Raw genomic sequence first — 113176 nt, 5'->3', positions numbered from 1 at the left:
TCTGTCCGACGCAATACCGTCTCTTATTTCTGATGAAATAAATGTCAAACGGCGAATCGATTTGGTCGAGATACTGCGCGACGGACTCATCAGAGCCGTCGTCGGCGACGATGACCAGCCAATCATAATTTTTGTTGCAGGTCGCAAGGAACGATTCAACACAATCTTTCAGGTAATCAAGTCTGTTATAGGTTGTGATAGCGAAGACCAGTCTGGGCCTTTTGTCCAACTTGTAAGGGGAGGGGGAGGCAGGAGCATTTGCTTCGATTGGTATAGTTTCAGGCTGCAGGCGGCTTGCCACGGTGTCGTTTTTCTTGGTTGCCTGCGACCAGACGATATTGAACAACCGGGGAAAGAGCTTGATGCTGCCGGTTATTGGGCGAATGGCAATATCCACAAAAGCTTGGCCGATCCGATAGGAAACCGACTTTCGCAAGTCGAAAACAGAGTGTTCTAACTGGCTCGTACGACGCCTGTAGCCTTCAATTCTTGAAACAAACTGCTGTTCCAATGATGCAAACTCGTCCTTTTGCCTGACCAGTTCCTGCTGCACCTTGAGGAGTTTCTTTTCGACCTCTTTGATTTTGCAAAGAGCCTCGCTTTTCGTGGCCACGCTACTGTGCTCGACACTCCCTATGTCTTCTTTTTGCTTGTGCACTTCGCGTTGATTTGCGAGACCATTCAACCGTTCCAGTTCCACGTGGGACTGTTCCAAGTCTTTGCCTAGTTTTTCGCTACGCTTTTCCTGCTCAAGCGGTTTAAGCTGCTCTTCAAGGAGTCCGAACTTTACCAGCTTTTCCTCTATGCTTGAGCATCGCTCTGCGGCCTGCGCATACCTCTTTACTTCAAGCTGGTATCCAGCGGGATGGACTAAATTTATGAATTCAGGCTGGAAAGACCCAAAGTCTTCGCCAAGGATCGTCTTGGCTGCCTTTTTTTTGATATACAAGAGCGCACCCTGCCTATACCTATAGTTCACCTTCTCGTTTTGCCAAATCTTCGGGCGTATCAAATCGAAACAAGTATATTGTTTTTTTGCGAATCGCTCTTTCCAATACGACTGCCATTGCTCATTGATATGCCCCGCACCGCCTTGCCCGGGAATGCCCGCGCAGAAAAGGACGCAATCGGACAGCCTAGTTAATTGATCGACAAGAAAAGACGCTTTGTCCTCTGGAAGATGTTCGGCCACATCCAAGGATATTGCCAAGTCGAAGGGACCATCAACCGGCACTTCTGCACCTTGAGCCAAATCCCAGTTTACAAATTTATTTGATGGGATATAAAGCCGGCTCTGTGGAACAGAGTCCCCGTCGACGCCAACCACATCAATGCCCTTTTCATGGAATGGGAAAAGCCAAGTTCCCAGGCCGCAGCCCAAATCAATAACTTTTTTGGGGGCCAGGTATTCTTCGAGAACATCAAGGACAATTCTGGCCGATCTAAGACTTTTTTCAGCCTGGTCATAATAGAAGCTGCTGTCGTACGGGATGCCTTCCTGGGTTGTGACGCATGCATCATTGCTTCCAACCTTGTTGATGAAGGTCTTGCCTAAAAAAAACTCTCGATTTTCCGGTGGTTGAGAATCAAGGACAATCTTTCGATCTTTCATATAATTTTCTTCTGGATGTTTGTTTCGATTGAACTCATTCAAAATGAAACCTGACTTTGAGGTGGCAGAATAAACCTCCCCAAGTTAGTATCATCCGACAGTAGAGACATTCTGAGGTGAATTGATTTCCAGAGCCTCAGTCTGATACGTCCTGTTAAACCGTTCCACATACGATTTTGGGTGTGCTCGCCCGGCTGGATAAAATCCAAATCTACGCCATCGCCACCTTGTCCAGAACCCACAGTCCGGCTGCGGAGAGGCTGGTGTCCACCTCAATGGCGAGGCATTCGCGGCTGTAATCAGCAACTACGCTAAATGTGCGGAACCGCAGTCCGTTTGAGCGCGAGTCATGTATGAGTCCCCGGACCAGCAGTTGGCCTGTGGCGGGACGGCCAAGGACTGCGGTGCGGATCGTCGCTTCTTCCCTTTGCGGCGCAGAAGGAGCTTTAGTTGACGGTCGATACGATGAATCGTTTGTGGTTCCACTGGTACCCTTGCCGTCGTAGCAGGCTAAACGGGCTTGCCAAATCCGTATCGGGGATAGCTGTCAGCCAACCGGATGAGCGTCGCGATAACGTTGTGCCGTCACGCAGCGTAGGCGTACAGCGTCCGGCTAATGAGCACGATGGCGCATGCCCTGGTCCGCTCAGCCCGAACTCATCGCGAGCGTAGTCGACGATCTCCTGCTTCTAGGCTGGCCTCAGAGTTTTTTTGCGATGATGTCCTTCAATACCTCGCGCTCAAGGCTGAAGTTGGCGAACATGCGCTTGAGCTTACGATTCTCCTCCTCAAACTCCTTGAGACATTTGATATCCGTAGCCTCCATACCGCCGCACTTGGATTTTTATTTGTGGCACGTATAGGTGATTGTATTTTAAGGGGCGTGGCTACAGTTACATTTCGAACAAACCGAAAACACATAAATATTCGGCAGGCCTTTGGTCAAGGTTAAATCTAGAACATAACGCCCAGCCGATGAAATCACCAACAGCTTTGATCCCGCTACAGAGGTGGGGTCACGGAGTTACGCCACTATCTCGACGAGCACACAGGAGATGTGGATGAGCCGGAATCGCAGAGGGTACGACGCGGAATTCAAGTGGGATGCTGTTCGGATTGTCGAGAAAATTGGGATGGGCGGTGTCCGAGGTTGCGAAGCGCCTCGGGATAGGAGTGGATTACGTCTCGCGTTGACGACCTGAAATGCTTGCCAAGGGTACATCGCATTTCCGGGGCAGGGCAAAGAGGTCATCATGAATGAGCGGCGCAGGATTTGGAAGTTGGAAAAGTAACTCAAGGATGCCGAGCTTGGCCGGGATATTTTCAAAAACGCATTGGACATCTTCAGCAAGATGCCGAAATGAGAGTCTGGTCCATTAGGGGCCACCGTTCGCATTTCTCGGCGAAGGAGATGCACCGTGCCCTCAGTGTTTCCAAGGGCGAGTATTCAGCATGGATAAGCCGTAGGTCGTCCCGGCGGGCCGCCGAGACGACCTACGGCTTATCCATCGAATTCCTAAACTCTACGAAAAGTATTCAGGATGTGTCGGCAGTCCAATGATCACTGCCGATCTGCGTGCCGAGACCGAATTTCGGCATGAGAGTCGACCGCGGGGTGCTCGTCACACGCGGCAGCTTGTGTTGCGCTGTCAGACCTACACCGCTTTGGTTACAGACATCTCCTATTTCAAGATCGGCCGGAAAAGGCATGATCTCACGGTCTTCATTGACCTGTTCTCACGCATTACTGGGGGGGAGCTTGAGCGATTCGCTCGAAAGACATTCGGCAATCAGGGCGTTTCACAAGACTCTTGCGAAGAAGACCGTCGCCGGGCCTCCTGTCCGCAGCGACAGAGGAATCCAGGTCGTCAGCTATGATTTCCTTCCGGCCGATATTTTGGATTTGAGCCTTTTCCTTACCGGTGGGCATGGTTGCAAAAAATAACTGACAAGAGAAATGGAATGGGGTTAATAATGCATATAGTGAAATCGTTATAATTACAGACTGCGTCAGGCTCGTTTCAGTAGCAATAATGGGACCATTCTCTGTGATGACGTTTCCATATTTTATGATTGGAATGCATTGTGTCTACAGATTCATCGCGCGACTAGCTGCTCGATTGGTGTCGTTTTGTCGCCCCATCTAAAATTAATGGTGGGTGATGATTGTCAAAAAAAGCGTTAAATGTACAGACGTTAAGCGTCTACAAAATGGCTTCATATGATTAAATGAGCGTAAAAAATATCTCTTAATGATGTAGTGGATGTGTGGTGCGCAGGTGTGTAACTGGGCGTATTGCGCGGTAAATATATTTGTAATGATTGCACCATGTAGAGATTGATCTGATAAAATCGCACATGCTAACTGTGAAAGTTTGGCTTAAGAATGGGGAAATGTAAATGTCAAAGGCTGAACTCCTCGTTTTGCGAATCGTACACTTTCATGATGCGCACAAAGCAATTTTTATGCGTATCGCTGTAGCGCTTGTCGTTGTTTTGGCCTTTTGGTTTCGATTTGCTTATATACGCCAGCCATATCTTAGTGACGAGACTTTTGATCTCGATTCTTTATTCGGCATCGCAAACCTACTGGGAAGCGGGGAGTTATTCAGTGAATCATGGCTTCAGGTCGATTGGATGTATCACGGGCTACTGTTCAAATATATTTACATCTTATGGGGTATGATTTTTGGGATAGACATGAGGATCCCCCATAATTTTACCGGAAGTGAACTGCAAACATTGCGCCTCCTTTCGGTACTGTTCTCAACAATCTCAGTGTATCTTGTCTATAAAATACTTGGCCGAGGGCGGCACCAAAGTGTCGCCATTTTTGTTGCATTTATTCTTGCGTGTGATCCGATATCGATTGCTTATTCTCGCGCAGTTAACACATATAATTTTATGATAATGATTATGCTGTTGTATGTGTTGTACATTGATACTCGCGAGACATCGGTAAAGTCAGTCTGTGGCGAGGTGTTGTTTATAGGATTGATGTTAGGCTCTACGAGCTACGCTTATGCTATGATTTTTGCTAGAACAGTTATGTTTTATCTAGAGACAAAAAGCATCAAGCGGGTTTTGATATACACGATGGTGCTTGTGACCCTATCGTCACTAGTCCTGTACGCGACCAACCCGCAACAGTGGAACTCTGATTTTTCTGAAGTCAAGTCGCGCATTCTATTTGGATCATATCTCGGTCTTGATGACGAGCGATCGTACCGCAACGTCGTTAGTCTCGCGGGATCGCACCTGTTCATCGAATTCCCGTGGTTAAGCAATCCGAAGGCTGGTGCTCCATTGATACACGTCAACTGGAGTGTCCTCAGAGAGTTCCAATGGATACTCCGGCTGATCTGGCATACTCCGATACCTGTCTACCCATTGCTTTTCCTCTCGATTGCTGCAGTAATCCGCGCACCAAAGCAATTTTGCTCGCCAAAGGCTATGCCACGGTCGCTCTCCATAACGCTTGTGTTTTTCGTCGGGCTGTTTATGGTCAATACTTTTCATGAATGGGGAAACCACACTCTCGCTATATTCTCGACCCTTATAGTGCTCATTTTGGGGGCGTCCACAAATATTCTGTACGACTACACACCGCCATCTGTATCGCGGATTGTTACAGCCACGATTGCGTGCTTCGTGATCGTACAAGGATTCATGACCTTCAATGCGCCGGGATATGTCTGGCGAGTCCCCGTCGAAACGGCCTTTCAACTGAAACCAAGCAAAAAGATCGCACGCCCATACTTAGATCTCTCTCAGTTTTCTTCTGATAAGGTGCTGGTTGACGACGCCTGTGGGGTTCGTGGGGTCTCACCACCGCATGTCTTGCATCATTTCCATGGGCAAACAGACGCTATTCTTCCTGCATTACTCTATGGACAAACGTTTTTCACTGAGGACTTTATTGTTAATAAGCATGAACAGTATACAAAATTTGCGGTGAATGCATTCTCCTACGCGGTAGGATATTATGTGCCGCGACTGACGTTCACCTCACCAGATGGTGCGCATGATACTGTCACTGTTTTTGCGACATTTAATTCTTGTTTGCCGTGTCTGTGTTACGATGTAAAACAGAATGTTGCTAATTTTAAAGCACTTTATCTCCCAACGCCAATTCCGTCGTTGATAACGATCAATATTGATGTCGCGCCAAAGACGTTACGTCTCGTCGCAGTCGAACTTGAGCACTTTGATAAGAATCCTTTGGACTCTACACTTGAAGAGCTCAATCTCGTACGGATTATAAGATGAGGCTGTGACATGTTAACGAGAGGTGGTCTCCATCCTTCGGACAGGTTTGTGGCTTATCGATAATCACATGGCGCAAACGGAAAAACGGGTCGCGAGCAAAGCTCGCGACCCGTTCGATTTCTTGTGGTCGGGACGAAGGGATTCGCCCCCCGGAATCGTGCTCCCAAAGTATGATGCGTTGGTTTGACCACCTTGAAACATTGGTTATCCGCCGGTTCACGTACCGGGCCTAGGGGATACTGGGCATGTGGGCGCGTAGTCGCGGTCCGGCGGCTCAAGGGTGCGCAGATGGGCTGTCATTGATCCGAAGTCCGCCGAACGTGCCGTGCTCCGGATTTTTCTCGACGTGGATGAGTTCTATCTTCATCATTCGAAATCCCCCGTAATGAGTACTCTGATTTCCGATCCTATGGGGATCGTAGACAGAGACACCCCTGCCCCGGACGCAGCATTAGCAAAGCCCAGTTTCAAGCGATTTTTTTGCACACCATTGACGTTTTCGGCTGCAATAATGGTGTTTACTGTGATTGCTACACCGGTCGTATTGTACAACGGAATACACGTCACGCACATTGACTGTGGAAGTGTTGAAGCCTTTATGTCAAAAATAAATTTCGCGTGATCATTTGCAATTTTCCCGCCGTATGCAAACGGAGTCGTAGAATCCGCTCCAATTGGTGTTACTTGTAGTGTATTAATGGCACCATTGATGCGCTCAACGAATCCTTCCGCATTGATCGCTGGAGATCCGGCCGCCCCGAGCGCGTGCTTGATAGTTCCACCATCGTTCTTGATCCAAAGCTGAAATGCCTGCGGTCGCGTGGCTCTGGTGGTGCTCCCGATAAAGTTAATTGACCCAGAGGTATTTTCGAAACACGCGTTATCGTCACCGAGTTTCGTATATGCGGCGTCAACGAGCTGAATGCCATATACACCTGATCTACACTGGTTCCCTGATACTGCGGCATGTTGTGTCGTGTGCAGCTCAATGCAAGAATGTGTAGCTGCCACACTGGTGAGGATGTTGCCAGATACCGTAATGTCGGTAGTTTTGTAACAACGGATACCGTGACTTCCCACGCCATGTACATTGTTTCCGGAGATTACTCCGCCGAAACGGGTCGGTGTTCCGCATGAGAATTCAATCCCGTGCCCTGCTGATTCGCGTATCATATTCCCAGAAATAACAATATCATTGGCGTCAATCATTGAAATTCCGCTGGCGCGGCATGACGTGACAATGTTTCCGGTGATCGAAAGACGATACACGCCGTCATCGGTGAAAATACCACAATGGCATCCGTGGACGATATTCCCGCTGACTACAACGTCGTGCCCTTTTGAGTTGGTGATCCACATGCCGCTCACAAGTCCGAAGCTGGAGGTAATCAAGCAGCCGCTGATTATTGCATCGGACATCGCGGCAACGATACATGCATTTCCCCCGGTGGCCCCGATATTGCGGATTTGTACCCCACGTACAGACGCCCGACGGACCTCATCGTACCAAATTCCATTTTGAACATTCCCGTTTGATCCGCCGTCGAAACATATATTCTCGACGTGTATGTCATAGTTGAGCGCGGACAGAAGCCCTCCGTTGTGAAGCATCCCGTTTAGAGCCGGGTGGATCACGTAATCGTACACGGCGATGGCCTTAAGCACCGACCCCCAACCGGACCCGAGAAGCGTGGTGTTGTCGTAGATTTCGAGTTGCCCGGTCAGTCCGAATGTTCCATTCGGAACATAGACCGTTCCGCCCCCAGCGGCGTGAGCTGCGTTGAGGGCTGCTTGCACCGCCGCTGTATCATCTGTCACGCCGTCGCCGACAGCCCCGTAGTTCGTGACGTTGAAGCAGGGCAGCATGTCGAACAACGTATACCCAGAGCCGTCGGGTTTGACCACGAGACTGCGGCCCGCGTCTGCTGCGGAGATGGACGGGAGGCCTGCGTTAGCCACGGCGGCCTCTGCGGCGGTCTGTGCCGCTTCAGCTGCGCCCTGTGCGACCACAGACGCATCGCGAGCGGATTCGGATCCGGTCTGTGCGTTTTCCGCTGCGAGCTGTGCTGCTTCGCACTGCTCAAGGTAGTTTCCTGGGGTCTGCCCGGGCTTAGCGAGTACGGCGCGGCCAACAGCCTCCTGAAGCTGTTGGCGTTCCGCCGTCGCGATGTCCAGCGCGGTTTCGATCACGGTGGGGTCGAACGTGGACAGGTCCACGTCCTGCGTAAAGGGCATATCGCGAAGCGTGGTGATGAAATACCCGTTTGCAAGTGGCGTCCCGGTAAGTGGATATGTGATCGTCCCCCCGGGGTTCGTCTCCTGGTCTGCGTTTAGTACTGCGGACCAGTTCGAGGTGATTTGTGTCACGTTTCCTACTATATCCTCAATGAACACCGCTAGTTGCGAAACATCCCAGACGATGAAATCGAAATCGAATTCCGTCGCGATTCCATTTCCGGGGAGTTTCACACTGCTTTTGTTTGAAGGGAGCACTTTACTACCTCACTTGTTTGGGTTTGGTGCCAAAATGTTTATCGCCGTATACTTGTCTTCCTCGTACTGCGATAACCATTGATGAGGTGATGTACGAGTTTCGAGACTGGAGCACCGATCTTGAAGTTGCGGCTTGACCTCGTTTCCCCTGCGGCTACGTTTAGGCTGTTTGCCGATCACTCCGTCGAACTGCTGCGGCTTGACATCGCTGCATGACAAAGTATTTTGAACTGGGGATAGTCTTCTTGCAGCTGAGTAAATAGATTTTTATGTAAATAACGATGCAATGTTGCTTTAAGCTGTACGTGATAAACATTAATTTGACGAGTTTTTTTAGAGCATGCGCCAAAAGCGGTTTTTTGTATTGCCTGATGGGCAAAATCGCGAATGGACGATATCCCAAACGGGATGTACTGCGTTGGAATAACCTGTTGCGGGTGTGGTTCGTTATATAACTTGGAGTGTATGCGCGGAGCGCAATGCGTGGCTGGCTTTTGTCCTGATCGGTACAGGTGAGGAAGCGCCTGACCGATGGACCTATCAGCTGAATTTGAGGCGGCACGGCAGGGGGGGAGGAGAGGCGATTGTCAGCGGACCTTATAAAACGAAAAAACGGGTCGCGAGCATTACTCGCGACCCGTTTTCGGTCGAGTGGTCGGGGCGGAGGGATTTGAACCCCCGGCATCGTGCTCCAAAAGTATGATGCGTTGGTTTGACCACCTTAAAACATTGGTTAACCGCCTGTCCACGTACCGGCCCTGCGGGATGCTGTTCTGAATCGCGACGGCACCGTGACGTGGCAGAACGTGGCAGCGATGGACGCTGCGCAGGCGGCGGACATCTACCGGCGCTACTTCTGGTACCGCCTTCGTCTGGACGATGTGGTGGCGCAGTCGTGGCAGTTGGCACCGGTGCTGTTCGATACCGCGGTGAACGTGGGGCGCAGGCGCACCGCTGTGTGGCTTCAGGTGGCGCTGAACGAGCGGCGCTCTTCTCTGCGGGCGGTCCTGCGCGTGGACGGCGACATCGGTCCCAACACGCTGTCGGTGCTCGGCAGGGCGAACAGGGATGGTCATGGGCTGGGCATCCTCGATTCCCTACTCATGCGCCGCGTGAGCCACTACACCCGCCTTGCCGCCCGCGACTGGGCACGAACCTTTCTCCTCGGCTGGCTCAACCGAACCATCGCCGTGCGGGAGGGCGTGCGATGAACGAGGAACGCGCCATCGCCACGTGGAAAGAAATCTGGCTACGCCTGTTTCACTACGAACATCGCAACGGCCCCCACCCCTACTTCTCCCTCACCACCCTTCGCACCAAGCACGCGCAGGAACTCTTCGAGACCGGTTGCCTCTTCAAGCTCCGCGTAGGCCGCGCCCGCCGCCCCGTCGTCATGGCATGGCCATCCCGCGTTCAGGCCTGGGTGCGCCTGAAGGTGGAGCGGGGGGAGTTGTGAGGGGCTCGCTCTTTTTCTGTTTCTCTTAATCCTCGCTATAAATTCGGATGTAAATCAGGGTCCAGAGAAAGCTAAGATCGCACACGATGCTTGGACAGATGGATCCTAGTTCAAAAAAGCCGAGATATCTGAAAGCCATAAATATCAGATAGGTGGAGAGAAGCTTTTTGGCTAATCCGTTTGCGATTGCTTTGTGATTCATGCGGCGTGGACCTTTGTCCCTTGATTATCTCCCGCCAATTCGGGGGCTGTATTTTTTGTTTTTGGTATTTTCGAGGTCGTCCTTATGTGACACCGCTATGGTTGAATTGATGCCATCAACTGCCTTACATACGAATATCGTACTGAGCATGCCAAGCGCAGATCCCAAAAAACCCCCAGCTATCGCTCCGGGTATAGGTCCGAGTCCGGCTCCAGTTGAGAACGTTGCGCCAGTTTGCGCACCCTTGTAAAATCCGCTTCCAGCTCCGAAGAATATATCACCAGCCGTAGCCTTTGTTCCTGTGAAATCCTTGAGGTTGATCGGGTCATCAAGGCAGTAACCGTAGAGGTCTTTGTCGCCTGCCGCATATCCAAGAGGATCCTTGGTCGTCCACCGGGCGACATCTGGAGCGTAATCGCGATAGAGGAAGTGGATGAGCCCTGTCTCGTAGTCATGCAATCCCCCCGCAAAAGCGAAAGGAATGCCGAAGTCCGGGTTTGAAATCTGTATCGTGTTCCCAAAGCTGTCGTATAAAGTTTCAAATACGATATGTCCACGTTCATCAGTTGCGCATCGCAGACTTCCGACGTGGTCGTAGGACAAGGCGAATTTTTCGCAATTCCTTTCACTGCGAGTTGGGAGGATGCAGTCGTTTTCATATTCGAATGACCACCATGAACCGTCGAACATGCGTTTGAGTCGCAAGCCGTCCCATTCAAGTGTTGTCGTGAGCGTACCGTTTAGCGAGATGCTGGTGCGGCGATTCTTGGCGTCGTATGTGTAATGAATCCTTTGGGAAAGATCGCCATTGTTTCGAATGAGGATGTCCGTGATGAAATCGCGGTCGTTGTACAGGTATTCCGTTGAAGAGCCGCGGAAAGAGCGAGAACTCAGACGTCCAGCATCGTCGTGTTCGAAATACGTTTCCCCTGCCTGTTTGAGCTGTCCATGCCCGTCATATCGGTAGGTCTTGCTCTTGCCGCGTCTGTATGCGTTCAGATCGGATATTCTGATACCGTCGGCGTCGTATTCGTATGCTTCGGTGAGCGCGCCGTTGGCGAACACCCGGGAAAGTCTTCCGTCCTCGTCGTACGCATATCGATAGTCAGTCGTTGAGCCGCCGATGATTTCCCGTTTGAATATATCCAGCGTGGTCGACGCCATCCGCTTCGAGGCTGGCCGGATCCATCCTCGCCGCGTGCTGACCGTGTGCCGGACCCCGGATGTTCTGCGGGCCGTGGGGGCGCGTGATCTCGCTATGACCATGCGTCAGGGCGTGCTGAAGAAGATCACGAAGCTCAAGCATGGCATTGCGCTTGATGCCTTGCGGGACTTGCCCAGGCAGCTTGCGGATCCGCTGATGATTTTCAAATCAGCCACGATGGCGGACAGTTTGGTCGTGCTCACGGAAATGGAGCATGCAGGGCTGCCTATCATTGCAGCTGTTCATCTGAACGTTCGAGATGGCAAGACTGAAGCCCACGATATAGCAAGTGTCTATGGCAGGAGCAAAGCGGCAGAATGGATAAATCGGGAAGCTGCGAATAAGCGACTGCTTTATTGGAACAAAACAAAGTACTCCGAAACCCAACGCATGTCTGGGCTGCAATTGCCCAGGGCCTTCGAGCTTCGGAGTAAAAACAAGATACTCACCGAAAAGGGCGTGGTCAAGCCGCATGCCCCGGACTCCCGCTTCTCCCGCGCGACCACGGCTCCGGACTTCGTCTTTCATGTCGAGTCCGCGCCGTCTACGACCGCCTGCGGGGCATGCGCGAGATGCGCGACAATCCCGGTGCCATCGAGAAGTACCGGTCCGCGATGGGCCGGGTGTACAACTATTTTCCCCACGTCCGGCGGGGCACGCACTATGTCCGCGCGTTGGATCAGAAAACCGGCGAGACCCTGTATCGGCGGCACTTCTACGGTGGCGTGGCCGGAGACCTTCGGGCCGCCCGCATGATGCGCGAGCTGAAGCCGCAGTATCCCAGCGCGCGGTGGGAGTATGGCAAGGTGCAGGGCCTGCCCGAGGACGTGTACGACCACGCCATTCCCGTGGACGCCATGGAGCAGGTCATCAACGCGGCGGTGGCGCGCACCGGCGCGGACGACAAGGCGCAGGGCGCTTTGAGGACGCTGCTTCACCAGTCCGTGTCAGACGTGCTCAAGACGCGGGGGTGGATGCGCCACGCCATCAAGCGCAAGGACGTTCCGGGCTTCGAGACCGAGGACATTGAGCGCATCCTTTGGGAGCACAAGAGCGGGCTGTACGGATGGCTTTCCAAGATGGACGCGGCGCGGGGATTCATCGATGCGCTGTACGAGATTGACGCCACCAGCCAGCCGAGGCTCTACGGATACGCCGCACGCTACGTGCAGGACATGCTGCGTAACTCCGACCGCGTGGACCAGCTGGTGCAGGACGTGAAGTCCCTCATGTTCCTTAAGTACCTCGCCGGGAATCTCAAGACCGCGCGCTGAACCTCACCCAGAACCTTGTGGCGGGTGTGCCGCGGCTGTCGGCGGACACGTCCGTCGCCACGGAGAGGTGATCACGGCAATACTCATTTTGTATTAGCAATCCACTCTGGCGGAGAGGGGGGGGGCGTGAGGTAATCCCCCAGCAAAATAGTTGCTCTGAAAAGTAAAATTTCCACTAACCCAATTGGAGGAGATTCTACATGAAGAAATCACGGTACAGCGACGCATAGATCCTGAATATATTAAAGCAGGCCGAGAATGGAAATTCCGTCGCCCAGCTTTGCCGAGAACACGCCATGAGCAGCACCACATTTTACAAGTGGCAATCCAAGTACGGTGCCATGAACGCCTCGCTGGCACGCATGAAAGAGCTTAGCGCGAGAATCAACTGCTCAAACGAATGTACGTCGAAGAAAAGATGACGGTATCAGTGTGTTGATGAAGTGTCTGGCAAACAGGAGAAAACAGAAAATGTGAGGAGAGGTCATTTCTCCGGACGGTTACGATTGACGAGGGTAGCGGCAAAGGGCAGACTAAAACAGGAGTGTCTGAAACTACTGCGAAATTGACACTGCAACACAACACAAAAATTAACGGGGTGAAGGGGGCGTAATTTCCATGAGTGAATTTGATCAACAACCATTCAGCGATGCGGAATTCGCGGAAAACCCAGAGCAGAGATGCCCTGTAATACTCCTATTAGATACATCCTATTCCATGAGCGGTAAGCCAATTTCGGAATTAAATGAAGGATTAGCTACTTTGCGCCAAGAACTCATGAACGACGCAGTGGCCGCAAAGCGCGTGGAATTAGCTATGGTCACTTTTGGGCCAGTCGAGATCAAATCCGACTTTACTACAGTGGATCACTTTTATCCCGAAACACTGGTGGCGGACAATGCAACGCCGATGGGCGAAGCGGTTGTGACTGGGCTCAATATGCTCCGTCAGCGTAAAGATCGGTACCGTGAGAATGGTGTTAAATATTACCGCCCGTGGGTGTTCCTTATTACCGATGGCGCCCCGACCGATAGTTGGGAAGAGGCTAAGCGACGGGTGCACCAAGGCGAAGAGAGCAAGGAATTCATGTTCTATGCTGTAGGTGTGGAACAGGCGGATATGAACGTTCTTGGACAGATCGCCACACGCCAGCCGCTCAAGCTGAAAGGCTTGGCCTTCAGGGAGCTATTCCAGTGGCTGTCCAGCTCCCTAAGCGCTGTCTCTCAGTCCAACCCGGGTGATGCCGTCCCACTCGAAAACCCGGCCGCCCCGGATGGCTGGGCTGTTGCAGGGTGAAATTGTGGCTTGGCGGTGGGCGTCCGCGTCCGTAATCGGAACGTCGCACATTCAGAATGATGGTAGGCTGCAAGATGCCTACGCTGTTGCCGCATTCGAAAACGGCGGCATTTTCGCTGTTGTTTCGGATGGCGCAGGCAGCGCCAAATTTGGTGCATACGGCGCATGGCTTACTTGCCGCTTCCTTTCGGTTCGATTCCGGGAATGGGTTCGCATCAATCCAGACATGCCGCCCAATGAAATATTGGCGGACTGGATTGCTGAACTGCGGGACCGAATATCGGCAATAGCTACCCGGCGAGAATCTACACCCCGGCAATTCGCCGCGACGCTGGCGGCAATCGTTGTCACTCCGAATGAGGCTGTAACGCTCCACATCGGCGATAGCGCCGTTGTCGGCCGGAAAAACACCGAGTGGGAGGTGCTGTGCTGGCCTGAGAACGGCGAATATGCGTCCACCACCTACTTTGTAACCGATGATCCCGAACCGCGTCTGAACATCACCCGCCACCCACGCAAACACGATGCATTTGCACTGTTTTCCGATGGTGTCGGAGATCTGGGGTTGTCGCATCTGGAACAGAGCGCGCACGCCCGGTTCTTCGATCCCATGCTTCGACCGGTGGATGTCGCATCGGGTGAGGGCCGCCTTGTCGAACTATCGGCGAAGCTCGCCACATATCTCGCCGGTTCATCGGTCTGCGAACGCACCGATGACGACAAGACGCTCATCCTCATATCCGGGGGCTGACCGTGCCGAGCGTAGTAATAGGAAAGGAACGGTGCACTGTTGGGGAGAAACTGGGGGGTGGAAACGAAGGTGACGTTTTTCGCCTGAGTGGGAAGTCCGATCTGGCGGTCAAGCTCTACAAGCCGAACAACAGAGGTAGCCGTGAGGGTAAAATACGGGCCATGGTCGCCGAGGGGCTTGGTCAAGCGACGACTCTGGTAACGTATCCTGTGGAGGTAGCAACATCGTCGACGGGGGAATTCCTTGGGTTCGCTATGCGGCTGGTGCCAACACACCGTGAACTACATGAGCTCTATAGCCCCAAATCCCGCCAGCACCATTTCCCGAAGTCGGATTATCGGTTTCTCGTTCACGCTGCATTGAACGTCGCGCGCGCCGTTGGGGAGGTGCACCAGACGGGATGTGTCATCGGCGATCTAAACCATTCTGGCGTGCTTGTGGCGCAGGACGCCACAGTTGCCATCATTGATGCCGACAGCTTTCAGTTTCGGCGGAATGGCAAGACCTACCCCTGTGTTGTTGGCGTTCCTGAATTCACTCCGCCAGAACTACACGGAATTCGCTTCGAAAACGTGGAGCGCACTATAGAGCACGACAACTTCGGGCTGGCGGTTGCGATCTTCCACCTTCTTTTCATGGGCCGTCACCCCTACGCTGGGTGCTACAAGGGACCGGACATTTCCATGGGCGAAGCCATTGCCCAGAACCGGTTTGCCTTTTCGCTCACCCGGCAAGCGGCAACACGGACAACGCCGCCACCCGGCGCGCTGACACTCGATATGTTCCCGGATGCTGTCTCCCGTGCATTCGAGAACGCATTCGGCCTGACACCGGGCGCGCGTCCGAGCGCGATGGACTGGATTTACGCCCTCAAGGCTCTGAAAGGCTCACTGAACCAGTGTAGCAAGGTCAAGACACACTACTACCCCAGCGCCGCCGGTGGGTGTATCTGGTGCAAGCTGATCGCCAACAGCGGTTTTGACATGTTCCCGGACCTGACCGCCGTGGAATCGAATATCCCAACCGATGTGCGGGGCACAGAACAGGCAATCCGCGAGATTCTGGCATTTCGCTTCCCAACGGTCGCGGACTTGCTTCCCGCTGCGGCTACGCCGCGCGGTGCCAGCAATGCACTGAATCAAGCTAGGAGCGGGAAGCGCGGGAGTGCTTTCATGGGCTTGTTGATGATGGGCGGCGCAGTCGCTGGTTTCATCTCCGTCGCCCCGGCGTGGTTTGTGTGGATCGGGCTAGCAATCTGGGGGTGGCTCATCTTCTCCAACCGTGAAGTTGACCCCGGCCCGTTTCAACAGGCCTTCAAAAATGCCGATGAAAGTGTGCAGCGAGAGTTGAATGCCTTTGTCAAACGTAACGGCATGACTGAGGTTATGAAGGTGCGCGCCGATTTGGACGCCGCAATCGGCGTCTACAAGGGCCATGACGATGCGCTTGCCCGCGAACTCATGGAGATGAAGTCCAACCGGGAGTCGCGCCAGCGACAGGCCTATCTTGACCGTTTCTCCGTCCGGCGCGCGAATATCTCCGGTATCGGCCCGGCGAAAACGGCAACACTGATATCCTTCGGAATCGAGACCGCCGCTGATGTGAACCATTCCGCCGTGCTGCGAGTGCCGGGTTTTGGTGACGTGATGACCGGCAAGCTGATGGCGTGGCGGCGGGGACATGAGTCCCGGTTTAGGTATGACCGGACGCCGAACGCTCAGGACATTGCCGACGAAAGGGCGTTGCGTGGACGATTTGCGGCAGAAAAGGCGAAGCTGGAATCCACGATCCGCAACGGGCTGGGGACCCTGAGAAACGCCAAAGCCCGGCTTGACGCATTGCCCACGAGGGCCAGAAGCGACGGGGCGCTGACCGACGCGATTGCTGTTCGCGCCCAAGCAGAACAAGACCTGCGCGCGTTGGGTGCATCGATTCCAGCATCAACTGTCTCACTGATGATGACACCACCGATCCGTTTCACGCCGCCACCTTCCCCAATATCCCACACCACAGCACCTACACCACCTCAAACAATTGCCACATCTAGCACCCCCACCTGCCCGTGTTGTGGCTCTTTGATGCGGCAACGTTCAGGGCGTTACGGGAAATTTTGGGGTTGTTCGCAATATCCACGCTGCAGGGGCACACGGAATATCTGATGTAAGCTTGACTATGGCATCGTAAATGCGGTTGTAATTGGTGGCCATGGAGTGAACTTTTAAATGCGATTTACGCTCCCTGTCCATTCTCGCGTTCAAGAGGAGGTCCCCATCCTTCGGACAGGTTGGCCAGTGGGGAAGATACGGGCTTGTTTTAAAAAAAAGGTCGTTTTTCTCCAGATGAGCGGCGGGGGAGGCTTTTGGGGAGTCTGGCATTGGGATCCTCCTTGGGATTTGGTCGTCCGTGGTGAGGAGGTTACCATGTGTTCAGGAGGGGCGGGCGTTTTCTTTGGGGGATGACAGGCCTGATTCGAGTGCCAAACCAACCGCAACCAGATGCCGATTCATCCGTGCGCGTACAGGGGCGATTGTCAGCGGACCTTATAAAACGAAAAAACGGGTCGCGAGCATTACTCGCGACCCGTTTTCGGTCGAGTGGTCGGGGCGGAGGGATTTGAACCCCCGGCATCCTGCTCCCAAAGAAGGATGCGTCAGAGCATATGCTGGAATAATTGAAGATTTTTTTGATTTGGTACACAAAAATGGGCGATTGTGTACCAAAAACGGCGTGCGTGTGTACCAAGGTGTGTACCAGAAATCATCGTGGGAAGTTGACGACTTTGCCAGCCTTTGGGCGGGCTGCCTTGGCCTTGAGGGTGGCCGCTCTGGCCTTCTCACCCTTGAGGCAGTGGTAGTATTTGCGTTGGGTGGTGGAGATGTCGGCGTGCCCCGCCATCTGGGAGACGGCGGCGAGATCAGCCCCGGCTCTGAGGGCTTCGGATATGCCGAGGTGGCGGATGTCATAGGGTGTGACATGGTAGGTGATGCCCGCAGCTTCGACGGCAGCCGCCCACGATCTGGCAATCTGCTTGACCGGTGCGCCTGCGTATTCGATCAGGTATCCCGATTTCGAGAGGCTTGTGATTTCCAGCAGCCTGCAGACTTCGTCGCCATCAAGATGCATGAGGCGATCCGATGTTGGCGTCTTGGTTCCGCGAATGCGGATGGTCTTGGCTTCCGGGTCGATGTCGCGCTTGTGGAGCTTGAAGAGTTCCGTCGGACCGGGGCGAGCCCATGTCATTAGTTCGATCTCCATGGCAATGGCGAGGTGGGGCATTGCCTTCGCGCGGATCCGTTCGAAGTCTTCCATGGTCAGCCGGAAGTCGCGCTTGGTTGTCTCCTTGGCCTTTCGCCATTTCCGAAGAGGGTTGACGGTGGTGATGTCCTGGTCCAGCCCGAAGCGGAACACAGCGCGCAGGTATCCCAGATAGCGGTTGGTTGTGGCAACGGATTTGCCCCAGCCGTCGGCCATGCGCACGATGTCCGCGAAGGAAATCTGATCGACGGGACGCGAAGAGAGTGCCGGGAGAATCGTGGTGTTGAGGAGCGCGGTGAATTCCTTGCGCCAATACTCGGAGACTCCGCGCCGTTTAGCGTCGTCCAAGTATACTTGTGCCAGTTCATCCAGATAGATGTCCGTTGATGTCCGCCCAAGGGTTTCTCCCTTGGTCTTGGACAGGTTAAGCTCTGCAGCACGGATTTTCGCCGTCTGTTCCCCAGTCTTTCCGCGTCCGAAGTATTCGCGAACAGGGCTCTTCTTGCCCTGCACACGATAGGACACGAACCATCGTCCATCCGTTGTGGCTCTTGCCGTTACAGGTTTCATGTCCACGGTCATGCCGTAATTTTCAACGCACGACAACCGGAGTGAAGCCAGTTGCAGGGCGTCGGGCGCTTCCTCGTCTCGTTGCGAGGAATTCTTCAGGGTTGTCCATGAATGCGGAGAGGTCAGCGATAAGAAACCGATTTCGTTCGGGTCCTTTCGCCGGGATTGCGTAGGACTCTTCCCACCGCCGGAACGTTCGGGGGCTGACTCCGCAGAATCTCGCTGCCTGCGGGCGGGACAGGTATTCCTGTCGGATTGTGGCAGAGCCTTTGTGGCGGGGCATGTCGCTCCTCACTCTGAGGTTTACGATTGCGATTCACCAGATGCCGAAGTCCCGCGGAAGCGGGCCGCGGTGGAGCAGGGTGAGGCGGAGGGCTTCGGCGGTGGGTTTGGTCATGTGGGGTCTCCTGCGTAGGGGAGATTGTGGATCTCGTGCGCGGTCCGGATTGCCATGCCCATCATGTATGCAACCTGTGGGACGACGGCATTTCCGATGGCCCTGTTTCTGTCCACTTGTCGGGAAAACCCATCACCAGCTCGGAAAGCTCTGGCGACGGATAGCGATGGCCAAGGACAAGGGAACAGAAGTCCTGCCAGTTGTTCTTGAGTGGATTGGCCACATCCTTTCGAGGCGAGAGCCGGCCGCCCTTGAAACAAGTCGCGTTTGGCGTTGGCCACAATCCAGACTCGATTTCTTTGGTGTCGTGCCCCGACGGCACAAGCTGGAACAATGAGCGGCCAGCAGGTGTAGCCGATTCCCTCCAGGTCAGAAAGCACGCTGTCGAGGCCCATTGAGACGTGGCCATCAACGTTTTCAAACAGGCACCAAGCGGGGTGTCGTTCCATCCTTCGGAGATGGCGAAGGATGCGAACAACCTCCGGCCAGAGGTGGCGGTCATCGCGCGAGCCCTTTCGCTTTCCGGCGTTGGAAAATGGTTGGCAGGGGTAGCCTCCGCAGATGAGATCAACGGGAGCCAGACTGTCTGGGTCGAGAGTTCGGATGTCGTCGAAGCGTATGGCGTCTGGCCAGTGGCTTTCGAGTATGCGTCTGCACCATTCATCTATTTCTACCTGCCATCGAACATTGAATCCCGCCCATGCGAGGCCGAGGCTCATTCCGCCGATCCCTGCGAAGAGTTCCCCGACGGTCGGTGCCGGTGTTGGCTGGGCGGTGGTCATGTGTTCGGTTTGTCTGTACTAACATGGTCAAGTGCGTCCTTGCGTTTGCGGAAGTTTCCACATTTCGCAGGATACGGCCCTTCGATGTTGTGCCAGCCCGGAATGCCAGCGTTGCGCCGGATGATGGGGTGAAAGACAGTGTCCGTTCGGTAGATGTAGGGCTCGCCCGTCTTTGCGTTGACGCGGATGTGCTTTCTTTCGAGCACACAAACCTTTCCCCTGTTCTCGACATTGTTCTCGCACAGTTCGCACAGGCCTGGTCTATAGAGGACGGTCATTCGGATTCCTCCTATCTCTCCATCCCTTATCCGCGCCCGGAACAGAACGTTCCGGGCAGGGGAAGGGGTGGGGTTAGGCGATGCGTGGGGGGGGGCAGCGTCTTAGCAGAGATGTGTTCCGGAACGTGCGATGTTCGATTGTTGTGAGCGTCACGGTTTTGTCTTCGTTCCCTTGGGGTGCTCACGGCAGAATCCCCAGCAGGTCGTGGACCTTCACGAAGCCTTCGCCTGCCACGCGCAGGCCCCAGCCGAGCTGGCGATCATATTCGACGCCGGACATGGCGAAGCTCTTTCTGTGGTCGCCTGCGCTGGTCCTTACCCGGACGCGTTCCCCGCGCCGTATCTCGGGGAACACGCCCGGAAGGGGAGTGTGGATGGAGCCGTTGCTGTTGCGGTTGCGCATGATCTTCGTCCCCGTCACGCCGCGGCTTCGTCGCGGCGGCGGTGGGATTCCTCGCATCCGGCCTGTTCGCGGCGCAGGGCTGCGGACATGGGGGCGGTTGCGGATTCGCGGGCGTCCTGGATGGCCTCGTCCGTCTCAATGCGGTCGGCGACCTGTCGCAGGGCCTCGTGGTCGGCAAGTTCGCCGCGCAGGCCGATGGCGTTTTCGATGGCTCCCTCGGCCTGATTCAGGGCCTGATAGGCTTCCCAGAGCATGGCGTCCTCGCGCGGGGGGAGCTTCGGTCCCGGTCCGATCACGAGGGACCGGAGCAGGGCGCGTGCCTTGACCACGCCGAAGACGATGCCGGTTGCGTTTGCGTTATGCATGGCGCTCTCCTGTGCCCCCGGCCCAGCGAAGGGGGGTGTCGGGCCGGGGACGGTTGGAGGGAAGGGGACTGTTCGCAAGTATCGTGAGCCTCGTCCGGGTTAGCGGATGGTGAGGCTGACATTCTCCACGATCCGCGCTCCGGGCACGGTGCCGCCCGCCTTGATTGCGGCCTTGATGTCGGCCTTGCGCGGCTTGTACTCGATCACCTCGTTCCTGAATTCGGACGGCAGGTTCTCGGGATCGACGTCGAGGGTCACGGATTCGGCCGTGCGCAGGAACACCGTGTACTTCGCGCCCTTGATCTTCTGGATGCCGTGCCGTCTGAAGGCGTCGATCAGCGTGGTCTTGAATCGCGCCACGTTGTTCTCGACGGCGCGCGCCCTCTCGTGGAGTCGCTGGGCCTCCTCGCGGAGAAAGCTCGCCTCGTCGAGACGCTTGCGAATCACGAAGGCGTAGCGGTCCGCGTGTTCCGCCTCCTCGCTGGCGAGGAGATCGGCTTGTTCTTCCAGCGCACGCTGGATTTCAGCGCGTTCCTCGTCGGTGAAGTCCTCGGGCCGGGATGCCATTTCCTCGGCTGCGTCGAACAGATCATGGATTGCCTGCTCCGTGTCGTGGATCCTGAGCATGATGGGCCTCCTTCTAGAACGGTGCGTCGTCCATGCGGCTCATGGAGTCCGGAGCCGCGAGCGTGCCGTTGCCAAGGGCGTCGATGATGGCCGAGGCCTGCGCCATGGTCAGATCGGCCAGCGTGTCCACCTCCGCGCCGAGGAAGCCGTTCACGGCGGCCAGCGTGGTGCGTTCGTCCCAGCCGAGCCGTCCGTCTATCATCCTGCCGATGGCCGTGAGCTGCTTGGCGCTGGCGCGTCCGCCGCCGTTGCGTCGGGGTGCCGCGCCCTGTGTCGGGGCGGCCTGCCGCTGTCCGGGCTGCGCCGTCTGGGCGGGCTTGCCGCCGTACAGGCTCGGATCGTCCTCGACGTCCTGCGTGAAGATGTCGCTGGCCGCCGTGGCGGTGAGGACCGCGTCCACCAGCGCCCGTTTCTTCGCCATCTTGAGACACGTGTTGTAGTAGTCGGCGGGATTGTCGTGTTCGACGCGCTCGACGATGCACCATTCCCCTTTGCTCTTGCGCGGCGTGAACTGGGGGCCGCCGAGGAGCTGCCGGTCCCGCGTGTCCCAATATTCCTTGGGCACGGCGCGGCCTGTGTCTTCGGAGCGGTAGCGGTACTTGCCTTCGCGGGTGGAGCACGCGCCCACACCCTGCCCGAGGTAGGACCCGGTCATGACGGAGGTGAGTGTGGCGGTGACCTGATACTCGCGGTGCCCGTTCGGCAGGTCGATGCGTTCAATCTCGTAGGAGGGGGCGAGGCGGAAGGTCATGGCCAGCTTTTCTGCGCCGGGCTTGAGCAGGGCGGGCTTGTCGCCGCAGCCGGGGATGGTGCCGTAGTGCTCGCCCGGCTTCATGACGGCGTTCATCACGTTCTGGATGAGCGTGACCTGCGCCTTGAGCTCGTCGGCCTGCATGGCGAACTGCTCGACGGGCGCGGGCATGGCCGGGACCTGTGCCGCGGGTCGCGTTGCCGGGACGACGGCGGTGTTGTTTCGCATGCTGGTCACGATGTGGCCTCCTTGAGGGCGTTGTCCGACCGCGCCCAGCTGGGGCGCATGGCGTCGGGGCAGGGGCAGCCCGTGCGCAGGCACGATTCGTAGATGAGGGCGCGCATCTGTTCGTCGCGCTCCTCCGGCGTGGCGCGGAATCCGCAGCCCGCGACCCGGCATTCGAGGGTGCCGTCTGGAGCCTTGTGGAGCCGCTCGCAGCGCCCGATCAGTTCGAGGCATTTCGGGCAGAGCCTGCCGGTGATGGTGTGCGTCGGATCGACGATGATCATGGTTCTCTCCTTCCCGGCGAGGCCGGGCGCGTCCGCGTGGCAGACGCCGAGGGGGGTTCGCCTAGTTGAGCGAGGCTTCGAGGACGTTGCCCAGCTTCCAGAGAGCGCCGAGGGCGAGGATGAAGAGGACCGCGAGAATCCAGAATTGCAGGGCGTCGGCTACGATGGTGAGAATAAGAGTGAGGCCGTGACGCAGGGGCGAAGCGCTACGGATGCCGCTGGTCATGCTGCCACCGCCTTGCGCACGATGGCTTCGTACATTGCCCGCAGCGAGCCGAGATCGTCCGCCGTGAGCTGCATGATGCGGCCGGACCGGGTCTTCACGAACGTCATGAGACGGTGCGACGCGCTGTCGTAAACCCATTCCATGGCGACCTCCGGTGGTGTGTCGGGGCTTGGGGAGGGGCCGGGTCACATGTCCTTGCGCCCGGCCAGGAGTCACCGCTGAATCGTGAAGAGTGGTGGGCGGGGGAAGGATCCCCTTGGCGAAAGTCCTCTCCTCGACTTCCTTCGCGGCTCTCTCTCCGCAAACCCCGACGTTTCGGAATTTGTGCCGTCGTCCCTGCCGTCGCGTGCTTTCCCGCCTTGTGGCTTGCGGCTTGCCGTGCTCGGGACTCGTGGCTTTGGAACCCCCACTCCTGCGTCTCCCTACTTCTGCGGCCGAGGCTCGCGTGGCTTCGGGGCGTATCGGGGTGGTGTTTTCCTCTTGGAAACAGATATTACCAAGAGGTAATTTTTAGGTCAACAAAACGCTGACAATTGGTAACAAAAAGTGAAAAAATTTTTGTGGGGTGGGAAGTTAGAGAATTCTGGCAAGCCAAAGGGCTTTGCCAATCAAGCGGATGTTGGCGTGATCATTAAGAGGGACTTCGATTGGTTTGTACGACAAGTTGTCGGATTTCAGAACGAGAACACCGGGGCGGCGCTCAATACGTTTGATGAGAAGCTCTTCGTCGATGCCGATAGCCCAGAGTTCTCCCGTGCGCGGTGCCATGTCGGTGCCTGTGGAGATGAGTATGTTGTCGCCATCCTCAATGGTGGGACTCATGCTGTCGCCCGTGGCTTCGAACATGACAAGCCTGCTTTTGTGGAAGTGCCACATTTCGAGGAAGTCCGAGCGGAAGGCGTAGAGGCCTTGGACGTCGCTTTCCACCTGAAGGGAGCCGCTGCCGCAGCCAAGCTTGGCGGTTACCTTCGGGATGAAGTCGTACTCCTGGAGGTCTGGCGTGATACCTGAAAAGACATCGTGGGGTTGAATCTGAAGCGCGTCCATGCAGCGGAGGAAGATGTCGAGGGACAATTTCGACCGATCCCCCTTGAGCCAGCGGGTGATGGTTGGGGGCTTTACGCCGATGAGCTTTGCGGTCGCAGCGTAGCTTTGCCCCTTGTCTTTCAGGGCTTCGATGCGCTCGATGATGAGTTCGACAATGCGGGGGTATTCAGCGAAATATCTCATACCCTCATCGCTTACGTGGGTTTTAGTTTCCATAGGGCAATGCCTCTTGTCAAAAATATTTCCAACTGGTAATTTATTGCTCATGAATACACTTGAGCGTTTCCGGAAGGCGCATCACCTCACGTACGAGGCTATGGCCAGTATGGTGGGGCTTGGACCTCCCTCAGTTTGGCGTCATTGTCAAGGGTTGCGGAGGGTTAGCCCGTCCGCTGCGAAGCGATACGAAAGAGCCTTCGGCATTCCTGCTCATGTGTTGCGGCCGGACATTTTTGATGGGCCTTCCGAACCAGCGCCGGGATGAATTCGGATCGGCCTCGGATAGGAACAGGCAGGTAAGCAGCAGACCATCGGCAGATGGGCGGTAGCGGGGATTTCGATGATGCCTATTTTAGCCGCCTGCCCCTGCCTCGCAAGGACAATCGCATCGGAGGTTTTCCCATGCGGCAGCGCAACACTATGCCGGTGCTGAGCGCCGTGCATCGGATGGTCATCGGGCAGGACCGGCTTTCGGTCGAGGCATTGGCCGACCGTGTCGGCATATCCGCGAGTTCCCTCTATTCCAAGCTCAATCCCTACGACGAGCGCCAGCTCAACCTGCGCCAGTTCCTCATCCTGCTTGATTCCCTCGACCCCGCACCCGTGCTGGAAGCGCTGTGCGAGCGCTATGGCATGCGGGCTGTTCCCGCCGGATGCCCTGTTCCGGACGGTCATTCCCTGCACGAGGAGATGGTTCACGATCACCTCGCACACGCCGAATTCTGCCGCGCCATCGAGTGCGGAGCTTCCCCCGATGAAACGCGGGCGCTTGCCCGGAAGGCCTGTCAGGAGATCGAGGAAACGCAGGCCTTCCACGAGCGCGAGAAATACCGTCCGGGGCCGCTGGTTCCGGGCGCGGAGGAGGTCGGATGATAGTCTGGATGAGTGACCATGCGCGGGAACGGATGCGGGAGCGCGGCATCACCCGTCAGCAGGTGGGCAACGTGCTCTCTCGGGGCCGCGGCTATCCGCAGCGGGGCGGACGCTTCCTGTATCGGCTCGGGGACATGAACGTCATTATCAGCCGGGCCGGAGTGGTGGTCACGGCGTGGTGCGGGGTGGAGCGGGGAGGGGGGCCTCAGACGAAGGGGCGCAGGAGATGAACGCCGACATTCGGATTTCGACCACATTCTTCAGCCATCACAAGACGAAGAAGCTGCTTCGCCGCCTTGGCCCGGATGGCATTGTCCACCTTCTGAAACTCTGGACCTATGCGGCTCAGTATCGGCCCGATGGTTCACTGCGCGGGATGGATGCGGAGGACATCGCCGTTTCTGTCGATTGGCTCGGCGATCCGGATGAGTTCGTGCGCTCGTTGTGCGAAACCGGGTTCGTCGAGCGTGACGAGGACGGGACGTATCGTATTCATGATTGGCAAGAGCACAACCTTTGGGCCTCGGAAGCCGAAGAGCGTAGCGATAAGGCGCGGCTGTCGAGATTAAGACAGGTAAACAAAGAAGGGTTTGACGAGTGCCTTCGCCGTGGAATTGATCGGCTATCGCCTAGCGAATACGCCCGATGGAAGGCTTTTCGCTCCGTGGTCGCGGGACGAGGGCCCAGCAGTCCCTCGGCGATCCCCCCGCGAACTTCCGGCGATTCGCCAGCGATCGCCAGCGATCGCCTCGCAACCGCCAGCGCGCCGCTGGCTCCTTCTCCTTCTCCTATCCAAGAAGAAAGAAAGACACACACTCCCCCCTTACCCCCCTCTCTCAAGACGCCGAGCGATCGGCCTCCGGCACCACCCCCGGAAAGTGCGTGTGCGCGTGCTCCGGATTACACCATCGAGTTCCTGCAATTCTGGGACGCCTACCCGAAGCAGGTCGGGCAGGATGACGCTTGGCGCGCGTGGACTGCCGTCTGTGGGCGCATGGACTTTCCGGGGCTGGCCACGTTGCTGCACGCGCTACACGAGCAGGGCGAGGGCGACGACTGGCGGCGGGACGGTGGGCGGTACATCCCGCTCCCGGCAAAGTGGCTCACCAGTGGGCGCTGGAAGGACCGACCGCCGCGTGCTGCGCAGCGGAGCGTCGAGGAGGCCATCGACGAGTGGGCGCGCGAGGCCGACGCCGCCGATGACGCCGAGCCCGTGCGAGGTGCGCCATGACGCGGCAGGATTTCGCCGAGTTCGTGAAAAGTCTTTGCCGCTACTTCGGGCGGCCCTTCGACATCGAGAGCGAGGCGGGACGCGACCAGTTGAAGCTCTGGTATCGCCATGTCGCGGAGATTCCCGCCGAGCCGCTCGGATGGATTGAGGCCCGCATCCAGCAGGGGCAGGACTTCTTTCCGCGCAACCTGCCCCGGAACGTCCGCCAACTGTGGGACGAGTGGCTGCGCGAGCATCCCGAGCGCGTCGCCAGTCGCCGGGAGGAGGTCGGGCGGTCCTGCGGCGAGTGTCTGGGCGGGCTGCTCTACGTGCAGCGTCCGCTTGTGGGGCGTGACGGGATTTATCGGCCCTACATCGGACCGGATGGCCGCGAGTACGAACGCATCCAGACCGCCGTCTTCCGCTGTGCGACATGCAACGGCGCGCCGGTGTCGATCATTCCGATGGCCACGGCGTCGCAGCTTCAGGCGCAGGGCTGGGAGTTTCAGGGCAGCATGCCGCAGTGGCGGGGCGAAGGTCCGCTTCGCACGCCGGAGACCGTTGGGAGCCTGCCGTGGAACCGATAGCGCGCGGCATGGATCCCGCCGAGGTGCGCCGTCGGTATCCGCTGGCCTGCAAGTATTGCTGCGCAAATCGGCCGTACTTCGGCGACTGCTTCGGCGAGGTCATCGACGGGTGCTGCGAGTGGGACGAGGAGGGCATTCGGGCGCGGATGCAGGTCATCCGTCTGCGCGAGGCCGAGTCTGGCCGCAAGGGCCGGAGAACGTGAAACCCGTGCGGTCAGGAGCCATCCCGACCGCCAGACCGGAGGACCGGGTATGCCGAGCCTGAACAGGGCGTCCATCATCGGCCGTCTGGGGCGTGACCCCGAGTTGCGCTACACCCGCGACGGCCAGCCCGTGACCACCCTCAGCGTGGCCACGGACGATTCGTACACCAACCAGCACGGCGAGCGCGTCGAGCGCACGCAGTGGCACCGCGTCACGATCTTCGGGCGGCAGGCCGAACCCTGCGCGAACCACTTGAGCAAGGGCAGCCTCGTCTACGTCGAAGGCAGCCTGAACACCAGCAAGTGGCAGGCGCAGGACGGTTCCGACCGCTACACCACGGAGATTCGCGCGCAGCGGGTGCAGTTCCTCGATTCCCCACGCAAGCGTGAGCAGAACGCTGCCGACGGCGGACGGCAAGCCTGCGCGCGGCAGGGCGGTTCGCATGGTACCCCGGAGAGCTGGGGCGAGGAGGACCTCGGGCCCGCGTTTCCTTCCGAAGCCTCGGGGATGGACGATGTGCCCTTCTAGCCGCCTCTCCGAGCATGACCAGCGGGAATGGCTGGCGCGGCATACCTTCCGTTGCGAGGCGCTGCGCATGAACCTGACCCCGGATGCGTGCCGCTCCATCCGAGAGCGCCCGTTGTCGTTTAGCTGGGCCATGGGCATGCCCCGGCCCCACGAGTGCATGACCTGCACCGCGTGGCGGCAGGCCGAGGCCGGGGCCGTCGCGACCGCTCCGGAACGGCGGCCCATGGGACGCCCGCGCGGCTCGCGGAATCTCAAGCCGCGCAAGCCCCGAACCTTGCCGCCTCCGCCACCTTCGCCACCCGCCGTACCCGTGGAGATCGTCCTTGCCCGAACCCTCGAATCCGCACCGTGGGACGCGCATCGCCGGGTGCTGTTGCGCGAATTCGTGGAGGCCTTCAACCGCGAGGCCAAGCGCGAAGGCCTTGCCCCGCGCGCGGTCGAGAACATCGTGCGGATGCTCCGCCATCGGGGTGGGACCGTGCCGCGTCAGCGCTACCGCTGGGGCGACACAAGCGGCCGCTGCGTGTGCGGCAACAGGCATGTCCGGCTGTGGGGCGCACGGGTGCTGGCCGGGCGGGGTTTCGACAGGGAGGCATCATGAGCGACGGCATGGGACATCTGGACGCGGTGGGGATCAGCGGCTCTACGCTTGGCTGCGCGGCACGGGAACTGGAAGCCGCGCAGCTTCTCGCGCAGTGCCTGCGGCAGTTTCGGGCGCTGCGGATGCTGGCGCTGGACGGCGCGGCGTCGAACACGGTGGTCTTTTCCATCGCCTCGGACGCCCTCGATGCCCTGCGCGCTGCCGGGGTGGGCGATGAGTGAACGATGGACCGCGCAGGAGGCGCAGGAATACTTCCGCACTGGCAGACTTCCCCTGCGGCGGCGTTCGCCGGACGTTTCGCGGTCCGCTCAGCGGGTGACCATGCCCGCAGTCGCAGCGAGCGAGCACGAGGAACAGGTGGCGCTCTTCGCGTGGGCGCGGAGCATGGAATCCGCCATGCCGGAGTTGGCATTGCTCTACGCCATTCCCAACGGCGGGCATCGGCATCGCGGCGTGGCCGTGAAGCTGAAGGCCGAGGGCGTGCGGGCCGGAGTGCCGGACGTGCATCTGCCCGTCGCACGCGGTGCCCACCATGGCCTGTGGATCGAAATGAAGGTCGGTCGCAACACCCTCACAGCGCGGCAGGAGGCCATCGTGGTGCGGCTGCGGGCGGAGGGGCATCGGGTGGAGGTCTGCCATGGTGCGCGACAGGCCATCGCGGCGCTGGTCGATTACCTCGGTGGAGGGCAGGGCGATGCGTGAACGCAAGGTGCCGACGGACGGCATGCCGGTGGCGGCGCACCTGCGGGCGGTGGACGCCCACGTGCGGCGGCAGCGGCAACTGGAGAATGAGGTCGAAGCGTTGAAGAAACGGAATCGGGAACTGTCCGAGGAACTCGGAAGACTCAATCTGGAACTGGAGGCAACGCGCAATGGCGGCGTTCGAGAAGGCTCTTGAATTCGTGCTGCGGTGGGAAGGCGGCGAGCGATTCACCAACGACCCGAGCGACCCAGGCGGGGCGACGAAATACGGCGTCAGCTTCCGGTTCCTGCGGGAACTGCCCCTGCGCGATGCGGATCTGAATCGCGACGGCACCGTGACGTGGCAGGACGTGGCGGCGATGGACGCTGCGCAGGCGGCGGACATCTACCGGCGCTACTTCTGGGATCGCCTTCGGCTGGACGATGTGTTGGCGCAGTCGTGGCAGTTGGCCCCGGTGCTGTTCGATACCGCGGTGAACGTGGGGCGCAGGCGCACGGCGGTATGGCTCCAGGAGGCGCTAAACGAACGGCGCTCTTCTCTGCGGGCGGTCCTGCGCGTGGATGGCAACATCGGTCCCAACACACTGTCGGTGCTCGGCAGGGCGAACAGGGAGGGCTATGGGCTGGGCATCCTCGATTCCCTAGTCATGCGCCGCGTGAGCCACTACACCCGCCTTGCCGCCCGCGACTGGGCACGAACCTTTCTCCTCGGCTGGCTCAACCGAACCATCGCCGTGCGGGAGGGCGTGCGATGAACGAGGAACGCGCCATCGCCACGTGGGAAGAAATCTGGCTACGTTCCGAGAAGGATCGTGAGGAAAATGATATCGCAATTACGGTTGATTGGGTTTGGTATGGATTGCTTGCGTGTTGTATTGGTGGGTAAGGAAATTTCGAAACGGACGATTTTACGATTGTAAAAGATGTTAGATGGATGGAGACAATAGATGTATGTGATTAACCCAGACCGTGCGATTCAGAGTGTGAAGGAAGATGCGTTCGATAGAAAAGAAATTGCTCATCGCGCGGCCTGCGAGATTATAAGGTATAAAGAAAACGACCCGTTGGTGATTGCGTTTGATGGGCCTTGGGGCGCAGGCAAGACATCAATGAAGAATATGGTTCTGGAATATATAAGGAAAAAACCAGATGATGGTTTAAGGATAGTGGAGTTTTGTCCATGGAATTTTTCGGATGCTGAGTCGCTGACGAAGTTGTTTTTTGAGGAGCTTGCCCAGAAATTTCATTGCAAAGGTGGCGGAAAAGTTAGGAAAGCCATGCATGCGATGACTGGTCGGTATAGTCTGAAAGCAGCTTGGGACGAGTTTGGGGTGTGGGGCGCTGTTGTCGCGACGTCTCTTGTGTCGGCTGGGGTGTGTGAACAGGCCGCAGTTGAAGGGGTGTTGTCTATAATCGCTATGGTGTTAGTTGGATCTTTGTTGTTATTCAATATGCTAAAGTTTGCGTTTTTGCATCTTTTGTCAGCATTTTTTCGATCTGACCTAAGTCTTGAAGAGCGCAAGCGAGGTATCTCCGAAGCCTTAATAAAGTCGGGTGTTGATAAAGTTTTAGTGGTTATTGATGATGTAGATAGGCTTAATAATGAAAAAATACGATGTATAATCCAGTTTGTGAAGTGCCAGGCTGATATTAATAACTTTGTTTTTTTGCTTTTATTCGATAGAAAAATTGTTGACGATGCGCTTGGAAAGAGCCGTAGCGGTGTATCTTATCTCGATAAGATTGTGCAGGTTGTTTATCCCATTCCCCGTCCGCAGGCGCATTGTGTTATGAATTTTTTTGTGAGTGAGCTTGAAAAGCTCTTTGGTGCACATGGTATAGAAATTTGCTTGCGACATAATGATGAACATTATGTTGATGTCGTTGCGCCATTTATAAAATCACAAAGGGATGTTAAGCGGCTAATTAATTCAATGGTATTGCCGCTGGAAACGCTCGTCGTTGGTGGAAAAATCGAGGTTGTTCCTGTCGATTTTATCATAATTGAAGTGTTAAGACTGTTCGAACCCGAAGTGTATTTGTATATATATAAGGAAAAGTTGTTTCTTACGAAGACGGGGGTGTGCCATGATGTAAATGCAGACAAGCTTTCCGATGAAGATATTTGGAAAGAACGCTTAATGGAATATTCGTCAAGTACAAATAGGGATGCGGTTGAAAAAGCAGTGTCGTTTTTATTTTATGCGAAGCTTTCAAAATCTGATCAGATAATGAAGATCTTTAATGTAAAGGAAAATGAAGGTAAGATACCACTGGGCATTCAGTCGCAGATTAATTTTGACACGTACTTTTATTATCAGCTGACAGAAGGTGTGGCGCCACAGTATGTGGTTGACTCGTTGGCTAAGAGTTCTCATTCGCTCGAAAGTCTTACCTATAAAATAACTGAATTTTTATCTCTGTATCCCAAACTTGTTGGACAGCTATTGCGAACTTGGCATCAATTCCTGGAATATAAAGTAGAAAATTTGTTCGTTGTCTTGATGAACATGTATCCGCAAAATAAAACTAGAGACCGGTTTAACAGGTCGATTCTCGAACAACTTTTGTGCACAATATGGGAGAGTTTTAGATATGAAGAGCAGGTATATTTGCTGGAGTATGCAGTTGAATGTGCCAATGTGATTGATTTGGTGCCACGGTTTATTTTTGCTTTGCAGGAAAGACATGGACTAGAAGAAGAGAGGTTGATCGCATTAAAAAAGGAGGCTTGGGTTACTTTGCAAGCCCAAATCGATTCTGGGCAATATAATCTAGCTGATGATGTATACATTCGGCATTTGTTTCTTCTTTGGCCGAGCGAGTCGTCTGCGATTAGAGATAGATTCATAGCTGACCAACCTAACGAATTCTTGCTCGGAATGGCCCGCTGGGGGTGGCATGACACAAAAAAAATGAATTGGCCTTATTTTGAAGTAAGTGATCTGAAAATTTTAATGGATAAAGATGGATGGAACGCTTTAGCAGAGAAGGATGGTCTCGATGAAGTTTTGTTAATGGAATTAAGACGTGCTTTAGATGAGTGGAAAGATTGTGGAGTGTTGCGCAGTTGACGCTGTTTGTAATATTAATTTATTTTTTAAAATGTTGGAGATGCATTATGGATCTGAATAAGTTTAGCTACTAGGTTAGTCCTCGGACAGATTTTGGGGTACAGCCTGACGATGGAGGCCCTCATGACATTCGACGAACTCTGTGACGTGATCGGCGAAGAGGCTGCGCGGTTGTTGGCGCGGTATGCGGGCGGGAGCCGAGTGTATCTGCCCCGGCTGCCGCGCACGGTGCGGCGCGACGCGTGCGAGATGCACTCGCGAGGCGTGCGCATCGAGGCCATCGCCGCTTCCATTGGCCGGTCCCCCCGGCATATCCGGCGGCTTCTTTCCTCGCCGGAGTGACATCCTTTTCCTCACAAATGTCCCGCATCGCGGCTAACGCTCCCGCCATGTTCTGAAACCATCGGACATGCGGGGCGATATGTGCGGCGATTCCTCGAACATCACCTCAACCCCCTCCACGTCTACTGCCGGTTGCGCGGCTTCGGCCTGCGCGGCTGGGCGCGAACGTTCTCGGCCTTCTACGAGCGCCACATCTACCGCCGCATCCTCCCCCGCCGTTAGCCGACCCGCGGCACCGCCCGATCCCGTTCCTGCCCGCCCACTGCCCGACGACGACCCCCGCCGTTCGGCCACGGTGCGGACATGGGCCATGCGGCACTACCGCTGGCGGCTCCACAATGACCCCGACGCTTGAGAGGTGCGCATCATGGAAGCCGTTCTCGCATGGCTCGCGGCGAACGCCGACTGGCTCATTCCCACCGCGCTGATCGTGGCTGACAAGGCCGTCGCGCTCAGCCCCACCAAATACGACGATCTCATCCTCACCAGCCTCAAGGCCGTGCTCAAGGCCCTCGGGAAACTCCCGAAGGTCTGCATGTCGCTGATGCTGGCCTTCGTGCTGCTCGTCGCTCTGGTCCTCGTGCCCGGCTGCTCCGGCAGGCAGGGCGACGGCGCACCCGACACGCCCACGCCCGAGGAAATCATGCTTCACGTTGCGCAGGCCGAGGCCGCATACGAGACGGCCATCGCGGGATACGAATTGCTGCTGTCGGAACTCAACGCCGAGGAGGCCGCAAAGCTCGCGGCCAAGGTCGGCCCGATCATCGAGAAGGCCGACGCGCTGTTGCCGCTGCTACGCCATGCCGCCGAACTCTACGCCGCCGGTCCCGAACCTGAGTGCGCAGGGGAACTGCTGGCGCGGCGTACGGAACTGGCCGCCATCGTCCGCGACATCGCGCGCCTCGTGCGCGAGTTCCGCAGGGAGTAGGCGGGCATGGTCAAGCGGGAGGATAACGGCGAGCTTCGTCCGGCGTGGTGCGCCGTAATCTGGACGCTGCTTGTCGCGCTCATCGGTGCCGCCGTGTGGATCGGCGGCATCCGGCGCGACGTGGAGGCCAACACCGCCTTTCGCGAGCAGGCGCAGCCCCGGCTTGAGCGCATGGAGACCATCCTTGAACGGATGGACGGCGTGCTTCGGCGCATCGAGGAACAGTGGTGGCAGCGCAGCCGCGACACCCACCGCGAGCGGCCCGACAGCGCCGGAGCCGAGGCCCTGGCCGACGGACGGGGCAGGGAGTGAGGCATGGGCAGGCCGTCGCGGTTCAGTGCCCGCCTTGCGGAGACCATCTGCAGCCGCATCGCCGAGGGGGACTCCGTGCGCGCCATCTGTGCCGAGGCGGACATGCCCGCCATGTCGACGGTGTTCCGCTGGCTCGCGGAGCGGGAGGGGTTTCGGGAGCAGTACGCGCGCGCGAAGGAAGTGCAGGTGGAGCGGCTGGTGGAGGAGATGCTGGACATCGCCGACGACGCAACCCGCGACACCGTGACCCGCACCACACGCGGCGGTGATGAGTATGACGGGCCTGATGTGGAGTGGATCCAGCGCTCGAAGCTGCGGGTGGACACGCGCAAGTGGCTGGCCGCGAAGCTGCTGCCGAAGAAGTACGGTGACAGGCTGAATCTCGACCATTCCGGAGAGGTCAAGGGCGGGGTGCTTATGGTGCCCGGCACCGCTGATCCCGCCGCATGGGACAAGGCCGCCGCCGGGCACGGGGCGGGCCAGAAGAGCGGGGACGATGGCTGATGTGGTCTGGACCCCGCAGCCGGGCAGCCAGAGCCTCTTCCTCTCGTGTCCGCATTTCGAATGCTTGTACGAGGGCACACGCGGACCGGGGAAGACCGATGCCCTGATCATGGACTTCGCGCAGCACGTGGGCCTTGGCTTCGGCCTGTCGTGGCGCGGCATTCTTTTTCGCGAGACGTACAAGCAGCTCTCGGACGTCGTGGTCAAGACGAAGAAGTGGTTCCGGCGCATCTTCCCCGGCGCGCGCTTCAACGAGTCCGACATGGGCTGGCGGTGGCCGGGCGGGGAGGAGCTGCTCCTGCGGTACATGAATCGGCCCGACGACTACTGGAACTACCACGGGCACGAGTACCCATGGATCGGGTGGGAGGAACTGACCAACTGGGCCGGGCCGGACTGCTACGACGCCATGAAGGCCTGCTGCCGTTCCTCGGACCCGCGCGTTCCCCGCAAGTACCGCGCGACCTGCAACCCCTTCGGTAAGGGGCACAACTGGGTCAAGCACCGTTTCATCGACCCAGCCCCGCCCGGCGTGCCCATCCGTGACGGAAACGGACGCATCCGCGTGCGCCTGCACGGATCCATCCGCGAGAATCGCATCCTCCTCGCCGCAGACCCCGACTACCTGAAGAGCCTTGAGGCGGACACCAACGTCAATCGCCGCAGGGCTTGGCTCTATGGGGATTGGGACATTGTGGCGGGTGGAGCCGTGGACGACGTGTGGGACCGCGAGTCGCATGTGCTGCGGCCCTTCGAGATTCCGCACTCGTGGCGCATCGACCGCTCCTTCGACTGGGGCAGCTCGCGTCCCTTCTCCGTGGGGTGGTGGGCTGAGTCCGACGGCACCGAGGTCCGCATGGCCGATGGCCGGATGCGCTGCCTGCCGCGCGGGACGCTCGTGCGTGTTGCCGAGTGGTACGGCTGGAACGGCCAGCCCAACGAGGGATGCCGCATGCTGGCCGTGGAGATCGCCGAAGGCATCCGTAGGCGCGAGGCCGAGCATCCGGCACTCAAGGGACGCAGGGTGCTGCCCGGTCCGGCGGACGCCTCCATTTTCGATGCCGAGAACGGCGTGTGTATTGCCGACGATATGGGCAAGCGCGGCGTGCGCTGGGAACGGGCCGACAAGCGCCCCGGTAGCCGTCGCAACGGGTTGGAGAAGGTGCGCAAGCTCCTCAAGGCCGGGCTTGAGCGCCCAATGGAGCATCCGGGGCTGTTCGTCTTCGACACGTGTACGCATTTCATCCGCACCGTTCCGGTGCTGCCGCGTTCCGAGCGCGACCCCGACGACGTGGAGACCGAGGCCGAGGATCACATCTACGACGAGACGAGATACCGCGCCACGGCGCGCGTCACGACCACCACCAGTCAGGAGCTTGGACTATGACGAGCATCGAGCAAAAGCACCCCGTGGCCAATCCGTTGCAGGAGCACGAGGACTATGTCGTCCGTCTGCGTCTGCCCGTGGCCCTCATGGGTGGAACGCAGGCCATGCGCGACGCTGACAGGGCCTTCCTGCCGCAGGAGCCTGCGGAGTCGGCAGCCGCCTACCGTGCGCGGCGGGACCGCACAGTGCTTCACAACGCCTATCGCCGCACTGTGGCCTATCTCACTGGGCAGGTCTTCGCGCGGGACGTGGTGCTTGGCGAAGACGTTCCGGAGGCGGCCGTGGAGTTCGCCGAGAACGTGGACAACGCCGGGAATGCGCTGTCCATCTTCGCCGAGGAAGTTTTCCGGGCCGGTGTGGATCATGGCGTCGCGCACATCCTCGTGGATATGCCTCCTGCGCCTCGCGACGCGCAGGGGCGGACGCGGGAACTCACCCGCGCCGAGGAGCGCGAGCAGCGGCGCAGGCCCTATTGGGTGCTTGTGCGTGGTGAACATGTCATTGGCTGGCGGAGTGAGGTGGAGGGCGGACGGTCGCGGCTGACGCAGGTGCGCATTCGCGAGAGCGTCAGCGAGCCGGATGGCGAATACGGCGTGCGGCGCGTGGAACGCATCCGTCTGCTGGAGCCGGGGCGCTATGAGCTTTGGGAGAAGCGCAAGGGGAAGGGCGGGGACGAGACGTGGGCGCGCATCGAGGAGGGGGTGACCACCCTGGACGAGATTCCGTTGGTCACCTTCATGCCGGGCGACCGCGAGAGCGCCATGACCGCACGGCCCGCCCTTGAGGATCTCGCCTATCTCAACCTCGCGCATTGGCAGTCGTCCAGCGACCAGCGCAACATTCTGCATTTCTGCCGGGTGCCGCTCCTGTTCGGCAAGTGTCTCACCAGAGACGAGGCCGGGGACATCGTGGTTGGCCCCAATCGACTCATCCATTCGGACAGCGAAAACGCCGATCTGAAGAGCGTGGAGCACGGCGGGGCGGCCATTGAGGCCGGGCGGCGCGACCTCAAGGACCTTGAGGAGGCCATGGCGCTCTACGGGTTGCAACTGCTCATGCCGCGCACCGGCAACATCACGGCCACGGAGAAGGCGCTGGATTCGGCCGAGTCGGATTCCACCCTCAAGTCGTGGGCGTTGCAGTTCCGGGACGCGCTGGAGCAGGCCCTGCATTTCACCGCGCGCTGGCTAGGGCAGGAGGGCGGTGGCTCGTGCGAGGTCAACACCGAGTTCCGCATGCAGGACGGGCTGGACGCCGATCTCCTGCTCAAGGCCGAGCAGCAGGGCGTGATTTCGACTCAGGTCGTCTTCGAGGAGTTCAAGCGTCGGGGTCTTCTGGCGGATTCGTGGGAGTGGAGGGAGATTGAGGCGTCGTTTCAGAATCGGCCGGGTCTGGGGCTGGCCGCTTTGGCTGGGACCTTCCTGCGGGGGGATCGTCCAGATTCGGGAGCTTCGAAAGCATGAGCCACAAGCCTAGGGCGATCTTCTCGCGCCGCTCTGCCGTCTTGACGAGCCGGATTTTGTCTTCGTCGTTGTTCTTTGCCATGGGGCGATTTTAGCATGACCGGCGATCAACTGAAAGACCTGATCGCCCTCGCCCGGCACGTGGAATGGCGCTACAAACTGGACCAATTCGAGAAGGCCGCCATCGGCGACATCCTCACGGCGGTGAATCAGGCCCGGCGGGAGATCGGCCAGTACCTCGATGCGCGAGGACGTGAGAGCGGGACGTGGTCCGAACGGCGCGCCCTGGAACTGCTGGACGAACTGCGTGATCTGACAGTGGGGCTGCGGGCGCAGGAGACGCGCTTCATCGCAGACATCGCGACCATCGTCACGCAGGAATCCCTGCCCCTGCACGCGGACATCTTGTCCTTCGGCGGTCGGGTGAAGGGCTTCAACACGGTCAGCCTGTCCGCCGAGCAGCTCCGGTCCCTCGTGACGGAGACGCCCGTGGGTGGGCGGCTTCTGCGGCAGTGGGTGGAGGACAGCTTCGAGACTCGCGTGCAGACGGACATCCGGCGGGAGGTGCTTACCGGGAGTCTGCGCGGGGAGGGCTACCGGAAGCTGGTGCGCAGGATCGAGGACGGCTTCGGTCTCGTGCGGGACGACGCCGTGACCCTCGCCCGGACCTACGTCCAGAGCGCCAACGTCGGGGCCATGGAAGCCGTGTACGAGGCCAACCGGGACATCGTGAACGGCGTGCGCTGGTGCGCGGCGCTGGAGGACGGCTACATCGACACCGGGCGCGGGACCTGCCTGCGCTGTGCCGCGCTGGACGGGCAGGAGTGGGGCATGGACGACCAGCGTCCGGAATGCCCCCTGCATCCCCGCTGCCGGTGCGTGCTGCTGCCAAAGACCAGAACGTGGCGGGAGCTTGGGCTGGACATGGACGAGGTCGCCGAAGTCTACCGCCCCTACGCCATGCATGGGAACACGAATATCGGTGCCGGTGGCCGCAGGACCATCGAGGAGGTGGGGCGGCACCAGGGCGACTACGCAAGCTGGTTCGGGAAGCAGTCGCACACTTTCAAGGAGAACGTGGTGGGGCCGGGGCGTCTGGACCTTCTGCGTCGGGGGGAAGTGGGGTTCAAGGACCTCGTGGATCCCCAGACCGGGCGACTGCGGACCATTGAGGAGCTGGGCGGACGGCATCACCATCGGGTGACCCGTCCGACGTCGCCGACGAATGGGGCGGCCCGCGTGCGCGAGACCCTTGCCCGCGAGGAAGCGAAGATCGCCACCCGTAAAACCGAGAAGATGGTTGTGGTGGACGAGGGCGGGCGCGTGATTTTCGAGCGCGTGGGCGGGCGCAACAGCGTGCGGTTCCTAGTGACCGAGGCCAAGGCGTTTCGCGGCGCATACCTCACGCATAACCATCCGGGCGGATCCTCGTTTTCGCCCGCAGATATGAAGACTGCCATCCGGTATGGCGTGCGGGAGTTGCGGGCGGTGACGGCGGAGCATTTGCACCGGGTGCGTTTCGCGGTAGAATCGGGGCGAGAGGCGTGGGCGGAACGGGAGATCATGCTGCTCAAGGACCGTTTCGAGCCGAAGGTGGTCAAGGAGATTCTGGCGAGGCTGGAATCCGGAACTCTGAACCGTCGAGAGGCGAATATCATGATGTGGCATCGCATCTGGTCCCACATCGCCAAGGAACTGCCATGGATGAGCTATACCAGGACCCGGAGACGGGGATGATCATTCTCGACGACACGCCGCCGTTTAGCGACGTGTGCAGCCTTTGCGCGCATATCACCGATCATTCCAAACGCAGGTGCCGTGCGTTTCCGAACGGCATCCCGGACGCGATCTGGCTCGGCGATGATGCGCATCGTGCACCATGGCCCGATCAGGGCAACGACATTGTGTTCGAGAGGAGTGTTAACAGATAAAAAGGTGCCCCGCCCTTCAAAGAAGAGCGGGGCGGCAGTATTTACTTGCAGTTACCTGCGCTTTTCTTGGCCTGGCACTGGTTGCAAAGTTCGCCGCTGGTCGGCTTCGTGGTCTTGGAGTCATAACCAGAAGTCGGCCAATTTGCGCAGTTTTTGCAGAAGTGCCAAGTGTCACTGCCGTGCTTCTTCCTGTATTCCATAGTGTTCTCCTATAGAGTTAGATTGTTGATGTCTGTGGGACTCTATTCTTGCAGAATTTGTTTTGCAATATTTGTTATTCATTAGCACACTGATTAATGTTGTTTCATTTTCCGCGCAGGACATCCTTTGCCTTAAGGGTGTCCTTTTTTTCTGCTTAGCATTCCCACCCATGAAGCGGGATTTCTTCCGCATCCATCCGTTTTTGCGGGCGGTCCAGCCCACAGCCTGCGGCGGAAGCCGCACAACCACCAGAAGACCGCGCCAGTTGAGGCGCAAGGGAGTCCCCATGCCCTGGAAGATGGACGGCGACCGTATCGCGACGCAGGACGGCAAACCGATTTGGGTCTACGGCGACGGCAAGGAAAGTCCTTTCGATGCCGATGCCGCGTTGTCCAAGATCGAGTCGCTCAACAGCGAATCCGCAACCCGCAAGCGCGAGCTGCGCAAGTCGCAGGAGACGCTTGCCCTGCTCGACGGCATCGACGACATCGCCGGGTTCGTCCCCGCGGCGCGCAAGGCGATGGAGACGGTGAAGAATCTCGACGCCAAGAAGCTCATCGACGCCGGGGAGGCCGAGAAGGTGAAGGCCGAGGTCGCGCGGTCCATGCAGGCGAAGATCGACGAGCTTGCCGGGCAGCTCAAGCAGAAGGAGACGGCTCTTGTCTCCGAGATGATCGGTGGCAGCTTCGCCCGCTCCAAGTTCATCGCCGAGCGACTCGCCATCCCCCACGACCTCGTGGAGGCGCGCTTCGGCAAGAGCTTCAAGATCGACGGCGGGCGCGTTGTGGCCGTCGATGCCAGCGGCAATACGCTCTACAGCCGTGAGAAGCCCGGCGAACCGGCCGGGTTCGACGAGGCTTTGGAGATGCTCGTGGACTCCTATCCGTACAAGGACACCATCCTCAAGGGCTCCGGCGGGGCCGGGTCCGGCGCGCGGCCATCCGGCGGCGCACACTCCGGCGGAACCATCAACCGGCACGACATGGATGCCTTCGGCGCGCACCTTGAGGACATCGCATCCGGCAAGGTTCGGGCCGTCTAGCAACAGGAGAGAACGACCATGGCGAACCGTCTCACGGACATCATTCCCCAACTGCTTGCGCAGGGACTCTTGGCCCTTCGCGGCGCGTGCGTCATGCCCCGGCTGGTCAATGCGGACTATTCCACGGAGGCCAAGCAGAAGGGCGCGACCATCGACGTCCCCGTGCCCTCGGCCATCGCGGCGCAGGCCGTCAGCCCCGGTTCCACCCCGCCCGAAACCGCCGACATCGGGCCGACCACGGTGCAGATTCCTCTGGACCAGTGGTTCGAGGCGCCCTTCTACATGACCGACAACGACTTTCTGAAGGTCGAGCGGGGTGTCATTCCCATGCAGGCCTCGGAGGCCATCAAGGCGCTGGCCGAAAACGTCAACAGCTACCTGCTGGCCCTCGGCCGGAAGTTCTACGGCTTCCACGGCACGCCGGGGACCACGCCCTTCGCCTCCAACGCCAACGACGCCACCGCAGTGCGTAAGATTCTGAACCGGCAGCTTGCGCCCCTGACCGACCGCCGCATCGTGCTCGACCCCGATGCCGAGGCCAATGCCCTGAATCTGGCCGCCTTCCAGAACGTGAATCAGGCAGGCAACAGCACCGTGGCCATCGACGGCACCATCGGGCGTCGGCTCGGTTTCGACTGGGCCATGGACCAGCAGGTGCCTGGCTTCACGGCCTCCACGGTTACCGCCGGTGCGCTGACCGCCAACGGCGCGCACGCCGCAGGAGCCAAGACCGTCAGCCTCGCCAAGGCTACCAATGCGATGACCCTCAAGGACGGTGACATCCTCACCTTCGCCGGGCACGACCAGACCTACGTGGTCACCGCAGACGTGTCGCTGAGCGTGGGCAACACGGACGTCGCCATCTATCCCGGTCTGGCGCAGGGCCTCGCGGGCAGTGAGGCCGTGAGCGTGAAGGCGAGCCACGTGATGAACCTCGCGTTCCATCGCGACGCCATCGCCTTCGCCACCCGGCCTCTCCTGGACAGCGCCGAGGGCCTTGGGAACATCATCCAGGCCAGTGTGGATCCCAAGTCCGGGCTGGCGCTGCGTCTTGAGGTGTCGCGCGAGCACAAGCGCACCCGCTTCTCGTACGACATCCTCTACGGGGCCGCCGTGGTCCGGCGCGAACTCGGGTCGCGACTGGCGGGCTAGACCTTAACGGGGCGGGGCGGGTGACCGCTCCGCCCTTTTGGACGGAGGACGCATGGGACGCATCGAAACCGTACGCATCGTTTCCGAGGATACCACCTCGGGCTTCATGGTCATCAATCGGGACGACTTCGACCCCGAGTCGCACACGCTTTTCGGGCAGGAGGTGTCTTGGCTGGCCGGGGAACTGGCTGAACTCGGGTTGCCCGAGCTCAAGTCCTTCGCGTCCGAGGTCGGGGTGGACATCAAGGGCAACATGAAGCCCGAAACCGTGGCGGGACGCATCCTCGCCGCTTGCGGGGAGTAGCCCATGGCCATCGTGCTCGTGGTGGAGACCGGGCGCGTGGTGGCCGGGGCCAACACCTTCGTCACGCTCGCGGAGGCCAACGCCTATCACGAGGCGCGGGGCAATGCGGCGTGGACGGGCACGGAAGATGAGAAGGCCGTGGCCCTTGTGCGGGCCGGGCAGTACCTGAACGGGCTGGCGTGGAAGGGCGCACGAACGGCGCGCGCGAATGCCATGGCATGGCCGAGGGGTGGAGTCATGGACGCCGAGGGGCAGGAATGGGCGGCGGACGAGATTCCGCAGGCTGTGCGCGATGCCCAGTGCGAAGCCGCCCTGCGCGAGATCGAGGCCCGAGGAAGTCTCCAGCCGAACCTTGCGCGCGGTGGGCAGGTGAAGCGCAAGAAGACCGACGTGCTGGAGACCGAATATTTCGAGAGCGCAACCCCGCGCGACAGATTTACCGCCATCACGGACATGCTGTGGGGGCTGCTTTCCTGCGCGTCCAGCCGTGAACTCGTGAGGTCGTGATGGATTACGCCGCCGAAGCCCGAAGTGTGGAGGTCGATCTGCGCGAGGCTGGGATGCCCATGACCCTGCGTCGCCTTGCCTCCGCCGCATACGACCCCGCCACCGGACGCACCGGGGCGACCGCTGTCGAGCAGGCGGGTTTCGGCCTCTTCAAGTCCCGAGACATTCAGGGCAGCGGGGAAACCTTCATCGACGGGAGCATGGTTCGGCAGGGCGACAGGTTTGTCCTGCTCGGCGCGCATTCGGTCACCACGCAGCCCGAACCGGGCGATGAATTGGTGGCGGGAGGGACGACCTATACAGTGGTCAACGCCAAGGCCGTGGATCCTGGCGGCGTGCCTGTTCTCTTCAAGTTGCAGGTGAGGCGCTGATGGGTGGCACGTTCTCCGTGGACCTGTCCCGGCTGGTACGCAAGGCCGAGGTGGACATGAACCAGGTGGTGCGCAAGGTCATCCTCGACCTGTCCCGCGCCGTGGTCCTGCGTACGCCGGTGGATACGGGGCGCGCCCGCGCTTCGTGGGTGGCGGGCATCCATTCCGTCCCCGCTGACAGCCCAGAGGATAAGGATCCGACTGGCGGTCGAGCCATCGCCCGCATGGCAAGCCTTGTTCAGGGGCTGGAGGCTGGGACCGTGGTCTACATCGTGTCCAACCTCTCCTATATGCCGATTCTCGAATACGGGCGGGAGGATGGACGGCCGGGGTCAGCGCAGGCACCGCAGGGCATGGTCCGCGTGACCCTGCAGGAGTTTCAGGACCATGTGGACCGTGCGGCGCGCGAGGTGCGAGGGGGGCGGCGATGAGTGTCACGGCCATTCGCGCGGCCCTCGAATCGCGCCTGGTCTCTCTGCCGGGAGGGTGGCCCATCGCGTGGGAGAATGTGCCCTTTACACCGGGGGGCTGCGGGAACCATCTGCGGGTTCACCTGCTTCCAGCCACACCGGTGCAGGCGGGGCTGGGGACCGACGCGCCCAACGAGCACAAGGGAATCTTCCAGGTGGATGTGGTCGTTGGTCGAGGGGACGGCCCAGGGGAGGCCTGCGCGCAGGTCGATGCCCTGTGCGTTCATTTCAGGCGGGGCACGCGCTGCGTTAGCGGGGTGGTGACCGTCACCGTGACAGGGGTCGGACCGGGGCCAGGCCTGCAAGAAGGCAATCGCTATCGCGTGCCCGTGTCCATTTCCTACAGGGCCTACGCGGCCAACTGATGGAGGTTTGAGCCATGGTTTTCAACAGCGTGTCCGGAAGCGACCATGTCGTCACGTACGTGCCCGAAACGGTCTGGGGAACCACCCCGGCCACGCCGACCATGATGGTCCTGCGGCACACGGGATTCGGCATGAAGCCCGACAAGTCCACCTTCGAGTCCAAGGAACTGGGGCAGGGCGGGCAGGTGAAGGACCTGCGCCATGGTCCCCTGCGTGTTGCGGGGGACATCCCTGTGGAACTTTCCTACGGCAGCTATGACGACTTCATCGCCGCCGTCCTGCGCGGAGCATGGGCTACGGATGTGCTGAAGGTTGGAGCCACGGATAGGAGCTTCAGCCTGGAGAGCATTGTTCAGAGCGGGGAGTTCGAGCTTTTCCCCGGCGTGCTCGTGAACAGCCTGAACCTCGACATCAAGCCCGAGGCCATCGTGACTGGCACCTTCGGCTGCATCGGGCAGAACATGATTCTGTCCGGCGCCTCCGTCGCTGCATCGACCACTCCGGCCAATGCGAACAGCGCGTTCGACGCCTTCACCGGCACTCTTTCCGAGGGCGGTGTTTCCATCGCCACGGTCACGGGTGTGTCTCTGACCATCGAGAACGGCTACGAGACGGGGTTTGTGGTCGGCGCGTCGCGGGCAACGACCAAAAGCCGCCAGAAGATCAAGGTCAGCGGCTCGCTCGACTGCTACTACAAGGACGCCTCGCTCCTTCAGAAGTTCCTGAACGAGACGGTGTCCAGCCTCGCGCTGTCCCTTGAGGACGTGCATGGAAACACTCTGTCCATCGCCCTGCCGCGCATCAAGTACAGCGGTGCATCCAAGGACATCGGCGACGGTCCTATCATGGAGAAGCTGTCTTTCGTGGCCCTCTACGACGAGACGGCTGCCACCACCATCACCTTCACCCGTACCCCCGCATAGGAGCGATTATGCGCAATGACACCCCCCTCGATCTCGCCAGTCTCGACACCGCGGCCCGCGCCGAGGAGGGCGCGGTACTGCAACTGCGGCATCCGGCGACCGAGGAACCTCTTGGCGTCTACGTCACGCTTGCCGGAGCGGACTCTGGCATTTGCCGTAAGGCGCAGATGGCCATCGGTCGCAAGCGTATTCGCCGCATGAAGACCGGTGCCGTGTCGCCGGAGGAGGCTGAAGAGGAAGCCCTTGAGCTGCTTTCGCGCTGCACGCTTGGTTGGGAAGGCGTGACCGTTGACGCACAGGTTCTCGACTTCTCGCGGGAGAATGCCGTGGCGCTTTACAGGCGGTTTCCGTGGATTCGTGAACAGGTGGATCGTTTCATTGGGGATAGAGCGAATTACATAAAAAACTGACGTGGGGTCTGGTGGAGGCCTTCAAGGCCCATCTGACCCTGAACGCGCCTCGGAAGGATGGGCAAAGCCTGCGGGCACATCTGGAGCAGGTGGCACGGGATAGTGGCGAGCCACCCGAGGAATTGACTGAACTCCTTGGCAGTTCTCGGCCGCCGGATGCCGGAGGATATCTTCTTGAATGGTTCTGGGAACTGCACGCAGCGCGCGGGCAGGGTATGGGGCCTGAGGCGATTGGCTTCGTCGAGATAGAGGCGTGGGCGCGTCTCACTGGGCGTGCCCCGGAGCCGTGGGAAGTGGCTGTCTTACAACGGCTGGATAGAACCTATTTTGAATGGCGCGATTCCGGCGTCAGGTCATAGATGTTTTTTCCCGAGACATCATCGTTTGGTGCCGCGACAGGCGGACGGGGAACTTTGGGGTTCATGGCGGTTAGAATGTGTATGATTTCGTGCTGGTTGGAGATGCGTTCGTTGATCTTCCAGTACCAGCAAAGGAATTCTCGAAGCAGGAGAAAAAGAGCCACAAGAAGGAAGATGGCACCCCAAAAGTAAAGCGAACCGGTATTGATCTGCATCATTCGCGCCCTTCACGTCGAACGGTTGCGCGCTACGAAATGGGTTTATTCGTGCTGCCACCATTTGGATACCCTTGCGGCCACGTATAGGACGACTCCGGCCAGAATCATCAATAGCCCTGCGGTGGAGTCTCCATTTTTTGCGATGGTCGGTAGCAGGCCCAGAATGACGAGCGTGAAGCTGAGGATTTGGAGCTTCTTGATTTTCTTGCCGGTCATTTCAATGGTCTGTGCAGCGAGAGGGCGACCGCAGTGGGGGCAGGTCGGGGCCGTGTCGGAAACCTTGTGATTACAGTCTGGGCATTGAATCAGGGGCATGGTGACACCTCCTAATGGTTCCTGAATATCAGAGCAGCCGAAAAACGGGCAAGGGTAAATCATGTCGGTAGACATCGCCACGTTGGGCATTGAGGTCCATAGCGAGAGCGTACCCAAGGCCGCGAAGGACCTTAAGGGGCTTGAGCAGCAGGGGCGGAAGACTGAAACCGCCACAGAAAGTATGCAGCGAAGCTTCGAGCGAGCCGAGCGGGCCATTGGGCAGCTTCGCAATGCCGTGACCGCCCTCGTGGGGGCCTACGGGCTACAGAAGGTGACGACTGCCTTTGTGGATGCTGCGCGCGAGGCCGAAGGCTACCGGGTACGCTTGAATGCGTTGCTTCAATCCCAAGCCGAGGGGAATCGGCTGTTTCAGGAAATGGCGGCCTTCGCTGCACAAGTGCCCTTCGAGTATAGCGCCGTCATGGCTTCAGCCACGCAGTTGGCTGGTGTGCTGTCCGGTGGCGTGGAGGAAATCAAGCGCTGGATGCCAATGATTGCGGACCTCGCAGCAGTGTCCGGATTGTCCATTGAGGAAGCCACGGGGCAGGTTGTGCGCATGTATTCGGCGGGTGCCGGTGCCGCCGACATGTTCCGAGAGCGGGGCATCCTTGCCATGATGGGCTTCGAGCAGGGTGTTTCCTATTCCGTTGAGGAGACGCGGCGAAAGATGTTCGAGGCGTGGGAGTCATCGACCAGTAAGTTTCGAGGGGTGACGGACGAATACGCCCAGACATGGGACGGCACAGTGTCCATGCTTGCGGATAAGTGGTTTCAGTTCCGGACTGCAGTTATGGACGCTGGGCCGTTTCAAGCCATGAAGTCCGGGCTGCAGGAGTTTCTTGTCTATCTCGATTCGGCGCAGGGCCGGATGGCGCTGGATGAGTGGGCCTATTCCACAGCGAGCGGCGTCGTGACGGCGTTCAAGACCGTTAGCCTCGCAGCGGTGGGATTGATCAACGGTTTTCAGACCGTAGAGCTTGCCTTTCGCTCGGTCGATTACTCCGTCAAGGAACTGCGTGTTTCTTTCATCGAGTTCGCACAGTGGATTGATGACTTTTTCCCGGAGTCCATGCGCCAAAGCGAGGAATGGGCGCAGCGGGATCTGCTGAACGCCAAGCTTCGTGCCAGCCAGGCGAAAGCGGCACTTGTCGAGACAGCCATCGCCATTTCGGATACTGGCGAGGCATACGATAAGTTGCAGGAGTCTCTTGACCGCATGATGGAGGCCGCACGGGCGGCTAGGGAGGAGAGTGCAAGGCTGAACAAGACGCTTTCCGGTGCGGGAGAGGAGGGGGCCGCCGCGACGCAGCAGCTTTCGCAGAAGACAGAGAAACTTGAGAAGCAGATCAAGGAGACCACCAAGGCCACGGCGGTCTTCGGTGAGACGATTTCCGACGCCATGGGCAATGCGGCGGATGACACGTTGGAGGTCATCCCGGCCACGGAGCGACTGGCCAAGGCCGAGGAGGAAGCCGCAGCGCGGGTCACGCGCGCGTGGAAGGCCGTTGGCGACGCCAAGTCCTCGGGGGGCGGTTCGGCCGCAGGTTCCGGCACTGGCGCGTCCTCATTTTCGTCGGGCGACTCCGTCGGGAGAGTCATCACTGTTGTTGCTCCCCCAGGGCCGGAATATTACCGCCGACTTCAGGAGCGCGTGCGTATTGAGGAGCGTCAGCGGTTTCAAGTAGAGGAGGCGGCCCGTCAGGCGCAGGCCGCGCAGCAGGCCCGGCAGGCGGCACAGCAGGAGGCCCTGCGCGCTGCCCAAGAGGAGCTGCGGGGCTGGCAGGCCGTGCACGCCACCTATTCCAACCTGCTCGCGCAGATCGAGCCTTTCGAGTCGACCCTGTCGCTCTCGCAGTTGCAGTCTGGTTTCTCGGCGGCGGCAGAGACTGCCGAGGCGGCCAGTGATTTCTTCGCGGATCTGCAATGGCACGTCACGCGGCTTTCGCGCCTCAAGTCCGGTTTTGAGGCGCTGTCCTACAATATCGGCAGCGAGATCACTCGCCGCGAGCGGGCGGACTGGAGCGCGGGCGACTACTGGACGGAGTATTCCCGCCTGTACGATGAATTCGAGTCCCTGAACAAGTCCAGCGAGACCTATTACGACCGCGCGTTGTCGCTTTCCGAAAGCATGTATCAGGTGCTCATGGAGATTGAATCGTCCGAGCAACGGCAGGTGGCAGAGATCGAGAGCATGAACGGTTCCCTGCTCGGCATCATGGGGGCCACGGATTCGACCCGTGCGGCGCTCATGGGATCCGACCTCAATCCTGCCCAGTCGCTCGAATGGTACTCCAAGCGTTACTCCACACTTTTTAATCGAGCCTCCGGCACCCTCGAATCAGCCGACGTTCAGGAGTTCCTGAGCTTCGCCCAGCAGAGCTATCTGCCGTTCCTCAAGAGCTACGGTGGGGCCTACCAGGGCGTCTTCGAATCCGTTTTGGACGACATTTCCACTTTGCAGGACGCCGCCGGTTTCGAGATCGCGAGCACCTACGGCAGTCTGACGGCGCTTTCCGATGCCATGGGGGACGTGGGACTGTATGCGGAGTGGCTGGCCAAGCAGCTCGCGAGTGGAGGTGGACTGTCCGGTGCCCTTGGTACAGCCTCTGGAGGCGTGCATGGACTCTCCCGTACTCTTGACGAATCGGTCATCCCCTTTGGGAACGTGACCACGGCGCTCAAGTCTCTTGCCTCGTCTACGGAGTCGAATCTGGGCAACGTGGCGAACATGATGAGTTCGCTCGTGTCGTCCATTCGCGAGGCCGTCGCGGCTTTGCAGAATCAGGCGAACCAGCCGGTGACCGTAGTTGTCGAGGCGCCCAAGCCCCAGCCGCGAACGGAGTATGATACCGATTGGAAGTTTGTCCCGACCCATCAAACAAGCGGGAGATATCACGACACGTTGGGCGGAGCAGGATTCATCGATTACATACAATACTTTGGGTATTGGACAACACCGCATGGTGGAAAAGTTTCGGATCATTACTACAACCATTTTTTTGATCGCCAGGCTCCTGTGAAGCCGACGCGCGGCTATGCCTACACCACCTATGCTGCGGCTGGCGGTTTCGCCACGGAGCCAACTCTTGCTGGCGAGGCCGGTCCGGAGTGGGTGATTCCCGTGGACAAGCCCAAGAACCGCGACTTCCTGCGTGATATTGGGCTGACCTCGGAGCGCCTTGCCGATGCCTTCCGCAAGGCGCTTGGCCCCATGCTGCACGAGCGGGCCGGAGGCGGGGGCGCAATGCGTATTGAACTGCATGTAGACGGGCGGGAGATCGCCAATGTCGTCGCGGACCAGTTCGGGCATAACGACCGCCTCGTCCTCGCGGCGCGGAGGGCGTTGTAATGGCCGGTGTCCTTGCCGACTACCTGCCGACCGTCACCCCGGACTACTCGGGTACGACCCTGACCCTGAATCCGCAGGAAGTGCTGCCCGAGACTGCGGGGAAGAACATCGCCGTCCACCTGAGCGATGGCGGTTCCGAGCAGCGGGTGATCATCAACGATGATCCCGTGGTCTTCGTCGCGTTGCGTTGGGACGTGCTGGACGAAGCCGATGCCGCGATGATCATGGATTTCTGGATGGACAAGGGGAAGGCCAACGGGGCCGCCTACTCCTTCCCTTGGCGGCATCCCACCGATGGGCATACCTACGTCGTGCGCTTCGACTCGGACATCCGGCGCGATATTCGCACGGCAGGCATCTACGGCATCGCGGAGATTCGTTTGCGGGTGCTAGGGGTGCTGGCGTGATTCCCTTTTCCGCCTTGCAGAGTGCCATCCTCGCCGCAGATACGTTGCGCGTGTGGTGGCTTTTCGACGTGCGAACGTCCACGGGGCGGCGTTTTCGGTGGAGCACCCAGCACATCGCCGCTGTGAGTACGGATCCCGCCCCTGTCTGGGAGTCCGGTGCCGACTGGGAGGCGGGCAGGCACTGGGGCGGCTCCATCGGCGCTGATTACGATTTTCGCATCACCGACTTCCAGGGCGTGACCCTGCGGCGGGCACGGGCCGAGTCTGGGTTGGCTGCACCGTCCGAGACCTCCTTCACCATCGTCAACGGTGATTCCATCCAGTGGGAATCTGGCGTCTCGTGGGAGGCTGGAGCCTACTGGGCCGGAAGTCGGGCGCTGGTCGGACTTGCCGATATGATGGGCGCGGCGGTGCTTATCAGCCTCTACATCGGTGATCGTGGACACGACCCCGCGTGCTTCCGCCGCTGGCGTTTCCGGGTGCGGCGCGCGGAGCCGGGCTACAAGACCATCCGCTGCGTCTGCGAGGACTATTACGCCCAGTACCTGCGCGGCACGTGGCCGACCACACCCAATCCTCGCGACCTCTGGCCGTCCGACGCCGACGCCGACCCCGGTGACGACTACTGCGTCCCTGTGGTCTTCGGGACGGCCTACGTGCCGTTGCGTAGCGTCTTCATCGGCTCGCGACGTGAGTATGTCCTCGGTGCAGCCGGTGAGGACTTTGCGGTGGACCGCGTTCGCAGCCCGCGCGAGTGGGGGGCGAAGACCGAATGGGCCGCTGGTCCATATAGCCTCGAACAGTACACGAGGGCCGACGCCGAAGGGCGTGCGTGGCGTACGCTGCGGCCCATCGTTGCCGATTCCGACGGAGATTCCATGGCCGATGCCATGGGCCTTTGGCGCAATGGCACCGCCTTCCTCGACATGCCCGCACGGTTCAGCGCGAGCGATACGGCGCTCATGACCAATCCGGCGGACATCATCAAGCACATCCTGCGCTCCTTCGGACTTGAGGGGGCCGACATTGACGACGGGGCCTTCGCCGCCGCGGCCCAGACCATGGATGCATGGGGGTTGCGCTGGAACGGAGGGTGTTGGCGGCGCATGGACCGCCAGAAGCTCCTGTCACGCCTATTGGCCGCCTGCCACTGCACGCTTGTCCTTGAGGAGCAGGTCCAGTTGCGAGTTTTGCGTAAGGCGAGCGTGCGAGCTGTGGGTCGTGGGCATATCCTTGGCGGCGGATCTCGCGGCGGGAGTTTCTCGTGGGATTCGTCGAGCGAGGAGCAGGCGGATTCCGTGTATGTGGGCTGGCAGACGGCGTCCGAGGCTCAGAACTGGCTGATTCACACGCTGGTGCCAGCAAAGGTCTCGAAGGCCTCGCCGAGTTCCGAGGTTCTCGATCTGTCGTGGGTGCAGGATTCGCGTGCCGTGCAGCGGTTGGGCAGCCTCTATGCCCAGCGGGCGCTCATGAAGGAGGCGGACGTGCGCTTTCAGGCGCTGCCGAGACTTCTGGACTTGCAACCTGCCGACGTCGTGACCCTCATCGGCGAGGACTATGGCGGTACGAATGATGTGATCGTGGACGAGATGGCCGTGGGGCGTGATCTCGCCCTGCGTTTTTCCTGCTCGCGGCTTTCGGTGGTTTTGGACGACTGGGAGAACCTTGCTCCTGCGTCCATTGCCGTGACGCCGGACATGACGGCTTCGAGCGAATATTGGACGCCGAGCATCACCGGGCCGGGCGTGGCCTAGGAGGAACGACATGCAGATTTTCAACAGGAGTGCGCTGACAGGCGGGGGCATGGCGCTGGACGGCATCTCCGCCGCCCAACTCGCCGATGGCGATAAGGCGTTCGTCGATTCCGGCGGTGTCCATTACGCCTTCCTCTACAACGCGGCATCAAGCGCGGCGGAGAGCAGTCCGGAGGTCATCGCGCCGGACGATGCGGGGGGCACTGGGCGCTGGCTGATGCAGTCCAGCAAGGTGGCCACCACGGATTCGCCAGGCGTCGTGGAATTGGCCACCAACGCCGAAGTTCTTGCCGGGACGGATGCCACGCGGGCCGTTACCCCAGCCGCGAACCGTTACGTGCTCGACGGGCGCGTTCGGTTACAGAACCTGCTCACCAACTCGGGTTTCGGCGTGTGGAGCCGCGCGACAGCCAAGACCTTTGGCGGTCCGCTCAGCATGGTGGAGGGCGTGACCAATGGCGTATGCACCACGGCCAACACCCGTGACATCGTGGTGGGCGATCTTGTCCACTTCATCACCGGCGACCTCGTGGGACAGGCCTTCGAGGTGACGGCGGTTACGCCGAATGTCAGTTTTACCATCGACTCCAATGTCTCCAGCGGCACCTGTTCGGCGTACGAGATGGTCCCGCATTGCGCCGAGGCGAACTCCAACGCGCTGGATGGCTGGGCCAAGAGCAATACGCTGACCGTCGAGCGCACGCGTAAGGATGTGACGGGCAACGCGCTCTATGGGGTGATCATGACGCCCTTGGCAGCCGGGGAGGTGCTGAATACGGATGTGCTGCCGCAACATTGCCGGGGGCAGAATGTTGTTCTCGGCGCATGGGTGAGGACGGGGGTGGCGAACCATGCGCGGTTGTTTGTGCTTGATTCAGCAGGAATGGCGTACAGCCCTTATCATTCCGGTGGTGGCGGCTGGGAGTGGCTTGAGATGACACGACCTATTGCGCAAACCAGCACGCGCGTGTGCGCCGGGTTTTTCTTGAGTCAGTCGTCGGGCACGGTCAGCGCGTGCTGTCCCATGCTCGCGTTGGCGTCCTCGCTCGGGGCGGGGCGGTATCAGCCTGTACTGGATGAGATCGTCTGGCTTGCAGCGCCAGTCACGAGCGACAGGTTGCACGGGAAGACCTTCAGTCCTGGGAACTGGGCGGCCTTGAATGTCGAGGGGGATTCTCATGGGCGCATCCCTGCCAATGCTCGGGCCTTGCACATCTACACCAACTGCCGCGATTCGGGCAGCTCCGGAACGGGAAACATCGCTCTCGCGCTGCGAGGGGCCAATACCGCGAGCAGCTACGTGAATTGCCTCGCGGGGAGAACCAACGACGCTGCAAGTCTATTCTGCGGGTGGGCGTCCTGCGATGCGAACGGCGACATCCAGCACGATAGTAACGCGAGCGGGACGAATACTCTCGATGTCGTGGCCTTCCAGTATATGGCCGTGCAACTCGGATAGGAGGAACCATGACAGTGACCATTATTGACGTGCGGCAGCGGCCGGACGGGGATCGGCTGCATGTGGAATTTTCGATCAACGGCCACGTGTGGCGCTGCGGCGACGTCCCTGCGGAATTGGCGGACGACGAGGTCGCCATTGTGGCCCATCTGGAGAGCCGCTCGGCAGAGTTCGAGCGCGACATTCGTGCGGGAGAAGGGGTGGGCAGTCAAGAAACATTGATGTAATCTTTGGGTACTTCTGGAAAATGAGCTGAGTTTTGTCAACGCGACGGGGAAAGAGAGGTGGGAATGTCTTGGAAAGATTTTTTGACAGCCTTCCTAGCTGCTTTGCTTTCAGGGGGGCTTGTTTATGCTTTGCAGTGGAGGAATGAAAAAAAGTCTTTGAATAAAGATAAGCTCTATGCGTGTATGACTTTGTATCTTTTTTTTGAGAGATTTTCGATAGCGTGTTCCAATATGGAACATTGTAATGAAGATTACTTGGCTTCATTTGGTGCCATCGGTCGCCTCTGTCTTGATTTGCCAAGTGTAGATATGTTTCCAATAAATATCAATTGGCAATCGTTATCGAAAGAACGTGCAGAGAGTGTTCTGACATTCAAGAATGATTTGATGTTTGTGCAGCATAAAATATATGTCGAGAATGAAATATGTGGTGTCCCTGACTCCGTGGAGCTCTATTCAAAGGAGTGTCGCAGACTTGGGATAATTGCATTTGAAATTGCACGTCTGCTGCGAGCTGACTGCAGTATTGACGATGGCGACATGTGTAAGCTGCTAAAAAATATATGGTCTGGAAACGAGATATAGAGCGTTTGATCTGAAATTGAATGTGAATTTGTTGTGTGTTGTGCGTAGATTCGCAAACGAAAAAACGGGTCGCGAGCAATGCTCGCGACCCGTTCGATTTCTTGTGGTCGGGGCGAAGGGATTCGAACCCCCGGCATCGTGCTCCCAAAGCACGCGCGCTACCAGACTGCGCCACGCCCCGATCATTCATGTGTACTGGCCTGTGTATCAGACCCCACGGGAACCCTTGTCAGTCGTAGACCACATCCTGCTCCCAAAGCAGGCGCGCTTCCAGACTGCGCCACGCCCCGTGATGGGTGAATCTCCTACTGGAAAAGATTCGGCAACGCAAGGAGATGATTGTCGTCCTCGCGAGGTTGGGCGTTATTCGAAGACGCCGGGGATATGTGCGCCGCATTCGGGGCAGGTGTCGTGCGGCGGGTCAGAGAGGAGTGTGAAGCCTCGCCGTGCGATGGCCGTTGCGCCGCAGGACGGGCAGACTGTGTTCTCGCCCGAATGCCCGGGGACGTTGCCCGTGTAGACGTAGTGCAACCCAGCCGCGCGACCGATGGCGGCCGCTCGCTCCAGCGTCGTCACCGGGGTGGGTGCGCGGTCGTGCATTGTGAAGTCCGGATGAAAGCGCGAGATGTGCCATGGCACGTCCGGGCCGAGTTCCTTGGCGATGAAGCTCGCGATGTCGGTCAGCTCGGTGTCGGAGTCGTTGAGGGCCGGGATGACGAGCGTCGTGATTTCCACCCACCAGCCGAGTTGCATCATGTGGCGGAGATTGTCGAGCACCGGCGCGAGACGGGCCTTGCAGTGGTCGCGGTAGGTCGCCTCGGAGAAGGACTTGAGGTCGATGTTGGCAGCGTTGATGTACGGGGCGAGTTCATCGAGGCATTGCGGACTCTGGAAGCCGTTGGAGACCATGATGTTGTACAGCCCGCGCTGTGTGGCGCGCTTGGCCGTGTCGAGCATGATTTCGAAGAAGACCGTCGGTTCGGAATATGTATATGATATGCTCGCGCATCCGTTGCGCAGGGCGGCGTCAACCAGATCCTGCGGCTCGGCGGGCTGGCCCTCGGGGGACTGCCCCGTGCGCGGCGGCTGGGAGAGGCTGTAGTTCTGGCACCACGAGCACGAGAAGTTGCAGCCCATGGCGGCGAAGGAGAGCGTCTCGGTTCCCGGCAGGAAGTGGAAGAGCGGTTTTTTCTCCACCGGGTCGATATGCAGGGCGGCAATACGGTCGGCCAGCGTGAATAGGCTACCGCCACGGTTTTCGCGTACGCCGCACGTGCCGCGAGCGCCGTCGTCGATGATGCAGAAGTGGCTGCATAGCCTGCACTGGACGCGCTGGCCGCTTACGGCCTTCCACAACAGAGCTTCTCGCATGATGGCTCCTTGCTCATTTGGAGCGGGGCGGTGTGCCGGGCGCGGGGATGCTGATTTCTGGCTGGATGACCAGCGGCACGTCCTGCGTTTGCTGCTGCTCCGGCTGCGGCGCGGGTTCCACTCGCATGATCATGTCCCCGGTGCGTTCATCCCTGCCCATGCGCATCCCTTCGTCCATGGTGCCGAAAACCTTGTCCTGCCGGGGAGATTGTGTCGCCTTCGTCGTATTGCCACACAGGCCTGCGGAGGGAAGAAGCGCAAGGGTGAGGACGAGCGCGGCGACGGTGGTGCCTGCGCCTCTGCGGAACCACATGGATTGCATCATGAAAAAATCTCCCTTGAATTTCGGTACCGAAACTCATATAAGTCGACTCCCGACCAAGACGGCAAGCCGTTTTCAGCGCAAGGAGCACTTCCCATGACCGACAGGGCAAAGGCCTACACGGAAGCTGGTGTCAATATTGGCGCCGGCAACGAGTTTGTTTCGAGGATCAAGTCCATGGTCGCCTCGACCTTCACCGGCGGGGTTGTTACGGATATCGGCGGATTTGGCGGACTCTTCAAGCTGGACACCAATGCGATGGAAAGTCCGGTGCTGGTCGCCTCTACCGATGGCGTAGGCACCAAGCTCAAGCTGGCCTTCCAGTATGGCAGACACGATACCATCGGTATCGATCTTGTGGCCATGAGTGTCAACGACATTCTGGTTCAGGGTGCCAAGCCTCTGTTTTTCCTCGATTATTTTGCGACCGGCAAGTTGGACATCTCCACTGCGGAGACCGTGCTTTCCGGTATCGTCGAAGGCTGCAAGCAGGGCCACTGCGCGCTGCTCGGCGGTGAGACGGCCGAAATGCCCGACTTCTACGCTCCCGGCGAGTACGACCTCTCCGGCTTCTGCGTGGGTGTCGTGGACAACGCCAACATCGTTGACGGTTCCTCCATCCGCCCCGGCGACAAGATCATCGGTCTTGCCTCGTCCGGTATCCACTCCAACGGATACTCGCTGGTGCGCAAGCTCGCCAACGAGGCCGGACTGAAGGGCGACGACATCTTCCCGGGAACCGACGCCACTGCCGCCGAAGTGCTGCTCACCCCCACGCGCATCTACGTGGAGACGGTCCGTGGCCTTATGCGCGACATGGAGATCAAGGGCATGTGCCACGTTACCGGTGGCGGCTTCTACGACAACATCCCGCGCATCCTGCCCCGTGGCGTGGTGGCCCAGATCGAGTTCGGCTCGTGGGACATCCTGCCCGTCTTTTCCTGGCTCAAGGAGCAGGGCAAGCTGGGGTGGCCCGAAATGCTTCAGATTTTCAACTGCGGCATCGGCTACATCCTCATCGTTCCCGAGGAGATCGCCGACGACGTTGTCAGCCGCGCCAACGGCATGGGCGAGAAGGCCTGGCTCATTGGTGAAGTTGTTCCGCAAAAAAAGGTTGACAAAGAGCAGGTTATCGTTAATTTTCCCCAAGCGCGCTGAGGGAAGCGGCTTTTCGCCGGGTCCCGTTCGCGGTTGCGTAATGCAGGCCAGTAGCTCTAACGGCTAGAGCGCCGGTCTCCAAAACCGGATGCTGGGGGTTCGAATCCCTCCTGGCCTGCCACAAGACATCAAGCCCCGATCCACTGGATCGGGGCTTTTTGCGTTGATGAAGGCCGCAGCGCGTGTGGTTTGGCTGGCTTGAGCCGAGTGCCCGCCGCGCGGGGCGTCTTGATTCTGTGGGCTTTTCCGTGGCGCGGCGCGTCGTCAGCGGACCAGCATGGCTTTGCCACGAGTTGGTCTCTGGTGGGGCGGTGGAGGGCGCTTGCCGCGGATGCGGACGAGAGCGCCGAAGAGGGCGGCTAGCGCGACAGAAGCATCGCTGGCAGCGTTCGTGCGGCGGCTAGGCCCTGTGCGCGACGTGGCGCTTGCCTGCCATCGGACCATTCTCGATGTCGGGCGCGAAAAAAGGGCGGTCATCCGTGGGGATGGCCGCCCTTTTGCGTGCGTTTCGCGCGGTTATTCGCCGCCGAGGAACGGATTGAAGTAGCCGAAGTTCAGCCACGGCGCGGCTTTCTTCAGGCGCTTCTTGAAATTGGTGAAGCCCATGCTCGGGCCGGGCACGAAGGGCTTAGCGAGGTCGAGGTACAACTCGGGGTCGAGGTTCAGGTTCCGGAGCTGGATGAAGTCCACCTTGAGGTCGGTGACGAAGTCCTGAAGCATGGTCAGCTCGCCCTCTGTGTCGTTCACGCCAGGGAAGAAGAGGTAGTTCAGCGAGACGAACAGGCCGTTGCGCTTGGCCTCGGTGACGGTGTTGCGTACGGCGTCGAAGCCGCTGTAGCCCGCCGGGCGGTAGTAGGCCTGATACAGGGCCGGGTTGGCGCTGTTCATGGACACGCGGATGGAATTAAGACCGGCCTTCGCCAGCGGCTCGATGGTCTCGGGCAGGCTGGCGTTGGTGTTGATGTTCACCGTGCCCTCTCCGCCTGCCGCTCGGAACGCGGCGATGGCCTTGGCGATGGTCTTGGCTTCGGTCAGCGGTTCGCCTTCGCAGCCCTGTCCGAAGGAGTACACCGGGCGCTTCTTCTCGTGCCGGTTGTGCTCCATCATGATCTCGCAGACTTCCTGCGGCGTGGGGCGGAAGTCGATGCGGTTCTGCGGCGAGCAGAAGCCGGAGTCCTCCGGCTGATAGGAGATGCAGCCCACGCAGCGGGCGTTGCAGGCCTGCGAGGTCGGCAGCGGTGCCTCAAAGCGCCCCAGCGCGAGGTTCTTGGCCGCCGGGCAGCAGAAGGTCAGCGCGCAACGGGCCAGATGGCCCACGAGGCGGTTGTCCGGGAACTTGCGCAGCCACTTCTGCGCGCCCTTCTCGATGCGGTCGTTGGGGATGCCTTCGAAGATCTGGCGGCGATCCTCGTCGACTTTCTTGGCGGCGACCCAGAAGCGGCCGTTGGCGTAGCCCACGGCCGAGTAGGCCATGAGCGGGAGGATGGGGGCTTCGTCCTGCGTGGCGTATGCCGCAACGCCGGTGACGGTGTAGGCCGGGCAGACAAAGGCCGCTACGGCGTTTTCCTCCAACTGGATGGCCTCGCCCGTTTCCTCGTCGAAACCGATGGCCTTGCGTCCGGGCAGCAGGAAGACGTCGCTACCGGGAGGCAGCGGCGTCATCTCGTCCGGGCGGGGCAGCGCCAGTTCGTCACCCCGGCGGGTGAGCATGAGTAGACCGGGATGGTCGTAGATCTGGCCGGATTCGTCTGCATAGAGCAGATTGGGGCGAACGGTGGGAGCCATGGGCAAAAGACCTCTGTGTCGCGTTTTGCGTATGCAATGGATAAGCAAAAGGGCGAATTCGCCTGTGTAAAGCGAATTCGCCCTTGAGCAATCGAAGCGTAGGGGCCGATCTAACGCTTGGAGTACTGGTAGCGGGCACGAGCGGCGCGCTGACCGTACTTCTTGCGTTCCTTGACGCGAGCGTCGCGGGTGATCAGGCCGGCCCTCTTGAGGGGGCCGCGGAGTTCGCCGTTGAACTCCATAAGCGCACGGGCAATGCCGTGACGGATGGCCTGAGCCTGACCGGCCTGGCCGCCGCCGGTGACGTTGACCTTGACGTCGAACTTGCCGAGCAGCTTGGTCAGGTTCAGGGGCTGACGGATAACCATCTGCAGAGTGGCTCGCGGGAAATAGTCCTCGTAGGGACGACCGTTGACCACAATCTGGCCGGAACCATTCTCGTAGAGACGGGTTCTGGCCACAGCGGATTTCCTCTTTCCGGTGCCGTAGTAGAATTCGTGACTCATATCTTTTTTTCTCCCTCGCTGTCCGGACTAGATGTCCAGGGGCTTGGGCTGCTGAGACGCATGCGGATGCTCAGGGCCAGCGTAGACTTTAAGCTTCTTGATGATGGCCCGTCCAAGACGATTCTTGGGCAGCATGCCACGAACAGCCTTGAGAATAACTTCCTCGGGCTTGGTGTCCAGCATGTCCTTCAGGCTGGTCTCGCGGAGGCCGCCCGGGTAACCGGTGTGGCGGTAGTACGTCTTCTGGTCCAGCTTGTTGCCGGTCACCTTGATCTTCTCCGCATTGACAACGACGATGAAGTCGCCGCAGTCGACGTGGGGAGCGAATTCAGCCTTGTGCTTGCCGCGAAGACGCCGAGAGATTTCGGTTGCCAGACGGCCCAGAATCTTGTCTTCGGCATCGACCACGAACCACTCGTGGGAAATGTCCTCAGGCTTGGGGCTATACGTTTTCATTGTCAGTATTCTCCTCGCTCGTGACGGAACGAAGTGCCATAAGTCGTTTCTATACCACTACCGGAAAAAAATTGCACCGGCAGCGCGACGAAAACAGTAACGGGACGGAAAACATACCCAAACACGACCCGTTTGAAAAGCCCCTTTTGCAAACTTTTTTTTGCCAAGGGAATACCGGGGCTTGAGCTTTGCCCGGCCGGGGCTTACCGTTGCCGGGACACATGAACGAAGTATTGGAGGCAGCATGGCGAGCATACGCAAGAGCCTTTTGCAGTTTGTCTTTTCCGGCGCCTACATGAAGCGCTGGAACGACAAGCTCCGGCCCATGAATCTGTGCGAGCTGGATAAGCAGGGGCACAAGATGATGGTGGCGTGGGCGCTCTACGTCCTGAATTCGCGGTCGATGCCGTCCGAGGAGCGCGTCGCCCTTGGGTTACGTATCATCGAGGGGGGACTGTTTGACTACCTCTATCGTCTGATCATAACCGATATCAAGCCGCCCGTCTTCTACCAAATCAAGGCCAATCCCGAGCACTATCAGCGCCTCACGGCGTGGGTGCTGGAGCAGCTCATGCCGCGCCTGCAACCCCTTGGCCCCGAGTTGTGGAACAGGCTGGAGGCGAGGCTGACCGGGACGCGGCGCGACGACCTCGCCGACGCCATCCTCGACGCCGCGCACCTGTACGCCTCGCGCTGGGAGTTCTCGCTCATCCGCAATCTTGGCGAGTGGGACGAGGAGCGCGACGAGATTGACGCGTCCTTTATGCGGCAGCTTGAGGCGCGATCCGATCTGATCGGCGTAAACGATCTCATCAAGGGGCCTGAAACGCCGCTTGGGCATTTTGCCCACCTGTGCGGGCAGCTGCGCTTCCAGACCCGCTGGTCGCAGACGCCGCGCGTGCCTGAAACGTCCGTCCTCGGGCATCTGTTCGCCGTGGCGGCCTATGCGCATTTCTTCGGCGTCGTCGCCGGCGCGGGGGAGGCGCAGCGGGTGAACAACTTCTTCGCGGCGCTCTTCCACGACCTGCCCGAGGTGCTGACGCGCGACATTATCTCCCCGGTCAAGCAGTCCGTCCAGCCCATCGCCGACCTCATCAAGCAGTATGAGGACAGCGAACTCGAACGCCGCGTGTTCGGTCCTTTGCGCGAAGGCGGCTGCGCCGACGTGGCCGAGCGGCTCGAATACTTCCTCGGCATCGAGGTCGGCTCGGAATTCGCGCCCACGGTGTGCGAAGGCAAGGCCGTACGCAAGGTCTCGCGGCAGGACCTCTACACGCAGTTCGATGACGAGGCCCACGATCCCAAGGACGGCGAGATGATCAAGATATGCGACAGCCTCGCCGCCTTCGTCGAAGCCTATACCGCCCTGCGAAACGGCATATCTTCCGATCAGTTGCAGGGCGCCCTGTGGCGCATCAAGAGTAGCCACGCCACGACCGACCTTGGCGACGGTCTGCACATCGGCGCGATTCTGGCGGATTTCGACTAGCCCACGCCGCGCCATTTTCGAAAGAAAAAGCCCCGGTCACCGAGTTCGTCGGTTGGCCGGGGCTTTTCGCGTTATCGAGGTGAATTCAATAGCCCATGAGATAGCGGGCGCGGATGTCGGCGATGGTGCCGTCCTGAATCATGGAAATGAGCGCCGGGCCGAGGGCCTGCGCCGCGTCGGCGTTCTTCGACTTGCGGGACAGGGCGAAGTGCACCGGGCGGTATTCGTTGTAGGAAATGCCGGTGCGGGCGATGTCCCGCGCGAGGTTCTGATGCGTGGCCAGCCAGTAGCCGCCTTCGCATTCCTCGGTGGCCACGGCGTGCACGCCGTGGCGCAGCAGGCGGGCGAAGGCGTCGCCGAGGGTGGGGCAGGAGGTCTTGGAGATGGTCCTGTCCGTGTAGAAGGGGTCGAAGTAGGTCCGGTTGCGAACCACGGCCACCTGATGCCAGCGCAGCTTTTCGTAGCGGGGATAGTCGCCCGTGCGCTCGGCGAGGGAGTAGATGACGAATATCCGCCGGGTCAGATAGGGCGGGGTGAGCATGTCGGCGTGGCGTTCGAGGCCCTTGTCGGTGAAGGTCTCGATGGCGAGATCGGCCTTGCCGGAGTCGAGCATGCGCAGGCGCTGGCGCGGCGGGGTGGAGACGAAGTCGAGCCCTATGCCCGCACGCTTGGCAGCCTCGCGCAGGATGTCCACGGCGATGCCCGAGGGCGTTGCGTTGACGGACATGCTCCATGGCGCGGATTCCGTGTAGACGACGTTGAGTCGCGCGGTGGCCTGCGCTGGTACGGCGCAGATCAGGGCGGCGAGGAGCGTGAGAACGAGAAGCTGTACCCGCAGTGCGGGCGGCGCGGCAATGTGTTTCGATGTGAGGGGAGGCTGGGTGCTCATGAGGCGTTACGTGTGTCCCGCTGCGCCGTCTTGAGGGCGCAGCCTGTTTGTCATGCGGGCCATCAGCCCGCAGAGGGTGGTCATTTCCTCGTCGGTGAAATCGGCCGTCATGTCGGCGACGAGCTGGCTGTGCAATTCGCGACAGTGCTCGAAGACGGCGCGTCCCTTGTCCGTGGCGGCAAGGACGACTCCGCGGCGGTCCGTTTCGTGCTGCATGCGTGTGACGAGGGTCCTGCGCTGCATGCGGTCGGCCAGCACGGTGAGTGTGCCGGTGGTCACCCCCATTCGCTCGGCCAGCTCCTTCATCCGCATGGGACCGTGTGTGCCGAGAATTTCGATGCAATGCATCTGGGGCAGGGTGAGCGTCTCGTCGCGCACGGCGTGGTGCTCCCACGACGAGATGCGCCCGAGGAATTCGGCGAGCAGGCTGGTCAGCGTGTCGGTGCGGTCCATCCGGCGTCACTCCTGTTCGGGGTGGGGCCACTGTCCCGGCGGGATGCGGCCGTGGGGTGATGCTCCGATCGGGCCTGCGTCGATGGCGTGTCCGCGCGGGTTTCGCGGCGGATGAGCCGTGGCGCTGGCCGCATGCGCGAGCACTGTGCAGCATATCCGGACACATGACAAGGCTGGACGTTCACGAGGAATGCTGATGCGGGATTGCGGCGACGCGCTGGAAGATTGCGGCGAACGTCAGCGAAATGTGTTGAAATCGGAAGGGGTTTGACTAGAATCATCGCCATAGCTGAAGGAGCGCCGGGAAAAGCACGCAACGGCGGAGGTTTGGGCCATACGCAACACATGGCCCTGCCGCGCTACGCCCGGGCGCAACATCGTGAAATGCGCGGACGGTGGTCCGCCGGGCGGCCAGACGGCCGCATCGGTGCGATGCCGGACGCGTTCCACGCTCCGTGGTGTGCCACGTGCGCTGGCGCAGGCTGTGCCCTGCCGCGCGCGTCCATCCTGCGGTCCGTAGAGACACATTTCCGTTCTCACCCGCAACGAAACGAGGTTCTTCCAATGTCGCTGAGATTCGCGGCGCGGATGGAGTCCGTGCCCAGGTCGTTCATTCGCGAAATTCTCAAGGTCACGCAGGATTCGTCGATCATTTCCTTTGCCGGTGGCCTTCCCAATCCCGACCTGTTCCCCGTGGAGGCCTTTGCCGAGGCCGCCGCGCGTGTCATCACCGAGGATGGCGCGCACGTCCTGCAGTACGCCACCACCGAGGGCTACCAGCCCCTGCGCGAGTGGATCGCCGCGCGTTATCGCGACCGGCAGGGTCTGAACGTCACCGCCGATGACATCGTCATCACCAGCGGCTCCCAGCAGGGCCTCGACCTCATGGGCAAGATTTTCCTCAACAATGGCGACACGGTCATCATGGAGTCCCCGGGCTATCTGGGTGCCATTCAGGCGTTCTCCATGTACGGACCGAAGTTCGTGGGCGTGCCGCTCGAAGACGACGGCCCTGACCTCGACGCCCTTGAGCGCGCGGTGAAGGACGGCGCACGCCTGTTCTACGCCGTGACCAGCTTCCAGAATCCCTCCGGCCTCACCTACACCCGCGAGAAGCGGCAGGCCGTGGCCGACATCCTGAAGGGTACCGACGTCATTTTCGCCGAGGACAATCCCTACGGCGAACTGCGCTTCCGTGGCGAGAACGTGCCGCCGCTCTACGGCCTGCGTCCTGAGAATAGCATGCTCATGGGATCGTTCTCCAAGATCGCCGCACCGGGCTTCCGCCTCGGCTGGGTCGCGACCAGCCCCGAGATCCGCCAGAGCCTCGTCACCGCCAAGCAGGCCGCAGACCTGCACACCGGCACCGTGGCCCAGCGCATCATGTACCGCTACCTCATGGACAACGACATCGATCAGCACATCGCCCGCATCCGCGAGCGCTACGGCCGTCAGGGCCGCGCCATGCTCGCCGCCGCCGAGGCCTACTTCCCCGAGGAGGTCAAGGTCACTCGTCCCGAGGGCGGCATGTTCCTGTGGGCGGAGCTGCCGACGAAGCGTCCGATCATGGAGCTGTTCGACGCCGCCATCGCACGCAAGGTGGCCTTCGTGCCCGGAAAGCCGTTCTATGTGGACGGTGGGGGCGACAACACCATGCGCCTCAACTTCTCCAATGCATCCGAAGAGGTGATCGACGAGGGCATGAAGCGCCTCGGCGAGTGCATCAAGGCACACCTCGCGGGAAAATGATGTTGACAGGGGCGGCCTGACGCGCAATATCCGCCCGCGGAAGCATCATTTACAATGGAAATGTGCGCCCTCGCTCCGGCGGGGGCGCGCTCCGTCGCGGAGGCACGCCGAGGCGGAAGTCAAAGGAGAATTTCGTGCGCACACAGGTACTCATTATCGGTGGCGGCGTGACGGGAACCGGCATTGCCCGGGATCTCGCCCTGCGCGGCGTGCACTGCGTGCTCGCCGAGGCAAGGGACATCAACGCCGGGGCCTCCGGTGGCAACCACGGCCTGCTGCATTCCGGCGGCCGCTATGTCTTCAGCGACCCCGAGGCCGCGGCCGAGTGCCGCGAAGAAGGCTTGATCCTCAAGCGCCTCGCGCCCCACTGCATCGAGAATACGGGCGGCATCTTCGCCGCCGTCGAGGGTGACGACGAGCAGTACGCGGCCGACTTCGGCACCTACTGCGCCCGCGCCGGACTGAGCGCGACGCCTCTCGAACCCGCGCAGGCCCGCGAAATGGAGCCTGTGCTGTCCGACAGGGTCTTTGCCGCATGGGAGGTGGAGGACGCCTCCGTCGATCCTTTCCGTCTGTCCCTCGACAACATGGCCCAGGCCGTGACCCTCGGCTCCCGCTTCTTGCGCCGTACCCGCGTGGTGGGCTTCGAGCGCGAGGGCGGCCGCATCACCGCCGCGCGTCTCGTGGAGACCCGCACGGGCCGCGAGGTTCGCGTGGAGGCCGACGTCATTGTCAACGCCGCCGGCGCGTGGGCCGGAGAGATGGCCGCGCTGGCTGGCGGGCACATCGAGATGCTCTATTCCAAGGGCACGCTACTCATCACCCACTCCCGCATGGCCAAGCGCGTCATCAACCGTCTGCGTCCTCCGGGAGACGGCGACATTCTCGTGCCCGGCGGCACGGTGTCCATCCTTGGCACCACCTCCGTGCGCGTGGACAGGCTGGACGACATTCGTCCCTCCATCGCCGAGGTCGACCGCAACATCGACCAGATGGTGGGGCTTATCCCCTCGCTGGAGACCACGCGCTACGTGCGCGCCTACGCAGGCGTGCGCCCGCTGGTGAAAAGCGGCAAGGGCGGTAGCGACCGCACCGTTAGCCGCGGCTTCACGCTGCTTGGCCACGAGGAGGACGGACTCGAAAATTTCGTGACCATCACCAGTGGCAAGCTGACCACCTATCGCCTCATGGCGGAGCGCACCGCGAATCTCGTCTGCGAGCGCCTTGGCGTTACCGCGCCGTGCCTCACACGCACCGAACCCCTGCCGCAGGCGGCGGAATGCCGCTGGACCGAGCCGGGCGTCGCCCCCAAAATCTGGCTCAAGGGCCACGACCGCGATGACCAGCTTCTGTGCGAGTGCGAGATGGTGCCCGTGTCCGCCGTGGACCAGATTATCGACTCCTTCAGCGCAGACGGCGGAGCGCCGCGTATGAAGGCCATTGGCCGTCGTAGCCGCGTGGGCAAGGGTAGCTGTCAGGGTTCCACCTGCGGCATGCGTCTGACCGGCCACATGTACGAGCGCGGCATGTTCGAGGGCGACGAAGGCCTCGACGCCCTGCGCGAATTCATCGGCGAGCGTTGGCGCGGCAAGCGTTCCATCCTTTGGGGACCGCAGATGAGCCAGGCCGAGCTTCAGGAGGCCATCCACTGCGGCCTGTTCGACCTCGAACTCGGCAACGACAACGGGATGGAGGAGTAGCGCCATGTCCGAGAACAACATTCTGCATTGCGACCTGATGGTCGTCGGCACTGGCGTGGCGGGCATGGCCGCAACGGTCTTCGCCGTTTCCCGCGGCCTGCGCGTGGCCCAGACCGGTGTCACGGGCGAGACCGCCTACACCAGCGGCGTGATGGACGTCATGGGCGTGCATCCCGTCAGCCGCAAACATCTCTGGACCGATCCCTTCGCGGCCGTGCAGGCCGTGGCCGCCGATATTCCCGGTCATCCCTATGCGCATGTCGCCGTCGAGCGCGTGCGTGCAGCCATGGACGAGTTTATCGGTTTCTTCCGTGAAGCCGGGCTGGACTATCGGACCGCAGGCGACCGGAACACCGACGTGCTGACCGCCATGGGCACCTTCAAGCGCACCTACGCCGTGCCCGAATCCATGTGGGCCGGAGTGGAGGCCGCGCGTGACCGCAAGCCCTGCCTGTTTGTGGGCTTTCGTGGACTCAAGGGCTTCAGCCCCCGCCTTCTCGCCACAGTGCAGGGCAAGCGCTGGCCCGGTCTGCGTCATGCGGTGGTCGAATTTCCCGGCTGCGAGGAAACGGGTGAGCTGTATCCCCAGCAGTTGGCGCAGGCTCTGGAATTCTCCGGAAACCGCGAGGAGCTGGCCGCGGCCATCCGTCCCCATCTGGGCGACGCCGCAGCGGTGGGCCTGCCCGCCGTGCTTGGCATTTACCGCACGCGCGAGGTCATGGACGATCTGGGCGAGCGCCTTGGCGTTCCGGTCTTCGAGATTCCCTCGCTGCCGCCGAGCGTTCCGGGGCTGCGTCTCAAGGAAGCCTACGACGAGCAGGTGACCAGACGTGGCGTTTCCCTCTTCCGCCAGAAGAAGGTGCTGACGGCGCGTTTCGACGAGGCTTCGGACGAGTTCGTGCTTGGCGTGGGCTTCAACGAGGTCGAATACACCGTGCATGCTCGTTCGGTGATTCTCGCCACGGGTCGTTTCCTTGGCGGCGGTCTTTACGCAGGACGCCGCGAGATTTCCGAAACCGTGTTCGAGCTGCCGGTGGTTCAGCCCGCCGAGCGGGACGAGTGGCACGGAACGGATTTCCTGCGCGCCGAGGGACACCCCGTCAACCGAGCCGGTGTGGAGACGGACGACAGCTTCCGCCCCGTGGACGCCGAAGGCCGCCCGCTGTTCGAGCGGCTCCACGCCTGCGGCTCCATCCTCGCTCATCAGGACTGGATGCGCGAGAAGTGTGGATGCGGCGTGTCCGTGGTCTCCGCCTTCACCGCAGTGGAGGCGCTGGCCGCAAAGCGCTAGACGCGCAAGCCGCCAGTTGTTGACAAGCTCTTCAGGAAGCCCCGGTTCGCCGGGGCTTCTTTTTTTATGGCCTGTGGAAGGGAAGGAAGAATGCGGGGGGATTACAGGGCAACGAGTTCCATGTCGCCCCACACGGCGATGGCCGATCCGCACTGCGCGAAGACGCCGTCCAGACCATGGGCATGCAGGGCCTGCGCGGCGTCGGTGACGTGGCGCAGGTCGCGCCCATCACGGATAATGTTGCACAGGGCCGTGGCGGACGCGTCGGCGAGGCTGGCGCTGCGTGAGCGGACCACGACGAGGTCGCCGTGTCCGAGGCTCAGGGAGTGCCCGATGGTGGCCGACGAGGCGCACAGCGACAGCGGAAAGTCTGCGGGCTTGAGATTCAGGCCGATGGAGGCCCCGCCTTCCGGGTCGGCGAGGATGGCGCAGGTGCGGGGGCGCGAGGAGCGCATGTACAGGTCGCCGCCGTTTTCCACCAGCACATCCGCGCTGAACGGCGCGAGGCGTTCGGCCACCATCTGGGCCACGGTACCTGCCACGGCGGCCATGGGGCCGACTCCGCAGGGGCGGGCGGCCTCGGCCATGCGGCGGATGATGTCTGGCGCGGAGGCGGGAACGTCCACGGGGATAAGACTGCTTGCGAATTCCGGCTGGAGGGCGAACCACGCCTTGAGTTGGCCGCGTAGCTCGCGCACGGCGTCCATGGTCTGCCGCGAAAGGTCCGATGCGGCAACGATGTAGAGGTCGGTTTCCTCGATGACGGTCTGGAAGGCGGTTTCGCCGTCGCGGGGGCGGACGCCGGAACGGTAGGCGCGGTGGGAGGCGGTATGGATGGCGTGTGTCATGGCGGGCTAGAAGACCACGACCACCCGGCACCGGTCAAGGATGTTGGACGGGGAACGCAGCAGGTGGCGCAGGGCGGCGGCGGATTCGTCGTCGAGTTCGAGGTCCGATCCGTTGCCGCGTGCGGCGAGGGTCAGCGGTGAAGATCCGGCGCGTTCGGCCCGCTGGGCCTCGGTGATGTCGCGGTAGTAGCGTACGAAGCCGGAACTCACCGCCGTGTCGAAGTCCGCGCCGGGACCGGGGAAGAGCACTTCGCCGCCATGCGTCAGGCGCGGCTTGAGGGATGGGCGAAAGTTTGTCCCGCGCGCGTCGATGACGAGGCCAGAAGCGTTTTGGACTTGCGCCAGCGTTTCCGGAGCGGGTGTTGGGGCGGGCGCTGGGGCGGCGGATGGGGCTGGATTCGATGCCGCGAGCGCGTGGCTGGGCGAAGGCTGGGACGTCGGGTTCGACGCTGCAGGATGCGGCGAGGATGCGGGAACGGCCGTCTGCTCCGGGGGGGTGGACTGCCGTGCCTCAAGCGCACGGAGTCGCCGGGACAGCTCTGCCAGCGCGCGTTGTGTCGCGTCCTGCGTGTTTGGCGTTGGGGCGGGGCGTGTTGGCGTTTGGGCAGATTGGCGCGCGAAGTGGAGTTCGCGGGTAAGGCTGGCCAGTTGGCCTTCGAGGTCGCGGATGCGTGCGTCGAGGACGGCCATGCGCTGGTCGGCGGCGGCGAGCCGGTCGGATGCGTAGCGCTCCTGCAGGGTGGGAGTGGTGGCCGATGGTGACGAGGTCGGGGCAACGGGCGCGGCGGCCATGAGTTCTCGGGCCAGTTCGCCGGTGAGCGCCATGCCCACGGTCACCGTGACGCCGCCGTCCGGGAGGGGCCGTTCCGATTCGATTTCCGAACCGCGTAAGGCTCCGGTTACGCTTGCCTGCACGGTGTCGCTCGTCGTGATGAGATTTTCCACGAGCGTCGAAGAGTCGATGCGTACCTGCCGGACGACCTCCAGCAGGTTGCGGCGTGCGTCGAGCACGGCGGCGCGGCGTGCGGCGGCGTGGGCGCGTGCGGGGTCGCGCAGGCCGGGGGGCGGGAAGCCCGTGCCCGAGGCGATGGCGCGTTGGCGCGTCCAGTCGATGTAGCCGACGCTTCCCACGCTCTCGTATGCGTCGTCGGCGGCGCAGGGCAGGGCCGCGAGGGCTAGCGTCGCGATGACGAACAGGATGAGGATGGGGCGTCGGTACATCATGGCGATTCCGTCAGTTGTTTGGGCAGGCGTCCGGCGGGGCGTCCAGCGCGGGTGAGGTGCGCACGCGGCCGAGGACGCTTGTCGCGGGGTCTGCCGTGAAGTGGTTTCCGGACAGGTCGATGTCCAGCGGGGTGAAGCTCTGCACGTCGAAGGGCGTGTTGCCGTCGAACACCGTGGAGGTGATGCGCGGGGCAACGCCCGTTCCTTCGACCACCAGTCCGCCCATGCCGCCGTTGCCCCGGATGAGGGAGCAGGTGATGGACGGCCTTGCGCCCTCGCGCAGCAGAATTCCGGCCTGACTTGATGCGCGGACGGTGAGCGCCTCGATGTCCGGAGCGCAGTCACGCACGTTCAGGCCTGTTGTCGCGCCAAGGATGCGCGTTGCGGACATGCGGACGCCTTCCGCCCCGTCGAGGCTGACGCCCGCCCATGTTCCGGGGCGTGCCGAGGTGCTGTTGGGGACGAGAAATACCGGAGCGTCCTGCGTGCCGTGGGTGGCGAGGGTGCCGCGCACGGTGAGGCCCGTGTCCGGGGCGAAGCGCACCAGTGCGCCGGGGCCGATGTGTAGGGCGGCTCCCTTTTCCACGACGAGGGGGGCCGTGACGCTGTAGGGGCCGCGCTCCGCAGGCAGGAACAGCAGGCCGGAGACGCTACCGCCGAGGTCCGGCGAGGTCGCCGCCGCGTCGATGATGCCGGGCTGCGGTTCGGGGATGGTGCGCACTGGAGGGCTGTAGCCGCTAACGTTTCCGGCGGAGTCCACGGCGCGCACGCGCAGAAACGCGGGGACGAAGTCGGCGAGGCCCCGGATCACGGCGGTCGTATCCGTAACGCTGGCCACGGGTTCGAAGCCGGTTTGTCCCTGTCTGCTGGCCCAGACCTCGTAGGAGGCGGTGTCCGTGGAGTTCGACGCCGCCCAGCGCAGGGACGCGCCCTGCGGCAGCGGCTCGGCGTGGAGGTCCTGCGGGGGCTGCGGCGCTGCGGTATCGACGGCCACGCGCATGGCGGCCACGGCCACGGCCTGCGCGCCGCGCGCGTCGAGCAGGTAGCCCCGCGCGGTGACGCCGCGCGTTTCGATGCCGGAATCGGGGAGCCAGACGCCTTCGTAGATTTCCAGTGCGTCGATGTGTTCGAGGGCGTCCGCCAGCAGTTCCGGCGTCGGCTCCATGTCTGCGGCGCGTTGCCTGTCGCGCACGGCGCTTAGGAGTTGTCCACGCAAAATCTGCCGCTGCGTCGCGGGGACGGGATGCATGGGGATGGAGGCCTGTAGGCTGCCGAGGCTCGCGTAGGCGCTGCATTTCGGTTCGCCAACCAGCCGAAAGGTGATCGGCTCGCCGTCGCGGAAGGTGTGTTCCGCACCGGGGACGGCGAACAGCTCAATGTCCGGCGGGCGGGAGCGCACGGCCAGCGGGGATTCCGGCACGGCGATGGTGGCCACCATTTCGCGGAACAGTTCGTCCGTTTCGCGCAGAAGCTGCACCCCGCGCAGGTTCCATAGCGAGGAGAATGCCCCCATCACCAGTCCCACGGGGGAGATGGAGACGCCGCCGCCGAACTCGCGGCTGACGTGGCTGGCCTGCCACAGCAGTTTGCCGTCGGACAGGCGGACCATGCGGGCCGTGCAGCCCACAGAGACCTGCGAGACGAGGCCCGCGTAGGCACGGTCGAAGTGCGTGACCTCGCCGGTGACCACCGCGTCCACGCCGAGTGCCGCCCCGATTCTGCGGGGGGACTGCTCCAGCGCGGTCAGGATTTCGTCATCCGATGTGAAGCCCGCGTTGGCGAGGCGTTCGTCCACCTCGTGCAGTTCGGCGTCGCGGTAGGGGAGCGCGGCGAGGTGCCGATACATGCCCTGACGCACTACCACGCGCGGGTCGTCCTCGCGGGGGAGGGTATCCCACGCGCCGCCGCCGCCCGAGAACGGCAGCACCGCCACGGAGCGCGGCGGAGACTGGAGCATGGCGTTTGTGTTCTCGTATTCGCCGTTGAAGATCGTGAACGGCGTGTCCGTGATCGGCCCGGCCGAGCGCTCAACGTGGCGCTTGCCGCCGCAGGAGCACAGAACTGCGACAGCGAAAAGGGCAAGGACGATGCACAGTGGCGTGCGGGAAAGGGGCATTGGTGCGTTCTCCGTGTTGTCCGGACGCTCTGGCGTGATTCGCGTGCGTGTGGATGAATGCAAGATTCGTCCCTGAATGGCTGGAAGTATGCCATGACAGGGGGCTGTGGCGCAATGCGCGTTCGCGTGCGGTGTCGAAGCGTGGGAAAGACGACGGTGTGGCGGAAAATGCGAGGCGTGCCAGCGCTGCGGGAGGTTTCGCCGAAGAAAAGAGTGGGATGCAAACGACGGCGGCCCGGTCGGAATGTCCGGCCGGGCCGCTGATTCATGCGGTGAGTTCGCGCACGAGGTCGAGGTAGGGTTCTATGCCCGCCTCTACGTCAGTGGGCCACTGGAAGGGGCCGGGGCGTTCCTCGGCGCTTGTGGCTTCAAGCATGGCCGCGAGGGTGTGCGCGTCGGCGGAGTCGGCCAGTACGTGGCGCTCGGGCAGGAAGTGGCTGGAGCCGTTGTCGCGGGTGGAGATGACCCGCGTGCCGCTGGCCAGCGCTTCGAGCACGGCGTTGGAGCACGTATCGTAGAACGAGGGCAGGCAGAAGATGTCGCTTGCGCGGTACAACGACGGCATGTCGTCCACGCGGCCGAGGTGGGTGATGCGCCCTGCAACGCCGAGGTCTTCGGCCAGCCGCCCGAAGCGGCCGGGGTGACGCCCGCCAGCCACGAGCAGCCGGAAGTTCGGCGGCAGCATGGACAACGCCGAGGTCAGCGTGCCGAGGCCCTTGAGCGCGAAATTTGTGCCCGCGAAGGAAATGGCGACGTCGCCGTCGGCGAGGCCGTAGGAGCGGCGCAGGGTGCGGCGTTCGTCTTCGCTTGGCGGCGAGAAGCGTGAGAGGTCCGGCTTGTTGTAGATGACGCGCAGATCGCGCTGGGCCAGCCACGGGTGGGCCTCCAGTAGCCAGTCCCGCACGCGGTGGGACACCGTGACGCAGACGCGCTGGTTGGCGAGCGACGTTTCCTCCAGCGAGCGGATGAGCATGTTGGCCGGGGACAGTCGTCTGCGGGTCATCTTCCAAGTACGCGGAAGGCCCGGTGCCCACGCCCGCTGCGACAGCCGCCAGAATACGGACAGCGGGCCACCGCTCATGCGCAGCACGTCCTGCGCGATGGTCTTGCCCATGGAAAAGCTGAGGTCGTAGCCGCCGCGTTTGCGTGCGCGTTCGGCCGCATAGGCGTACCATGCGATCTTGCAGGCGCGCGTCAGTGGCGGACGGCCCACGATGACCGGGCGTACGCCCTCGGGAGCGGGCGTCTCCTGCCGTGCGCAGATGAATTCTACATCGTGCCCGGCTGTGGCCAGCGCCGTGGCCAGCCGCAGGGAAAAGCCCTCGGCGCCGCCGTAGGTGGAGAGCTTGGGCAGCATGATGGCGATGCGCGCGCTCACGATTCGCCTCCGTACACGGCCAGCGTGCGTTCGAGGAAATCGCGGCCCGAGAGGGTGGCGATGCGTTCGGCCTGCCGAGCGGCGATGCGCGAAAGGAAGTCCGCGTCCGTGGCCGTGCGGGTGAGCATGGCCGCCAGCGCGGGCACGTCTGCGGGCGGGAACATGGCTTCGTCGTCAAGGAGGTCCGGCATGACACCAACGGTGGTGCCGACGAGGGGCACGCCGCAGGACATGAACTCCAGCGCCGCGCGGGCGATGGTCTCGGACCACTTGGAGGCGACCACGCCCACGTCGCAGGCCGAGATGCAGGCGGCCACGTCGGGGCATTTGCCGGTGATGACGGTGATGTCGTCCACCTCGGCATGGCCGATCCATCCGCGAACCTCGGCCTCGCTGGTCGCGGTCTCGAAGCCGATGAGCATGAGCCGCAGATGTTGTGCGCCTGCCTTGCGTGCGGCGGCCACGGCCTCGATAAGCTCGCGCTGTCCCTTGACCTCGTCGAAGCGGCCGAGCAGGCCGATGACGTGGTGCGAATTGTCGAATCCGTACCTGTCGCGCACGGTCATGCGCCCTTTCTGCGTGAAGGCGAAGACGTCGCGGTCCACGCCGCCGAGGATGAGGTGCAGGCGCTTTTCGGGGATGCCGAAGGTATTCAGGAAATGCCGATGCATGACGGAGTTTGTGGACACGACGGCGTCGGCGCAGGTGGCGTGCAGCCAGCGGTTGGGCATGTTGTTGCGCGGCAGGCGCTGGTCGCCACGGGTTCGTACGAGGCGGAAGCGGCTGCTCAGCGTGCGCAGGAGGCCCCACAGCACGAAGGATTCGCCACGGTGGCAGTTGACCACGTCCGGCCGGAACTCGTCGACAAGGCGCGAGATGTCGCGCATCAGGCGGGTGATGGTCAGCGGGTTGGCGGTGTTGAGCGGCATGGTCCGCACGGGTAGGCCCCATGCGAGGGCCTTGGCGTGGGTTTCCGTGCCGTCGAGGGCGAGGACGAGAACCTCGTGCCCCGCGTCCATCAGTAGTCGGCTGAGGAACAGGGCGTACCATGAGGTGGCGTTGAACCACCGGACATTGACCACTTGAATGATGCGCATGTGGCCTAGTACGGATATTGCATATAAATTGCAAGAGGCTGGATGCACCCCGCCGGAGCGTCAGAGCTTCGACGCCCCGGCGGATGATGGATTGCGCGGGCCTTCCGAAGGCGCGGCAATTGGCCCTAGCGGACGCAATCTTCCGTTTTTTTGACTGCTTCGGACTTGATGCGGTCCAGAAGTTCGGCCAACGTGGTCTTGACGTTTTCGCGGAAGTCGCCCGCCACGATGATGAACAGGAGGTCGTCCCCGGGCTTGAGGCAGCCGGAGCGGCCCTCTGCGAGGCACTTCCAGATGCCGGGGCGCTGTTCGTACTCGGCGCACAGGGCGTCGATCATTGCCTGATCGGCCTGCACGGTGACGCCGGTGACCTCCGCGCCGTCGGCGCGGGAGGTGGCGCGAACGACGCCATTGTGGCACAACAGCATTCCGACGTTTTTGGCGAATTCGGGGTCCTTCTTCAGTTCGGCGATGGTCCTGGTGATGTCCATGGTGTGTATCTTGATGGGTTAGAGGTTCTGCGACGTGGCAATGTACAAGTTTTCGCTTCTGCTCAAGGATCAGCCGTCCCTGCACGAATCGCGCATGTCCGCGCCGGGCTATGCGGTGTGGATGGTGTGGTCTGGCGAGCTGTCGAGCGCCATCCCTTCCACCTTCCGCGACTTCGGCGGCATGGAGCTATCCACCTCGCCGAATCAGGCCCTGTGGTTCTTCTTCACGAAGGACGTCTTTTCCGCGTTGGCGCGCTTGCAGGTGTGGGCGAACCTCAATGTTTTGCCGGTCTTCATACAGGTCCTGCCCACGTCGATGCAGGTAGGATTCCAGTTGGAGATGGCCCTGTCAATCCCTTCGGAGCTTTACGCGCAGCAGGCCATGCCGCCGGACGATTTTCAGGTGCTCGTGCATCCGGACCTGCGCACCGTGGTGGAGGGCATACCGGGCATCAGGCTGGAGGCGCTGGAACGCAGCATCACGGGCTTGGCCTCGGCCTCGTGGCGGCAACTGCACGGTGACCCGCGCATGGGCTTCACGTCGAGCCTCGGGTGGTTCTTTATTCTCAAGCCGCTCGGCAATCCGTTGGACAAGGCCTACATGGAGGGCTGGCGGGCCTTTTTCGGTGAGCTTGAGGGCATCATCAAGCGCCTCAAGTTCAAGTATCTGCTTCACGACGATTTCCTGATCTTCGCCATTGAGAACCATTCCTCGCTACGCAAGTGGTGTCTGGAAATTCTGACTTTGCTGCGCAAGGTGAAGGGGAACGAGGACCTCGTCTACTGGCCGAGCGTCATGGCCGCTGTGGACAAGGCCGGTTTCCAGTTCAACGAGGAACTGCCGAAGAAGGTGGGGTTGGACTGGGACAAGATGGTCCCGGATTTTCCGCACATGAGCTACTCCACGGCCTTTTTGCTTGGCGAGCCGTTCAAGATCAAGGACGTCAGCTACAGCTTCGAGCGTAGCCGCCTGTCCGACTGGTGCTACGTGCACCTGGCCGGCGGGGCCGAGGAGGAGATCGGCGGGGCGCTGGCCATGACCATGCCTGTGGGCTTGGTGGCCGGAAAGTCCCACAACTGCTTCTACTGCGGCATGCGCAACCACGCCGAGGCCCAGTGCCCGAGCCGCGCCATCGCCATGCTGGATCCGGAGGTTTGGAAGCTCGTCTCGCACATGAGCCTCAAGGAAATGAACGACGCGCTGGCGCATGCCGGGGCGCAGTTGGGGGAGGCTCCGGAGGAGGCCCTACGGCATCTGCTTGGTGGTAAGGACATGGCAGGGCTGATTACACGGGCTATTTTCGAGATCAACGCGCCATCGCAGTTGCGCCTTTTGCCGCTGGTGTGGCGCAGCATGGGCAAGGAGATGCCGAGGGGCATCGAAAAGCTCATGGCCCCCGAGAACACCATGCAGATGCGGGCACTTAACGCGTTTCTTGCCGGAGAGGTCTCGCAGGCCGAGAAGCTGGCCAAGGAAGGAGCGCTACGCAACCCGCGCGATTTCCAGTTTCGCGGATTGCAGGGCTTCATCGCTCTTGAGCGCGGGGAGTTTGAGCGTGCTGTGGCCTTCTGGAAGGAGGCCGAGCCGCTTGGCGATTCGCCGCTACATTTCGCCTACCACAAGTTTCTTCAGGCCCGCGCTCTTGAGGTGCAGGGACGCTACGACATGGCCATGGGCCTCTACAAGGAGGCCGGGGTGCTGTGCCCGCGCTGGACGGAACTGCGCTACCGGCAGGCCGTGTGCATGATCAAGATGGGCTTTTCCGAGCATGTGGTTGGCCTCGTGGACGACCTCGTGGATGAGGATCCGCATATCTTCAACCGTCTGCTCATCGACCCCGAGGTGGAGCGCGGCTACATGCAGATACTCTCCAACCTCTGGGGGCGTTGGAATCTGGCTCAGCAGGGGGCCAAGGATTCGGTGGTCAAGCTCAAGGAACTCGGCGAGGAATTGGAGGACTGGTTCGGGAAGACCAACGAGTTCAACCGCGAGATGCAGCATCAGGTCGTGCAGCTCATCGAACTGGCGGACGTGGAGAATTTCGTGATCTTCAACCAGATGATCCGCGGGCGTATGCAGCTGGCCCGGCGGCTCAAGACCAAGGTCGCCACCGAGGTTAAGCATCTGGAGCGGGAGGGGCAGAAGTTCCGCGATCGTCTGCGTCGGATCAACGATGAAATCTCGTGGTTTCCCTTTCCGCGAGCGTTGCGCGAGTTCAACAAGGACTTCAACTTCTGCGTGACGAAGCTCAACTGGATACGTCAGCAGCATTTTCAGGTGGCGCGCAATTTCCGCAAGAGCACGGAATTTCTCGAACAGGTCGAGGATAAGCTCAACCGGCTGGCCATCCGGCTGGTGACGCTCAAGATTGTGCGGGATACGACACTCTTCGCGCTGATCCTCGGCAAGGGCTTCATGTGGATCGAGATCATCTGCCTTGGGCTGGCGCTGGTGACGATACCCGTGGCTGTGTACTTCGCCGAGGCCTACGACATGACATGGCTGCGCGAGGCCATTCATGCCCAGCGCTGGGCGTTGCAGAAGGGACTGGTGATCATCCTCTCCGTGGCGGCGCTGGTGCTGGCCGCGCTTCGTACGGCCATCGTGTTCGAGAAAAAGAAGACGGAATTGTTCGAGCGCTCGGAAAAGGCCTGAGCGTCCGCCCCCGGGTGGGGGCGGGACGCATGGCACGCACGGTCACGGCAGAGGTTGTGTCCGTGCGTTCGTTTTTCGTGTCGCCCCGGATAATGGAGGGGAAGCCGCATGCCCCGCCGCCGTGGTGGCGTGGGGCGCTTCCATGGAGTGTTCAAAGACGCAGCCGCCGCAGGATGCCCGGCAGGGTGGTGGGCATCATGCGGCGGCAGGAGGACGGCTACTGTCGCGGGACGAAAAAAAAGGCGGAAGCTTGCGCTCCCGCCTGAAATTCCAAATCGAACAGGTCGATTTAGACGCAGCCGGTGGGCTTGGGCAGGCCTGCCATTTTGCAGGCACCCTTGCCGGGGCCGGAGGGGAAAAGCTCGTAGATGTGCTTCAGCTTGAAGCCGGTCACCTTGGAAAGGATGCGCACCATCGGAGCAATGCCGTTCTTCTTGTAGTAGTCCTGCAGGAAGTCGATCACCTTCTGGTGTTCTTCGGTGAGGTCCTTGATGCCCTCGGACTCCTTAACGTACTCAACCCACTCGGGGGACCAGTCTTCGAAGCGCTGAAGGAAACCGTCTTCATCGATGTCGAAGGCTTTGCCCTGGTAATCAACAGTAGCCATGTTTCGTCCTCCTTAGGATGGTTATGAACGATAACCGTTCCTGCACGCCAATCCGCCATACGGCAGTGGGGCGTGCGCCTATAGTAGGCAGCATTCCGCTGCTCAACTCCATATAATAAGACGACACTCTCGTGTTGAAGACACGGCGGAGTCTACGTCTGCGATATGAATTTTGTCAATGCCTTTCCGCCACAAAATGGGTTGTTCCCTGCGGGCTTGACGACATTGGGCACTTGTTTACCTGTCCCCGAGAATCTCGTCAAGATGCACCCGGGCGAAGTCGAGGCTCTGATCCAGTTTGAGCGCGTTGGCGAGGCAGTGTATGGCTTCGTCCCTGCGTCCGAGGTTCTTGTAGCACATGCCCATGTTCGCGAGGTCCATGGCCGAACCGCTGTCGAGGTCGAGCGCGGCGCGGAAGTCCTCGATGGCGTGCTCGAAGTCCTTGCGCTTGAAGCGGCTGACGCCGCGCAGGTTGAAGTATTCCTTCACCTCGGGGCAGTGGGTAATGGCGCGATCCAGATGCGGCTCTGCAGCCGCGAAGTCGCCGGACTGGGTCAGGGCGTAGGCCTGATAGAACGCCGCCAGCCCCTTGTCGTCCTCGCAGGGTTGCAGGGGTTCCGCGGCCGCGAAGAGGCGTGCCGCGCCGTCGGTGTCGCCCATGCGCAGGCTCGCCAGCGCGCGGAAGAAGGGCAGGAAGTGCGCGCCGGGGTAGACGGCTTCGAGAACCTCAAGGCCCTGTGCCGTTTCGTCCAGCGGGGATTCCTCGGCGAGGATGCGGCCAACGAACAGCCCAAGCGAGGCGTGTTCCGTGCGTTCGCGGAATAGGAAGCCAGGAACGAAGCTGTAGTTGGCGGGGATGCCCAGCGTGGGATGCATGGTGGACACGCTGTAGAGCGTGTAGCCCTGCGCGGAGAGGCCTTCTGTCAGGTTGTGCAGTTCGCGGCCGATGTCGCCAGCGGTGATGCTCGGAAGCGAGGAAAGCGGAGCGACGCTGCCGTCGGTGATGTGCGAGATGGCGTCGAGGCTGGTGTACTTGGGCAGGCCGGAGGCCTCGTAGTTGGCCTCGGTCTCGAAGTCCCCCGCGAGCTGCGCCACTTCGGTCAGGGCGCGGATGGCGGCCTTGGCCGGAGATGCAGCGGTGCCCGCCGTGTAGACGATTTCGCTGGTGTCGGGGAAGGTGGCGGGGTCGTAGGCCAGCGCGGCCACGGTGGGCGCGGGCATGCCGAGGGTCATGTCCTTCAGCCAGAAGCGGATGCCGTTGTCGCGGAAGGCGCGGACCAACTCGGCCAGCACCGGATCGTCCGACGAGTCGGGATCGAGGGTTGGCATGGTCGGCGTCGTGCGGTCGGTCACTGCGCTGACGTGGCGCTCCACCAGTTCCGACGCGCCCTGAAGAATGGATTCCTCGAAGGTGTTGCCCGCGCTAGAGCCATTGAATTCGTTGAGCTTCTTGAACCAGTCGAGGGGAACGTACTCCTCGCGGCCGAGGGTGACGTTGGTGGCGGGGTAGAAGCGCCAGCGCACCAGATCGAGCACCCGCACGGCGTCCTCTTCGGTGATGGTGTCACCGGCGGATTTGATGATCTCGGAAACGGGGATGAGACGGCCGGGCCATTTCGCTTCGGCCTCGGACCATGTGAGCGTCTCGAAATTGGTCTCGTCGTCCCAGAAGGTGAAGAAGCTGTAGCGCTCGGTGAGTTCCATGAGGGCCGAGGCCTCGGCCTGTATGGGGGACGCGCCCTTGCCCATCTGCTTGCGGGTGGGCATGACGCGCCGGGCGGCATCGCCACAGATGCTCATATAGACGGGGATGCCGAGGCGGCCGGTGTCGATGCGGCGGGCTTCGGCGAGGATGTCAGAGCCGAAGCTGGTGAGGCGCTCGCGCACGCGGGCCACGGTTTCCGTCGGAGAGCAGGCCTTGTCCTGCTCTTTCGAATAGGCCTTGGGACAGCTCTTGATCTCGATCATGTCATCCTACCTGCTTGCGCGGTTTGAAGCGATGTATCGTGCACAGGTACTTCTCGCTCTCGCCGTTGTCCAGACTGGCCTTGCAGCCCACGGTGCGCTCGGAGGAAAGGAAATCCTCGTCGACGAGCTTGAAGAAGCGAGTGGATTTGCGGGAGAAGTTCTTGCTGAAGATGACTTCCGCGTGGGGGACGGGCTTGATGTGGGCAAGCATGAATTTCACCAGTCCGCGGTGCAGGCGCTCGATGTAGAGCACCTCGGAGCCGACGATGTAGTCGAAGCGCTTGCCGAGGCGATCAGCCGCGAAATCCGCCTGACGCACGTCCACGCGGTCTTCGAGACCGTTCTTCAGCGCGTTGATGCGCGAGAAGAGCAGCGCGTCGGGGTTGGTGTCGGTGAGCGTGGTACGGAATCCGGTCGCGGCGGCGAACAGGCCGCACACGCCAACGCCGCAACCGATTTCGAGCACTTCGGCATCGGGGCGCGGCGGCAGGACGCACACGAAGTGGGACAGGATCATGCTGGCGGGCCAGACCTTGGCCCAGAAGGGCAGGTCGATGTCGTCGTCCGTATCCGCCTGCGAGATCTTCTCCACATATTCGGTCATGTTCGATATCTGGAGCAGTTCGAGCGTATGGCGGCCCGCACTGAAGGGTTCGAAATGGACCTGATAGCGTTCTCGCGCACAGTCGAGCAGTTCGTCGAGGGGCGCGTCGAGGGAAATGGGAAGGGGAGTGCTCATCTGGCCTCCTGATGGTCAGGCTGGGGCGCATTCCCGGTGCTGGTGGGGACCGCGCCGTTTGGGCAAAAAAAAAGCCGGCCTGAAAGGCCGGCTGGAGTTCGGTGGAGCGGGAGACGGGATTTGAACCCGCGACTTCAACCTTGGCAAGGTTGCACTCTACCACTGAGTTACTCCCGCAAACTATTGGAGGCGGCATCCGGATTTGAACCGGAGAATCGAGGTTTTGCAGACCTCTGCCTTACCACTTGGCTATGCCGCCTCGTTAAACCGAAGAGTTAGGCGTATAGTCCGAGTGAAGACATCTGTCAATGTCATTGCGCTCCGATCCGAAACAACGCCCGACCCCGGTAGAACCTAACCTTTCGGAAACGGTTCCGCAAGAAGCGCGAAAGGTCCGTCGGTCAGGATAAACACCGAAAAACCGGTGTTGGAGTCATAAATTGGAGCGGGAGACGGGATTTGAACCCGCGACTTCAACCTTGGCAAGGTTGCACTCTACCACTGAGTTACTCCCGCTCTTTGAAAGAGCCGCCGTCGCTGCGGTGAAAAGGTGTCTATGCGAACTCGAAGGTCCTGTCAACACGCAAATTTCAAAATCATGAACTTTTTCATGGCTTGGTCCAGACGAGGCTCCTTGTCCCCCGTACGGCCTTGAAGGGGCGTCCGGCGGCGATGTCCGCGAATGCGTGTTGCGTATCGTCCACCACCGCCCCGGCGAGAGTCCTGACGCCCATATCAAATAAAGAAGGGGAGAAGGGGACGCTCGGGCCGAGGAGCATCACGTGGGCGTCCGGCCTGCATAGGGCAAGCAGTCCACCGAGCGAGCCGTTGAGGAGCGTCGTGCCGGTGATGGCCACGAAGTCGGCCTGCGGCAGGACGCCCGCCGCCTTGTCCGCCGGAAGGTCTCCGGGGCGCGGGGCGAGCTCTAGCACGGCGAGGGAGGCGAAGACCTTGCCCTCGCGGTCCATGCGCTCCACGAATGGAAAGTGACCGACCACTACGACATGTTTGCCGCCGCCATGCTCGGCGATGAGTTGCTGGCCGGGCAGTTCGCTGGCTTCCTGCGGCGGCGGGGTGAGCGCGTTGATGGCGGCCAGAGCGAGTGCGCGGGCCTGCGGATGCGCCGCGTCGTCAGCAGGGGCGAGGATGCGTTCGGCGAGTTCGAGAAGGGTCGCGGGTAGCGATGCGGAAGTGGGTTCCGGCTGGCGACCGTGATCGCTGCCGATGCGGGTGGCAATGCCAGCCCGGCCTCCGGCCACGCCCACCATGTGCCCGCCGATGACGGTTTGCGTCACCGGTCCGTCGAGTTCGCGCGATGCGTCGGCGAGGATGCGGGAAAGAATAATGTCATGCATACTTGCGTTCTCCGTGACAGGACGTAATATCACAAGTGCGGACATACGTTTGCAAACCGCTTTTGGCAAGTGCGCAACGCGTGCGCACAGCGGTGGAGCGTCTTGTACGCGTCCGGCTCTTTACTTTTGTTCACGACCTGTTATATGGACTCCTCTTCAATCCCGCACGTTCCGCCACGGAACATCCTGTGGAAAGCCTAGCCCGGAGGGATGACCATGGATCAGAAAGACATCGAGATGTTCCGCACCCGTCTGAACCAGATGCTTGACGATATACTGCGCAAGGGTGAGGAAACCATCGAGGACATGACGGACAGTCCGGAATCCTATGCGGACCCTGCCGACAGGGCCACCGCGGAGTCCGATCGCTCGTTCACGCTGCGTCTGCGGGACCGTGAACGAAAACTCATCAAGAAAATTCAGGCGGCACTTCAGCGCATCGATAACGGCACGTTCGGCGAGTGCGAAAGCTGCGGCGAGGAAATCGGCGTAGCTCGCCTCAAGGCGAGGCCCGTGACGACGCTGTGCATCCACTGCAAGAGCCGTCAGGAAGAAGAGGAACAGGTGCGCGGGGACTAGTCCTTTCGGGGAAGCCCTCGCCGCCGCGCGCGGTGACTGGGCTGCCGCGCGCACGACACCATGGAAGCAAATTTTTTCCGTTGCCTCGCCCGCGAGCTGGGTTCCACCCTCGCTGGCGAACGCATCGAACGTATCTTCAACCCCGCGCCGGGCGTATGGTCCTTCAAGGTCCACTCCGACGCGGGGACTTATCTTGTCGTCAGGTCGTCCCGCAAGGGAGGGCTGGTCTTTCTGGCCGACGAAAAACCCGCCAATCCGGCCGTGCCCACCAATGCGTGCATGTGGCTGCGCAAGCGCCTCGAAGGACGCCGACTGCTCGATCCGTTCGCGGATTGGCAGGGGCGGCGCATCGCGTGGGCGCTGACTCCCGGCGAGGGCGCGTACCTGCTTCTCGACATGGCTGCCGAGCCGCAACTCGTCGATGAACTCCCCTCGGGCTTCGGCGACGAGGCACCATGGCCCGACGCCGGGCAGGTGCTGGACGACGCGCAGGTCTGGCGGACGCATCCGCAGATATCCCCGGCCCTGCGCCGCACGCTCATGACCATGCCGCCCGCTCGGGCGCAGGCCGTGCTTGGCGCGCTGGAGCGCGGCGGTTGCTCACATTTCTTCGTCTACATGTCCGCAGGCGAAACGCCGCGCGGCGGCGAGGCCTTGCCGTGGCGGTTGCCGCCGGAACTCCACGCCGGGCGCACGGAGCATGTCTTCGAGTCCGCACTCGCGGCGGCGCAACTTCTTGGCAGCACCGAACTCTATCCCGAACTGGCCAGACTGGCCGTCGCGGCGGACAACGAACGCCTCCGCGCACAGCGCCGCAAGCTCTCTCGTTCGCTGGACAAGCTGGCGGAGGAGGAGTCGCGCATGCGGCGATTCGTGGCCTGCGGCGGGGATGGCGAGCTCTTGCGTGCGTGGATGTACACGTTTGACAAGAGCGCGAAACGGCCCTACGTGGACCTGCCCGACTTCGAAGGGAACGAGCGCCGCATCGACCTTGATCCACGCCTCTCCCTCTGCGCGAACATGGAACGTCTGTTCCATCTTGCGGCCAAGGGGCGGCGCGGACTAGCCTTTGCTGCAACCCGGCGCGAGGCGTTGCAGGCGGAGCTTGACGCGCTGGATTCTGGCGCGGCGCTGCCGCTTCCCGTAGCGGTCGTGGAGCGTCCGCGTCGCGAGCGACAGCAGGAGCGCACCCGGCCGCAGGGCGTGCAGGTGGGCGTGTTTCGCACATCGGACGGTTTCACCGCGTACCGTGGGCGAAGCGCCAAGGGCAACCACGAGCTGCTTTCGCGGCTCGCCAGCCCCTTCGACCTGTGGTTCCATGCCGCAGGCGGGCCGGGGTCGCATGTCGTGCTCAAGCGCGACTATCCTGAGCAGCCCGTGCCCCGTTCGAGCATTATCGAGGCCGCCGTGCTGGCCGGACTGAAGAGTCACTACACTGGTGCCCCGAGGGCCGAGGTGATGTGCGCGCTGGTCAAGCACGTCCGCAAGAGCAAGGGCCTTGCGCTCGGGCAGGTGGCCGTGGACCGCGTTATCGAGACGATCCTCGTGGACCTTGATCCGCAGGTGCAGGAGCGTCTGACCCTCGCGTGATCGTGCCCGCGTTCGAATTGGACGTGCGGAGGCAAAAAGGGTAACGTGGCGCGGTCTTGTGTTCCAAACATTTGTAAAGATAGGACTTCATGCCGAAGGATAAAAGCGTCGAGAAGGTTCTCGAATTCGAAGATCCCGTGCTTGCGCGCGAACTATTCGGCGCGCAGGACGCCAATCTCGCGGCCGTGGCCGCCAAGAGCGGCGTGCGTGTGGAATCGCGAGGGACCCGCGTGATGCTGCGTGGAGAGGACGCCCAGAGCGTGAGCTTCGCGGCCAATGCGCTCATCCAACTCTACGATCACCTGCGCGCGGGGCACAAGCTCTTCCCGCGCGACGTGGACTGCGCCCTCGGGATTCTGGATCGCAAGCCCTCGGCACAACTGCGCGACGTCTTCGAGAACGAGGTCTTCGCCGTCACCCCGCGAAAGCGCATAAGCCCGCGCACTCTGAACCAGCGCGACTATCTGCAGGCCATTCGCGAGCGTGACCTCATCTTCGGCATCGGCCCCGCTGGCACGGGCAAGACGTATCTTGCCGTGGCCATGGCCGTGAGTAGCTACCTGCGCCGGGAAACCAAGCGCATCGTCCTCACGCGTCCGGCCGTGGAGGCTGGCGAGAAGCTTGGCTTCCTGCCCGGCGATCTGGTCGAGAAGATCAATCCCTATCTGCGTCCGCTCTACGACGCCCTGCACGACCTGCTCGACTACGGCAAGGTGCAGGAAATGATCGAGGAGGGCATCATCGAGATAGCCCCGCTCGCCTTCATGCGCGGACGCACCCTCAACGACGCCTTCATCATCCTTGACGAGGCGCAGAACACTACCCCCGAACAGATGAAGATGTTCCTGACCCGGCTGGGCTTCGGCTCGCGCGCCGTGGTCACCGGCGACGTGACCCAGATTGACCTTCCGGGCGGAATCGAGTCCGGTCTGGTCAATGCTGCCCGCTGCCTCGCCGATGTGGAGGGAATTTCCTTCGTCCGCTTCAACGAAGGCGACGTCATCCGTCATCCCCTCGTGGGAAGGATAGTACAGGCCTATGAACGCCATTATCAGTCTAAGAAAGAAAAAAGCTAGCCAGCGCCCCGCGGTGGGCAAGGTCGCTTCCTCTTCGGGGGAGCGCTCGGTCCTGCCGCGCCTTGCCGTTGCCGGTTCGACGCTGGCCCTGCTTGCATTGCTGCTCGTGCTGCTCGTGTTGAGCGGGCTTGCCGCCGTGGACGCGACCTCCGGGCCGCGCCTGTATCTCGTCGGCGAGATCGCCGATCGCGATGTCGTGGCCGACCGGGAATTCCTCGTGGAGAACGCGGAGGCCACTCGCGCCAAGCGTCGGCAGGCCTCCGCCGCCCAGCCCGTCGTCTTCGACCTCACCCTCGACGGATATGAGACGCTCGAAAAGGGCGTTTATCGCGTTTTCGAGACGCTCAACAGTTCCCCGGCCGCCGAGCTGGAGGACGTGCGCTGGCGCATCGCCGAGGACCTCAACGCCGAAATCGGCACCACGGCCTTCCAGCGCTGGCGGCACGAGGACTTCCAAAACCTCGTCCTCGGGCGCGTTTTGCCGTGGATGAAGAAGTACCTCGAACGCGGCGTGGTGGCGGAATCCGCCGCCCTGTCGCGCTACGATTCCGGCATCATGGTCCGTGACGCCGCTGGTGGCATGGAGACCCTGCGCACCGATCCCGCCGAAATCGCCGACCTCGCGCGCCTGCGCCGCGACCTCGCCGCGTTCCTCAAGACGGAACTCAAGAAGTCGCTCGTGGTTCGGCGCGACATCTGGACCCTTATCGGTCCGCTGGTCGGCCCGAGCCTCGCCCTCGATCCGCAGGAAACCGCGGTCCGCAAGCGTAGCGTCATGGAGACCATCGAACCGGTGTATTTCCATGTGCGCGAAGGTGAGGTCATCGTCCGACAGGGCGAGGCCGTGAGCGAGGAACAGCATTTGAAGCTCAAGGCCATGGCCTCCTCGGTTGCGGAAACCTATGGTTTCGGACGCGCAATAGGCATTTTCGTGCTGGCTTCCGTGCTGGTGATGGGGCTGGTGATGTCCACCCGTTCCGGGCTGTGCACGGCGCTTCGCGGACGTGATCTCGCGCTTGTGGCGATGGTTGTGCTGCTGTTCGGCTGTCTGGCGAAGTTCCTTTCGCTGTTCGAGGGGCCGCTGGCCTTCTCCGCCGGGGCGTGGACGCGCGACCTGTTGCCCTACGCTCTGCCGCTGGCCGGGGCCACGGGCGTGCTGGCGCTGTTCTTCCCCTATGCGCTGTGCTTCTACGTCTCGCTCATTCTGGCCTTCATGTGCACGTGGATGTTCGGGGGCGGACTGCCCCTGTTCGTGTTCTATTTCGCCGGGGGCATGTTCCAGACCTTCCTCATCAAGCAGACGCACACGCGCTACGAGCTGTTGCGCAGTGTGCTGCCGCTGCTTGGCGGGCTGTTCATGGCGTGGTCCGGCGTGGCTATTGTGGAGTTGCGGGGCCTGCCCGCCATGGCCATGGGCGCGGTCTATGTGCTGGCCGGTGGCGTTGTCTCGTTGCTTTTGGTGCTGGCCCTGTCGCCCATCGTGGAGTTCCTCATCGGCTACACGTCGCGCTTCAAGCTCATGGAGCTGATGAATCTCGAACAGCCGCTTCTGCAGGAACTCATGGTCGCCGCTCCGGGCACGTATCATCATTCCCTCGTCGTTTCGAACATGGTGGAGGCCGGTGCTCGGGCCATTGGCGCGAATCCGTTGCTGGCCAAGGTCGCGGCGCTGTACCACGACATCGGAAAGATCACCAAGCCGCAGTACTTCATCGAGAATCAGCTTGCCCGCGAGAAGAACAAGCACGACAAGCTGACGCCCTCCATGAGCGCGCTCATTCTCATCTCCCACGTCAAGAAGGGCGTGGAGCTGGCGCACGCGCACAAGCTCGGCGTCGAGATCGCGGACATCATCCAGCAGCATCACGGCACCACGCTCATTTCCTTCTTCTACCACAAGGCCAAGGAACAGGCCGAGGCCCGTGGCGAGGAGGACGTGCGCGAGGAGGAATTCCGCTATCCCGGTCCCAAGCCGCAGACCAAGGAGGCCGGTCTCATCCTGCTGGCCGACGCCATTGAGGCGTCTAGCCGCACGCTGACCGATCCCACGCCGTCGCGCATCAAGGGCCATATCGAGTCGGTCATCAAGCGCATCTTCTCCGATGGGCAGCTTGACGAGTCCGAACTCACGCTGAAGGATCTGCATCGCATCAGCGAGATATTCCACCGCATCCTGACGGGTATCTTCCATCAGCGCATCGAGTACCCGGCCGGAGCGCAGCCGCGCATAGACGGTCAGGCTCCCCGCGCCGATGCCGCGCCCGCCGAGGCCGCCCCTCGCGAACGCGAGGAGGAGCGCCCCCGCACGGAACGCTCCGAACGCTCTGGCGATTGTGAGCGCGTGGTGGATATGTCCGGCCATATGACGCCCGGCCGTGACGGCGATGCGACAACGCAACTCAAATTCAACAAGACGAGGGCAGGCGGAGCATGATCGCCGAAGAACTCTTCGAGCAGGGACGCATAGTCCTTGATACTCACGCGGCGCTGAATCCCACGTTGCCGCTTTCTCCGCGCGGGCTTCTGCCCGTGGTGCGCCTCGTGCTTGCCGTGCTCGGCATGCCCGAGGCGGAGGTGGAGATCATCGTGGTCGACGACGCCAACATGGCGCACTACCATCACGACTTCAAGGGACGCACCGGTCCCACCAACGTGCTGTCCTTCCCGGACGAGGACCCCGAGCGCCCGAACTACATCGGTCAGGTGGTGCTTTCCGCGGATACGCTGGCCCGCGAGGCCGTGCTGTATGGGCAGATTGGTGTGGAGCATCTGGCGCGGCTTCTGGCGCATGCCTTCCTGCATCTGGCGGGCTATCCCCATGGTGAGGAGATGGAGGCGCTGACCGAGGCCGCCGTTGACGCCGTGGCCATGTCCCTCGACGCTGACGACGACTGAACGCGAAGCGCATGATCGCAACATGGAGCGGCACCGGCGGGGCATCCCGTCGGTGCCGCTTTTTCGTGAAGTGGGGCAGGGCGTGGCTGTGGGGGGGGGGCTGGGGGCGTTGGCACCGGTGTGGCGCAAACGGGACGGCGTAATCCCTTGGTCCGCCAGTCCGCGCCGTGGGCCGATTCCCCCTTGTCGCACTTTACAATGGTTCGTGTTCGGCGTTAAATGACCGTTTCTTCTTTGTCTGGCACTGAATGGAACCGATTATCTGACAGGGGAACGCCATGCCCAAGAGTTTTCTGAGCATTCTCGATCTCGATCGGAATGAGGCCCATGCCCTCGTGCGCCGTGCGCACGAAATGAAGCGTACGGACTACCGCAGCGACCTGCTGGCGGGTAAGACCGTGGTCATGATCTTCGAAAAGGCCTCGACTCGTACGCGAGTCAGCTTCGAGGTGGGAATCCGACATCTGGGCGGAACTCCGCTCCTCATGACCCCTGCGGAATCCCAGCTTGGCCGCAACGAACCCCTGCGCGATACCGCGCGCGTCCTGTCTCGCTACTGCGTTGGACTGGTTGTGCGCACATTCGGGCAGGAAAAGCTTGATGAACTGGTGAAGTGGGGCAGTGTTCCCGTGGTCAACGCGTTGACCAACGAGTTCCACCCCTGTCAGGTCATGAGCGACATGCTCTCCATGTACGAGCGCACCCCGGACTTTGAAGGCCTCAAGGTGGCCTGGGTGGGCGACGGCAACAACATGGCCCATTCATACATGAATGCGGCCGTGCATTTTCCCTTCGAGCTGGTTATCGCCGCGCCCGAAGGATACGATCCCGACCCGGCCATCCTCGACAACGCACGGCGTCTGGGCGCACGCGTCAGCGTCACCCGTGACCCGCGCGAGGCCTGCCGGGGCGCGCACTACGTCAATACGGACGTGTGGGCCTCCATGGGACAGGAGCAGGAGCAGAAGAAGCGCGAAAAGGCCTTCGCCGATTTTCAGGTGAACGACGAGCTGATGGCGCTCGCCGCGCCAGACGCCAAGTTCCTGCACTGCCTGCCCGCCCACAGGGGCGAGGAGGTTTCCGAGTCCGTCCTCGAGGGGCCGCAGTCGATCATCTTCGATCAGGCCGAGAACCGTCTGCACATGCAGAAGGCCATCCTCGAATGGGTTTTCACCGCCTAGCATTTTAATCAGAGGAACCAATGAGCAAAGACATCAAGAAAGTCGTCCTGGCCTACTCCGGTGGCCTCGACACCTCGGTCATCCTTGCATGGATCAAGGAAACCTACGACTGTGAGGTCGTGACCCTCACCGCCGACCTCGGTCAGGGCGAGGAACTTGACGGCATCGAGGAGAAGGCCCTCTCCACCGGAGCCGTCAAGGCCTACGTCGAGGACCTGCAGGAAGAGTTCGCCCGCGATTTCATCTTCCCCATGTTCCGCGCTGGTGCCATCTACGAGGGCCGCTACATGCTCGGCACCTCCATAGCCCGTCCGCTCATCGCCAAGCGCCTCGTGGATATCGCTGTGGCCGAGGGCGCGCAGGCCGTGGCCCATGGCGCCACCGGCAAGGGCAACGATCAGGTGCGCTTCGAGCTGTCCGTGACCGCTCTCGCCCCCGGTCTGCGTACCATCGCCCCCTGGCGCGAGTGGGACCTCAAGTCCCGCACCGACTGCATCAATTTTGCTAAGTCCCACGGCATTCAGACTCCCATGAGCCATGCCAAGCCCTATAGCTGTGACCGCAACCTTCTGCATTGCAGCTTCGAGGGCGGCGAGCTTGAGGAGCCGTGGAACGAGCCCGGTCCCCAGTCCTACGCCATGTGCGTGCCCGTGGAGCAGGCTCCCGACGCCGCCGAGATCATCACCATCGACTTCGAAAAGGGTGACGCCGTCGCCATCAATGGCGAGAAGCTCACCCCCGCAGGCATCATGCTCAAGCTCAACGAGCTTGGCGGCAAGCACGGCATTGGCCGCGTGGACATGGTCGAGAACCGCTTCGTGGGCATGAAGTCCCGTGGCGTGTACGAGACCCCCGGCGGTGCCATTCTCTTTGCCGCCCATCGCGACCTCGAAGGCATCACCATGGACCGCGAGCTGATGTCCCTGCGCGATTCCCTGATCCCCCGCTACGCGGGCATGATCTACAACGGCTTCTGGTACGCCCCCGAGCGCGAGGCCATTCAGGCCTTCATCGATAAGTCTCAGGAGCACGTCACCGGCACCGTGCGCATCAAGCTCTACAAGGGACAGGTCATTCCCCTTGGTCGCCGTTCCCCCTTCTCCCTCTACGATTCGGCTCTGGCCACCTTCGAGGAGGACGAAGTCTACAATCAGGCCGACGCCGCCGGCTTCATCAGGCTTCAGGGCCTGCGTCTGCGCGGCTTCGCCAAGCGCTAGGAGCGGATCATGGCCGAAACCAAGATGTGGGGCGGCAGGTTCGCCGCGCGCACGGCGGGTTCCGTCGAGGAATACACCGCTTCTGAGCACTATGACCGCGCCCTCCACGCAGAGGACATTCGCGGCTCCATCGCGCATGCGCACATGATGGCCGGGTGCGGCGTCCTCACCGACGCCGAGGCCGCCGCCATCGTCGCAGGACTCGAACAGGTGCGCGAGGAGATCGAGAACGGCAGCTTCCAGTGGAAGCGCGAGCTCGAAGACGTGCACATGAACATCGAGGCCCGTCTGACCGAGATCATCGGTCCGCTGGGCGGAAAGCTGCACACCGGTCGTAGCCGCAACGATCAGGTTGCCCTCGACTTCAGACTGCACGTCACCCGTCGTCTGAACGAGTGGCGCGGCCTGCTGGCGCACCTCGTCGAGTCCCTGCAGCGCAAGGCCGACGAGCACCGAGCCACCATTCTGCCCGGTTGCACGCACATGCAGCCCGCACAGCCCGTGAGCCTTGCGCATCACCTGTTGGCCTATGCCTGCATGTTCATGCGTGACAGCGACCGTGCCGCGGACTGCGCGCGCCGTTCGGCCGTTTCGCCGCTTGGTGCCGCTGCGCTGGCTGGAACCACCTATCCCTTCAACCCGGCCGCCGTGGCCGAGGAGCTGGGCATGGGCGGCGTGTTCGCCAACTCCATGGACGCCGTGTCCGACCGCGACTTCGTCATCGAGGCCGTGTTCACCGGTTCCATGGTTATGGCGCACCTTTCCCGGCTGTGCGAGGAGATCATCATCTGGTCCAATCCGGCCTTCGGTTTCGTGAAGCTCCCCGACGCGTTCGCCACTGGTTCGAGCATCATGCCCCAGAAGAAGAACCCGGACGTGGCTGAGCTGATGCGCGGTAAGACCGGACGAGTCTACGGTTCCCTGACCACCCTGATGACCCTGATCAAGGGCCTGCCGCTGGCCTACAACCGCGACATGCAGGAGGACAAGGAACCCTTCTTTGACGCCGATCGCACCGTGCGTGCGTCCGTGGCCATCATGGCCGACATGATGGACGCCCTCGGCTTCGACGTCGAACGCATGCGTGCCGCCTGCGCTCGCGGGTTCCTTAACGCTACGGAACTGGCCGACTACCTCGCGTCCAAGGGCATGCCCTTCCGCGAGGCGCACCACGTCACCGGTGCAGCCGTGGGCTTCGCCGAACGGCAGGGACGTGGACTCGAAGACCTGACCATCGACGAACTGCGTCAGTTCTCCGAACTCATCGACGAGGACGTCTACGAGGCCCTCGCCTACGAGACCGCCGTCGCCCGCCGTGAAACCACTGGCGGAACCGGTCCCGGCTCCGTCTCCAGACAGATCGACGCCATCCGCGCATGGCTCGACGCCGAACGCGCCGAGCACTAGCACCAGCGGATTGCCATAATGCATTGATGGAAGGCCCCGGCGAAAGCCGGGGCCTTCCTGCGTTCTGCACGATGTGTTGCCAACGCAGAGCGAGCTAGACCCGCTGCGCGGAGCGTCGCCTCCGGCGGCCGGGCTCTGCCCGGACCCGGTCAAGGGGGTGACCCCCTTGACAATCCTCACTAGGGTTTCGTCGCGCTAAGCCGTACGGTTTGCCAAGGGCAGACGGCCCATCGCATGTCGGGGGTCCAGGGGGCCAGCGGCCCCTTGGCCGGCGGAGCCTGCGTCTTGCATGCGGCAGGGAACGATACGGTAGGGTGCGGCGCTGGCCCGCTGCGCGAAGCGTCGCCTCCGGCGGCCGGGCTCTGCCCGGACCCGCTCAAGGGCCGTGGGCCCTTGAGAATCCCAATTAGGGGGAGCGTCGCGCAAAGCCGTACGTTTTGCCGAGGGCAGGCGGCCCATCGCAAATCGGGGTTCCAAGGGGCCAGCGGCCCCTTGGCCGGCGGAGCCTACGTCTTGCATGCGGCAGGGAACGATACGGTGGGGTGCGGCGCTGGGGATTGCACTTGTGCAAGAGAAGGTGAAGTAGCGTTTTTTCGCTTCGGGTCGGGATAAAATAGCCAAAATAAAAAGGGTGTTGATTAATGCATGTTGAGGCTCTATGGTTTCTTTCATGGTGAAAGAGTTTTTCAACTCAACATCGGAGTGTACCCATGGAGCGTAAGGATGTATTGTCTGGCCCCGGGATCGGTAGAGAGTTCCTTTCGAGATACGCAGGCTACCGTCCCATGGTGAAACTGCTGATGACGCATGGAAAGATTCGTACCACCGAGGAAAAGGCGGCGCATTTGCGTTTCGTTGTTGATCGGCTTGTCTCGCTGGCGGTGGAGAACAGTGACGCGTCGCGCCGGCAGGCCTACAGGTTCTTGAACGACAACAGGATACTGATGCGTCTGTTCGACACGATTGGCCCGTGCTGCAGCGAGGAGGGCGGATCCTACGTTCGCCTCAATCCCATCGGCGGCAGCGGCTCCGCATCGACGATGACGATGGTCGAACTGCCTACCATTGTGAAGTAGCCAAAGAGTGAACGAAAAAACGCCCCGCGGGCCAGTGGCCTGCGGGGCGTTTGATGTGTGTCGGAAATGGATAAAACCGGAGAGAGGGGGAAAGGCGTCCTGCGTGAGGATGCCTTTCCCCCTTTCTCCGGCCAATCGGACGAAGTGAGCGAAGCGCTCTAGCGGGGGCGGAAGGTGATGCGGCCGCGGGAGAGGTCGTAGGGAGAAAGTTCGACGGTGACCTTGTCGCCGGGGAGCACGCGGATGCGGAACTTGCGCATTTTGCCGGAGATGTGCGCGAGCACCTCGTGGCCGTTTTCCAGCTTTACGCGGAAAGTGGCGTTGGGCAGGGCTTCTTCGACGACGCCCTGTACTTCGATTGCATCTTCCTTGGGCATAGAACCTCCGAGTTTTGATATTCATGAGCCAGCCGCTGTGGGCGGGCTTCGATTCGGCTTTTTATGGTCAATCGGCCTGATATGGCCCGAAAGCGCCTACATCATGGACGCTCGCGCGTCAAGTTCCGGACCCCGTTGCGTCGTGTTTGCAGGGGGTTGCGCACAGCGCTAGCGGGAGCGGTCCAATGAAAATATCAGGTATGCCGGATTGCTACAAGAAGCGGATAAAAATTGCGGGGAAAAGTGGCGGAGGGACACAGGAGTCGAACCTGCCAATCGTTTCTCAACGATCCTACGGGTTTGAAGCCCGCGCCCATCACCGGATGAGACGTCCCTCCGTGGAAGCAAGTGGTGAGGTATCAGTTTTGCGGCCGGTATTCAAGGGCCGAAGGGGTGCCACGTTTACGTCGGCGTGTTTTTCTGAGTTGGGCGCAGGAGGAAAGGTGCTTCTGTCGGAATGTGTGCGTTTTGGCGTTGTGTGCGTAGAACATTGCGGAATGAAACATCTTTTGATGGCGGCGAGTGCGTGGACAGCGTCTGCTGCGTATGGTAATTTTTTAAGGTTCACGGCGCGGGCATGACGCGAAAAAAGGAAAAATAATGGGTTCGCCCATTGCCTGCCATAGATTCAGTTCTTATACTGCCGAACAACCTGCAAATCAGCGCATGCGCGCCAATCCCATAGAGGAGTTCCGACTTGAACAACTTCGCCAAGAACCTCTTTTTATGGGCGGCCATCTCCCTGGTCATGGTCGTCCTCTTCAACCTGTTCAACCAGCCCCCCGCCCCGCAGCTGAAGTTCAGCTATACCGAGCTGCTGGAGCGCGTGGACAAGGGCGATGTGGTGGAAGTGAAGATCCAGGGCCAGCGCATCACCGGTTCCGTGGTCGACGGGCAACGCTTCGTGAGCTTTGCGCCGGACGACCCCAGCCTCGTGCGCCATCTGCTGGACAGAAAGGTTCAGGTCACCGCGGAGCCGGATGAGGATTCGCCGTGGTACATGACGCTGTTCATCTCGTGGTTCCCCATGCTGCTCCTCATTGGCGTATGGATATTCTTCATGCGGCAGATGCAGTCCGGCGGGGGGAAGGCCATGAGCTTTGGCCGTTCGCGCGCCAAGATGATCACCCAGGATCAGAGCAAGGTCACCTTTGATGACGTTGCTGGCGTGGACGAGGCCAAGGAGGAACTCTCCGAAATCGTCGAGTTCCTGTCCAACCCCAAGAAATTCACCCGCCTTGGCGGTCGCATTCCCAAGGGTGTGCTGCTCGTCGGCCCTCCCGGAACCGGTAAGACCCTTCTGGCCCGTGCAGTCGCCGGTGAGGCCGGAGTGCCGTTCTTCTCGATCTCTGGTTCGGACTTCGTCGAGATGTTCGTGGGCGTCGGCGCATCCCGTGTGCGTGACCTGTTCATTCAGGGCAAGAAGAACGCTCCCTGCCTGATCTTCATCGACGAAATCGACGCGGTGGGCCGTCAGCGCGGAGCCGGTCTTGGCGGCGGTCATGACGAGCGCGAGCAGACCCTGAACCAGTTGCTGGTCGAGATGGACGGTTTCGAGTCCAACGAGGGTGTCATCCTCATCGCGGCCACCAACCGGCCCGACGTGCTCGATCCGGCGCTGCTGCGTCCCGGTCGTTTCGACCGTCAGGTCGTGGTGCCCACGCCCGACGTTCGCGGCCGCGCGCGCATCCTCGAAGTGCATTCGCGCCGTACGCCGCTTGGCCCCGATGTGGACATCATGAGCATCGCGCGCGGTACGCCCGGATTCTCCGGTGCGGACCTCGAAAACCTCGTCAACGAAGCTGCCCTGCAGGCCGCCAAGCTCGGCCGTGATCAGGTCCTCATGGACGACTTCGAGACCGCCAAGGATAAGGTGCTCATGGGCAAGGAGCGCAGAAGCGTCATCATTTCCGAGGACGAGAAGCGCACCACCGCCTATCACGAGGCCGGTCATGCCCTTGTGGCCAAGATGATTCCCGGCACCGATCCGGTGCATAAGGTGTCCATCATTCCCCGTGGCATGGCGCTTGGCGTGACCCAGCAGTTGCCCGTGGACGACAGGCACAACTATTCCCTGAAGTTCCTTGAGGGCACGCTGGCCGTGCTGCTCGGCGGACGACTGGCCGAGGAGATCATTTTCGACCAGCGCACCACCGGAGCATCCAACGACATCGAGCGCGCCACGGACATGGCCCGCAAGATGGTCACCCAGTGGGGCATGAGCGAAGCCATTGGTCCGCTCGCCCTCGCCGAGAAGGACGATTCCGTGTTCCTGGGCCGTGAGATGATCCGGCATAAGAACCACAGCGAAGAGACCGCACGCCTCGTGGACGCCGAAATCCGGCGCATCATCGAGGAGGCCCACCTTCGCGGCAAGACGATTCTGGAAGAGAACATCGAGGCCCTGCACTCCATCGCCGCTGCCCTGCTCGAAAGAGAGACCATTTCGGGCGAGGACATCGACAAGCTCATCAAGGGCGAAGCCCTGCCTCCCATGGAGAATGGCGTGAACGGATCGCGGCGCAGCTTTGGCGCTGCCGCTCCGGCCGCTCCCGACGCGCAGGTCGAAGCCGAGGGTGCCGCTGTGGCCACGGCTGACGAGGCGACTTCCGGCGAGGCCGACCAGCAGGGCCTGTTCAAAAAAATGATGAACGATGAAGTGCCTCTCCGAAAGGCACAGGAGGGTGATGAATTCACCCTCGAACCCGGCGACGCGGAGGAGCATCCCACCGCGCCGGGGAAGGAAGGGAAGGACAACTAGAATGCATGGACTTGTTCACTGGAACGTTTCAGGGGGGAGGGTCCTTGGCCCCGCCCCCTTTTTCGTTGTCGGCATCGTCAACGTCACGCCCGACTCGTTTTATGACGGCGGCGCGCATGCCACGCCCGAGGCGGGTGTCGCGCACGGCCTGAAGCTGATCGAGGACGGCGCGCACATTCTCGACGTCGGCGGCGAATCCACCCGCCCCACGGCGGAACGCGTGGGCACCGGCGAAGAGCTTCGCCGCGTTGTGCCCGTGGTGCGCGAGCTGGCGCGGCATATCCGCGAGAAGGAACTCGACACCGTCGTTTCCGTGGATACCTACAAGGCTGCGACGGCCGCCGCCGCGCTCGAAGCTGGCGCCGTGATCGTCAACGACGTTTCCGGATGCCGTTACGATCCCGAACTGATCGACGTGCTGGCCCAGTATCAGCCCGGCTATGTGCTCATGCACTGCCAGGGCGTGCCCGGCAGCATGCAGAACGAGCCGTCCTATGTGGACGTCGTCGATGAGATCATGGACTTCTTCGACCAGCGCCTGCGCACGCTCACCCGTGCCGGTGTGCCCGAGGAAAACATCGTCCTCGATCCGGGCGTCGGCTTCGGCAAGACACTTGAGCACAATCTCGAAATTTTGCGCAATATCGAGATATTCGGCCGCTTTGGCCTGCCCGTGTATGTGGGCCTGTCCAACAAGTCCCTGTGGGGCGCGCTGCTTGGGCTGGAGACGGACCAGCGGCAGAACGCCACGCAGGTGGGCACGGCGCTTTTGGCGTCGCGCGGCGTGCAGATCCATAGGGTGCACGAGGTCGCCATGACCGTGCAGACGATGCGGATCGTGCAGGCCATTGACCGGCGTTCCGTACGCGGTCGGCTCGGAGTGGAGTAGGCCATATGCCGAGTCTTGGCGGGTTCAGCATCTCATGGCTTGAAATGGCCGACATCGCGGTCGTCGCGGTGATCTTCTACAGGCTGATCCTGCTCATCAAGGGCACTCGTGCCCTGTCGGTCTTTACCGGGCTCGTCCTTCTGCTGCTCATCTACTACTTTTCGGGCGAGCTCGGGCTGACCACCCTGCATTGGCTCCTTGCCAAGTTTCTCGATTCCATCTTCCTGGTGGTCATTATTCTCTTTCAGCGCGACATCAGAAACGCCCTGTCCCAGTTCGGGGCAGGGCGTCTCTGGCGCAGGGCTCCCGAGAGCGATCAGGGCTTCAATGTGCTGACCGCGTCGGTCCTGTCCATGGCCGAGAAGCGCATTGGCGCGCTCATCGTCATCGAGAAGAACGTCCCGCTGGGCGATCTCGTGGCGCGCGGTGTGGCCGTCAACGCCGACATGTCCAAGGAACTCTTGATGACCATCTTCCATCCGGACACGCCGCTGCACGACGGAGCTGTCATCGTGCGCAACGGACACGTCATCGCCGCCGGGTGCATCCTGCCGCTGGCGGTGGGGCTGCGCAAGCGCCAGCATTTCGGCACACGCCATCGCGCGGCCATCGGCATCACGCAGGAGACGGACTCCGTGGCGGTGGTGGTCTCCGAGGAGCGCGGAGAAATTTCCGTGGCCATCGGCGGCAGACTGACCACCGCCCTTGACGAGGTGCGCCTCAAGCGCGTGCTTCAGAAGGCATGGAGCAGATAGCCATGCGTGAGAACTGGCCATATCGCATTTTGGCGCTCCTGCTCGCCTTTGCCTGCTGGTACCTCGTGACCGGGCAGGACAAGGTCGAGACGTGGATCGAGATTCCCGTGGAGATTGTCAATACGCCGAAGGACCTCGTCGTCCAGTCCGGCGTGCCGTCGCGCATCAATGTGCGGGTGCGTGGCTCCAAGCCCATGCTTCGTGGGCTGGATGCGCGCAGCCTTGCCTATTCCCTGAACCTGGCAACGCTCACCCCTGGTACGAACGTCGTGACCATTGAACCGGGCAAGGTGTCCGTGCCCAAGGCTGTTGAGGTCATCGAGATCGACCCCGCGCGATTGACCGTCGAGGCCGACCGCCTCGTGCGTAGACGGGTGCCGGTGGAGCCGCGCTGGCAGGGCGATGTGGCCGAGGATTACGAATTGCTTGAGGCCGTGGCCGATCCGCTGGTTGTTCAGCTGGAGGGGCCGGAGCGCCTTGTGGAGCCGCTCAAGAGCGTGCCTACGCTGCCGCTGACGGGCAACGTGACGTCCGCCGGGGCCATGGTGCGCGATCTCGGCCTTGACCTGCCTCGGGAAATTCAGGCAAATCCGGCCTCGGTCAGGGTACATTTCCGCTTTGCGGAGAGAACCCGCCAGATGTGGCTCAAGATTCCCATCCGCGTGCTGCCCGAGAATTCCTCGGCCGCCGCGTCGGCGCAGGTGAAGCCCGCCACGGTGCAGGTTCAGGTGGAGGCGCCGGTGAGCATCGCGAGGGAAAAGGATTTTCGTGAGCGCTTCTCGGCGTTCATCCTGCTCAATTCGTCCATGGAGCCGGGGTGGCATGTGGTGGAATACCGCATCAAGATGCCGCCCGGCTGTACGCTCATCAAGGCTGTCCCGCAGAAGGTCGATCTGCGGATCAGGCGCAAGCCTGCCTAGCCTTGCCGTGGGCTGCCGCGGCCTTCTGGCGTGCGGATCGGCCTGCCAATTCATGATATAAAGAGGAAGTCGATGGCTAGACGGATATTCGGAACCGACGGTCTGCGCGGTCAGGTCAATATTTTCCCCATGCTCCCGGAGCTGGCCCTGCGTCTGGGCCTTGCGGCTGGGCAGTATTTTCGAAACGGCAAGAAGCACCACCGCGTGCTCATCGGCAAGGATACGCGCATTTCGGGCTACATCTTCGAGTCCGCGCTGACCTCCGGTTTCTGTTCTGCTGGTATGGATGTGCTGCTGGTCGGCCCCATGCCGACGCCCGCCATTTCGTACCTGACCCGGAGCATGCGCGCCGACCTCGGCGTGGTTATCTCCGCCTCGCATAACCCGTTCATGGACAACGGCATCAAGTTCTTCGATCGCAACGGCTTCAAGCTGCCCGACGATGTCGAGGACACCATTTCGGACATGATGCTCGATCCCTCGACGAACTGGGAGTACCCCGCGCCCGAGGATGTGGGCCGCGCAGCGCGTATCGCAGACAGCACCGGCCGCTACATCGTGTCCCTCAAGTACTCCTTCCCCCAGCATCTCACCCTCGACGGCGTGAAGATCGTGCTCGACTGCGCCAACGGCGCGACCTACAAGGTCGCCCCCCGCGTGTTCGAGGAGCTTGGGGCCGAGGTGGTCAAGATGGGCGTCGAGCCCAATGGCCTGAACATCAACGACAAGTGCGGCTCACTGTATCCCGAGGGCGTTGCCGCCCGCGTGCGTGAGACCGGGGCCGACATCGGCCTCGCCCTCGACGGCGATGGCGACCGCCTCATTGTGGTGGACGAGCAGGGCCGCATCCTCGACGGCGACCAGATCATGGCCCTGTGCGCCATGGATATGATGTCCCGTGGTGCGCTGCCCGGAAATACGCTGGTGGCGACGGTCATGAGCAACATGGCGCTTGAGGCGTTCATGAAGGAGCATGGCGGACGCCTGTTGCGCACCGCCGTGGGCGACCGCTACGTCGTGGAGGCCATGCGTCGCGAGGGCGCGATGCTCGGCGGCGAGCAGTCCGGACACCTTATCTTCATGGAGCACTCCACCACGGGCGACGGCATTCTTGCCGCACTCCAGCTCCTGCGGCTCATGGTCGAAAAGGACAGGCCACTTTCGGAACTGGCGCACCTTGTGGAGCCGTATCCTCAGAAGCTCAGGAATGTTCATGTGGAACGCAAGATTCCCTTCGACAGCGTGCCCGCCGTGGTCGAGGCCGTGGCCGCGGCCGAGCGCGAGCTTGGTCAGCATGGCCGCGTGCTGCTGCGCTACTCCGGCACGGAATCCGTGGCGCGGGTCATGGTGGAAGGCCGCGACGCCGCGCAGGTGGAACGCCTGACCGAAGAACTTGTCAACGTGCTGCGCGAGAGCTTGCGATAAATACGAAAAGCGATATCATGCTGTACGTACGAGCTTTTTGCCATTTCTGAAGGAGACAGCCATGAACATCACCAAAGTCGTCATCCCCGTGGCGGGATGGGGTACCCGCTCGCTACCCGCCACGAAGAATATCCCCAAGGAAATGCTGCCGATCTACAAGAAGCCCATCGTGCAGTACGTGGTCGAGGAAGCCATTCAGACCGGGTTGACGGACGTGATTTTCGTCAACAACCAGAACAAGACGATCATTGAGGACCATTTCGACTACAACCTCGTGCTTGAGCAGTTGCTCGAACGCAAGGGCAAGAAGGAACTCCTCAAGGAGATCCGCGACGTGGCCGAGATGGCGAACATCATCTCCGTGCGTCAGAAGGTGCAGCTTGGCCTCGGCCATGCCGTGCTGTGCGCGCGCGAGGTCGTCAAGGACGAGCCTTTCGCGGTGATGGTCGGCGATGATCTTATGTTTGGCATGGAGCCGGGCATCAAGCAGCTTGTCGACGTGGCCAAGTCCGAGCGCATGGCCGTCATCGGCGTGGTCGAGGTGCCGCAGGAGAAGGTTGACCGCTACGGCATCATCAACGGCGACGAATTCGCGCCCGGCGTGTTCCGCGTTCGCAGCGTGGTGGAAAAGCCCGCCATCAAGGACGCGCCCTCTCGCATGGCCATCGTTGGCCGCTATGTGCTCATCCCCGAGATTTTCGATCACCTGACGTCCATTGCGCCGGGCGTGGGCGGCGAAATTCAGCTTACCGACGCGCTGCAGTGCCTCGCTGCGGAAAACCGTCTGCTGGCGGTGCGCATGCGCGGTCGCCGCTTCGACGCTGGCGACTGGGCCGAGTACCTGACCGCTAATATCTACTTCGCCTTGCAGGATGAGGAACTCCGGGACGATCTGGTCCGCAATCTTCTCGAACTCCTGCCTTGCAAATAATCCGGCGACCGTCCATTCTTACCCCCGCCGGGCCAGTCCCGGCGGGGGTATTTTCATTATGAAGCTCTGGCATGTCGCGCTTCCCTGCGCACCCTTCTCGATTTTGACCTACGCGCATCCCGCCTGTCTGCCGGCCGAGTCCATTCGGCCCGGCCAGAGGGTGGTGGTGCCGCTTGGCCGATCGACGCGGCTTGGCATCGTGGTGCGCGAAGCCGTGGATGCGCCGCCGAACGTCACCCTGCGCGAGATCGTGTGGCCTGCCGAGCGGGAGGCGCTTCTCGACGCCCGCTACATGGAGCTTGCCGACAATCTTGCCACGCGGCAGATGTCCGAGCTGGGGAAGATTCTGGAGGCGCTTTTGCCCGCGGCGGTGCGTTCCGTGCGCATCTCCTTTCGCGTTTTCGATCCGCGCTATCCGGCCCGTCTGTCGGGCGCGGAACTCGGCGCACTTTGCGCGCAGGACCGCGTGGAGCTTGCCCGGCTGTGGGACGAGGGGCGCATGCAGGTGGTGGCGCGCTGCACCGCTGAAAAGGAGCAGGAATACTGCTTTCTGACGCAGGACCCGCCGTGGCCCGTGCGTCCGTCGGCGAAGCGGCAGATCGAAGTGCTCGAATATCTGTGGGACAACGGGCCGACATCGCGCACGGAACTCGTTGCCGATCTCGGCTCCGGCGTGGCGCAGGCGCTGAACACGCTGGTCGCCAACGCCGTCGTGTCCATCGGTCCGCCGCCGGTGGTCGATGAGCCGGAGGTCTGCGCCATAGACGTGCAGGAGAACGTGCCCGAACTGTCGGCCGAGCAGAGCGTCTGCCTCGACGACCTGTACGCCGCCCTCGATTCCGGTCAGCCAGCCACGCGCCTCGTCTTTGGGGTGACGGGGAGCGGCAAGACCCTCGTCTATCTCAAGCTTGCGGAGCGCGCCCTCGCGTCCGGTCGGTCCGTGTTGTTGCTCGCTCCGGAGGTGGCACTGGCCTGCCATCTGTACAAGGCGGTGGTCAGACATTTTCCGGGGCTGAACGTTCGGCTCTATCATGGCTATCAGCAGCCCTCGCGACGCGAGGACACCTTTCGCGAGCTGGCCGCGTCCGCCGGGCCGGAGTTGGTGGTGGGCACGCGCTCGGCGCTGTTCCTTCCCGTTGGGCAGGTGGGGTTGATCGTCCTTGACGAGGAGCACGACTCGTCCTTCAAGCAGGAGGAGCGGCTGCCGTACCAGGCCAAGGAAGTCGCCCATTTCCGAGCCCGACAGGATGGGGCGCTGCTCGTGCTTGGCTCCGCAACGCCGGACGTGAAGACCTTTCAGGCCGTGGAGCAGGGGCTCATCACCTCGGTATGCATGGAGCACCGTGTGGGCGATGGAACGCTTCCCGAGATTGCCCTCGTGGACCTGCGAAACGAGCGGCCAAGCGTTGGTCCGCTGACCCCGACGGCCGCCGCAGCGCTCACCGCTACGGTCAAGGCCGGGGATCAGGCCATCATCATGCTCAATCGTCGTGGGTATGCGCCGCTCATGTACTGCCTCGACTGCGGAGCCGTGATGCGCTGCCCCCACTGCGACGTGGGCCTGACCTACCACAAGAATCGCGAGCGCCTCGTGTGCCACTACTGCGGCGAGAGCCGGGAATTTCCGTGCCGCTGCACCTGTGGCGGTTCCAACTTCCTGCCCATGGGCGAGGGGACGGAATCCATCGAGGAGACGCTCAACGTGCTTCTGCCCGCAGGGACCGGCGTCCTGCGGCTCGACCGCGACAGTACGCGGCGGCCGGGGCGCATGGAGGAAATCCTCGACTCCTTCGCTCGGCAGGAGGCACAGGTGCTGGTGGGGACGCAGATGCTCTCCAAGGGGCACCATTTCCCCAACGTGACGCTGGTGGCCGTGCCCGATGGCGACATGGGGCTCAATCTGCCCGACTACCGCGCGGCGGAGCGCACCTTTCAGTTGCTGGTGCAGGTGGCGGGCCGCGCCGGACGCGGTGAGAAGCCCGGACGCGTGCTCATTCAGACCCGCGACCCCAACCACTACTGCTGGAAGTTCGTGCGCGAGAACGATTATCGTGGTTTCTTCGCGCGCGAGGTGGAGCTGCGGCGCAAGTACGGCTACCCGCCGTTCACGCGGCTTGGGCTGGTGCGCATGAGCCATCCCGTGGATTGGGCGGAGGGCGAGACGCGGATCATGGAACTCGGCAGCATCCTCATGGACCTCGGCATGAAGCTCGGGGTGCGCGTGCTTGGTCCCGCGCCGTCGCCGCTGGCCATGCTGCGCGGTCGCAAGCGCTACCAGTGCCTGCTCAAGGGCAAGGACTGGCCGTCTGTGCGGCGCGTGTTCGCGCATCTGAAAAGCCGCCTCTCGCAGCATTCGAAGATTCGCGTGTCCCTCGACCTCGACCCCGTCAACATGCTGTAGCACCGGGTTCCACGTGCGCGGGGCCGTTCATCCTTTGATCGATCAGGCGGATTGCCTTTCATGTTCGAGATAGTAGCCGTTGTATCCATCGTTTTCGCGGCGGCCTTTACACAGGGACTGGCCGGGTTCGGTTTCGCCTTCATGAGCCTGCCGCTCATCTCGCTGTTCGTCGATTTCAAAACCTCGGTCATCACGCTGGTGCTGCTCGCGCAGGCGCTTAACCTGCTCATCATGTGGCAGCATGGGCAGCGCCCGGCGTGGGACAGGATCATTCCGCTTACGCTGGCGACGCTGCCGGGCATTCCCGTTGGCGTGCACCTGCTGCGCGTCATGCCCGTGGCCGTGTTGCAGGGCACGCTTGGCGTGATGCTGGTGGCCTATTCGCTCTACCAGTGGTTCGCCCGACCCGTTCCGCGCGAGATAGGGCGCTTCTGGGTGCTGGTGACGGGATTCGTGGCCGGTTGCCTTGGCGGGGCGCTCAATTCGCAGGGGCCGCCCATCCTCGTCTACGTGTCCCTGCAACCGTGGAACAAGGACCGCGTCAAGGCCACGATGGTCGGGTTCTTCTTCCTGTCCGGGCTTTTCGTCCTCGGATTTCAGGCGTGGCAGGGCTTGGTGACGGCCGAGACGCTGCGGTTGTCCGGCTGGTGCCTGCCGGGACTGATCGTCGGGGCCACGCTTGGGCGCGCGCTCTACGTCCGTATCGGCGAGGGCGGGTACCGGAGGATATTCACGGCGCTCGTGTGCGCGCTCGGCGTGCTCATGATCGTCAAGAGTCTGGGAGGGGCATGATGCATCCGGAGTTCGGGAAAACGCTGATCATCCTCGGCGCGCTGTTTGTCGTCGTCGGCGCGTTCATGCTTTGGGGCGGGGACCGCATCCCCCTTGGCCGCCTGCCCGGTGACATCAATTTCGAGCGCAACGGCGTGCGCTTCTCGTTTCCCATCGTCACCTGCGTGGTGGTGAGCATCATTTTGTCCGTGCTGTTCTCCATCTTTCGCAGATAGCGCATCCGTCGCAACGGCGTGGACGCGAAGAGGCCCGGCTCCCTGTGGGGAGTCGGGCCTCTTCGTTTCGGAAACTGTGGGCGTCTAGAAGGTGTCCGGACCTTCGAGGGGCATGTCCCAGTCCACCTTGCCGAGGGATTTCTTGTGCTTGCGCAGCAGAACATAGACAGCGCCGGGGCCGCCGTGCTTCGGCTGCGCGGTGACGAAGGCCAGCACCACGCGGCGCAGCGGGTCGCGCGTCAGCCAGTTCTGCACCTCTTCGCGTAGCACGCTGCGGCCAAGCGGCGAATTGTTGCCGCGCCCAGTGACAAGATGCAGGGTCCGGTGCCCGAGCTGATAGTGCTTGCGTACGAAATCCACGAGCTCGTGGACGGTTTCCTCGGAGGTCAGGCCGTGCATGTCGAGGCTGGCCTCGACGGGGAAGCTTCCGGCGCGCAGGCGGTTGAAAATCTTGGGGTCGAGGCCCGTCACGTAGCCATGCTGGTAGCCGTCCGCGAATTCGAGCTGGTAGGACACCTCGCCGTGCAGAAGGTTTCGCAACTGCTCACGCGAGAGGGCGTCTGCGGGTTTCGCCGCCTCTGGGGCGGGTTCCACGCTTGCGGGAACGTCGCGGCCGCTGGTGCCGTCCATGGGCTTGACGCCCTGCATGGCCTTCATGAACAGGGAATCGTCCACAACCTCGTCTTGCGCCGGTGCGGGGGCGGCTGTGGGGCGCGGTGCCTGCTTCACGGGTTGTTGGGGCTGTTCTGGCGCGGCGGCCTGCGGGTGCGGGGCCTGCGCGGCGGGGGTGGATGCCTTGGGCGCGGACGTCTTGGATGCGGCCTTTTTGGCCGGGGCAGACGTTTTCGTCTTGCCCGCCGATTTCAGCCGTGTCGTGCCTGCCATGGCGTTCAGAAACATGGATTTGTCGAGAATTTCCGCTGTATTGTCTGCTGGCTTCGCGGGGGCTGGCTTTGGGGCCACAGGGGCCTTCTTCGGCCCAGTTCCGTCGTCGCGAAGCTTGAGGCCCGCCTTCTTCAGCACACTGAAGGGATTGTATTCATTATCGCTCACCGTCGTTCTCCTTGCCGTGGTTGTCCCGCAGCGGCACTTGACTGTCAACCCTTGCGGCGTGCGCATTTCCTCATGCGGGCCTTTCCGACTTCCCGTGGGGGTGGTAGTATGTCCGCTACTGCCGTGCGCAGGGGGCTGCATATGGCGGGAAGATTGGGCAATCCAAAAAGGAGCGCAAGATGAGCGAGGAACAGGTTCGCCAAGAGAACGGGGAGTGCGGGAAGAGTCATTCCGAAGTGCTCGACCTGTTCGGTGAATACATGAGGCTCCAGGAGCGCAACCGCAAGCTGAAGCGGGTGTCCGTCCTGCTGTCGCTGGCGCTGTTCGTGATTTATGCCTTCATGATAGGCAATCTCTTTACCCGGTTCGACACAAACGCCTTTGTCGAGCAGGTGGGCGAGGAACTGCTCGACCTGCGCCCGCAGGGCGAGGCAATGGTCCGCGAGGTGATTTCGACCAACCGCGACGAGGTGCTTCGGCGTGTCGACGCGGCGGTGCAGAAGAACCTGCCGCTGGTGACCGAGGCGCTGGATCGGGAGGTGAAGCAGCTTGCCGACGAGGCGAGCGTGATGCTCTACGAGCGGGTAAAGGGCTTCGTGCGCAACCAGTTGAGTGTGCATGGCAAGGCCTTCTTCGGCCAGTACCCGGAGCTTGAGGACGCAGGGTACCGCACGGCAGTGGAAGATCAGATCATGGATGTCATGGACCGCGCCGTGGCCTCGGTCGTGGACAGGGAATTCACTGGCATCGAGGAGTCCATTCGCGGCATCGAGGATGTGCTGAACATGCCCACCGTGCGGGCCGAGGTGGATGCGATCCGGGCGGACCCGGAACATTCCGCGCGGTTCACGCAGGCGTTTTTGTCCCTGATTGCCGGACCGTATGCCCGCTAGGAGGCGCGTCATGACGTACGAACACGATCGCATCATATCCATGGACCAGTTGCAGAGCGTGCTCGATGGCGAGGTGCGCCGCGAGCGTAGGGCCCGCAATCGCAACATGGTCCTTGGTGTTCTGGTTTTCGTTGGCCTGTGGTGGTACCTCGGGTGGATCCACTCCAACCTCGCGCAGATGATGGACGAGGGGGAGCTTGCCGCCCTGCTTGGGGATTACGCCGAGGCGGAACTGCTGCCCAAGGCCAAACCCGTGCTGGAGGAGTTTCTGCTTGAGCGGGTGCCTGCCGGGGTGGACGAGATGTCCCGCGCTGCGGTGGCGGAGCTGCCCGAACTGCGCAAGGAAATGCTCCAGGCCTTTGCCCTGCCCATCGAGGCCGAATTGGCGGAGCTTGACGAGCGCATGGCCGAGGAGATCGGCCGCGAGCTTGCGGACAGCCGCCCACGCATCGAGCGCATCCTGCGCAACCTGCCCGAGGATGAGCGCCGCCAGCAGATGGCCGAGGAATTGGCCGCACTGTTCCGGACGCACTACACGGTGCAGTCGCGCGAGATGGTGCGCGATTTCCGGCGCGACCTCGGCGCGGCCGAAAGCCGCATCCGTCATCTGTTGACCTCGCCGCCCTCCGAACTGACGCCGGACCAGCGTCAGCGGCGCGAACTTATCCTGCTCGCCATGGCCACGGCCGAGAGCACCTTTGCCGGTGAAGGATCGAGCATCATCGACGTGCTGCTGACCGCCATCTACGAGGGTATGGCTAGCGAGTAGCGCGGCGCGGACGCGTTGTATGGCATGGGACCGTTCCTTCGGGGGGCGGTCCCTTTTGCGTTGTGTCGATGCAGTGTACGGCATGCGGAATGCATGCGTTGGACGACGTGTGCGTGTGCGGAAACTGTCAATATGCGGCGTGTCGCTATCTCTGGACATGCGGCTGGCGAGCGGTTACGGATTGGTGAGCGCATGCGCCATGTAGCGTAATGCGTCATATGCACCCATCCAATGAAGGAGGAATACGCACGATGTCCGATATGCATGCCGACCGCAAGGCGGTCCTGTACCGTTTCCTGTACACTCTCGTGATCTTCATCGCGTTCGAGGTCGTCCGTCTGCTGGCCCAGCTTGGAACTCTGGTCCAGTACGGCATCCTGCTTGCCACCCGCAAGCACAGCGAGCCGTTGCGCACGTTCTGCAACACCATGTCGCGCTACGCCTACCTGTGCCTGCGCTACATGACGCTCAACTCCAACGCGCGTCCCTTCCCCTTCTCGCCGCTGCCGAAGGACGCCGAGGCTCCCGAGAGCGACATCACCTACGGCAAGTAGCCGAGGTCATCCTGCACGCATGGCCCCGTTCCGCCTCGGCGGAGCGGGGCTTTTTGACGTCCTCGCGCGGGGGTTCACCGGATTGGGCACGTCTGTTACACTCGCGAGCATGCGACCGTTCGACTCGTGGGACGTGTTGCCGCGAAAAACATTAAAGATTCTGCCCCGGTCTGCCGAATACGTATCCGTACGGCTGTCGCATTGCCGATCATTCACCAACGAGGAGTCATCCGCACCATGTCAAATATTCTGCGCCGCATGGTCCTGACCGTTCTGGCTCTCGCGCTCGTGTGCGCCATGGGCACGGGCACGGGCTTCTGCGCGGACAAGGCCGTCTTCGTGTTCGACAGGGAGTTCATCCCCATGTCGTTCGTGCGCAACCAGAAGCCCATGGGCTTCGAGGTCGAGATATTCGATGCCGCCCTCGCGGGGACGGGCATCACCATCAGCTATGTGCCCATGAAGGACTGGGAGCGCGCGCAGTCCGATCTGGCCGGGGGCGTGGCGCACATCGCCTCGGGCATGACGCGCACGCATCTGCGCGACAGGCTGTTCATCTACCCGCAGACGCCGACCTTCACCCTCGCGCTCAAGTTTTTCGTCAAGGAGTCCTCGGGCATCACGGACGTGGGGGCCATTCGCGGGCGCACCGTGGCCGTCATTCGCGATTCGCTCTATCAGCGCCTGCTTCAGGAATTCGGCGGGGTCATCGTCAAGCTCTACGATAGCGGGGACGCGGCGCTCAAGGCGCTGGTCATGGGCGAGACCGAGGCCTATTTCGGCGCGGATCTCGTGACGTTCGACATCATCGGACGCGAGCACTATTCCGACCTGCGCGCCGTGGGCATGTCCCTCGCCACGGTGCCCGTCTACTATGCGCTCTACAAGGGGCAGGCGGACCTGCGCGAAACCGTGGAGCGTGGGCTCGCCCGCATCCATGCCGACGGCACCTACGACCGCATCTACCGCAAGTGGTTTGTGCCGGAGCTTTCCGCCGCCGAGATGACGGCGCTGCTGGAGTCCGCGCGCGGCGCGCGCGGCGCGGCCTATCTGCCGAATCGCGGCAAGGGCGGGGGCGCGGCGGTGCTGACCCGTACGGGCAGGACCTACGTGGCCGGAGACGTCAATGGCGGACCAGCGGGCGGGTACACGGCCCTCGAATCCGCCCTGTTGCAGGCCGTGGCGGCGGGCGATCTGGAAATCCGGGCCGTGACGGCGGTGGACCCGGAGGGCCGGGCGCGCATCCTCTCCGGGCGCGAGCGCCAGCTCGTGCGCGAGTTCGGGCGCGGCGTGCTGGTGATGTGGGAACCAAACCCCGGCGAGTATGACATGTGGATGATTTCGCGGATGCTGCCCTTTGGCGGCTCGGCAACGGCACGATGACGCAACGGCGGTCCGGACCTTCTGTTCGGGCCGCCTTTTCATGTGGAGCGAGTCGATATGCGAACGATCCTTGCTGCGGACATCGGTGGTACCAACGGACGCTTTGCCGTGTTCACGACGGATGACGGGCGAACCCTGCGCATGGGGGCCTCCGCGTGGCTCGAAACCACCTGCGCAACGTCTTTTGCGGAACTCGTGGGGCAACTGGCGCAGCGCGGCTTTCCCCTCGCCCCCAGGGACGCGGACATGGTTGGCATCGCCATTGCTGGGCCTGTGCGTGAGGGCGTGCGCTGCACGCCGCCCAACATCGCGTGGGACATTGACCTCGGCGGGCGCGATGCGGGGCTGTTCGCCCGCAGCGTGCTGATCAACGACTTCACGGCGCAGGCGCTTGCCTGTCTGACTCCGGCGGTGGAAGAGGCCACGGAGATTCTGCCCGGACATGCCGATCCGCAGGCCGTGGTGGCCGTCATCGGTGCGGGAACGGCGCTTGGTAAGGCGGCGCTGGTGCCGGACGGCAGGGGCGGGCGGGTTGTCCTGCCCACCGAGGGTGGGCATGCGCTGTTTCCCTTCGTTGATTCGGAGGAATTCGCGTTTATGGAGTTCGTGCGGCAGCGCACCGGGCGACGGATGGTCATTGGCGACATGGTCGTGTCCGGGCCGGGGCTTACGCTGATTCACGAGTTCCTGACTGGTGAGCGCCTGTCGGCGGCCGAGGTCGCTGCCGTGGCGGGGGCGGATTCGCGCACCATCGAGTGGATGGCGCGGTTGTATGGGCGGGCCTGTCGCGATTTCGCGCTTAGCACGCTTTCGCTTGGCGGCGTGTACGTGAGCGGCGGGGTGGCGGCAAAGAACCCCGTGCTGGTGACGCATCGCGCCTTTGCCGATGCCTTTCGCACGTCCGAAACGCATGGTGCGTTGCTGGCGGATATGCCAGTCCGGCTGAATGCCAACGAGGATTCCGGACTGTGGGGAGCCGCGTATGCGGCGGCGCAATTTCTCACATAGGAGTTTTTGACGGGAATTCAATGAAATCATCCGATATTGTTGTATATTTGAAAGTTCCCGCCAGATGGGAATATTCCGTGACTGATCGACTCTTTTGCCAAGAGGTATTGACATTTTGCTGTACGCAAAATAACAAAAGACAATGAGTATTTTCGCATGGTAACGGCATGAAGCAGTGGGGGGTAGCCTTGAAACGGTACATTCTTTGTGCGGTGGCATTGGCGGGATTGTGCCTGTGCGCCGCCGTCGATGTTCAGGCCAGGACGCTTGGGGAACTTCTGCCGGATATGCTGGCCGAACACGAGCGTTTGCAGGCAGCGACGGAGCGTCAGGACGCGGCGTACTTCCGCATGCGTCAGGCCAAGGCAGGCTGGTATCCGCGCCTCGATCTGACCGGCGACGTGGCCAAGGAGAATATTGAGAAGCGCGGATCGGCATTGACCTCCTACACGCGCAACATCGAGAAGCTTCGGGCGACCCAGCTCCTGTGGGACTTTGGGCGCACCAACAGCCTCATCGATACCAACAAGGCCGCGTGGGAACAGTCCGAAGTCCAACGTGTCGCCGTGCGGCAGGGCCTCATTCAGGAGGGCGTGACCGCCTACCTGAACTGCATCCGCTTCAGCAAGGTGCTGGGCTACGCGTTGCAGTCCGAGGAAAACATCAAGCGGCAGACGGGCATCGAAGAGTCGCTCGTTGAGAAGGGGGCCGGTCTGTCCTCGGACGTGCTGCAGGCCAAGTCGCAACTGGCCGGAGCGGCCGCTCTGCGCGTCGTGGCCGAGGGTGACCTCGTCAACGCGCGCAACCGCTTCCGCGCCGTGTTCGGGCATGACGTGGATGAGGAGAGGATTCGCGATTTCGCCGCCCCGGACGTGCCCTACGATCTCATCCCCGCCTCGCTGGACGACGCCATCGCCGCCGCCGTGAAGTACAATCCCAACCTGCTCATGCTGCACAAGAACATCGCCATGTCCGAGCAGGAAATCAGGCGTGCGCGCTCCATGTTCTACCCGAGCTTCAATGCCTTCGGCGAATACTGGCGCAAGGAGAACGATTCCGGCACGCCCGAGGTCAAAATCGAGCAGCGCGCTGGCATCGAGTTCAACTACAATCTCTACGCTGGCGGCGGCGACGTGGCGACCCTCAAGGCCGCGACCCACGCCCGAGGCGATGCCACCAACACCCTGCGCGATCAGGAGCGCCTCATCGAGGAGCTGGTCCGCGTGAACTGGCAGAACCTTCTCACCGCCCGGGCCAAGGCCGAATGGTTCCGCAATCAGGCCAACATCGAGGGCGAATTCCTCGAACTGGCCCGCAAGGAGCGCAAGCTCGGCAACCGTTCCCTGCTCGACGTGCTCACCGCCGAAGTGAGCCACAACAACGCCCTGAGCGGCGCGACCTCCGCCGAGGTTGATCAGGACCTCGCGGCGTTCAATCTGCTCTACGCCATGGGCGAGCTGGAACTCGACCTCTTCGTCCGTTAGCGCATCACGCCGTTCGCAACGTGCTTTCCGAAACCGGCAGGTCATCAGTCATTGCAATGACCTGCCGGTTTTTCTATTGTAGGGCGAACATCCTGCACTCAACACACCATGGCCGTCGATGAACGAACTGCTGAAACGATTCGGGCGTGACCGCATGCTCGCCGCGGAACTTGCAACCGCGACGTTGCTGCTCAATTTTCTCGCGCTTGCCGATACGGTGTTCGTCATGATCGTCCTGCGTCGCTACGTGGCGCATGGTTTCGACGGTACGCTCATCATCCTTACCCTTGGAACGCTTGTCGCCATTGCCTTGCAGTTCGCGTTGCGCCGTGTGCGCGAAACGCTGGCCGCAGGCGTGGACGCCGCCCGCGAACGCCGCGACGCTCTGCGCGCCGCCGAGGCCCTTGTGCGGGCGCAGGCCAGCGCGTTGGACGGATTCTCGGACGAACGCGCGCATGACATCGTTGGTGAGCTGGAAAAGGCGCGAGCCGCCTTCGAGCCTGCCTCGGTGTGCAACATGTTCGATGCGCCGTTCTTCCTGCTGTTCACGCTGGCCGTGTGGTTCCTGAGTCCCACGCTGGCGGGTGTGGTGCTTGTGGGGTCCGCGCTGACGCTTGTCTTCGGGCTGCGTTCGCTTGGTACCTCGCGAAAGGCGATGGCCGCGCTGGACGATGCGGAACGCGAGAACCGAGCGCTCATCGGTTCCGCGTCACACGCCGTGGACGCCGTGCGGACGTTTCTGGGCGGGCGCACCTGCCGCAGACTGTGGGAGGAGCAGCACGGGCGCATCTTCGCCCTGCGTCGGGCGCTGGCCGGGGTCTCGGGCCGTAGCCAGTCCGTGGCGCAGGGGGTGGGCGTCTTTGCCCGCGTAGGCGTGTATGCCGTGGGCGCGAAGCTCGTGGTTGAGGGGCATTTGAGCACCGCAGCCCTCATCGGCGCGAGCATGCTGGCCTCGTACGCCATCCAGAAGGTTTCGCTGTTCGTGCAGGCGGCGGAGCGGCTGGAGCGTTCCGCAGAGGCGAGCCGACGTGTGGAGTCCTTCATCGCCCTCCCGCGCGAGCGCGAGGGCGGGGCCGTGCCGGAGGCCTATGCCGGACGTTTGCGATTCGAGGATGTAGCCTTCGCGTGGGAAGAGGGCGCGCGCCCGGTGTTTCCGCCTGTCTCCTTCGAATTGAATCCCGGCGAGGTGCTGGTGGTTGTCGGCTCCAACGGGTCCGGCAAGACGACCCTTGTGCGGCTGGCGCTCGGCCTGCTGCGGCCCACGACAGGGACCATCCGTGTGGACGATTCGCCACTCGATGGGACGGACCTCGTGTGGTGGCGCAGGCAGCTCTGCTACATGCCGCAGGAAGCCGCTTTTCTGGATGGGACCATCCGCGAGAATCTGACCATGGCTACGGATGCGCCAGCGGAATTCGACTTGCAGCCGGTCATTGCGGCGGCGGGGCTTCGCGAGTTCCTCGACCGCAGCGAGAAGGGCGTGGAAGAGCGCATAGAGGGCGGCGGACGCAATCTGCCCCTCGGCATCCGGCGGCGGCTGGCGTTGGCCCGTGGGCTGGCGACCGGCGGGCGCGTCGTGGTGCTCGACGAGCCGACGGAAGGGTTGGACGCGCAGGGCATGAGGACCGTCTTCGAGGCGCTCAACGCCCTTGCCCGCGAGGGGCGTTCGATTCTTGTCGTCTCGCATGACCGCAATATCGTGCGTGGGGCGAATTACGTGCTTGATCTGGACGCGGGTGGCGAGGCGAAGCCCGTGCGTGTGGTGGCGTCTTCCGCCGAGGCGCAGCCCTCTGTCACGGCTACCGCATCCGATCAGGGAGGCGCGGCATGAGAGAATTCCTGCGGCGTCTGGGCTTGAACCCTCGGCTGACCATCCGGCTGGTGATGGCGACGGCGCTGGTGAACATCCTGTCTTTCGCCTCACCGCTGTTCGTGATGATGATCCTTGGCCAGTATACGGACACCGGCTTTGACGGGACGCTGGTCACGCTGTCGGTGGGCATGCTCTTGGCCATGCTGTTGCAAGTGGGGTTTCGGCAGGTGCGCGTGCGCATGGCCACGGCCGTGAGCGCCGAGCCGGACACGGAATTGGCCGGGGCCGTCTTCCAGATGCTTTCCCGAGCGCGCGCTTCGGCGCTGGACCGCGTTCCGGCCGCCTTTCGGCGCGAGCTTCCGGCGCACATTCAGGCTGTGCAGGCCGCCTACAACGCCCCCAACGTGACGTCCGCCCTCGACGCGCCATTTTCATTGCTCTTTCTTGCGGCGACGTTCCACTTCAGCCCCGCCGTTGGCGTCATTGGGTTGGTTGGGGCGCTCGCGCTCCTTGGGAGCGGACTGCTTTCCAACGCCCGCATGCGTCGGGTCGGGCGCGAGTTGCAACGGGCCAATGCCGTGCATGCCAGCCTCGTCGGTGCGGCGCGAAGCGGTGCTGACACGGTGCGCGCCTTCTGCGGCGGGGCCTTCGTCATGGCCCGTTGGAAGGAGCAGAGCGAGACCGTGCGCGGGCTGCGCGACAGGCTTGGGCGGCTGCGCGGTTCCGCCATGAACGCCACGGTGACGCTTCCCGTTTTGGTGCGGGTGGTGGTCTACGCCGTTGGCGCGCGGGAGGTCGTCTTTGGCGAGCTTGATTTTCCGGGGCTCATCGTTGCCAATATTCTGGTGTCGCATGCGTTGCGGCAGGCGGCCATGACCGTGCAGACCGGGGCGCAGTTCGCCCGTGCGACGCAGGCCCTAGCCGAACTTCGCGAATTCTTCCGCCTGCCGCTGGAGCCGGAGGGCGGCACTGCCCTGCGGCGCTACGCCGGGCGCATTGAGTTTCGCGATGTCGCCTTCGCCTATCCGGGAAGC

The 113176-nt window shown here is 61.6% G+C and carries 112 protein-coding genes, 6 tRNA genes and 3 pseudogenes (2 of these 121 cut by a window edge); 80 read left to right on the top strand and 41 right to left on the bottom strand.

Annotated features, from left to right (window positions below):
- Positions 1-1612, bottom strand: partial view of a glycosyltransferase family 9 protein gene (locus tag GGQ74_RS06030; RefSeq protein WP_167940597.1) — the 5' end (the start) only. Its footprint begins 2477 nt before the window's first position; only the first 1612 of its 4089 coding nucleotides appear in the window; the start codon lies at positions 1610-1612; the stop codon falls past the left edge of the window.
- Positions 1613-1738: 126 nt separating this feature from the next.
- Positions 1739-2456: pseudogene (locus tag GGQ74_RS16575) on the bottom strand (transposase family protein); the annotation flags it as partial.
- Positions 2457-4012: 1556 nt separating this feature from the next.
- On the opposite strand from GGQ74_RS16575, the gene GGQ74_RS06025 reads away from it, so the two are divergent.
- Positions 4013-5881 (top strand): ArnT family glycosyltransferase, encoded by a 1869-nt coding sequence (locus GGQ74_RS06025; protein WP_167940596.1) that lies wholly within the window; start codon positions 4013-4015, stop codon positions 5879-5881.
- Positions 5882-6247: 366 nt separating this feature from the next.
- Here the strand turns inward: GGQ74_RS06025 and GGQ74_RS06020 are convergent, their stop codons facing one another.
- Complete coding sequence (locus tag GGQ74_RS06020; RefSeq protein WP_167940595.1) at positions 6248-8350, bottom strand: glycosyl hydrolase family 28-related protein; 2103 nt, start codon at positions 8348-8350, stop codon at positions 6248-6250.
- An 815-nt stretch (positions 8351-9165) separates the two neighbouring features.
- On the opposite strand from GGQ74_RS06020, the gene GGQ74_RS06015 reads away from it, so the two are divergent.
- Together GGQ74_RS06015 and GGQ74_RS06010 are read left to right on the top strand one after the other, a co-directional pair.
- Entirely contained in the window at positions 9166-9585 is a 420-nt protein-coding gene (locus GGQ74_RS06015; protein WP_167940594.1) for a putative peptidoglycan-binding domain-containing protein, read from the top strand.
- On the top strand, positions 9582-9830 hold the full coding sequence (locus GGQ74_RS06010; protein ID WP_167940593.1) for a hypothetical protein: 249 nt from the start codon (positions 9582-9584) through the stop codon (positions 9828-9830). The genes GGQ74_RS06015 and GGQ74_RS06010 overlap by 4 nt, the downstream gene beginning before the upstream one ends.
- A 226-nt stretch (positions 9831-10056) precedes the next feature.
- On the opposite strand, the gene GGQ74_RS06005 is transcribed toward GGQ74_RS06010, so the two are convergent.
- Positions 10057-11196: an RHS repeat domain-containing protein gene (locus GGQ74_RS06005; RefSeq protein WP_167940592.1), complete on the bottom strand. Its 1140-nt coding sequence runs from the start codon at positions 11194-11196 to the stop codon at positions 10057-10059.
- Between GGQ74_RS06005 and GGQ74_RS16570 the strand changes: the two are divergent.
- The 6 genes and pseudogenes from GGQ74_RS16570 to GGQ74_RS16160 form a co-directional block, all read left to right on the top strand.
- Positions 11156-11605 (top strand): annotated as a pseudogene (locus tag GGQ74_RS16570) (MuF-C-terminal domain-containing protein); the annotation flags it as partial. The gene GGQ74_RS06005 and the pseudogene GGQ74_RS16570 overlap by 41 nt on opposite strands.
- 194 nt (positions 11606-11799) lie before the next feature.
- Positions 11800-12510 (top strand): hypothetical protein, encoded by a 711-nt coding sequence (locus tag GGQ74_RS05995; RefSeq protein ID WP_245168129.1) that lies wholly within the window; start codon positions 11800-11802, stop codon positions 12508-12510.
- A 230-nt stretch (positions 12511-12740) separates the two neighbouring features.
- A pseudogene (locus GGQ74_RS16250) lies at positions 12741-12926 on the top strand (transposase); the annotation flags it as partial.
- A 202-nt stretch (positions 12927-13128) separates the two neighbouring features.
- Positions 13129-13806, top strand: a complete 678-nt coding sequence (locus GGQ74_RS05985) for a vWA domain-containing protein (RefSeq protein ID WP_167940589.1) — start codon at positions 13129-13131, stop codon at positions 13804-13806.
- Entirely contained in the window at positions 13784-14557 is a 774-nt protein-coding gene (locus tag GGQ74_RS05980; protein WP_209280074.1) for a PP2C family serine/threonine-protein phosphatase, read from the top strand. The genes GGQ74_RS05985 and GGQ74_RS05980 overlap by 23 nt, the downstream gene beginning before the upstream one ends.
- 254 nt (positions 14558-14811) lie before the next feature.
- Entirely contained in the window at positions 14812-16716 is a 1905-nt protein-coding gene (locus GGQ74_RS16160; RefSeq protein ID WP_209280073.1) for a topoisomerase DNA-binding C4 zinc finger domain-containing protein, read from the top strand.
- 598 nt (positions 16717-17314) lie between these two features.
- Here the strand turns inward: GGQ74_RS16160 and GGQ74_RS05970 are convergent.
- The 11 genes from GGQ74_RS05970 to GGQ74_RS05915 all read right to left on the bottom strand — a co-directional run bounded on the left by GGQ74_RS05970 (position 17315) and on the right by GGQ74_RS05915 (position 23983).
- Positions 17315-18337, bottom strand: coding sequence for a tyrosine-type recombinase/integrase (locus GGQ74_RS05970; RefSeq protein ID WP_342448582.1), 1023 nt, complete (start codon positions 18335-18337; stop codon positions 17315-17317).
- A gap of 438 nt (positions 18338-18775) precedes the next feature.
- Positions 18776-19561 carry a DNA cytosine methyltransferase gene (locus GGQ74_RS16565; protein ID WP_425338083.1) on the bottom strand — a complete coding sequence of 262 codons (786 nt, stop codon included), beginning with the start codon at positions 19559-19561 and terminating at the stop codon, positions 18776-18778.
- Positions 19558-19839, bottom strand: coding sequence for a hypothetical protein (locus GGQ74_RS05955; protein ID WP_167940585.1), 282 nt, complete (start codon positions 19837-19839; stop codon positions 19558-19560). Before GGQ74_RS05955 ends, GGQ74_RS16565 begins: the two co-directional genes overlap by 4 nt.
- Before the next feature lie 181 nt (positions 19840-20020).
- On the bottom strand, positions 20021-20260 hold the full coding sequence (locus GGQ74_RS05950) for a hypothetical protein (RefSeq protein WP_167940584.1): 240 nt from the start codon (positions 20258-20260) through the stop codon (positions 20021-20023).
- Positions 20257-20607, bottom strand: a complete 351-nt coding sequence (locus tag GGQ74_RS05945; RefSeq protein ID WP_167940583.1) for a hypothetical protein — start codon at positions 20605-20607, stop codon at positions 20257-20259. The genes GGQ74_RS05950 and GGQ74_RS05945 overlap by 4 nt, the downstream gene beginning before the upstream one ends.
- A 99-nt stretch (positions 20608-20706) precedes the next feature.
- Entirely contained in the window at positions 20707-21234 is a 528-nt protein-coding gene (locus tag GGQ74_RS05940; RefSeq protein WP_167940582.1) for a siphovirus Gp157 family protein, read from the bottom strand.
- 13 nt (positions 21235-21247) lie between these two features.
- Positions 21248-22213, bottom strand: a complete 966-nt coding sequence (locus GGQ74_RS05935) for a hypothetical protein (protein WP_245168192.1) — start codon at positions 22211-22213, stop codon at positions 21248-21250.
- A gap of 5 nt (positions 22214-22218) precedes the next feature.
- On the bottom strand, positions 22219-22494 hold the full coding sequence (locus GGQ74_RS05930) for a hypothetical protein (protein ID WP_167940581.1): 276 nt from the start codon (positions 22492-22494) through the stop codon (positions 22219-22221).
- Between the two features lie 61 nt (positions 22495-22555).
- Positions 22556-22720: a hypothetical protein gene (locus GGQ74_RS05925; protein ID WP_167940580.1), complete on the bottom strand. Its 165-nt coding sequence runs from the start codon at positions 22718-22720 to the stop codon at positions 22556-22558.
- A complete protein-coding gene (locus tag GGQ74_RS05920; RefSeq protein WP_167940579.1) occupies positions 22717-22863 on the bottom strand; it encodes a hypothetical protein in 147 nt (48 codons plus the stop codon). Before GGQ74_RS05920 ends, GGQ74_RS05925 begins: the two co-directional genes overlap by 4 nt.
- Before the next feature lie 430 nt (positions 22864-23293).
- Entirely contained in the window at positions 23294-23983 is a 690-nt protein-coding gene (locus GGQ74_RS05915; protein WP_167940578.1) for a S24 family peptidase, read from the bottom strand.
- A gap of 405 nt (positions 23984-24388) precedes the next feature.
- On the opposite strand from GGQ74_RS05915, the gene GGQ74_RS05905 reads away from it, so the two are divergent.
- The 32 genes from GGQ74_RS05905 to GGQ74_RS16555 all read left to right on the top strand — a co-directional run bounded on the left by GGQ74_RS05905 (position 24389) and on the right by GGQ74_RS16555 (position 44736).
- Positions 24389-24859, top strand: a complete 471-nt coding sequence (locus GGQ74_RS05905; RefSeq protein ID WP_167940576.1) for a phage regulatory CII family protein — start codon at positions 24389-24391, stop codon at positions 24857-24859.
- Complete coding sequence (locus tag GGQ74_RS05900; RefSeq protein ID WP_167940575.1) at positions 24856-25089, top strand: DUF4258 domain-containing protein; 234 nt, start codon at positions 24856-24858, stop codon at positions 25087-25089. Before GGQ74_RS05905 ends, GGQ74_RS05900 begins: the two co-directional genes overlap by 4 nt.
- Complete coding sequence (locus GGQ74_RS05895; protein WP_167940574.1) at positions 25086-26090, top strand: hypothetical protein; 1005 nt, start codon at positions 25086-25088, stop codon at positions 26088-26090. The genes GGQ74_RS05900 and GGQ74_RS05895 overlap by 4 nt, the downstream gene beginning before the upstream one ends.
- Complete coding sequence (locus GGQ74_RS05890) at positions 26087-26656, top strand: hypothetical protein (RefSeq protein WP_167940573.1); 570 nt, start codon at positions 26087-26089, stop codon at positions 26654-26656. The genes GGQ74_RS05895 and GGQ74_RS05890 overlap by 4 nt, the downstream gene beginning before the upstream one ends.
- Positions 26644-26859 carry a hypothetical protein gene (locus GGQ74_RS05885; protein ID WP_167940572.1) on the top strand — a complete coding sequence of 72 codons (216 nt, stop codon included), beginning with the start codon at positions 26644-26646 and terminating at the stop codon, positions 26857-26859. The genes GGQ74_RS05890 and GGQ74_RS05885 overlap by 13 nt, the downstream gene beginning before the upstream one ends.
- A gap of 49 nt (positions 26860-26908) precedes the next feature.
- Positions 26909-27388: a single-stranded DNA-binding protein gene (locus tag GGQ74_RS05880; protein ID WP_167940571.1), complete on the top strand. Its 480-nt coding sequence runs from the start codon at positions 26909-26911 to the stop codon at positions 27386-27388.
- Positions 27375-27989, top strand: a complete 615-nt coding sequence (locus tag GGQ74_RS05875) for a hypothetical protein (RefSeq protein ID WP_167940570.1) — start codon at positions 27375-27377, stop codon at positions 27987-27989. The genes GGQ74_RS05880 and GGQ74_RS05875 overlap by 14 nt, the downstream gene beginning before the upstream one ends.
- Positions 27986-28210 carry a hypothetical protein gene (locus tag GGQ74_RS05870; RefSeq protein WP_167940569.1) on the top strand — a complete coding sequence of 75 codons (225 nt, stop codon included), beginning with the start codon at positions 27986-27988 and terminating at the stop codon, positions 28208-28210. The genes GGQ74_RS05875 and GGQ74_RS05870 overlap by 4 nt, the downstream gene beginning before the upstream one ends.
- Entirely contained in the window at positions 28203-28691 is a 489-nt protein-coding gene (locus GGQ74_RS05865) for a VRR-NUC domain-containing protein (RefSeq protein ID WP_167940568.1), read from the top strand. Before GGQ74_RS05870 ends, GGQ74_RS05865 begins: the two co-directional genes overlap by 8 nt.
- Positions 28684-28887, top strand: coding sequence for a hypothetical protein (locus tag GGQ74_RS05860; RefSeq protein WP_167940567.1), 204 nt, complete (start codon positions 28684-28686; stop codon positions 28885-28887). The genes GGQ74_RS05865 and GGQ74_RS05860 overlap by 8 nt, the downstream gene beginning before the upstream one ends.
- A complete protein-coding gene (locus GGQ74_RS05855) occupies positions 28862-29446 on the top strand; it encodes a glycoside hydrolase family 108 protein (RefSeq protein ID WP_167940566.1) in 585 nt (194 codons plus the stop codon). The genes GGQ74_RS05860 and GGQ74_RS05855 overlap by 26 nt, the downstream gene beginning before the upstream one ends.
- Complete coding sequence (locus GGQ74_RS16395; protein ID WP_280712727.1) at positions 29443-29577, top strand: hypothetical protein; 135 nt, start codon at positions 29443-29445, stop codon at positions 29575-29577. Before GGQ74_RS05855 ends, GGQ74_RS16395 begins: the two co-directional genes overlap by 4 nt.
- Positions 29578-29638: 61 nt before the next feature.
- Positions 29639-31765 carry a KAP family P-loop NTPase fold protein gene (locus GGQ74_RS05850; RefSeq protein WP_167940565.1) on the top strand — a complete coding sequence of 709 codons (2127 nt, stop codon included), beginning with the start codon at positions 29639-29641 and terminating at the stop codon, positions 31763-31765.
- A 123-nt stretch (positions 31766-31888) separates the two neighbouring features.
- Positions 31889-32107, top strand: coding sequence for a hypothetical protein (locus tag GGQ74_RS05845; RefSeq protein WP_167940564.1), 219 nt, complete (start codon positions 31889-31891; stop codon positions 32105-32107).
- A gap of 81 nt (positions 32108-32188) precedes the next feature.
- Entirely contained in the window at positions 32189-32329 is a 141-nt protein-coding gene (locus tag GGQ74_RS05840) for a hypothetical protein (protein ID WP_167940563.1), read from the top strand.
- Between the two features lie 145 nt (positions 32330-32474).
- Entirely contained in the window at positions 32475-33035 is a 561-nt protein-coding gene (locus tag GGQ74_RS05835; RefSeq protein ID WP_167940562.1) for a hypothetical protein, read from the top strand.
- 6 nt (positions 33036-33041) lie between these two features.
- Positions 33042-33347, top strand: a complete 306-nt coding sequence (locus GGQ74_RS05830; protein WP_167940561.1) for a hypothetical protein — start codon at positions 33042-33044, stop codon at positions 33345-33347.
- 3 nt (positions 33348-33350) lie between these two features.
- Positions 33351-33851 carry a terminase small subunit-like protein gene (locus tag GGQ74_RS05825; RefSeq protein WP_209280072.1) on the top strand — a complete coding sequence of 167 codons (501 nt, stop codon included), beginning with the start codon at positions 33351-33353 and terminating at the stop codon, positions 33849-33851.
- Positions 33844-35238 carry a terminase family protein gene (locus GGQ74_RS05820; RefSeq protein ID WP_167940560.1) on the top strand — a complete coding sequence of 465 codons (1395 nt, stop codon included), beginning with the start codon at positions 33844-33846 and terminating at the stop codon, positions 35236-35238. Before GGQ74_RS05825 ends, GGQ74_RS05820 begins: the two co-directional genes overlap by 8 nt.
- Positions 35235-36701 carry a DUF4055 domain-containing protein gene (locus tag GGQ74_RS05815; RefSeq protein WP_167940559.1) on the top strand — a complete coding sequence of 489 codons (1467 nt, stop codon included), beginning with the start codon at positions 35235-35237 and terminating at the stop codon, positions 36699-36701. The genes GGQ74_RS05820 and GGQ74_RS05815 overlap by 4 nt, the downstream gene beginning before the upstream one ends.
- Before the next feature lie 96 nt (positions 36702-36797).
- Positions 36798-38438 carry a phage minor head protein gene (locus tag GGQ74_RS05810; protein ID WP_167940558.1) on the top strand — a complete coding sequence of 547 codons (1641 nt, stop codon included), beginning with the start codon at positions 36798-36800 and terminating at the stop codon, positions 38436-38438.
- Positions 38435-38632 carry a cytoplasmic protein gene (locus GGQ74_RS05805; protein WP_167940557.1) on the top strand — a complete coding sequence of 66 codons (198 nt, stop codon included), beginning with the start codon at positions 38435-38437 and terminating at the stop codon, positions 38630-38632. Before GGQ74_RS05810 ends, GGQ74_RS05805 begins: the two co-directional genes overlap by 4 nt.
- A 487-nt stretch (positions 38633-39119) precedes the next feature.
- Complete coding sequence (locus GGQ74_RS05800) at positions 39120-39875, top strand: DUF6651 domain-containing protein (RefSeq protein ID WP_167940556.1); 756 nt, start codon at positions 39120-39122, stop codon at positions 39873-39875.
- Positions 39876-39893: 18 nt separating this feature from the next.
- Positions 39894-41027 carry a major capsid protein gene (locus GGQ74_RS05795; RefSeq protein WP_167940555.1) on the top strand — a complete coding sequence of 378 codons (1134 nt, stop codon included), beginning with the start codon at positions 39894-39896 and terminating at the stop codon, positions 41025-41027.
- Positions 41028-41079: 52 nt separating this feature from the next.
- Positions 41080-41331, top strand: a complete 252-nt coding sequence (locus tag GGQ74_RS05790; protein ID WP_167940554.1) for a hypothetical protein — start codon at positions 41080-41082, stop codon at positions 41329-41331.
- A gap of 3 nt (positions 41332-41334) precedes the next feature.
- Entirely contained in the window at positions 41335-41838 is a 504-nt protein-coding gene (locus GGQ74_RS05785) for a DnaT-like ssDNA-binding protein (protein WP_167940553.1), read from the top strand.
- A complete protein-coding gene (locus tag GGQ74_RS05780; protein ID WP_167940552.1) occupies positions 41838-42209 on the top strand; it encodes a hypothetical protein in 372 nt (123 codons plus the stop codon). The genes GGQ74_RS05785 and GGQ74_RS05780 overlap by 1 nt, the downstream gene beginning before the upstream one ends.
- On the top strand, positions 42209-42640 hold the full coding sequence (locus tag GGQ74_RS05775) for an HK97 gp10 family phage protein (RefSeq protein ID WP_167940551.1): 432 nt from the start codon (positions 42209-42211) through the stop codon (positions 42638-42640). Before GGQ74_RS05780 ends, GGQ74_RS05775 begins: the two co-directional genes overlap by 1 nt.
- Positions 42637-43044, top strand: coding sequence for a phage tail terminator-like protein (locus GGQ74_RS05770; RefSeq protein WP_167940550.1), 408 nt, complete (start codon positions 42637-42639; stop codon positions 43042-43044). The genes GGQ74_RS05775 and GGQ74_RS05770 overlap by 4 nt, the downstream gene beginning before the upstream one ends.
- Before the next feature lie 14 nt (positions 43045-43058).
- Positions 43059-43967, top strand: coding sequence for a phage tail tube protein (locus GGQ74_RS05765; protein ID WP_167940549.1), 909 nt, complete (start codon positions 43059-43061; stop codon positions 43965-43967).
- An 8-nt stretch (positions 43968-43975) separates the two neighbouring features.
- Positions 43976-44377, top strand: a complete 402-nt coding sequence (locus GGQ74_RS05760; RefSeq protein WP_167940548.1) for a hypothetical protein — start codon at positions 43976-43978, stop codon at positions 44375-44377.
- Positions 44378-44388: 11 nt separating this feature from the next.
- Positions 44389-44736 (top strand): phage tail assembly chaperone, encoded by a 348-nt coding sequence (locus GGQ74_RS16555; RefSeq protein WP_425338081.1) that lies wholly within the window; start codon positions 44389-44391, stop codon positions 44734-44736.
- On the opposite strand, the gene GGQ74_RS05755 is transcribed toward GGQ74_RS16555, so the two are convergent.
- The gene (locus tag GGQ74_RS05755) at positions 44700-44954 is read right to left on the bottom strand and encodes a hypothetical protein (RefSeq protein ID WP_167940547.1); all 255 of its coding nucleotides are present in this window, start codon (positions 44952-44954) and stop codon (positions 44700-44702) included. The two genes, GGQ74_RS16555 and GGQ74_RS05755, sit on opposite strands and share 37 nt — an antisense overlap.
- Positions 44955-44996: 42 nt before the next feature.
- Positions 44997-45269: a zinc-ribbon domain-containing protein gene (locus tag GGQ74_RS05750; protein WP_167940546.1), complete on the bottom strand. Its 273-nt coding sequence runs from the start codon at positions 45267-45269 to the stop codon at positions 44997-44999.
- A gap of 82 nt (positions 45270-45351) precedes the next feature.
- On the opposite strand from GGQ74_RS05750, the gene GGQ74_RS05745 reads away from it, so the two are divergent.
- The 6 genes from GGQ74_RS05745 to GGQ74_RS05720 all read left to right on the top strand — a co-directional run bounded on the left by GGQ74_RS05745 (position 45352) and on the right by GGQ74_RS05720 (position 53050).
- Positions 45352-48618: a tape measure protein gene (locus GGQ74_RS05745; RefSeq protein WP_167940545.1), complete on the top strand. Its 3267-nt coding sequence runs from the start codon at positions 45352-45354 to the stop codon at positions 48616-48618.
- The gene (locus GGQ74_RS05740; RefSeq protein WP_167940544.1) at positions 48618-49025 is read left to right on the top strand and encodes a hypothetical protein; all 408 of its coding nucleotides are present in this window, start codon (positions 48618-48620) and stop codon (positions 49023-49025) included. Before GGQ74_RS05745 ends, GGQ74_RS05740 begins: the two co-directional genes overlap by 1 nt.
- Positions 49022-50779 carry a phage tail protein gene (locus tag GGQ74_RS05735; protein ID WP_167940543.1) on the top strand — a complete coding sequence of 586 codons (1758 nt, stop codon included), beginning with the start codon at positions 49022-49024 and terminating at the stop codon, positions 50777-50779. Before GGQ74_RS05740 ends, GGQ74_RS05735 begins: the two co-directional genes overlap by 4 nt.
- Positions 50780-50789: 10 nt before the next feature.
- Positions 50790-52238, top strand: a complete 1449-nt coding sequence (locus GGQ74_RS05730; RefSeq protein ID WP_167939502.1) for a hypothetical protein — start codon at positions 50790-50792, stop codon at positions 52236-52238.
- 8 nt (positions 52239-52246) lie between these two features.
- The gene (locus GGQ74_RS05725) at positions 52247-52465 is read left to right on the top strand and encodes a hypothetical protein (protein ID WP_167940542.1); all 219 of its coding nucleotides are present in this window, start codon (positions 52247-52249) and stop codon (positions 52463-52465) included.
- Between the two features lie 63 nt (positions 52466-52528).
- The gene (locus tag GGQ74_RS05720; RefSeq protein WP_167940541.1) at positions 52529-53050 is read left to right on the top strand and encodes a hypothetical protein; all 522 of its coding nucleotides are present in this window, start codon (positions 52529-52531) and stop codon (positions 53048-53050) included.
- Positions 53051-53154: 104 nt separating this feature from the next.
- On the opposite strand, the gene GGQ74_RS05715 is transcribed toward GGQ74_RS05720, so the two are convergent.
- The 3 genes from GGQ74_RS05715 to GGQ74_RS05705 form a co-directional block, all read right to left on the bottom strand.
- Positions 53155-53231 (bottom strand) — tRNA-Pro (locus GGQ74_RS05715).
- A 182-nt stretch (positions 53232-53413) separates the two neighbouring features.
- On the bottom strand, positions 53414-54421 hold the full coding sequence (gene amrS / locus GGQ74_RS05710; RefSeq protein WP_167940540.1) for an AmmeMemoRadiSam system radical SAM enzyme: 1008 nt from the start codon (positions 54419-54421) through the stop codon (positions 53414-53416).
- Positions 54422-54434: 13 nt separating this feature from the next.
- Entirely contained in the window at positions 54435-54746 is a 312-nt protein-coding gene (locus tag GGQ74_RS05705; protein ID WP_167940539.1) for a hypothetical protein, read from the bottom strand.
- A gap of 93 nt (positions 54747-54839) precedes the next feature.
- Here GGQ74_RS05705 and purM point away from each other — a divergent pair, with 93 nt between their 5' ends.
- Complete coding sequence (gene purM / locus GGQ74_RS05700; RefSeq protein WP_167940538.1) at positions 54840-55901, top strand: phosphoribosylformylglycinamidine cyclo-ligase; 1062 nt, start codon at positions 54840-54842, stop codon at positions 55899-55901.
- Positions 55902-55945: 44 nt separating this feature from the next.
- A tRNA-Trp gene (locus tag GGQ74_RS05695) sits at positions 55946-56022 on the top strand.
- 395 nt (positions 56023-56417) lie between these two features.
- Here GGQ74_RS05695 and GGQ74_RS05690 read toward each other — a convergent pair.
- From GGQ74_RS05690 to rplM, 3 genes are all read right to left on the bottom strand, one after another.
- Complete coding sequence (locus GGQ74_RS05690; RefSeq protein ID WP_167940537.1) at positions 56418-57686, bottom strand: radical SAM family protein; 1269 nt, start codon at positions 57684-57686, stop codon at positions 56418-56420.
- A gap of 110 nt (positions 57687-57796) precedes the next feature.
- Positions 57797-58192: a 30S ribosomal protein S9 gene (gene rpsI / locus GGQ74_RS05685; protein ID WP_167940536.1), complete on the bottom strand. Its 396-nt coding sequence runs from the start codon at positions 58190-58192 to the stop codon at positions 57797-57799.
- Between the two features lie 27 nt (positions 58193-58219).
- A complete protein-coding gene (gene rplM, locus GGQ74_RS05680) occupies positions 58220-58648 on the bottom strand; it encodes a 50S ribosomal protein L13 (protein WP_167940535.1) in 429 nt (142 codons plus the stop codon).
- Between the two features lie 244 nt (positions 58649-58892).
- Here rplM and GGQ74_RS05675 point away from each other — a divergent pair, with 244 nt between their 5' ends.
- Complete coding sequence (locus GGQ74_RS05675; RefSeq protein ID WP_167940534.1) at positions 58893-60137, top strand: HD domain-containing protein; 1245 nt, start codon at positions 58893-58895, stop codon at positions 60135-60137.
- Between the two features lie 85 nt (positions 60138-60222).
- Here the strand turns inward: GGQ74_RS05675 and GGQ74_RS05670 are convergent, their stop codons facing one another.
- Positions 60223-61026, bottom strand: a complete 804-nt coding sequence (locus GGQ74_RS05670; RefSeq protein ID WP_167940533.1) for a substrate-binding periplasmic protein — start codon at positions 61024-61026, stop codon at positions 60223-60225.
- Between the two features lie 6 nt (positions 61027-61032).
- A complete protein-coding gene (locus GGQ74_RS05665) occupies positions 61033-61479 on the bottom strand; it encodes a MarR family transcriptional regulator (protein WP_167940532.1) in 447 nt (148 codons plus the stop codon).
- 564 nt (positions 61480-62043) lie between these two features.
- On the opposite strand from GGQ74_RS05665, the gene GGQ74_RS05660 reads away from it, so the two are divergent.
- The 3 genes from GGQ74_RS05660 (at position 62044) to glpB (ending at position 66219) form a co-directional block, all read left to right on the top strand.
- Positions 62044-63228, top strand: a complete 1185-nt coding sequence (locus tag GGQ74_RS05660; protein ID WP_167940531.1) for an aminotransferase-like domain-containing protein — start codon at positions 62044-62046, stop codon at positions 63226-63228.
- Between the two features lie 134 nt (positions 63229-63362).
- Positions 63363-64928, top strand: coding sequence for an anaerobic glycerol-3-phosphate dehydrogenase subunit GlpA (gene glpA / locus GGQ74_RS05655; protein WP_167940530.1), 1566 nt, complete (start codon positions 63363-63365; stop codon positions 64926-64928).
- 4 nt (positions 64929-64932) lie between these two features.
- The gene (gene glpB, locus GGQ74_RS05650; protein WP_167940529.1) at positions 64933-66219 is read left to right on the top strand and encodes a glycerol-3-phosphate dehydrogenase subunit GlpB; all 1287 of its coding nucleotides are present in this window, start codon (positions 64933-64935) and stop codon (positions 66217-66219) included.
- A 101-nt stretch (positions 66220-66320) separates the two neighbouring features.
- Here glpB and GGQ74_RS05645 read toward each other — a convergent pair whose 3' ends face one another.
- From GGQ74_RS05645 to GGQ74_RS05620, 6 genes are all read right to left on the bottom strand, one after another.
- A complete protein-coding gene (locus tag GGQ74_RS05645; RefSeq protein WP_167940528.1) occupies positions 66321-67067 on the bottom strand; it encodes a UPF0280 family protein in 747 nt (248 codons plus the stop codon).
- 6 nt (positions 67068-67073) lie between these two features.
- Positions 67074-68291, bottom strand: coding sequence for an LPP20 family lipoprotein (locus GGQ74_RS05640; RefSeq protein WP_167940527.1), 1218 nt, complete (start codon positions 68289-68291; stop codon positions 67074-67076).
- A 10-nt stretch (positions 68292-68301) separates the two neighbouring features.
- Entirely contained in the window at positions 68302-70407 is a 2106-nt protein-coding gene (locus GGQ74_RS05635; protein ID WP_167940526.1) for a hypothetical protein, read from the bottom strand.
- A gap of 265 nt (positions 70408-70672) precedes the next feature.
- Positions 70673-71785, bottom strand: coding sequence for a glycosyltransferase family 4 protein (locus GGQ74_RS05630; RefSeq protein WP_342448581.1), 1113 nt, complete (start codon positions 71783-71785; stop codon positions 70673-70675).
- A complete protein-coding gene (locus GGQ74_RS05625; RefSeq protein ID WP_167940525.1) occupies positions 71782-72882 on the bottom strand; it encodes a glycosyltransferase family 4 protein in 1101 nt (366 codons plus the stop codon). Before GGQ74_RS05625 ends, GGQ74_RS05630 begins: the two co-directional genes overlap by 4 nt.
- Before the next feature lie 125 nt (positions 72883-73007).
- On the bottom strand, positions 73008-73373 hold the full coding sequence (locus GGQ74_RS05620) for a molybdenum cofactor biosynthesis protein MoaE (protein ID WP_167940524.1): 366 nt from the start codon (positions 73371-73373) through the stop codon (positions 73008-73010).
- Between the two features lie 34 nt (positions 73374-73407).
- On the opposite strand from GGQ74_RS05620, the gene GGQ74_RS05615 reads away from it, so the two are divergent.
- Positions 73408-76029: a tetratricopeptide repeat protein gene (locus tag GGQ74_RS05615; RefSeq protein ID WP_167940523.1), complete on the top strand. Its 2622-nt coding sequence runs from the start codon at positions 73408-73410 to the stop codon at positions 76027-76029.
- 289 nt (positions 76030-76318) lie between these two features.
- On the opposite strand, the gene GGQ74_RS05610 is transcribed toward GGQ74_RS05615, so the two are convergent.
- The 7 genes from GGQ74_RS05610 to GGQ74_RS05580 all read right to left on the bottom strand — a co-directional run bounded on the left by GGQ74_RS05610 (position 76319) and on the right by GGQ74_RS05580 (position 80698).
- Positions 76319-76636, bottom strand: coding sequence for a TusE/DsrC/DsvC family sulfur relay protein (locus GGQ74_RS05610; protein WP_167940522.1), 318 nt, complete (start codon positions 76634-76636; stop codon positions 76319-76321).
- Between the two features lie 237 nt (positions 76637-76873).
- Positions 76874-78604 (bottom strand): YcaO-like family protein, encoded by a 1731-nt coding sequence (locus tag GGQ74_RS05605; RefSeq protein ID WP_167940521.1) that lies wholly within the window; start codon positions 78602-78604, stop codon positions 76874-76876.
- 1 nt (position 78605) lies between these two features.
- Positions 78606-79343, bottom strand: a complete 738-nt coding sequence (locus GGQ74_RS05600) for a class I SAM-dependent methyltransferase (protein ID WP_167940520.1) — start codon at positions 79341-79343, stop codon at positions 78606-78608.
- A gap of 102 nt (positions 79344-79445) precedes the next feature.
- Positions 79446-79520: transfer RNA gene (locus tag GGQ74_RS05595), tRNA-Gly, on the bottom strand.
- Between the two features lie 7 nt (positions 79521-79527).
- A tRNA-Cys gene (locus GGQ74_RS05590) sits at positions 79528-79602 on the bottom strand.
- Positions 79603-79784: 182 nt separating this feature from the next.
- Positions 79785-79859, bottom strand: a tRNA-Gly gene (locus GGQ74_RS05585).
- A 92-nt stretch (positions 79860-79951) separates the two neighbouring features.
- The gene (locus tag GGQ74_RS05580; protein WP_167940519.1) at positions 79952-80698 is read right to left on the bottom strand and encodes a Rossmann-like domain-containing protein; all 747 of its coding nucleotides are present in this window, start codon (positions 80696-80698) and stop codon (positions 79952-79954) included.
- Between the two features lie 216 nt (positions 80699-80914).
- Here GGQ74_RS05580 and dksA point away from each other — a divergent pair, with 216 nt between their 5' ends.
- From dksA to GGQ74_RS05535, 9 genes are all read left to right on the top strand, one after another.
- Entirely contained in the window at positions 80915-81277 is a 363-nt protein-coding gene (dksA, locus tag GGQ74_RS05575; RefSeq protein WP_167940518.1) for an RNA polymerase-binding protein DksA, read from the top strand.
- A gap of 60 nt (positions 81278-81337) precedes the next feature.
- Complete coding sequence (locus tag GGQ74_RS05570) at positions 81338-82867, top strand: NFACT RNA binding domain-containing protein (RefSeq protein ID WP_167940517.1); 1530 nt, start codon at positions 81338-81340, stop codon at positions 82865-82867.
- An 89-nt stretch (positions 82868-82956) separates the two neighbouring features.
- Entirely contained in the window at positions 82957-83943 is a 987-nt protein-coding gene (locus GGQ74_RS05565) for a PhoH family protein (RefSeq protein ID WP_167940516.1), read from the top strand.
- Positions 83906-86377 carry an HD family phosphohydrolase gene (locus GGQ74_RS05560; RefSeq protein WP_167940515.1) on the top strand — a complete coding sequence of 824 codons (2472 nt, stop codon included), beginning with the start codon at positions 83906-83908 and terminating at the stop codon, positions 86375-86377. The genes GGQ74_RS05565 and GGQ74_RS05560 overlap by 38 nt, the downstream gene beginning before the upstream one ends.
- The gene (ybeY, locus tag GGQ74_RS05555) at positions 86374-86838 is read left to right on the top strand and encodes an rRNA maturation RNase YbeY (protein WP_167940514.1); all 465 of its coding nucleotides are present in this window, start codon (positions 86374-86376) and stop codon (positions 86836-86838) included. Before GGQ74_RS05560 ends, ybeY begins: the two co-directional genes overlap by 4 nt.
- Positions 86839-87116: 278 nt before the next feature.
- Entirely contained in the window at positions 87117-88019 is a 903-nt protein-coding gene (gene argF / locus GGQ74_RS05550; RefSeq protein ID WP_167940513.1) for an ornithine carbamoyltransferase, read from the top strand.
- Between the two features lie 20 nt (positions 88020-88039).
- Entirely contained in the window at positions 88040-89236 is a 1197-nt protein-coding gene (locus tag GGQ74_RS05545) for an argininosuccinate synthase (RefSeq protein WP_167940512.1), read from the top strand.
- A gap of 9 nt (positions 89237-89245) precedes the next feature.
- Positions 89246-90643: an argininosuccinate lyase gene (argH, locus tag GGQ74_RS05540; protein ID WP_167940511.1), complete on the top strand. Its 1398-nt coding sequence runs from the start codon at positions 89246-89248 to the stop codon at positions 90641-90643.
- 710 nt (positions 90644-91353) lie between these two features.
- The gene (locus tag GGQ74_RS05535) at positions 91354-91719 is read left to right on the top strand and encodes a bL17 family ribosomal protein (RefSeq protein ID WP_167940510.1); all 366 of its coding nucleotides are present in this window, start codon (positions 91354-91356) and stop codon (positions 91717-91719) included.
- A gap of 158 nt (positions 91720-91877) precedes the next feature.
- On the opposite strand, the gene infA is transcribed toward GGQ74_RS05535, so the two are convergent.
- Positions 91878-92096 carry a translation initiation factor IF-1 gene (gene infA, locus GGQ74_RS05530; RefSeq protein ID WP_167940509.1) on the bottom strand — a complete coding sequence of 73 codons (219 nt, stop codon included), beginning with the start codon at positions 92094-92096 and terminating at the stop codon, positions 91878-91880.
- 244 nt (positions 92097-92340) lie between these two features.
- A tRNA-Sec gene (locus tag GGQ74_RS05525) sits at positions 92341-92434 on the bottom strand.
- Positions 92435-92793: 359 nt separating this feature from the next.
- Between GGQ74_RS05525 and ftsH the strand changes: the two genes are divergently transcribed.
- From ftsH to GGQ74_RS05480, 9 genes are all read left to right on the top strand, one after another.
- Positions 92794-94857 (top strand): ATP-dependent zinc metalloprotease FtsH, encoded by a 2064-nt coding sequence (gene ftsH / locus GGQ74_RS05520; RefSeq protein WP_167940508.1) that lies wholly within the window; start codon positions 92794-92796, stop codon positions 94855-94857.
- 1 nt (position 94858) lies between these two features.
- Positions 94859-95746: a dihydropteroate synthase gene (folP, locus tag GGQ74_RS05515; RefSeq protein ID WP_167940507.1), complete on the top strand. Its 888-nt coding sequence runs from the start codon at positions 94859-94861 to the stop codon at positions 95744-95746.
- 5 nt (positions 95747-95751) lie between these two features.
- Positions 95752-96501 carry a diadenylate cyclase CdaA gene (cdaA, locus tag GGQ74_RS05510; protein ID WP_167940506.1) on the top strand — a complete coding sequence of 250 codons (750 nt, stop codon included), beginning with the start codon at positions 95752-95754 and terminating at the stop codon, positions 96499-96501.
- A 2-nt stretch (positions 96502-96503) separates the two neighbouring features.
- Positions 96504-97421 (top strand): CdaR family protein, encoded by a 918-nt coding sequence (locus tag GGQ74_RS05505; RefSeq protein WP_167940505.1) that lies wholly within the window; start codon positions 96504-96506, stop codon positions 97419-97421.
- A 72-nt stretch (positions 97422-97493) separates the two neighbouring features.
- Positions 97494-98846: a phosphoglucosamine mutase gene (gene glmM, locus GGQ74_RS05500; RefSeq protein ID WP_167940504.1), complete on the top strand. Its 1353-nt coding sequence runs from the start codon at positions 97494-97496 to the stop codon at positions 98844-98846.
- Between the two features lie 61 nt (positions 98847-98907).
- The gene (gene galU, locus GGQ74_RS05495) at positions 98908-99777 is read left to right on the top strand and encodes a UTP--glucose-1-phosphate uridylyltransferase GalU (protein WP_167940503.1); all 870 of its coding nucleotides are present in this window, start codon (positions 98908-98910) and stop codon (positions 99775-99777) included.
- Positions 99778-99835: 58 nt separating this feature from the next.
- Entirely contained in the window at positions 99836-102178 is a 2343-nt protein-coding gene (priA, locus tag GGQ74_RS05490; RefSeq protein ID WP_167940502.1) for a replication restart helicase PriA, read from the top strand.
- A 60-nt stretch (positions 102179-102238) separates the two neighbouring features.
- Complete coding sequence (locus GGQ74_RS05485; protein WP_167940501.1) at positions 102239-102970, top strand: sulfite exporter TauE/SafE family protein; 732 nt, start codon at positions 102239-102241, stop codon at positions 102968-102970.
- Positions 102967-103185, top strand: coding sequence for a DUF2905 domain-containing protein (locus tag GGQ74_RS05480; protein WP_245168128.1), 219 nt, complete (start codon positions 102967-102969; stop codon positions 103183-103185). Before GGQ74_RS05485 ends, GGQ74_RS05480 begins: the two co-directional genes overlap by 4 nt.
- An 84-nt stretch (positions 103186-103269) precedes the next feature.
- Here GGQ74_RS05480 and GGQ74_RS16470 read toward each other — a convergent pair whose 3' ends face one another.
- On the bottom strand, positions 103270-104238 hold the full coding sequence (locus GGQ74_RS16470; protein WP_342448580.1) for a Smr/MutS family protein: 969 nt from the start codon (positions 104236-104238) through the stop codon (positions 103270-103272).
- A 179-nt stretch (positions 104239-104417) separates the two neighbouring features.
- Here GGQ74_RS16470 and GGQ74_RS05470 point away from each other — a divergent pair, with 179 nt between their 5' ends.
- From GGQ74_RS05470 to GGQ74_RS05435, 8 genes are all read left to right on the top strand, one after another.
- Entirely contained in the window at positions 104418-105131 is a 714-nt protein-coding gene (locus tag GGQ74_RS05470; protein ID WP_167940500.1) for a hypothetical protein, read from the top strand.
- Between the two features lie 10 nt (positions 105132-105141).
- Positions 105142-105900, top strand: a complete 759-nt coding sequence (locus GGQ74_RS05465) for a hypothetical protein (protein WP_167940499.1) — start codon at positions 105142-105144, stop codon at positions 105898-105900.
- Between the two features lie 251 nt (positions 105901-106151).
- Entirely contained in the window at positions 106152-106454 is a 303-nt protein-coding gene (locus tag GGQ74_RS05460; protein ID WP_167940498.1) for a DUF4389 domain-containing protein, read from the top strand.
- Positions 106455-106691: 237 nt separating this feature from the next.
- Positions 106692-107837 (top strand): transporter substrate-binding domain-containing protein, encoded by a 1146-nt coding sequence (locus GGQ74_RS05455; RefSeq protein WP_167940497.1) that lies wholly within the window; start codon positions 106692-106694, stop codon positions 107835-107837.
- Between the two features lie 57 nt (positions 107838-107894).
- A complete protein-coding gene (locus tag GGQ74_RS05450; protein ID WP_167940496.1) occupies positions 107895-108845 on the top strand; it encodes a glucokinase in 951 nt (316 codons plus the stop codon).
- Between the two features lie 188 nt (positions 108846-109033).
- Positions 109034-110329 (top strand): TolC family protein, encoded by a 1296-nt coding sequence (locus GGQ74_RS05445; RefSeq protein ID WP_167940495.1) that lies wholly within the window; start codon positions 109034-109036, stop codon positions 110327-110329.
- A 118-nt stretch (positions 110330-110447) separates the two neighbouring features.
- Positions 110448-112160, top strand: a complete 1713-nt coding sequence (locus GGQ74_RS05440; protein WP_167940494.1) for an ATP-binding cassette domain-containing protein — start codon at positions 110448-110450, stop codon at positions 112158-112160.
- Positions 112157-113176, top strand: partial view of an ATP-binding cassette domain-containing protein gene (locus GGQ74_RS05435; RefSeq protein ID WP_167940493.1) — the 5' portion only. The gene runs 675 nt beyond the window's last position; the window shows 1020 of its 1695 coding nt (coding positions 1-1020); it begins with the start codon at positions 112157-112159; its stop codon lies beyond the right edge, outside the window. The genes GGQ74_RS05440 and GGQ74_RS05435 overlap by 4 nt, the downstream gene beginning before the upstream one ends.

It is taken from the genome of Desulfobaculum xiamenense, from assembly GCF_011927665.1.
Classification (GTDB): Bacteria; Desulfobacterota; Desulfovibrionia; order Desulfovibrionales; family Desulfovibrionaceae; genus Desulfobaculum; species Desulfobaculum xiamenense.
This window is presented reverse-complemented; position numbering and strand designations above follow the sequence as displayed.

Bases quoted from the DNA above. Each gene is read 5' to 3' on its own strand.
- GGQ74_RS06025 (WP_167940596.1), top strand. From the start codon at position 4,013: ATGTCAAAGGCTGAACTCCTCGTTTTGCGAATCGTACACTTTCATGAT.
- GGQ74_RS06010 (WP_167940593.1), top strand. From the start codon at position 9,582: ATGAACGAGGAACGCGCCATCGCCACGTGGAAAGAAATCTGGCTACGC.
- GGQ74_RS06005 (WP_167940592.1), bottom strand. From the start codon at position 11,196: ATGGCGTCGACCACGCTGGATATATTCAAACGGGAAATCATCGGCGGC.
- GGQ74_RS05995 (WP_245168129.1), top strand. From the start codon at position 11,800: ATGCGCGAGATGCGCGACAATCCCGGTGCCATCGAGAAGTACCGGTCC.
- GGQ74_RS05985 (WP_167940589.1), top strand. From the start codon at position 13,129: ATGAGTGAATTTGATCAACAACCATTCAGCGATGCGGAATTCGCGGAA.
- GGQ74_RS05980 (WP_209280074.1), top strand. From the start codon at position 13,784: ATGGCTGGGCTGTTGCAGGGTGAAATTGTGGCTTGGCGGTGGGCGTCC.
- GGQ74_RS16160 (WP_209280073.1), top strand. From the start codon at position 14,812: ATGCGGCTGGTGCCAACACACCGTGAACTACATGAGCTCTATAGCCCC.
- GGQ74_RS16565 (WP_425338083.1), bottom strand. From the start codon at position 19,561: ATGACCACCGCCCAGCCAACACCGGCACCGACCGTCGGGGAACTCTTC.
- GGQ74_RS05955 (WP_167940585.1), bottom strand. From the start codon at position 19,839: ATGACCGTCCTCTATAGACCAGGCCTGTGCGAACTGTGCGAGAACAAT.
- GGQ74_RS05945 (WP_167940583.1), bottom strand. From the start codon at position 20,607: ATGCATAACGCAAACGCAACCGGCATCGTCTTCGGCGTGGTCAAGGCA.
- GGQ74_RS05940 (WP_167940582.1), bottom strand. From the start codon at position 21,234: ATGCTCAGGATCCACGACACGGAGCAGGCAATCCATGATCTGTTCGAC.
- GGQ74_RS05935 (WP_245168192.1), bottom strand. From the start codon at position 22,213: ATGCGAAACAACACCGCCGTCGTCCCGGCAACGCGACCCGCGGCACAG.
- GGQ74_RS05930 (WP_167940581.1), bottom strand. From the start codon at position 22,494: ATGATCATCGTCGATCCGACGCACACCATCACCGGCAGGCTCTGCCCG.
- GGQ74_RS05925 (WP_167940580.1), bottom strand. From the start codon at position 22,720: ATGACCAGCGGCATCCGTAGCGCTTCGCCCCTGCGTCACGGCCTCACT.
- GGQ74_RS05920 (WP_167940579.1), bottom strand. From the start codon at position 22,863: ATGGAATGGGTTTACGACAGCGCGTCGCACCGTCTCATGACGTTCGTG.
- GGQ74_RS05915 (WP_167940578.1), bottom strand. From the start codon at position 23,983: ATGGAAACTAAAACCCACGTAAGCGATGAGGGTATGAGATATTTCGCT.
- GGQ74_RS05905 (WP_167940576.1), top strand. From the start codon at position 24,389: ATGCGGCAGCGCAACACTATGCCGGTGCTGAGCGCCGTGCATCGGATG.
- GGQ74_RS05900 (WP_167940575.1), top strand. From the start codon at position 24,856: ATGATAGTCTGGATGAGTGACCATGCGCGGGAACGGATGCGGGAGCGC.
- GGQ74_RS05895 (WP_167940574.1), top strand. From the start codon at position 25,086: ATGAACGCCGACATTCGGATTTCGACCACATTCTTCAGCCATCACAAG.
- GGQ74_RS05890 (WP_167940573.1), top strand. From the start codon at position 26,087: ATGACGCGGCAGGATTTCGCCGAGTTCGTGAAAAGTCTTTGCCGCTAC.
- GGQ74_RS05880 (WP_167940571.1), top strand. From the start codon at position 26,909: ATGCCGAGCCTGAACAGGGCGTCCATCATCGGCCGTCTGGGGCGTGAC.
- GGQ74_RS05875 (WP_167940570.1), top strand. From the start codon at position 27,375: ATGTGCCCTTCTAGCCGCCTCTCCGAGCATGACCAGCGGGAATGGCTG.
- GGQ74_RS05870 (WP_167940569.1), top strand. From the start codon at position 27,986: ATGAGCGACGGCATGGGACATCTGGACGCGGTGGGGATCAGCGGCTCT.
- GGQ74_RS05865 (WP_167940568.1), top strand. From the start codon at position 28,203: ATGAGTGAACGATGGACCGCGCAGGAGGCGCAGGAATACTTCCGCACT.
- GGQ74_RS05860 (WP_167940567.1), top strand. From the start codon at position 28,684: ATGCGTGAACGCAAGGTGCCGACGGACGGCATGCCGGTGGCGGCGCAC.
- GGQ74_RS05855 (WP_167940566.1), top strand. From the start codon at position 28,862: ATGGCGGCGTTCGAGAAGGCTCTTGAATTCGTGCTGCGGTGGGAAGGC.
- GGQ74_RS16395 (WP_280712727.1), top strand. From the start codon at position 29,443: ATGAACGAGGAACGCGCCATCGCCACGTGGGAAGAAATCTGGCTACGT.
- GGQ74_RS05850 (WP_167940565.1), top strand. From the start codon at position 29,639: ATGTATGTGATTAACCCAGACCGTGCGATTCAGAGTGTGAAGGAAGAT.
- GGQ74_RS05845 (WP_167940564.1), top strand. From the start codon at position 31,889: ATGACATTCGACGAACTCTGTGACGTGATCGGCGAAGAGGCTGCGCGG.
- GGQ74_RS05835 (WP_167940562.1), top strand. From the start codon at position 32,475: ATGGAAGCCGTTCTCGCATGGCTCGCGGCGAACGCCGACTGGCTCATT.
- GGQ74_RS05830 (WP_167940561.1), top strand. From the start codon at position 33,042: ATGGTCAAGCGGGAGGATAACGGCGAGCTTCGTCCGGCGTGGTGCGCC.
- GGQ74_RS05825 (WP_209280072.1), top strand. From the start codon at position 33,351: ATGGGCAGGCCGTCGCGGTTCAGTGCCCGCCTTGCGGAGACCATCTGC.
- GGQ74_RS05820 (WP_167940560.1), top strand. From the start codon at position 33,844: ATGGCTGATGTGGTCTGGACCCCGCAGCCGGGCAGCCAGAGCCTCTTC.
- GGQ74_RS05815 (WP_167940559.1), top strand. From the start codon at position 35,235: ATGACGAGCATCGAGCAAAAGCACCCCGTGGCCAATCCGTTGCAGGAG.
- GGQ74_RS05810 (WP_167940558.1), top strand. From the start codon at position 36,798: ATGACCGGCGATCAACTGAAAGACCTGATCGCCCTCGCCCGGCACGTG.
- GGQ74_RS05805 (WP_167940557.1), top strand. From the start codon at position 38,435: ATGATCATTCTCGACGACACGCCGCCGTTTAGCGACGTGTGCAGCCTT.
- GGQ74_RS05800 (WP_167940556.1), top strand. From the start codon at position 39,120: ATGCCCTGGAAGATGGACGGCGACCGTATCGCGACGCAGGACGGCAAA.
- GGQ74_RS05795 (WP_167940555.1), top strand. From the start codon at position 39,894: ATGGCGAACCGTCTCACGGACATCATTCCCCAACTGCTTGCGCAGGGA.
- GGQ74_RS05790 (WP_167940554.1), top strand. From the start codon at position 41,080: ATGGGACGCATCGAAACCGTACGCATCGTTTCCGAGGATACCACCTCG.
- GGQ74_RS05785 (WP_167940553.1), top strand. From the start codon at position 41,335: ATGGCCATCGTGCTCGTGGTGGAGACCGGGCGCGTGGTGGCCGGGGCC.
- GGQ74_RS05780 (WP_167940552.1), top strand. From the start codon at position 41,838: ATGGATTACGCCGCCGAAGCCCGAAGTGTGGAGGTCGATCTGCGCGAG.
- GGQ74_RS05775 (WP_167940551.1), top strand. From the start codon at position 42,209: ATGGGTGGCACGTTCTCCGTGGACCTGTCCCGGCTGGTACGCAAGGCC.
- GGQ74_RS05770 (WP_167940550.1), top strand. From the start codon at position 42,637: ATGAGTGTCACGGCCATTCGCGCGGCCCTCGAATCGCGCCTGGTCTCT.
- GGQ74_RS05765 (WP_167940549.1), top strand. From the start codon at position 43,059: ATGGTTTTCAACAGCGTGTCCGGAAGCGACCATGTCGTCACGTACGTG.
- GGQ74_RS05760 (WP_167940548.1), top strand. From the start codon at position 43,976: ATGCGCAATGACACCCCCCTCGATCTCGCCAGTCTCGACACCGCGGCC.
- GGQ74_RS05755 (WP_167940547.1), bottom strand. From the start codon at position 44,954: ATGATGCAGATCAATACCGGTTCGCTTTACTTTTGGGGTGCCATCTTC.
- GGQ74_RS05750 (WP_167940546.1), bottom strand. From the start codon at position 45,269: ATGCCCCTGATTCAATGCCCAGACTGTAATCACAAGGTTTCCGACACG.
- GGQ74_RS05740 (WP_167940544.1), top strand. From the start codon at position 48,618: ATGGCCGGTGTCCTTGCCGACTACCTGCCGACCGTCACCCCGGACTAC.
- GGQ74_RS05730 (WP_167939502.1), top strand. From the start codon at position 50,790: ATGCAGATTTTCAACAGGAGTGCGCTGACAGGCGGGGGCATGGCGCTG.
- GGQ74_RS05725 (WP_167940542.1), top strand. From the start codon at position 52,247: ATGACAGTGACCATTATTGACGTGCGGCAGCGGCCGGACGGGGATCGG.
- GGQ74_RS05720 (WP_167940541.1), top strand. From the start codon at position 52,529: ATGTCTTGGAAAGATTTTTTGACAGCCTTCCTAGCTGCTTTGCTTTCA.
- amrS (WP_167940540.1), bottom strand. From the start codon at position 54,421: ATGCGAGAAGCTCTGTTGTGGAAGGCCGTAAGCGGCCAGCGCGTCCAG.
- GGQ74_RS05705 (WP_167940539.1), bottom strand. From the start codon at position 54,746: ATGATGCAATCCATGTGGTTCCGCAGAGGCGCAGGCACCACCGTCGCC.
- purM (WP_167940538.1), top strand. From the start codon at position 54,840: ATGACCGACAGGGCAAAGGCCTACACGGAAGCTGGTGTCAATATTGGC.
- GGQ74_RS05690 (WP_167940537.1), bottom strand. From the start codon at position 57,686: ATGGCTCCCACCGTTCGCCCCAATCTGCTCTATGCAGACGAATCCGGC.
- rpsI (WP_167940536.1), bottom strand. From the start codon at position 58,192: ATGAGTCACGAATTCTACTACGGCACCGGAAAGAGGAAATCCGCTGTG.
- rplM (WP_167940535.1), bottom strand. From the start codon at position 58,648: ATGAAAACGTATAGCCCCAAGCCTGAGGACATTTCCCACGAGTGGTTC.
- GGQ74_RS05675 (WP_167940534.1), top strand. From the start codon at position 58,893: ATGGCGAGCATACGCAAGAGCCTTTTGCAGTTTGTCTTTTCCGGCGCC.
- GGQ74_RS05670 (WP_167940533.1), bottom strand. From the start codon at position 61,026: ATGAGCACCCAGCCTCCCCTCACATCGAAACACATTGCCGCGCCGCCC.
- GGQ74_RS05665 (WP_167940532.1), bottom strand. From the start codon at position 61,479: ATGGACCGCACCGACACGCTGACCAGCCTGCTCGCCGAATTCCTCGGG.
- GGQ74_RS05660 (WP_167940531.1), top strand. From the start codon at position 62,044: ATGTCGCTGAGATTCGCGGCGCGGATGGAGTCCGTGCCCAGGTCGTTC.
- glpB (WP_167940529.1), top strand. From the start codon at position 64,933: ATGTCCGAGAACAACATTCTGCATTGCGACCTGATGGTCGTCGGCACT.
- GGQ74_RS05645 (WP_167940528.1), bottom strand. From the start codon at position 67,067: ATGACACACGCCATCCATACCGCCTCCCACCGCGCCTACCGTTCCGGC.
- GGQ74_RS05640 (WP_167940527.1), bottom strand. From the start codon at position 68,291: ATGATGTACCGACGCCCCATCCTCATCCTGTTCGTCATCGCGACGCTA.
- GGQ74_RS05635 (WP_167940526.1), bottom strand. From the start codon at position 70,407: ATGCCCCTTTCCCGCACGCCACTGTGCATCGTCCTTGCCCTTTTCGCT.
- GGQ74_RS05625 (WP_167940525.1), bottom strand. From the start codon at position 72,882: ATGCGCATCATTCAAGTGGTCAATGTCCGGTGGTTCAACGCCACCTCA.
- GGQ74_RS05620 (WP_167940524.1), bottom strand. From the start codon at position 73,373: ATGGACATCACCAGGACCATCGCCGAACTGAAGAAGGACCCCGAATTC.
- GGQ74_RS05610 (WP_167940522.1), bottom strand. From the start codon at position 76,636: ATGGCTACTGTTGATTACCAGGGCAAAGCCTTCGACATCGATGAAGAC.
- GGQ74_RS05605 (WP_167940521.1), bottom strand. From the start codon at position 78,604: ATGATCGAGATCAAGAGCTGTCCCAAGGCCTATTCGAAAGAGCAGGAC.
- GGQ74_RS05600 (WP_167940520.1), bottom strand. From the start codon at position 79,343: ATGAGCACTCCCCTTCCCATTTCCCTCGACGCGCCCCTCGACGAACTG.
- GGQ74_RS05580 (WP_167940519.1), bottom strand. From the start codon at position 80,698: ATGCATGACATTATTCTTTCCCGCATCCTCGCCGACGCATCGCGCGAA.
- dksA (WP_167940518.1), top strand. From the start codon at position 80,915: ATGGATCAGAAAGACATCGAGATGTTCCGCACCCGTCTGAACCAGATG.
- GGQ74_RS05570 (WP_167940517.1), top strand. From the start codon at position 81,338: ATGGAAGCAAATTTTTTCCGTTGCCTCGCCCGCGAGCTGGGTTCCACC.
- GGQ74_RS05565 (WP_167940516.1), top strand. From the start codon at position 82,957: ATGCCGAAGGATAAAAGCGTCGAGAAGGTTCTCGAATTCGAAGATCCC.
- GGQ74_RS05560 (WP_167940515.1), top strand. From the start codon at position 83,906: ATGAACGCCATTATCAGTCTAAGAAAGAAAAAAGCTAGCCAGCGCCCC.
- ybeY (WP_167940514.1), top strand. From the start codon at position 86,374: ATGATCGCCGAAGAACTCTTCGAGCAGGGACGCATAGTCCTTGATACT.
- argF (WP_167940513.1), top strand. From the start codon at position 87,117: ATGCCCAAGAGTTTTCTGAGCATTCTCGATCTCGATCGGAATGAGGCC.
- GGQ74_RS05545 (WP_167940512.1), top strand. From the start codon at position 88,040: ATGAGCAAAGACATCAAGAAAGTCGTCCTGGCCTACTCCGGTGGCCTC.
- argH (WP_167940511.1), top strand. From the start codon at position 89,246: ATGGCCGAAACCAAGATGTGGGGCGGCAGGTTCGCCGCGCGCACGGCG.
- GGQ74_RS05535 (WP_167940510.1), top strand. From the start codon at position 91,354: ATGGAGCGTAAGGATGTATTGTCTGGCCCCGGGATCGGTAGAGAGTTC.
- infA (WP_167940509.1), bottom strand. From the start codon at position 92,096: ATGCCCAAGGAAGATGCAATCGAAGTACAGGGCGTCGTCGAAGAAGCC.
- folP (WP_167940507.1), top strand. From the start codon at position 94,859: ATGCATGGACTTGTTCACTGGAACGTTTCAGGGGGGAGGGTCCTTGGC.
- cdaA (WP_167940506.1), top strand. From the start codon at position 95,752: ATGCCGAGTCTTGGCGGGTTCAGCATCTCATGGCTTGAAATGGCCGAC.
- GGQ74_RS05505 (WP_167940505.1), top strand. From the start codon at position 96,504: ATGCGTGAGAACTGGCCATATCGCATTTTGGCGCTCCTGCTCGCCTTT.
- glmM (WP_167940504.1), top strand. From the start codon at position 97,494: ATGGCTAGACGGATATTCGGAACCGACGGTCTGCGCGGTCAGGTCAAT.
- galU (WP_167940503.1), top strand. From the start codon at position 98,908: ATGAACATCACCAAAGTCGTCATCCCCGTGGCGGGATGGGGTACCCGC.
- priA (WP_167940502.1), top strand. From the start codon at position 99,836: ATGAAGCTCTGGCATGTCGCGCTTCCCTGCGCACCCTTCTCGATTTTG.
- GGQ74_RS05485 (WP_167940501.1), top strand. From the start codon at position 102,239: ATGTTCGAGATAGTAGCCGTTGTATCCATCGTTTTCGCGGCGGCCTTT.
- GGQ74_RS05480 (WP_245168128.1), top strand. From the start codon at position 102,967: ATGATGCATCCGGAGTTCGGGAAAACGCTGATCATCCTCGGCGCGCTG.
- GGQ74_RS05470 (WP_167940500.1), top strand. From the start codon at position 104,418: ATGAGCGAGGAACAGGTTCGCCAAGAGAACGGGGAGTGCGGGAAGAGT.
- GGQ74_RS05465 (WP_167940499.1), top strand. From the start codon at position 105,142: ATGACGTACGAACACGATCGCATCATATCCATGGACCAGTTGCAGAGC.
- GGQ74_RS05460 (WP_167940498.1), top strand. From the start codon at position 106,152: ATGTCCGATATGCATGCCGACCGCAAGGCGGTCCTGTACCGTTTCCTG.
- GGQ74_RS05455 (WP_167940497.1), top strand. From the start codon at position 106,692: ATGTCAAATATTCTGCGCCGCATGGTCCTGACCGTTCTGGCTCTCGCG.
- GGQ74_RS05450 (WP_167940496.1), top strand. From the start codon at position 107,895: ATGCGAACGATCCTTGCTGCGGACATCGGTGGTACCAACGGACGCTTT.
- GGQ74_RS05440 (WP_167940494.1), top strand. From the start codon at position 110,448: ATGAACGAACTGCTGAAACGATTCGGGCGTGACCGCATGCTCGCCGCG.